Annotated in this window: 111 protein-coding genes, 2 tRNA genes and 4 pseudogenes (2 of these 117 running past the window's edge); 36 read left to right on the top strand and 81 right to left on the bottom strand. The window is 67.1% G+C overall.

Features of this window, described 5'->3' with window-relative positions; genetic code table 11:
- The 6 genes from ABIB15_RS07640 to ABIB15_RS07615 form a co-directional block, all read left to right on the top strand.
- A protein-coding gene (locus ABIB15_RS07640) for a VIT1/CCC1 transporter family protein (RefSeq protein ID WP_354476579.1) crosses the window boundary here: on the top strand, positions 1-248 show its end. The gene continues 490 nt to the left of window position 1, outside the view; the window shows 248 of its 738 coding nt (coding positions 491-738); its start codon lies off the left edge, out of view; the stop codon is at positions 246-248.
- An 8-nt stretch (positions 249-256) separates the two neighbouring features.
- Positions 257-946 carry a response regulator transcription factor gene (locus ABIB15_RS07635; protein WP_354476577.1) on the top strand — a complete coding sequence of 230 codons (690 nt, stop codon included), beginning with the start codon at positions 257-259 and terminating at the stop codon, positions 944-946.
- The gene (locus ABIB15_RS07630) at positions 943-2334 is read left to right on the top strand and encodes a sensor histidine kinase (RefSeq protein WP_354476575.1); all 1392 of its coding nucleotides are present in this window, start codon (positions 943-945) and stop codon (positions 2332-2334) included. The genes ABIB15_RS07635 and ABIB15_RS07630 overlap by 4 nt, the downstream gene beginning before the upstream one ends.
- Positions 2335-2483: 149 nt before the next feature.
- Complete coding sequence (locus ABIB15_RS07625) at positions 2484-3866, top strand: ferredoxin reductase family protein (protein WP_354476573.1); 1383 nt, start codon at positions 2484-2486, stop codon at positions 3864-3866.
- Positions 3863-4300: an FMN-binding protein gene (locus ABIB15_RS07620; protein ID WP_354476571.1), complete on the top strand. Its 438-nt coding sequence runs from the start codon at positions 3863-3865 to the stop codon at positions 4298-4300. Before ABIB15_RS07625 ends, ABIB15_RS07620 begins: the two co-directional genes overlap by 4 nt.
- A gap of 29 nt (positions 4301-4329) precedes the next feature.
- Positions 4330-5028, top strand: a complete 699-nt coding sequence (locus tag ABIB15_RS07615) for an FAD:protein FMN transferase (protein ID WP_354476569.1) — start codon at positions 4330-4332, stop codon at positions 5026-5028.
- Here the strand turns inward: ABIB15_RS07615 and ABIB15_RS07610 are convergent.
- Together ABIB15_RS07610 and ABIB15_RS07605 are read right to left on the bottom strand one after the other, a co-directional pair.
- A complete protein-coding gene (locus ABIB15_RS07610) occupies positions 5017-6450 on the bottom strand; it encodes an NAD(P)H-binding protein (RefSeq protein WP_354476567.1) in 1434 nt (477 codons plus the stop codon). The two genes, ABIB15_RS07615 and ABIB15_RS07610, sit on opposite strands and share 12 nt — an antisense overlap.
- A gap of 81 nt (positions 6451-6531) precedes the next feature.
- Positions 6532-6759: a hypothetical protein gene (locus tag ABIB15_RS07605; RefSeq protein WP_354476566.1), complete on the bottom strand. Its 228-nt coding sequence runs from the start codon at positions 6757-6759 to the stop codon at positions 6532-6534.
- 257 nt (positions 6760-7016) lie between these two features.
- Here ABIB15_RS07605 and ABIB15_RS07600 point away from each other — a divergent pair, with 257 nt between their 5' ends.
- From ABIB15_RS07600 to ABIB15_RS07590, 3 genes are all read left to right on the top strand, one after another.
- On the top strand, positions 7017-7391 hold the full coding sequence (locus ABIB15_RS07600; RefSeq protein WP_354476564.1) for a DUF1622 domain-containing protein: 375 nt from the start codon (positions 7017-7019) through the stop codon (positions 7389-7391).
- 136 nt (positions 7392-7527) lie between these two features.
- The gene (locus tag ABIB15_RS07595) at positions 7528-8493 is read left to right on the top strand and encodes an acyl-CoA thioesterase (RefSeq protein ID WP_354476562.1); all 966 of its coding nucleotides are present in this window, start codon (positions 7528-7530) and stop codon (positions 8491-8493) included.
- A gap of 338 nt (positions 8494-8831) precedes the next feature.
- Positions 8832-9596 (top strand): hemerythrin domain-containing protein, encoded by a 765-nt coding sequence (locus ABIB15_RS07590; protein WP_354476560.1) that lies wholly within the window; start codon positions 8832-8834, stop codon positions 9594-9596.
- Between the two features lie 182 nt (positions 9597-9778).
- On the opposite strand, the pseudogene ABIB15_RS07585 reads toward ABIB15_RS07590, so the two are convergent.
- Positions 9779-10420, bottom strand: a pseudogene (locus ABIB15_RS07585) (IS256 family transposase); the annotation flags it as partial.
- Positions 10421-10827: 407 nt separating this feature from the next.
- Between ABIB15_RS07585 and ABIB15_RS07580 the strand changes: the two are divergent.
- Both ABIB15_RS07580 and ABIB15_RS07575 read left to right on the top strand, forming a co-directional pair.
- Positions 10828-11625: a PhnD/SsuA/transferrin family substrate-binding protein gene (locus ABIB15_RS07580; protein ID WP_354476558.1), complete on the top strand. Its 798-nt coding sequence runs from the start codon at positions 10828-10830 to the stop codon at positions 11623-11625.
- 36 nt (positions 11626-11661) lie between these two features.
- Positions 11662-11820, top strand: coding sequence for a hypothetical protein (locus ABIB15_RS07575; protein WP_354476556.1), 159 nt, complete (start codon positions 11662-11664; stop codon positions 11818-11820).
- A 39-nt stretch (positions 11821-11859) separates the two neighbouring features.
- Here ABIB15_RS07575 and ABIB15_RS07570 read toward each other — a convergent pair.
- Positions 11860-12395: pseudogene (locus tag ABIB15_RS07570) on the bottom strand (aminotransferase-like domain-containing protein); the annotation flags it as partial.
- Between the two features lie 132 nt (positions 12396-12527).
- On the bottom strand, positions 12528-12764 hold the full coding sequence (locus tag ABIB15_RS07565; RefSeq protein WP_354476554.1) for a helix-turn-helix transcriptional regulator: 237 nt from the start codon (positions 12762-12764) through the stop codon (positions 12528-12530).
- A 452-nt stretch (positions 12765-13216) separates the two neighbouring features.
- On the opposite strand from ABIB15_RS07565, the gene ABIB15_RS07560 reads away from it, so the two are divergent.
- Together ABIB15_RS07560 and ABIB15_RS07555 are read left to right on the top strand one after the other, a co-directional pair.
- Positions 13217-13420 carry a ribbon-helix-helix protein, CopG family gene (locus ABIB15_RS07560; RefSeq protein WP_354476552.1) on the top strand — a complete coding sequence of 68 codons (204 nt, stop codon included), beginning with the start codon at positions 13217-13219 and terminating at the stop codon, positions 13418-13420.
- Positions 13417-13794 carry a type II toxin-antitoxin system death-on-curing family toxin gene (locus ABIB15_RS07555; RefSeq protein WP_354476551.1) on the top strand — a complete coding sequence of 126 codons (378 nt, stop codon included), beginning with the start codon at positions 13417-13419 and terminating at the stop codon, positions 13792-13794. The genes ABIB15_RS07560 and ABIB15_RS07555 overlap by 4 nt, the downstream gene beginning before the upstream one ends.
- Positions 13795-14028: 234 nt before the next feature.
- Here ABIB15_RS07555 and ABIB15_RS07550 read toward each other — a convergent pair whose 3' ends face one another.
- The 12 genes from ABIB15_RS07550 to ABIB15_RS07495 all read right to left on the bottom strand — a co-directional run bounded on the left by ABIB15_RS07550 (position 14029) and on the right by ABIB15_RS07495 (position 23145).
- Positions 14029-14391, bottom strand: a complete 363-nt coding sequence (locus ABIB15_RS07550; protein ID WP_354476549.1) for a hypothetical protein — start codon at positions 14389-14391, stop codon at positions 14029-14031.
- 208 nt (positions 14392-14599) lie between these two features.
- Complete coding sequence (locus ABIB15_RS07545; protein ID WP_354476547.1) at positions 14600-14791, bottom strand: hypothetical protein; 192 nt, start codon at positions 14789-14791, stop codon at positions 14600-14602.
- Positions 14792-15028 carry a DUF6226 family protein gene (locus tag ABIB15_RS07540; RefSeq protein ID WP_354476545.1) on the bottom strand — a complete coding sequence of 79 codons (237 nt, stop codon included), beginning with the start codon at positions 15026-15028 and terminating at the stop codon, positions 14792-14794.
- 7 nt (positions 15029-15035) lie between these two features.
- Positions 15036-15194 carry a three-helix bundle dimerization domain-containing protein gene (locus ABIB15_RS07535; protein ID WP_354476617.1) on the bottom strand — a complete coding sequence of 53 codons (159 nt, stop codon included), beginning with the start codon at positions 15192-15194 and terminating at the stop codon, positions 15036-15038.
- Between the two features lie 177 nt (positions 15195-15371).
- Positions 15372-16568 (bottom strand): glycosyltransferase, encoded by a 1197-nt coding sequence (locus ABIB15_RS07530; RefSeq protein ID WP_354476543.1) that lies wholly within the window; start codon positions 16566-16568, stop codon positions 15372-15374.
- A 1480-nt stretch (positions 16569-18048) separates the two neighbouring features.
- Positions 18049-18402, bottom strand: coding sequence for a helix-turn-helix domain-containing protein (locus tag ABIB15_RS07525; protein ID WP_354476541.1), 354 nt, complete (start codon positions 18400-18402; stop codon positions 18049-18051).
- 113 nt (positions 18403-18515) lie between these two features.
- Entirely contained in the window at positions 18516-18776 is a 261-nt protein-coding gene (locus ABIB15_RS07520; RefSeq protein WP_354476539.1) for a Txe/YoeB family addiction module toxin, read from the bottom strand.
- Positions 18777-18783: 7 nt separating this feature from the next.
- A complete protein-coding gene (locus tag ABIB15_RS07515; protein WP_354476537.1) occupies positions 18784-19035 on the bottom strand; it encodes a type II toxin-antitoxin system Phd/YefM family antitoxin in 252 nt (83 codons plus the stop codon).
- Positions 19036-19251: 216 nt separating this feature from the next.
- The gene (locus ABIB15_RS07510; RefSeq protein WP_354476619.1) at positions 19252-19395 is read right to left on the bottom strand and encodes a hypothetical protein; all 144 of its coding nucleotides are present in this window, start codon (positions 19393-19395) and stop codon (positions 19252-19254) included.
- Positions 19396-19444: 49 nt separating this feature from the next.
- Entirely contained in the window at positions 19445-19903 is a 459-nt protein-coding gene (locus ABIB15_RS07505; protein ID WP_354476535.1) for a hypothetical protein, read from the bottom strand.
- A 597-nt stretch (positions 19904-20500) separates the two neighbouring features.
- A complete protein-coding gene (locus ABIB15_RS07500; protein ID WP_354476534.1) occupies positions 20501-21775 on the bottom strand; it encodes an MFS transporter in 1275 nt (424 codons plus the stop codon).
- Entirely contained in the window at positions 21772-23145 is a 1374-nt protein-coding gene (locus ABIB15_RS07495) for a rhodanese-like domain-containing protein (RefSeq protein ID WP_354476532.1), read from the bottom strand. Before ABIB15_RS07495 ends, ABIB15_RS07500 begins: the two co-directional genes overlap by 4 nt.
- An 83-nt stretch (positions 23146-23228) precedes the next feature.
- Between ABIB15_RS07495 and ABIB15_RS07490 the strand changes: the two genes are divergently transcribed.
- Positions 23229-23912, top strand: coding sequence for an ArsR/SmtB family transcription factor (locus ABIB15_RS07490; protein WP_354476530.1), 684 nt, complete (start codon positions 23229-23231; stop codon positions 23910-23912).
- Positions 23912-24262 (top strand): DsrE/DsrF/TusD sulfur relay family protein, encoded by a 351-nt coding sequence (locus tag ABIB15_RS07485; protein WP_354476528.1) that lies wholly within the window; start codon positions 23912-23914, stop codon positions 24260-24262. The genes ABIB15_RS07490 and ABIB15_RS07485 overlap by 1 nt, the downstream gene beginning before the upstream one ends.
- A gap of 480 nt (positions 24263-24742) precedes the next feature.
- Here the strand turns inward: ABIB15_RS07485 and ABIB15_RS07480 are convergent, their stop codons facing one another.
- Positions 24743-25735: an arsenic resistance protein gene (locus ABIB15_RS07480; RefSeq protein WP_354476615.1), complete on the bottom strand. Its 993-nt coding sequence runs from the start codon at positions 25733-25735 to the stop codon at positions 24743-24745.
- Positions 25736-25811: 76 nt separating this feature from the next.
- Here ABIB15_RS07480 and ABIB15_RS07475 point away from each other — a divergent pair, with 76 nt between their 5' ends.
- The 3 genes from ABIB15_RS07475 to lspA are packed head-to-tail and all read left to right on the top strand — an operon-like array spanning position 25812 to position 28653.
- The gene (locus ABIB15_RS07475; protein ID WP_354476526.1) at positions 25812-26195 is read left to right on the top strand and encodes an ArsR/SmtB family transcription factor; all 384 of its coding nucleotides are present in this window, start codon (positions 25812-25814) and stop codon (positions 26193-26195) included.
- The gene (locus ABIB15_RS07470) at positions 26192-28147 is read left to right on the top strand and encodes a heavy metal translocating P-type ATPase (RefSeq protein WP_354476524.1); all 1956 of its coding nucleotides are present in this window, start codon (positions 26192-26194) and stop codon (positions 28145-28147) included. The genes ABIB15_RS07475 and ABIB15_RS07470 overlap by 4 nt, the downstream gene beginning before the upstream one ends.
- On the top strand, positions 28144-28653 hold the full coding sequence (lspA, locus tag ABIB15_RS07465; RefSeq protein WP_354476522.1) for a signal peptidase II: 510 nt from the start codon (positions 28144-28146) through the stop codon (positions 28651-28653). The genes ABIB15_RS07470 and lspA overlap by 4 nt, the downstream gene beginning before the upstream one ends.
- Positions 28654-28656: 3 nt before the next feature.
- On the opposite strand, the gene ABIB15_RS07460 is transcribed toward lspA, so the two are convergent.
- Positions 28657-29262, bottom strand: a complete 606-nt coding sequence (locus ABIB15_RS07460) for a vitamin K epoxide reductase family protein (RefSeq protein ID WP_354476520.1) — start codon at positions 29260-29262, stop codon at positions 28657-28659.
- 235 nt (positions 29263-29497) lie between these two features.
- On the opposite strand from ABIB15_RS07460, the gene ABIB15_RS07455 reads away from it, so the two are divergent.
- The 3 genes from ABIB15_RS07455 to ABIB15_RS07445 all read left to right on the top strand — a co-directional run bounded on the left by ABIB15_RS07455 (position 29498) and on the right by ABIB15_RS07445 (position 31749).
- Positions 29498-29878, top strand: coding sequence for a hypothetical protein (locus tag ABIB15_RS07455; protein ID WP_354476518.1), 381 nt, complete (start codon positions 29498-29500; stop codon positions 29876-29878).
- Positions 29879-30005: 127 nt separating this feature from the next.
- On the top strand, positions 30006-30671 hold the full coding sequence (locus tag ABIB15_RS07450) for a DsbA family protein (protein WP_354476516.1): 666 nt from the start codon (positions 30006-30008) through the stop codon (positions 30669-30671).
- A gap of 103 nt (positions 30672-30774) precedes the next feature.
- Positions 30775-31749, top strand: a complete 975-nt coding sequence (locus ABIB15_RS07445; protein ID WP_354476514.1) for a cytochrome c oxidase assembly protein — start codon at positions 30775-30777, stop codon at positions 31747-31749.
- A gap of 349 nt (positions 31750-32098) precedes the next feature.
- On the opposite strand, the gene ABIB15_RS07440 is transcribed toward ABIB15_RS07445, so the two are convergent.
- Positions 32099-32395 carry a TFIIB-type zinc ribbon-containing protein gene (locus ABIB15_RS07440; protein ID WP_354476613.1) on the bottom strand — a complete coding sequence of 99 codons (297 nt, stop codon included), beginning with the start codon at positions 32393-32395 and terminating at the stop codon, positions 32099-32101.
- Between the two features lie 216 nt (positions 32396-32611).
- Here ABIB15_RS07440 and ABIB15_RS07435 point away from each other — a divergent pair, with 216 nt between their 5' ends.
- The gene (locus tag ABIB15_RS07435) at positions 32612-35146 is read left to right on the top strand and encodes a heavy metal translocating P-type ATPase (protein ID WP_502908922.1); all 2535 of its coding nucleotides are present in this window, start codon (positions 32612-32614) and stop codon (positions 35144-35146) included.
- 3 nt (positions 35147-35149) lie between these two features.
- Here the strand turns inward: ABIB15_RS07435 and ABIB15_RS07430 are convergent.
- Positions 35150-35434: pseudogene (locus tag ABIB15_RS07430) on the bottom strand (IS982 family transposase); the annotation flags it as partial.
- 162 nt (positions 35435-35596) lie between these two features.
- On the opposite strand from ABIB15_RS07430, the gene istA reads away from it, so the two are divergent.
- Positions 35597-37168: an IS21 family transposase gene (istA, locus tag ABIB15_RS07425; RefSeq protein WP_354476512.1), complete on the top strand. Its 1572-nt coding sequence runs from the start codon at positions 35597-35599 to the stop codon at positions 37166-37168.
- Between the two features lie 91 nt (positions 37169-37259).
- On the opposite strand, the pseudogene ABIB15_RS15290 reads toward istA, so the two are convergent.
- The 8 genes and pseudogenes from ABIB15_RS15290 to ABIB15_RS07385 form a co-directional block, all read right to left on the bottom strand.
- Positions 37260-37376, bottom strand: a pseudogene (locus ABIB15_RS15290) (IS982 family transposase); the annotation flags it as partial.
- A 148-nt stretch (positions 37377-37524) separates the two neighbouring features.
- A complete protein-coding gene (locus tag ABIB15_RS07415) occupies positions 37525-37821 on the bottom strand; it encodes a DUF4190 domain-containing protein (protein ID WP_354476508.1) in 297 nt (98 codons plus the stop codon).
- Between the two features lie 222 nt (positions 37822-38043).
- A complete protein-coding gene (locus ABIB15_RS07410; protein ID WP_354476506.1) occupies positions 38044-38913 on the bottom strand; it encodes a M23 family metallopeptidase in 870 nt (289 codons plus the stop codon).
- Between the two features lie 347 nt (positions 38914-39260).
- Positions 39261-39620 carry an ArsR/SmtB family transcription factor gene (locus tag ABIB15_RS07405; RefSeq protein WP_354476609.1) on the bottom strand — a complete coding sequence of 120 codons (360 nt, stop codon included), beginning with the start codon at positions 39618-39620 and terminating at the stop codon, positions 39261-39263.
- A gap of 107 nt (positions 39621-39727) precedes the next feature.
- Entirely contained in the window at positions 39728-40639 is a 912-nt protein-coding gene (locus ABIB15_RS07400; protein ID WP_354476607.1) for a cation diffusion facilitator family transporter, read from the bottom strand.
- A 324-nt stretch (positions 40640-40963) separates the two neighbouring features.
- Positions 40964-41037 (bottom strand) — tRNA-Ile (locus ABIB15_RS07395).
- Positions 41038-41046: 9 nt separating this feature from the next.
- Entirely contained in the window at positions 41047-42309 is a 1263-nt protein-coding gene (locus ABIB15_RS07390; protein WP_354476504.1) for a glycosyltransferase, read from the bottom strand.
- Between the two features lie 72 nt (positions 42310-42381).
- The gene (locus tag ABIB15_RS07385; RefSeq protein WP_354476502.1) at positions 42382-43302 is read right to left on the bottom strand and encodes a DMT family transporter; all 921 of its coding nucleotides are present in this window, start codon (positions 43300-43302) and stop codon (positions 42382-42384) included.
- Between the two features lie 41 nt (positions 43303-43343).
- Here ABIB15_RS07385 and def point away from each other — a divergent pair, with 41 nt between their 5' ends.
- Positions 43344-43910: a peptide deformylase gene (gene def, locus ABIB15_RS07380; RefSeq protein ID WP_354476500.1), complete on the top strand. Its 567-nt coding sequence runs from the start codon at positions 43344-43346 to the stop codon at positions 43908-43910.
- Between the two features lie 17 nt (positions 43911-43927).
- Here def and ABIB15_RS07375 read toward each other — a convergent pair whose 3' ends face one another.
- The 26 genes from ABIB15_RS07375 to ABIB15_RS07250 all read right to left on the bottom strand — a co-directional run bounded on the left by ABIB15_RS07375 (position 43928) and on the right by ABIB15_RS07250 (position 75196).
- A complete protein-coding gene (locus tag ABIB15_RS07375) occupies positions 43928-44827 on the bottom strand; it encodes a sensor histidine kinase (RefSeq protein WP_354476498.1) in 900 nt (299 codons plus the stop codon).
- 92 nt (positions 44828-44919) lie between these two features.
- Entirely contained in the window at positions 44920-45585 is a 666-nt protein-coding gene (locus ABIB15_RS07370) for a response regulator (RefSeq protein ID WP_354476496.1), read from the bottom strand.
- Positions 45582-46862 (bottom strand): sensor histidine kinase, encoded by a 1281-nt coding sequence (locus ABIB15_RS07365; protein WP_354476494.1) that lies wholly within the window; start codon positions 46860-46862, stop codon positions 45582-45584. Before ABIB15_RS07365 ends, ABIB15_RS07370 begins: the two co-directional genes overlap by 4 nt.
- 123 nt (positions 46863-46985) lie before the next feature.
- A tRNA-Asn gene (locus tag ABIB15_RS07360) sits at positions 46986-47058 on the bottom strand.
- Positions 47059-47176: 118 nt separating this feature from the next.
- On the bottom strand, positions 47177-48196 hold the full coding sequence (locus ABIB15_RS07355; protein WP_354476493.1) for a lactonase family protein: 1020 nt from the start codon (positions 48194-48196) through the stop codon (positions 47177-47179).
- A complete protein-coding gene (locus tag ABIB15_RS07350) occupies positions 48193-49236 on the bottom strand; it encodes an NAD(P)-dependent oxidoreductase (RefSeq protein WP_354476491.1) in 1044 nt (347 codons plus the stop codon). Before ABIB15_RS07350 ends, ABIB15_RS07355 begins: the two co-directional genes overlap by 4 nt.
- Positions 49233-50102 (bottom strand): ATP-binding cassette domain-containing protein, encoded by an 870-nt coding sequence (locus tag ABIB15_RS07345; RefSeq protein WP_354476489.1) that lies wholly within the window; start codon positions 50100-50102, stop codon positions 49233-49235. The genes ABIB15_RS07350 and ABIB15_RS07345 overlap by 4 nt, the downstream gene beginning before the upstream one ends.
- Positions 50103-50105: 3 nt before the next feature.
- A complete protein-coding gene (locus ABIB15_RS07340) occupies positions 50106-51770 on the bottom strand; it encodes an ABC transporter ATP-binding protein (RefSeq protein ID WP_354476487.1) in 1665 nt (554 codons plus the stop codon).
- A gap of 2 nt (positions 51771-51772) precedes the next feature.
- Positions 51773-52720: an ABC transporter permease gene (locus tag ABIB15_RS07335; RefSeq protein ID WP_354476485.1), complete on the bottom strand. Its 948-nt coding sequence runs from the start codon at positions 52718-52720 to the stop codon at positions 51773-51775.
- Between the two features lie 2 nt (positions 52721-52722).
- A complete protein-coding gene (locus tag ABIB15_RS07330) occupies positions 52723-53829 on the bottom strand; it encodes an ABC transporter permease (protein WP_502908921.1) in 1107 nt (368 codons plus the stop codon).
- Between the two features lie 123 nt (positions 53830-53952).
- Positions 53953-55602, bottom strand: coding sequence for an ABC transporter substrate-binding protein (locus ABIB15_RS07325; protein ID WP_354476483.1), 1650 nt, complete (start codon positions 55600-55602; stop codon positions 53953-53955).
- Between the two features lie 146 nt (positions 55603-55748).
- Positions 55749-57644, bottom strand: a complete 1896-nt coding sequence (dnaG, locus tag ABIB15_RS07320) for a DNA primase (protein WP_354476481.1) — start codon at positions 57642-57644, stop codon at positions 55749-55751.
- Positions 57645-57686: 42 nt separating this feature from the next.
- A complete protein-coding gene (locus tag ABIB15_RS07315) occupies positions 57687-59048 on the bottom strand; it encodes a deoxyguanosinetriphosphate triphosphohydrolase (protein ID WP_354476479.1) in 1362 nt (453 codons plus the stop codon).
- Between the two features lie 4 nt (positions 59049-59052).
- On the bottom strand, positions 59053-60222 hold the full coding sequence (gene dusB, locus ABIB15_RS07310; RefSeq protein ID WP_354476477.1) for a tRNA dihydrouridine synthase DusB: 1170 nt from the start codon (positions 60220-60222) through the stop codon (positions 59053-59055).
- A gap of 536 nt (positions 60223-60758) precedes the next feature.
- A complete protein-coding gene (locus ABIB15_RS07305; protein ID WP_354476475.1) occupies positions 60759-61754 on the bottom strand; it encodes an endonuclease domain-containing protein in 996 nt (331 codons plus the stop codon).
- Between the two features lie 549 nt (positions 61755-62303).
- Positions 62304-62957 carry a DsbA family oxidoreductase gene (locus ABIB15_RS07300; protein WP_354476473.1) on the bottom strand — a complete coding sequence of 218 codons (654 nt, stop codon included), beginning with the start codon at positions 62955-62957 and terminating at the stop codon, positions 62304-62306.
- A 267-nt stretch (positions 62958-63224) separates the two neighbouring features.
- Positions 63225-64610, bottom strand: coding sequence for a glycine--tRNA ligase (locus ABIB15_RS07295; protein ID WP_354476471.1), 1386 nt, complete (start codon positions 64608-64610; stop codon positions 63225-63227).
- A gap of 347 nt (positions 64611-64957) precedes the next feature.
- Positions 64958-66034, bottom strand: a complete 1077-nt coding sequence (locus ABIB15_RS07290) for an aminotransferase class V-fold PLP-dependent enzyme (protein WP_354476469.1) — start codon at positions 66032-66034, stop codon at positions 64958-64960.
- Between the two features lie 184 nt (positions 66035-66218).
- Positions 66219-67280 carry a Gfo/Idh/MocA family protein gene (locus ABIB15_RS07285; RefSeq protein ID WP_354476467.1) on the bottom strand — a complete coding sequence of 354 codons (1062 nt, stop codon included), beginning with the start codon at positions 67278-67280 and terminating at the stop codon, positions 66219-66221.
- Positions 67281-67766: 486 nt separating this feature from the next.
- The gene (locus ABIB15_RS07280) at positions 67767-68564 is read right to left on the bottom strand and encodes an isoprenyl transferase (protein WP_354476465.1); all 798 of its coding nucleotides are present in this window, start codon (positions 68562-68564) and stop codon (positions 67767-67769) included.
- Positions 68561-69427 carry a DNA repair protein RecO gene (gene recO / locus ABIB15_RS07275; protein ID WP_354476463.1) on the bottom strand — a complete coding sequence of 289 codons (867 nt, stop codon included), beginning with the start codon at positions 69425-69427 and terminating at the stop codon, positions 68561-68563. The genes ABIB15_RS07280 and recO overlap by 4 nt, the downstream gene beginning before the upstream one ends.
- Before the next feature lie 47 nt (positions 69428-69474).
- On the bottom strand, positions 69475-70626 hold the full coding sequence (locus ABIB15_RS07270) for a cysteine desulfurase family protein (RefSeq protein ID WP_354476461.1): 1152 nt from the start codon (positions 70624-70626) through the stop codon (positions 69475-69477).
- Positions 70623-71552, bottom strand: coding sequence for a carboxylating nicotinate-nucleotide diphosphorylase (gene nadC / locus ABIB15_RS07265; protein WP_354476459.1), 930 nt, complete (start codon positions 71550-71552; stop codon positions 70623-70625). Before nadC ends, ABIB15_RS07270 begins: the two co-directional genes overlap by 4 nt.
- Entirely contained in the window at positions 71546-73198 is a 1653-nt protein-coding gene (gene nadB, locus ABIB15_RS07260) for an L-aspartate oxidase (protein ID WP_354476457.1), read from the bottom strand. The genes nadC and nadB overlap by 7 nt, the downstream gene beginning before the upstream one ends.
- A gap of 2 nt (positions 73199-73200) precedes the next feature.
- Positions 73201-74478, bottom strand: a complete 1278-nt coding sequence (gene nadA, locus ABIB15_RS07255; protein ID WP_354476456.1) for a quinolinate synthase NadA — start codon at positions 74476-74478, stop codon at positions 73201-73203.
- A 16-nt stretch (positions 74479-74494) separates the two neighbouring features.
- Positions 74495-75196, bottom strand: a complete 702-nt coding sequence (locus tag ABIB15_RS07250) for an NUDIX hydrolase (RefSeq protein WP_354476454.1) — start codon at positions 75194-75196, stop codon at positions 74495-74497.
- Between the two features lie 126 nt (positions 75197-75322).
- Here ABIB15_RS07250 and ABIB15_RS07245 point away from each other — a divergent pair, with 126 nt between their 5' ends.
- Complete coding sequence (locus ABIB15_RS07245) at positions 75323-76009, top strand: trimeric intracellular cation channel family protein (protein WP_354476452.1); 687 nt, start codon at positions 75323-75325, stop codon at positions 76007-76009.
- A 73-nt stretch (positions 76010-76082) separates the two neighbouring features.
- On the top strand, positions 76083-76754 hold the full coding sequence (locus ABIB15_RS07240) for a trimeric intracellular cation channel family protein (RefSeq protein ID WP_354476450.1): 672 nt from the start codon (positions 76083-76085) through the stop codon (positions 76752-76754).
- A gap of 16 nt (positions 76755-76770) precedes the next feature.
- On the opposite strand, the gene ABIB15_RS07235 is transcribed toward ABIB15_RS07240, so the two are convergent.
- The gene (locus ABIB15_RS07235) at positions 76771-77490 is read right to left on the bottom strand and encodes a maleylpyruvate isomerase N-terminal domain-containing protein (RefSeq protein WP_354476448.1); all 720 of its coding nucleotides are present in this window, start codon (positions 77488-77490) and stop codon (positions 76771-76773) included.
- A gap of 27 nt (positions 77491-77517) precedes the next feature.
- Positions 77518-79278 carry a 2-isopropylmalate synthase gene (leuA, locus tag ABIB15_RS07230; protein WP_354476446.1) on the bottom strand — a complete coding sequence of 587 codons (1761 nt, stop codon included), beginning with the start codon at positions 79276-79278 and terminating at the stop codon, positions 77518-77520.
- 476 nt (positions 79279-79754) lie between these two features.
- Here leuA and ABIB15_RS07225 point away from each other — a divergent pair, with 476 nt between their 5' ends.
- Entirely contained in the window at positions 79755-80384 is a 630-nt protein-coding gene (locus tag ABIB15_RS07225) for a hypothetical protein (protein ID WP_354476444.1), read from the top strand.
- A 37-nt stretch (positions 80385-80421) separates the two neighbouring features.
- Here ABIB15_RS07225 and era read toward each other — a convergent pair whose 3' ends face one another.
- The 8 genes from era to hrcA form a co-directional block, all read right to left on the bottom strand.
- Positions 80422-81324: a GTPase Era gene (gene era, locus ABIB15_RS07220; protein ID WP_354476442.1), complete on the bottom strand. Its 903-nt coding sequence runs from the start codon at positions 81322-81324 to the stop codon at positions 80422-80424.
- Positions 81314-82633, bottom strand: a complete 1320-nt coding sequence (locus tag ABIB15_RS07215) for a hemolysin family protein (protein WP_502908923.1) — start codon at positions 82631-82633, stop codon at positions 81314-81316. Before ABIB15_RS07215 ends, era begins: the two co-directional genes overlap by 11 nt.
- Positions 82634-82640: 7 nt before the next feature.
- Positions 82641-83105: an rRNA maturation RNase YbeY gene (ybeY, locus tag ABIB15_RS07210; RefSeq protein ID WP_354476438.1), complete on the bottom strand. Its 465-nt coding sequence runs from the start codon at positions 83103-83105 to the stop codon at positions 82641-82643.
- Complete coding sequence (locus tag ABIB15_RS07205) at positions 83106-84221, bottom strand: PhoH family protein (protein WP_502908920.1); 1116 nt, start codon at positions 84219-84221, stop codon at positions 83106-83108. It abuts the gene before it with no gap.
- Positions 84208-84564 carry a histidine triad nucleotide-binding protein gene (locus ABIB15_RS07200; protein ID WP_354476436.1) on the bottom strand — a complete coding sequence of 119 codons (357 nt, stop codon included), beginning with the start codon at positions 84562-84564 and terminating at the stop codon, positions 84208-84210. Before ABIB15_RS07200 ends, ABIB15_RS07205 begins: the two co-directional genes overlap by 14 nt.
- Before the next feature lie 149 nt (positions 84565-84713).
- Positions 84714-85442 (bottom strand): 16S rRNA (uracil(1498)-N(3))-methyltransferase, encoded by a 729-nt coding sequence (locus ABIB15_RS07195; RefSeq protein ID WP_354476434.1) that lies wholly within the window; start codon positions 85440-85442, stop codon positions 84714-84716.
- A gap of 540 nt (positions 85443-85982) precedes the next feature.
- Positions 85983-87089, bottom strand: coding sequence for a molecular chaperone DnaJ (dnaJ, locus tag ABIB15_RS07190; protein WP_354476432.1), 1107 nt, complete (start codon positions 87087-87089; stop codon positions 85983-85985).
- Between the two features lie 63 nt (positions 87090-87152).
- Positions 87153-88196 (bottom strand): heat-inducible transcriptional repressor HrcA, encoded by a 1044-nt coding sequence (gene hrcA, locus ABIB15_RS07185; RefSeq protein ID WP_354476430.1) that lies wholly within the window; start codon positions 88194-88196, stop codon positions 87153-87155.
- A 137-nt stretch (positions 88197-88333) separates the two neighbouring features.
- On the opposite strand from hrcA, the gene ABIB15_RS07180 reads away from it, so the two are divergent.
- On the top strand, positions 88334-88696 hold the full coding sequence (locus ABIB15_RS07180; RefSeq protein ID WP_354476428.1) for a DUF4870 domain-containing protein: 363 nt from the start codon (positions 88334-88336) through the stop codon (positions 88694-88696).
- A 78-nt stretch (positions 88697-88774) separates the two neighbouring features.
- Positions 88775-89146 carry a DUF4870 domain-containing protein gene (locus ABIB15_RS07175; RefSeq protein ID WP_354476426.1) on the top strand — a complete coding sequence of 124 codons (372 nt, stop codon included), beginning with the start codon at positions 88775-88777 and terminating at the stop codon, positions 89144-89146.
- A gap of 7 nt (positions 89147-89153) precedes the next feature.
- On the opposite strand, the gene hemW is transcribed toward ABIB15_RS07175, so the two are convergent.
- From hemW to ABIB15_RS07155, 4 genes are all read right to left on the bottom strand, one after another.
- Positions 89154-90380, bottom strand: a complete 1227-nt coding sequence (gene hemW / locus ABIB15_RS07170) for a radical SAM family heme chaperone HemW (protein ID WP_354476424.1) — start codon at positions 90378-90380, stop codon at positions 89154-89156.
- Positions 90380-91039, bottom strand: a complete 660-nt coding sequence (locus ABIB15_RS07165) for a DUF1990 domain-containing protein (RefSeq protein ID WP_354476422.1) — start codon at positions 91037-91039, stop codon at positions 90380-90382. The genes hemW and ABIB15_RS07165 overlap by 1 nt, the downstream gene beginning before the upstream one ends.
- 1 nt (position 91040) lies before the next feature.
- The gene (gene lepA / locus ABIB15_RS07160; RefSeq protein ID WP_354476601.1) at positions 91041-92888 is read right to left on the bottom strand and encodes a translation elongation factor 4; all 1848 of its coding nucleotides are present in this window, start codon (positions 92886-92888) and stop codon (positions 91041-91043) included.
- Positions 92889-92994: 106 nt separating this feature from the next.
- Entirely contained in the window at positions 92995-94143 is a 1149-nt protein-coding gene (locus ABIB15_RS07155) for a pyridoxal phosphate-dependent aminotransferase (protein WP_354476420.1), read from the bottom strand.
- 62 nt (positions 94144-94205) lie between these two features.
- On the opposite strand from ABIB15_RS07155, the gene ABIB15_RS07150 reads away from it, so the two are divergent.
- Both ABIB15_RS07150 and rpsT read left to right on the top strand, forming a co-directional pair.
- A complete protein-coding gene (locus ABIB15_RS07150) occupies positions 94206-94967 on the top strand; it encodes an alpha/beta fold hydrolase (protein ID WP_354476418.1) in 762 nt (253 codons plus the stop codon).
- 133 nt (positions 94968-95100) lie between these two features.
- On the top strand, positions 95101-95361 hold the full coding sequence (gene rpsT, locus ABIB15_RS07145) for a 30S ribosomal protein S20 (protein ID WP_354476416.1): 261 nt from the start codon (positions 95101-95103) through the stop codon (positions 95359-95361).
- Positions 95362-95457: 96 nt separating this feature from the next.
- Here rpsT and holA read toward each other — a convergent pair whose 3' ends face one another.
- From holA to ABIB15_RS07120, 5 genes are all read right to left on the bottom strand, one after another.
- Positions 95458-96495 (bottom strand): DNA polymerase III subunit delta, encoded by a 1038-nt coding sequence (gene holA / locus ABIB15_RS07140; protein ID WP_354476414.1) that lies wholly within the window; start codon positions 96493-96495, stop codon positions 95458-95460.
- Between the two features lie 61 nt (positions 96496-96556).
- Entirely contained in the window at positions 96557-98896 is a 2340-nt protein-coding gene (locus tag ABIB15_RS07135; RefSeq protein WP_354476412.1) for a ComEC/Rec2 family competence protein, read from the bottom strand.
- A 6-nt stretch (positions 98897-98902) separates the two neighbouring features.
- The gene (locus tag ABIB15_RS07130) at positions 98903-99556 is read right to left on the bottom strand and encodes a ComEA family DNA-binding protein (RefSeq protein ID WP_354476410.1); all 654 of its coding nucleotides are present in this window, start codon (positions 99554-99556) and stop codon (positions 98903-98905) included.
- A gap of 98 nt (positions 99557-99654) precedes the next feature.
- Positions 99655-102222, bottom strand: coding sequence for a leucine--tRNA ligase (gene leuS / locus ABIB15_RS07125; RefSeq protein WP_354476408.1), 2568 nt, complete (start codon positions 102220-102222; stop codon positions 99655-99657).
- A gap of 57 nt (positions 102223-102279) precedes the next feature.
- Complete coding sequence (locus ABIB15_RS07120; RefSeq protein ID WP_354476406.1) at positions 102280-103683, bottom strand: anthranilate synthase component I family protein; 1404 nt, start codon at positions 103681-103683, stop codon at positions 102280-102282.
- A gap of 11 nt (positions 103684-103694) precedes the next feature.
- Here ABIB15_RS07120 and ABIB15_RS07115 point away from each other — a divergent pair, with 11 nt between their 5' ends.
- Complete coding sequence (locus ABIB15_RS07115; protein WP_354476404.1) at positions 103695-104528, top strand: aminotransferase class IV; 834 nt, start codon at positions 103695-103697, stop codon at positions 104526-104528.
- A complete protein-coding gene (locus ABIB15_RS07110) occupies positions 104525-105196 on the top strand; it encodes a DedA family protein (protein WP_354476402.1) in 672 nt (223 codons plus the stop codon). Before ABIB15_RS07115 ends, ABIB15_RS07110 begins: the two co-directional genes overlap by 4 nt.
- Positions 105197-105265: 69 nt before the next feature.
- On the opposite strand, the gene ABIB15_RS07105 is transcribed toward ABIB15_RS07110, so the two are convergent.
- From ABIB15_RS07105 to ABIB15_RS07085, 5 genes are all read right to left on the bottom strand, one after another.
- Positions 105266-106195 (bottom strand): ABC transporter substrate-binding protein, encoded by a 930-nt coding sequence (locus tag ABIB15_RS07105; RefSeq protein WP_354476400.1) that lies wholly within the window; start codon positions 106193-106195, stop codon positions 105266-105268.
- A 23-nt stretch (positions 106196-106218) separates the two neighbouring features.
- Complete coding sequence (locus ABIB15_RS07100) at positions 106219-106935, bottom strand: ABC transporter permease (RefSeq protein WP_354476398.1); 717 nt, start codon at positions 106933-106935, stop codon at positions 106219-106221.
- Positions 106932-107633 carry an ABC transporter permease gene (locus ABIB15_RS07095; protein ID WP_354476396.1) on the bottom strand — a complete coding sequence of 234 codons (702 nt, stop codon included), beginning with the start codon at positions 107631-107633 and terminating at the stop codon, positions 106932-106934. The genes ABIB15_RS07100 and ABIB15_RS07095 overlap by 4 nt, the downstream gene beginning before the upstream one ends.
- A complete protein-coding gene (locus ABIB15_RS07090) occupies positions 107630-108478 on the bottom strand; it encodes an ABC transporter ATP-binding protein (protein ID WP_354476394.1) in 849 nt (282 codons plus the stop codon). The genes ABIB15_RS07095 and ABIB15_RS07090 overlap by 4 nt, the downstream gene beginning before the upstream one ends.
- A 132-nt stretch (positions 108479-108610) precedes the next feature.
- The gene (locus ABIB15_RS07085) at positions 108611-109276 is read right to left on the bottom strand and encodes a TetR/AcrR family transcriptional regulator (RefSeq protein ID WP_354476392.1); all 666 of its coding nucleotides are present in this window, start codon (positions 109274-109276) and stop codon (positions 108611-108613) included.
- A gap of 168 nt (positions 109277-109444) precedes the next feature.
- Between ABIB15_RS07085 and ABIB15_RS07080 the strand changes: the two genes are divergently transcribed.
- Positions 109445-110491, top strand: coding sequence for an App1 family protein phosphatidate phosphatase (locus ABIB15_RS07080; RefSeq protein WP_354476390.1), 1047 nt, complete (start codon positions 109445-109447; stop codon positions 110489-110491).
- Positions 110492-110515: 24 nt separating this feature from the next.
- Here the strand turns inward: ABIB15_RS07080 and ABIB15_RS07075 are convergent, their stop codons facing one another.
- Positions 110516-111016, bottom strand: coding sequence for a DUF427 domain-containing protein (locus ABIB15_RS07075; protein ID WP_354476388.1), 501 nt, complete (start codon positions 111014-111016; stop codon positions 110516-110518).
- Between the two features lie 254 nt (positions 111017-111270).
- Positions 111271-112032, bottom strand: a complete 762-nt coding sequence (locus ABIB15_RS07070) for a dienelactone hydrolase family protein (RefSeq protein WP_354476386.1) — start codon at positions 112030-112032, stop codon at positions 111271-111273.
- A gap of 114 nt (positions 112033-112146) precedes the next feature.
- Between ABIB15_RS07070 and ABIB15_RS07065 the strand changes: the two genes are divergently transcribed.
- Both ABIB15_RS07065 and ABIB15_RS07060 read left to right on the top strand, forming a co-directional pair.
- Positions 112147-112884 (top strand): ABC transporter ATP-binding protein, encoded by a 738-nt coding sequence (locus ABIB15_RS07065; RefSeq protein ID WP_354476383.1) that lies wholly within the window; start codon positions 112147-112149, stop codon positions 112882-112884.
- Positions 112881-113183, top strand: the start of a protein-coding gene (locus ABIB15_RS07060) for an ABC transporter permease (protein ID WP_354476381.1). It continues 993 nt past the right edge of the window; the window shows 303 of its 1296 coding nt (coding positions 1-303); its start codon is at positions 112881-112883; its stop codon lies off the right edge, out of view. The genes ABIB15_RS07065 and ABIB15_RS07060 overlap by 4 nt, the downstream gene beginning before the upstream one ends.

Genomic DNA, 113183 nt, shown 5'->3' with positions numbered 1-113183 from the left:
CCGCGCTCTCGTTCACGTTCGGCGCCGCACTCCCCCTCATCGCCATCCTCCTCCCCATCGGCGATGCGCGCGTGCCAGTCACCTTCATCGCGGTACTCATCGCACTCGCCATCACCGGCGCCTTCGGCGCGAGAATCGGCGGCGCACCCGTTGTTCCCTCGGTCGCGAGGGTTGTCGTCGGAGGCGCCGCCGCGCTCGCCGTTACCTTCCTCATCGGAACCCTGCTGGGCACCTCCGGCCTGGTCTGACGACCGACGTGACCCAGCGGATACTCATCGTCGAAGACGACATCGAGATGGGCGCCCTCGTGGAGCGCGGCCTGATCGGCGAGGGATACGAGGTGCGCCTCGTGGCCAACGGCGTCGACGCGCTCATCGCGCTCGCGCAGGACGAGTTCGCCGCCGCCGCGATCGACGTGATGCTGCCCCAGATGAGCGGATTCGAGGTGTGCCGGCGCATCCGAGAGTCCGGCAGCGCGATGCCGGTCATCCTGCTGACGGCGCGCGACGCCGTGGAGGACCGCGTCTTCGGCCTCGACTCCGGCGCCGACGACTACCTCACGAAGCCCTTCGCCTTCGCCGAGCTCAGCGCGCGGTTGCGGGCGCACCTGCGCCGTGGGGCGAGCGTCGCGCCGACCGTGCTGCAGGTCGGGAACCTGGCCCTCGACACGGTGAGCGTTCGGGCGCGGATCGAGGGGCGCCCGGTGGCCCTCAGCGTGAAGGAGTTCTCCCTGCTTCGGATGCTCGCCTCGCGAGCCGAGACCGTCGTGAGCCGCGTGGAGATCCTCGACGAGGTGTGGGGGTCAGCGGAGCACTTCGAACCGACGATCGTCGACCAATACGTGAGCTACCTGCGCAAAAAGCTTGAGTCCGGTGACGCTGGCGTGCACGTCACGACGGTGCGCGGTGTGGGCTACCAGCTCGACGTCGATACCGTGCCTGCATGAGGTTCCTTCGCTCGCGTTCGATCCGTTTCCGAATCACAGTGGGCAGCGTCGCTATCGCCGCGGTGGTTCTGACGCTCGCCTCCCTGGCGATTCACGCGCAGATTCGCTCGATCACGAGGGGCTCGGACGAGACCCTCGCGATCAGCGACCTGGGTTCGTTTATTGCGGACATCCGTGCCGACTCCCCCGAGGGACCGGACGATCCGGGACCGGGGATGCTGGTGCTGGTCCGCGATCCGTCTGGCGATGTGCTCATCAACACCATGCCACCCGAGCTCGGAAGAGAACTCAACCACTTTCGCGACGGCGGTGGGGCCGTCACCGTGCCCGAGGACGACACCGACTACGTCGTCGTCAACCGAACCGTCTCGACCGACGACGGCGAGTGGAAGCTGTGGGCAGCGCGCAGCACCGCGGCAAGCGACCTCACGGTCGCCGCAATGGACCGGTCACTCGTGATCGGGGCCGCTCTTGTGCTCGTCGCATTCGGCGTCGCCGCGTGGCTGCTGGCAACGGCCGCGCTGCGCCCGGTCGCCCGGATGCGGGAGACGGCCGACTCTCTCAGTCGCGAGCCCGGAGGGGGCGAACTGCCGGTCGGCCCCGCCGCCGACGAGCTCTCCGCGCTCGCCAGCACCCTCAACAGGTTCATCGGTCGAGTGCGCGAAACGGCGCACCGGGAACGGCAGATGGTCTCAGATGCCAGCCATGAGCTGCGCACGCCACTCGCGGTTGTCGCCACCCAACTCGAACTCGCTCACCGTAGCTTCGGCGATGCCGAGGCCCTGAGGGGTGAAATCCTCGCCGCGGAGGTGTCTCTCGCCCGCCTGTCGCGGCTTGCAACGACACTGCTCGAACTCTCGCAGATCGAGGCGTCCGAGTCGGCGGGCGCGCCCGCGACGCGCAGCGAGAGGTCGACGGGAGGCGAGCTAGTGACCGAGGTGATGACCGCGGTGGATCGCGCCAGAGTGCTCGCGGGACCGGCGGGCATCGATATCGAATTCGAGACGGCGGAATTCGAGACAGGTGAGGCAACGGCGACTGCCTTCCGCATCTCGACGACCGCATTCGGCCGCGTGCTCGACAACCTCGCGATGAACGCTCTCGTTGCTACCGACCCCGGGGGCAAGATCCTTCTCGATGTGCGGCTCGTGGATGGCGGGTTGAGCCTGTCGGTCGCGGACAGCGGAAGCGGCGTGCCCCCGGACTTCCTTCCTCGGGCTTTCGACCGATTCTCCCGGGCCGATACGTCACGAGCCCGTTCTTCTGGCGGCAGCGGGCTGGGACTCGCCCTCGTGCACGCGATCGTGGAGCGGGCCGGAGGAACGGTGACGCTCGCCAACCGCGAGGAGACGGGTGCTGTCGCGACGGTCCTGATCCCGAAGATGTGAACACTCGAATGTTTTGAGGGCACTTTTCACGGCGCCCGCTCGTCCACGGCTCACAGACTCGACCACAGACGGACTCCCCGTCACGGACCCGAGGACATCTTGTGAGGACAACCCAGCTCATGCCGCGACCCGAGGGTGGAGGCGCACCCATGACCGACGATGCCGGGCGTGTTCGTGTTCGACGGTATCGGCGCAGAGCAGCCACCGCCGACCTGCTGACGGTCGCCTGCTGGACCTCGGCCGCTGCCGCGGTCTCGCTCTACCTCGCCTCGAGCGGACTGGCGCAGTTCGGCACCATCGCGGGGATCGTGACGGGCGGGGGGATCGTCGCCGGGCTTGTGGGCACGGACCTCGTGCTCGTCATGCTGCTCCTCGCGGCCCGCATCCCGCTGATTGATCGCACATTCGGGCAAGATCACGCCATCGCGGTTCACCGTTCGCTCGGCAAACCCGCCCTCTACCTGCTGCTCGCCCACGGTGCGCTGCTGACGGTCGGTTATGGGCTCAGCGCGGGCCTCGACCCGGTGCGGCAGACGACTTCCATGTTTACCACGGTGGCCGACATGCCCCTCGCCTACCTCGGGCTGGCTCTGCTCGTCACTGTCGTCGTCTCGTCGCTCGTGGCGGTGCGCCGACGGCTCGCCTACGAGGTGTGGCACCTCATCCACCTGCTCAGTTACGCGGCTGTCGTGGTCGCGCTCCCCCATCAGCTGAGCCAAGGCGGAATGCTCGCCGAAGGCAGCTGGCAGCGCGTGTACTGGATCGGGCTGTACACCGCGGCGCTCGGCGCCATCATCATCTACCGATTCGGGCTTCCCCTTCGACAGACGATCCTCCACGGCCTGCGGGTCGACAGCGTTGAGACCATCGCCCGCGGGGTCTTCTCCATCCGCCTGACCGGACGTCAACTCGACCGATTGGGCGTGGCCGGCGGCCAGTACGCCATTTGGCGATTCTGGAGCGCGGGAACCTGGTGGCACGCGCATCCGGTTTCCTTCTCAGCGATGCCGACATTGCGCCAGGTGCGCATCACGGTGCGCGAGCTCGGCAAGGGCACCTCGAGCCTCACGACCCTCCCCGCAGGAACTCGGGTGTCGATCGAGGGCCCCTACGGGGTCTTCACCGATCTCGCCCGCACGGCGCCGAATCTCGCGATCATCGCGGCGGGAATTGGAATCACGCCGGCTCGGGCGTTGCTCGAGGGCTCCCCGCCGAAGCCCGGAGAGGCAACCATACTGGTGCGGGCGACCGTCGAGGACGAGCGCTACCTGTGGCGTGAGATCGGCGAACTCGCCCGCAGCACCGGATCCGCCCTGTACTCGATGGTCGGACCGCGCCCTCGCGGGGTCGCGACGTGGATGTCCGCCGAGGATGCCGCGCGCGGACTCACCATCACCTCCGTCTTCCCCCGGTTGGTCGAGTCGGACCTCTACGTGTGCGGGCCGCGCGCCTGGGCGGATCTTGTGCTCAGGGACGCACTCGCGGCGGGCATTCCCACGCATCAGATTCATATGGAGAGGTTTGAGTCATGAGACGGCGCGCGATCGTCGCCAGCCTGATGTCGTCGACCGCTGTGCTGATCTTCGGCTGGCAGCTCGGCACCTCGGGTGCGACGGTTCCGACGTACTCGCCTGGTGCGGCATCCGACTCATCGGCCACCACGCCGCCCGGCGCCGCCGGCTCGGGAGCCGCGGAGGTCTTCGCGGGAAATGTCGTCGCGACCAGGTTCGGCACGGTGCAGGTGCAGATCACCGTGGCGAGCGGTCAGCTGACCGATGTCACCGCGCTCAAACTGACCGATGCGGGCAACCAGTCGGTGCGGATCAGCGCGCGGGCGGCGCCGATCCTGAGATCCGAGGCGCTCACGGCCCAATCGGCGGAAGTCGATGTCGTGACCGGGGCAACCTACACGACCGACGGGTACACCTCGTCGCTCCAGTCGGCCCTCGACCAGGCGGGGATGTGACAGCGGTGTCGACTCATACCTTTTCGACGATGGGGACTGTTGCAAGCGTGCGCCTGGGGTCCGACGCGGACGCCGCCGACGTGATCGCCGAGCTGAAGGACTCATTCGATGCGATCGAGGACACATTCAGCCTGTATCGCGACGTCTCCGAGTTGGCACGGATGGCCCGTGGCGAGATCGCACTGTGGCAGGCGGGGCCGCGGGTACTGGAGGCGTACGCGCAGGCATTGGACTGGCGCACCGCGACGAACGGCACGTTCTCTCCCCACCGGCCAGACGGGGTGATCGACCTCTCCGGGATTGTCAAGGCAATCGCCATCGCGGATGCGGGTCGCATTCTTGACGGTAGCCAGTCCAACTGGCTGGTGACGGTCGGTGGTGATGTGCTCTCCCGCGGAACGAATGTCGGCCTCCCGTGGCGCTGTGGGATCGTGGATCCCGCCGATCGTGCTGCGCTGCTCTCGGTCACCGAGTTGCAGCCCGACAGACGCGCGGTGGCGACCTCAGGAACCTCAGAGCGCGGCGAGCACGTGTGGCGCAGCGCTCCGGACTCGCCGTTCTGCCAGGTCACGGTGACCGCCTCCGATATCGTCACGGCGGATGTGCTCGCGACAGCGGTTCTCTCGGGTGGTCGTGGGGACCTCGACGACGTGGTCGCGAGATTCGATGTGGGAATACTCGCCGTCACCCGCGACGGGCAGCTGTACGGCACACCGTCAGGTCTCTGACCTTCGGGACGGCGCGAGCTGCCTGGCCTCGGCCGAGAACGACAGCAGCGCCGGGGCGACTTCGTCGCCGATCATCGGGATGCCGTGACCGGCCGCGAGCACGCGGGGCTCGAGGCGGGCGAGTCGCTCCATCGACTCTGCGGCGTCGTGCCGATCCCAGGTCGAGAACCTCGGCGGTCCGGAAACCTGCTGCCGGTGCCGGGAGGGCTCGGCGGGCGAGTTCAGGTTCACGGTCAGTACCGCGTCACCGGAGATGAGCACCCGGTCGGCGGGCCGGAAGAACGACGCATGGCCGGGCGTGTGCCCCGGCGTCGCAATGCACTGCCAGTCGGGCAGCCCGGGCACACCGTCATCGGGGTCGAACGCGTGCACGATCGACCCGAGGTCGAGTTCGCGAGTCTGTGCCGACATCATTCGTGTGGTGATCCGGTTCAGTAGGCCAGTGGGGTACTCGTTCGCCCTGTACCCGCTCGAAACGAGTGGGCGCTCGGCTGGATGCACCTGAACAGGCAGTCCCCAGTGCCTGGCCAGTTCGCGCGCCGACCCGGCGTGGGTGGCATGCAGGTGGGTGAGCAGAATCGCTGCCGGACGGCTCGCGGTCCCGAAGATCGTCTCCGCCGCCGAACGGATTTCATGGGCGTGGTTCGGGCCCGCCGTGTCGATGAGCACCCAGAAGGCTCCTGAGCGCACGAAGTAGACATTCGTCGACGTGATCCCGACCCCCAACCGCAGGCAGTAAACGCCTGGTGCGATCTGCACCGGCGCGGGCGGCACGTCCGAGGACAAATTCACGTCGGAGACGACGGGCGCCCTCCCGATGTATTGCCGGCTCACCGCGAGCTCGAGCATGAAGTCGGCCGCATTGGCGCGGCTCAGCGAGCCACCGGTGACGCCGTCACCGAGGTATCCGACGGCGACGTGCCCGGTACGCGGCCCGTCCCTGAGCGCGAGCGGGCGCACAATCGTCCAGTCGAGGCCGGACTCGCTCACGACCCTCGCCGTCTCGACGACATCGTCGTATCGTTGGCGGCGAAATTGCCGCGTCGCCTGAATGCCGAGGCGGGTCAGCACCGAGGGCTCGTCATTAGGCACGTGCACGCCGGGCCGCGCCACGATGACCAGGCGGCGCACCCCGAACTTCTGCATCGAGGCGACGATGTTCCTCGTCGCCCGTGCGATCGGCGCGCCAGCCCGGTTCTCTGGCTGCCCGAGAAGGCTGACCACCCCGTCGGCGCCCTCGACGGCGCGGTCGATCGCCGCGGCATCCGACAGCTCCCCGTGCGCCACTCGCAGCCGATCGTGAACGATTCCCAGACGCGCCGCCGGACGCACGAGTGCGTTGACCTGGTGACCCTCATCGAGCGCCTGGCCGATCAGAATCCTGCCCGTCGCACCGGATCCGCCGAATATCGCGATGATCATGGTGTTCCTCCTTGACAGGTCAGCCTCTGCTGGATGACATCGACCGGTAAGGGGCGAAGGTCCTCACGACGGTGGGTGCGATCAGCTGCGCGCGATCTCGGCCGAGCCGTCGAAGCCGGCGTCGTGGCTTCCGTCGGCGTTCAGTACGTAGTAGTGATATTGATGCACCGGATGCGTGAACCGCACCCAGATGCGGCCGGCCTCATCGGTTGTCACGAAGTCGATCCACGCGTCATGGTCGGGCCACTCAGCGACCAGACTCGTGATGGCAGCCTCCTGGGCAGCAGTCGCAGTAATTTTGATCGGCATCGATCCTCCTCCGCTGGGTGGGGACACTCCGCGGGTTCGACGATCCGGAGCACTATCGTCCCCCAACTCCGTGGTGTGCGCCAGAGGATCGGTTTCCTGTCCTCCACTGCGCACCCGGCCTACAATGGTGTGAGTCTAGGGCGCTACGGAGTGCCATCTCCCCCCATCGAGAGGCAGTGGCGAATGGACGGCACCGAGGGCAGACGAACAGGCAGGCCCGCCGGCTCACGGCCCAGAGGTGATAGGCACGGAATCCGGTGACGTTCGACGACGTGATCGGCACCCTGGTTCTTGCGGTCGAATCGGTTGGAACGCTCATCATGGTCGGCGGCGGCGCCGTCGCCTTCCTCAGGGCGTTGCTGGAGCTTCGGCGACCCGACCAACGCAAGGGCGCCTACCAGCGACTGCGCCGCACCCTTGGCAGGGCGATACTCCTGGGACTCGAGGTGCTGATCGTGGCCGACATAATCCGGACGATCCTTGTCGAGCCCTCGGTCGAGAGCGTGCTCGTGCTCGGTGCCATCGTTGTCATCCGAATCGCCCTGAGCTTCTCCCTCGAGGTGGAGATCGACGGTGCATGGCCGTGGAGTCGCTGGCGCACTCGTGCCACGGGCGACTCACGGTCGGAGTAGGCGCTCACGGCGGCACAATCGCAAAAAGCAACGATCTTTCGGTCACCGTGCGCCCGCCACAACGGTGCAGGGTGACAGATTGGTGATGGTGCGTAGCGACTCCGCACCCGCGCGCGCTATCGAGACGAAGGCCATCATGAACGACCGATCCACCCTGAGATTTCTGGCCGCCCCGGTCGATGCGGCGGCGGACGGCGCAACCGTGCAGGCGGGCAGCGTACTCGAGTGGATCGATAAGGCGGGCTACGCCTGCGCGGTGGGCTGGAGTCGGTCGGCCTGCGTGACTGCCTACGTGGGCAACGTCCACTTCACCAGGCCAATCGCGGTCGGCGACCTTGTCGAGGCCGAGGCGCGCGTCATCCACACGGGACGGTCCAGTATTCACGTGCTTGTCACGGTGGCATCGGCGGATGCCCGAGACCGCAGGTTCGCGCGGGCAACGCACTGCATTCTCGTCTTCGTCGCCGTGGACGAGAACGGCCGACCTCACGAAGTGCCGAAATGGGCCCCGCGTAGCGGGGAGGACCTCGAGCTCTCGATCGGCGCCGAGAGCCGAATCGCGGCGAGGTCCCGCATCCACGCCGCCATGCGGGAACAGGTGTACAGCGAGGACGGCAGCGGCCCCCGCGTACTTCTGCGGTTCCTCGCCTCACCTTCAGTAGCGAACTTTGGAGGAAACGCGCACGGTGGAACGGTCATGCGCTGGATCGATGAGGCCGCTCGCACCTGTGCGATCGGCTGGAGCAAACGGGCTTCTGTGGCCGTCTACTCCGGCGGCATCCACTTCTACAAGCCGATCCACATCGGCGACATTGTGGAGGTCGAGGCGCGGCTCATCCACACGAGCGCGCGCAGCATGCATTTCGCGATCCACGTGCGATCCGGCGACCCTCGAGGCGAACCGCTCGCCCTCACGACACAGTGCATGAGCATCTTCGTGGCGCCGGATGCGGGCGGGCGCGCCGCGCCGGTGCCCGCGCTTCTGCTGGAAACTGCCGAGGATCTGCGGCTCGACGCCCACGCGCGGCAGCTCACCGAGATGCGGGCCGCGCTCACGGCAATGCCGATCTCGGACGGTGAAGTGGGAACCTCGGTCGGCTGAGCACGTCGCGGGATCCCAGTTCGCGTATCGACCGTGTCGTGACCCGCCGCGGCTCAGGGCAGTGTCGGTGTGGGCAGTCTGCCGCCGCGTCTCGGTGTGCGTGTCGGGTCGATGCTCGCGGGTGGGATGAACCAGGGGACGTTGTCGATGACCTGCACTGTCCGGCGCTCCCAACGGCGCTCGGTCGTTGTTTTCACGGTCGGGAGCGTACGGCGAATTCCTCGTGGTGGTCAAGGCCTCTGCGGTCGGTTTCATGGGTGCTGATGTCGTCCCGGGCGATGTGTTGACCGTGCTCTCGGTGTTATATTCGTCCACCGCTCGCCGGACGTTCTATGTCGATGGTCAATGACGAGAACGGGGTATTCAAAATGGTCGCCAGGCTGCCGTCGTCCGGGGCGCTGCCCGATGGGCAGGCGCCCGGATGCGATACGTCTGGCCTGATCCTCGTTCATCGCATGTTTCGGTGGCTGTACCGCGAGTTACCGGTGCTCATCCGCGAGGTCGGGGATGGCGATGTCGACCGCGCGGCGGTCATCGGGGTGTATGCGAAGCTCTACTTTTTCGCCCTGCACCTGCATCACGAGACCGAGGACATGTTGCTCTGGGATCGGTTGACCACGCGCGACCCCGCCTGCGCGGTGCATGTCGATCAGATGTTGGCTCAGCACGCCGACATCGCGGCAAGGCTCGCTCGCATCGAGCCGCAGGTCGCCCCGTGGGTCGCGACGGCAGAGACGCGACTTCGCGATGCGATCGGCGGCGACATCGAACTCCTGTACGCCAGCCGCGTCACGCATCTCGGCAAAGAGGAGGACGACATACTCCCGGTCGCAGGGGCGATACTTTCACAGCAGGAGTGGGACGAGCTGGAGAAGCACACGCGAGCCACGCTGATTGCGCACCGCAAGAAGCTGCCACGAGACGTGATGTCGTTACAGCTCGGCCTGCTGCTCGCCAGTTTTCCTGAGGCCGAACGGGACGAGTGGTTCCGGACGAACGTTCCGGCACCGGTTCGGGTGCTCTACCTGTTGCTGATGAAGCGAAGGTACGAGCACGCGATGGGCGAGCTCTATCCTGACCGCCCGGTGCCTCCGATGGTCTGAGTGGCGACCGCTACCGGCCTTCTTCCTGCGCAGTGCGATCAAGGATTCTAAACTCGCTCTTGCGAAGGCCCCACCCTTCGCGATGCAGTTGTTCCGGGCGCCGAGTTGCATCGGCGGTCAAGTCCTTTTGTGTGGTGTGTCTGAGTCCGGCGTGATCCTTCGGTTTTTTGTTATGCGGTGAGGGCGTGGACGGCGTCTGTGTCGGGCTGGTCGAACACGGTCTGCAGCAGTGTCTTGACCCACGGCCAGGAGCTCTTCGGGGTGGTGGCCATCGGGTTCGTTGCGTAGTGGGTTCGGCAGCGTTGCCAGCCGGCGCCGGGGAGAGTCGCGCCGGCCGCGGCGACCAGGCTCGCGTGGGCGTCGGAGGTGAGAAGCTTCACTCCGGTGAGGCCTCGCGCGACGAGATCGCGGAAGAACGCCAGCCAGCCCACGCCGTCCTCGGTGGAGGTGACCTGCAGCCCCAGGATCTCGCGGTAGCCCTCGGCGTTGACCCCGGTCGCCAGGAGCACGGCGACCTTGATCACCCGTCCTCCCTCCCTGACCTTCATGGTGAGAGCGTCCGCGGCGACGAACGTGTAGGGGCCCTGGTCCAGTGGGCGGCTGCGGAACTGCTCGACCTGCTCGTCGAGGTCTTTGGCCATCTCGGAGACCTGCGACTTCGACAGGCCCGTGATCCCGAGGGACTGGACGAAATCGTTCATCCGGCGCTCCAGCAGCCACTCGGGGAACTAGGTTCCCTCCCGCAGCTTTGGGATCGCCACGTCGAGCGTCCCGGCGCGAGTGTCGAACTCGCGGTGCCGATACCCGTTGCGGCGATTCGTGCGGGGACGTCGAATAAGCGTGGGGTCCATCAAGTCCCGCGCTCACCGCGGGAGCAAGACTCCCCGGTCAAAGCAAGTTTCCGACTGGCCCGCAGAGCCTCGAACACGAATCCAGTCGCTAATCGGTTCAAGTCTCGTCGCATTATTGGAAACAGGAACCCCAGATCAGGCCCAACTTTCTTATATGGCGGACAGGACTTGAACCCGTGATCGACGGATTGCGACGGGGCCTTCCGGAACCCGCGGCAGCAATTAGACCAACCTCGACTTGCCTCGCCCTGACCGGAGAATCCTTGCCGAATGTGCTCTCATCTCACGCGAATACCTCGACCCGCCTAGACCGATCTCGACTCATAAGCGTTGAATAAGCGTGTGCGCATCAAGTTATTCCAGATGACCGGCGAGAACTGATGGTTGACCTGCGCTTCGGCACGCTCCTGGCCCCGGACATGCTGGACGTCTACCGGGCTATCGCGAATCGGGTCGGCACCGTTCTGCGGTGTACCACCGAACTCGTCGTCGAGACGGATTACGAATCCTGCCGCGCGGACGTCAACGACGTCTGCTTCGTGTGCAGCTTGCCCTATGTCATGTTCGAGCGTCAGGGCATCGACCCGGCAGTTCCCGTGGCAGCGCCCGTGCTCGCCGGTCGCCGATACCATGGCCAGCCGATCTACTACTCGGACGTGATCGTCCGAAGAGACAGCCCGTTTCGGTCGTTCGCCGACCTTCGGGGCCATTCCTGGGCGTACAACGAGCGGCTGTCGCAGTCCGGCTACGGGATCACGCGGTACACGATGGTCGAGAGAGGTCTGACGGCTGGCTTCTTCGGCGAAATCGTCGAGGCTGGCTTCCACGAGGCCGCGATCCGGCTCGTCGCCGAGGGTGAAGTCGACGCATCGGCGATCGACTCGCAGGTGCTTTGGGTCGAGCTGGGCCACCACCCCGAGTTGGCGGCACGGCTTCGCGTTCTCGAAGCCCTCGGTCCGTCGACCATCCAACCGGTCGCCGTCAGCCGACGGATCGACTCGGTCCTGCGCTCGCGGATCCAAGACGCCCTCGTCTCCATGCACCGGGACCCCGAGATCGTACAAGCACTCGCACGCGGCATGATCACTCGCCTCGTCCCGGTCGGACCCCAGAGCTACGACGACATCAGGAGGATGGTCGACGCCTGCCAGCGAGCCGGATACATGGAGCTGAGGTGACCTCCTGAGTAGCCACGTGCGGGATCGGGAACCGTTGTGGGCCTTGCCGCTATCGCGATGGCCGCAGCAGCCGTCGAAAAGGCGAGCTTCTTCGACGTCTTCGGTGTCATCCAGGCTGGCACCGACAGCGCACCGCCGGTGTCGCGCTACAGAGCTGCTGATGGTGCCGTCCCGCTGGGTGGCAACTCCGCATAGTGCGGCCAAGGCAGGCTTGGCCGCGCTCCTCGGCCGTGGTCAGTGATTTGCGGCCAGCGATTGTCCGATGATGGGTGCCCCGTCGGCGAATGCGCCGGGGTTGGGGCCGGAGTAGTTGAGTCTGACGAAGGAGCCGGTGGGTTGGGCCGGGAACCAGTTGGAGCCTGCGGCGATCATGACTCCGGCGGCTTCGCAGTCTGAAGTCAGACGGTCGATGTTGGTTGCGCGGGGTAGACGAGCCCAGGGATTGAGGCCGCCCGCCGGAACATTCTGGGGGCCGAGGTTGCGGAGGTGGGTCTGCCATCCGGGTTCGGTGACGACGTCGAGTGCTGCGGCTTGGAGGCGTCCGCTGACGTACGTCGACTCGGCACCGCGGTCGGCAAGGATGCGTTCTCTGGCGGGGCCACGCACGATGATGGCGGCATGCGAATTGACGGCGAAACGCTCTTGGTGAGCGATCGAACGTGAACGACATGCCCAGCATCGTCGCGCGCCGCGACCGATCGCGGGTCGGTATCGATACCGAAATCATGCGCCCAGTCGTCCTCGACGAGCGCGGCCTCGTTCTGGCTTGCGCCGGTGGCGCTGACCTGTCGCGTCTCGCCATCCCAGTCGCGGAAGGGGTGAACGCGCGGTACCGCCCGGGGCGACCTTCACCGTCTCAATCGTGCCGAAAGTACTGACTGGTAGTCGTGGACGACCGGCCATCAGATCTGTCGTCCATGAATCGCCGCGCTGGGTTGCGGCTCGTGGAGATCGTCCAGCCAGTGACGAACGTCGGAGACGCGGTAGCGAATCTCCCGCCCGACTCGAATGCCAGACGGGCCTCGACCGTCGGTGTGCGGGTCGTAGATCGCCTGCGCGTGCGCGCCGAGGTAGTCGGCGAGCTCGCTCGTTGTCGGCACGGACTCGAGACCGAGCCCGGAGAGGCGTTGAGTATCCATAACTCGTAGGTGTCCGAGGCCGACCCAAGTGAATCGAACTGGGTCGAGCACCCCGCATGGAGGGGCGTGGAGCCGGCCGTTGCTTGGCAATAAATGCTGTCTAGACATTAAACGCATCGAGTCTTGTCCTTTTGATGGAACAAGAAACGCTGATCAGACAGTCCCTTCAGAAGGGCGGGCGGGACTTGAACCCGTGACCGACGGGTTGCGACGGGGCCTTCCAGAACCCGCAGCAACAGTTAGACCAACCTCGACTGACCTCGCCCTGACCGGGGATTCCATGCCGAATGTGCTCCCATTTTACTCGAACACCTCGACTCGCCTAGATCAGTCTCGACGCATACACGTTGAATAAACGTGTGCGCATCAAGTCGCGGGGTTCGACGCGCTTTGCGGGGCAACCGCGGATGCGACCACTGGAGTGGCGGTGTCACCGGTGATACCATTTCTGCATGCCCATGACCCTTCGTCTTACGGATGACGAGATTGGTGCCCTGCGTCGACGTGCCGAATACGAGTCCCGTTCCATGCAAGAGGTCGTCAAGCAAGCGGTGCGTGAATACGTCGAGAACCACAGTCGCCAGGACCTCTTGAGCAGCGTCCTCGACGAGGAGCTCCCCCGCTACGCCGAGGCGCTAGACCGCCTCGGAAAGTGATCTACCTCACCTACGCCGACCTCCTCTACATCGGGCAACGAACGCTCGGGGCAGACATGCCGATCCGCGACCAGGGGTTGCTCGAATCAGCACTCGCCCGACCACGAGCGAGCGCGTTCGGAAAAGACGCCTACGAATCTCTCAACGAGAAGGCCGCCGCGCTGACCCACTCCCTGGCCCGCAACCACGGCCTGATCGACGGGAACAAGCGACTGAGTCTCGCTGCTCTGATCGCGTTCCTCGGCATGAACGGACGACGGCTCAGCTGGTCCAACGATGAGGCATACGAGTTCATCATGGATGTCGCCTCCGGGCGCCTCGACGGCGTTGTCGAGATAGCTGCGCGGATCGCCTCGGGCAACGAAGCACGCTAGGGCGACGCGGCCACGTCAGCCCTGAATGACGGGCCGACGGCATCCGACATCTGCCCCAGCCGCTCCCGCCCGCCGTGAGGGGGAGATTGCTCCCGGGAATGTGCATCTTGAAACGGAGGCTTTCCGTTCCCGCAATCGCCGTACTCGATCGGGCTGACCTGCTCGCCACGGTACTCCTCCGACGGGAACGCTCGGCGCGGGGACGGTCTCGACGTGAAGTGAGCGCAGGGGGAATCAGGCGGTGAGTAGCCGCCAACCCACACCGGCATCAGCACCAAGCACGACCGTGTCCAAGCTGGCATCCCTCAACGGTCCCGGCCCGGAAGGATCTGCCATTTCGTCCCATACAAATCGCGCCCGCTCACGCTCGTTGGGGTCCGGCTTGAATAGCGATGCGAAACCGTTGATGTCGATACACATGCCCACGAGGGGGCCGCCGGCACCTTCCCTATAGATCACAAGCGGGTAATTCTCGGGCGAAAGACCGGTGCCGATCAACAACACCGAAGCCCCGTGATCGTAGGAGATATCCCGATCTCGCAGTTGCGCTCTCAGTTCGGCAATGAACAATGCGGGGTCAAGGTGCTCGTGCCGCAAGGGGCTCCCCTCCAGACTGCTTCTACGTTGGACACGGCTGGAGAGCGTTCAAGGCCATGATCAACCCAGTCTGATTCTTCGCATCTGCCCATGCCTACATGATTGTTGTTGGTGCCGCAGTAGCAGGGCCCGTGCCCACAGCAATTAGAGCCTAGAGGGCGCCCGCCGCAAGCGAGACAAGCGCTCACCGGAGGGCGCGTTCCGGCGATTAGTCGACCGCGCCGGCCTCGCCCTGGGGAAGTAACGGCCAGGGCGACCACTGTCCGGCAATCGCAAGCGCGGTTCGCGCGAACTTCACACGCTCGTCTGGCAGGTCATTGGTGCGGCTGCGCCCGGATCGCATACCGACACCAGGCCCATCGAGCCGGTATTCGATCCAGCGCTCCGGCCAGGGATCCAATCACTCAGGATAGCCGCCTGACGCGATGGTGCGCACGGTCCATTCGAGCTCGTCTGCCACGTTCGTGACATCGTCATCGCAGGCGTCCCCGCCGCACACGGGCAAGTGGAAATCGTGAAGCACACCTGAGTGAAGGAATAACCCCGGAAACCCCGTGAAGACTATTGTCAGCGGGGCCGCTGTCGGCTCGCGCGGTATGACCGCTAACAGACCCGGACTGCGCGAACAACTGGGCATCGAACGGTCACGGCGAATTTATGCGCTGTTTCACCGCTCGTTCCGCGAGGACCCCGACATAGTCCTTGATGGGGCGGTCCTTAAGGTGGGCAACTTCCGCGCGAACCTGTCCTTCAATATCGGCGCGATCCTGGGTCGGGAACTTCTTCAGCAGGCTTTCGGTCACGTGCCGGACGACTTGTTCAACCTGGGGTTGAGTAGTCACACGCGAAGTGCAGAGGTTCGAGTCGCAATTGCGAACCAAATAATGTCGCTGCACCGGCACTCGCTGCGTCGGGGCAACCAGCGATACTGATGTCCCGATGCCGCGAGATCATCGGTAAGAGCGCTTGGTGGTTTTCTGTCAGGCGACAGCCCTAACACTGCCGAGGAGGCCGCGCACCACGGCGTCGTACTCTGCAATCATGCGTTCACGTCCGAACCGCGCGCGGGCAGCGAGAGCGTGGCTGCGTAGCTCCGGTCGCCGATCGAGTACCTCGTCCCAGGTCGCGACGATATCGGCGAGATCGTGCGTCGTGACACGACCAATGTCCTCCACCGTCAGCGCAGCGTCGCCGACATCCGTGGTGACCGGTGTCGCGCCTGACGCGGCGCCTTCGAGCAGGCACAGCGGTGACGCTTCGCCGAAAGCACTTGTAAGCGCGACGATGTCGGCAATCTGGTAGACCGCGGGCATGTCATCGCGGATGCCGAGAGCATGCAGATTTGTTGAGCTGCTGATGGCCGACTCCTTCGCCAAAGCACGGAATGCCTCATTCTCCAGCGTCATTCCAGCGCCGCACACAAGATAATGCGTCTCCGGGCGATCCCGGGAATGCAGGGCCACGGAACGCAGGAACAGCCCGGGGTCTTTCATGACGTCGAACCTGGCAGCAAAAACGACGACGGGCACTGCCGCCGGAATGCCGAGCGCTTGCCGCGTCGCCGCCTGCTCAACCTCTGTACCGGGCTGGAAGCGATCGGTGTCTATTCCGTTGCCGATAACGAATCGCCCCGCAATGGGCGGGAGAAACGGCTGGTACGCGTCACTGGTCGATTGGGCGCACGAGATTTGCGCCGTTACAAGACCGGTCGAGGCTGCTTCGCGGAGCCACGAGAGGGCCTCTCCCGAGTGCTCCGGGTCGGATCGATGCAGGCATGCTGCCACCGGGATGTCTGGCATCATCCCGCGCTCGTGTAAGGCAAGGAGCAGCCCGAGCGGCTGCTCCTTCAGAGACAGGATCACGTCCGCTTGATTGATCACGTTCGCGGCGATGCGCAGCTGACGATCGGTGAACGAGGATGGCGCAGGAGCCTCCGCCCCGCCAAGTCGTCCCAGCGTCGTCACCTCGATACCTGCGCCGGCTAACCGGACAAAGCGCGGGTCTCGGCGCAGGTGCTGGATAGACGACTCCCTGCGGACTGCGGATGCGATCGACAGGACGCTGTGCTGTTGGTCTCCCCCGACGTGGAGTCCGGCGATGACATCGGTATGCAGGATGCGGGCTCCGCCAGCAAAGAACCCCTCGTAGAGGGAGAGGACTCGAATGGAACGGTTCATCGCAGCGACTTTCGAGAGGGAGAAGGTGGTGTGATCGCAGCGACGCTTCGAACGCATCACCCCACGTCCGCCACACCGCGACGATGCCGTTCGAACAATGTTGGAGGATGCACGGCCGAATCTCGATGAACCGGCGGTGTGCATCGGGTGAACGACTGGTCGACCGGGCGGGGCGGGCAACATCCACCGCAGTTGCCTGACTCTCGCATCGGCCGAACGCTTTGGCGGGCGACCTCAGCGATGCCGTCACTGGTCAGGAGCAGCTGATCCTCACGGGCATCGCTGACCTCGCAACCGTGATTGGAGGGCGGCAAGGCATGATTGGAGTGCGAAGAAAACTCCATCGCGGCGTTGTCGCCGCAGGCGCCGAGGTGTCCCATCGACCCGGTGATCCTGTTGTCCTCCAAGTCCCGGACGAAGGCTTTGAAGCGAACTTGAGACTCGCGGCCGGAGTGTATCAACGCGCCCGCGATATCGCGTTGGCTGATCGCGCTCCGGGCCGCTGGAACGCCGAGGGAAGCCCCTATTTTGGAGTCGATCGAGTAGCCGGCATGTTCGGGAGGACGTCCTTGATCGCGCAGAGGCAGAACTTGCCCTCGTCGATTGAATGCTCGGTGATGGTCGGGCAGCCAGAACTCGTTCCTGCTCGGTCGCCACGACCCGAAGGAGCCCGAGCTCAGGCCAAGTAGATCGAGACCGCTCCGGCACCTTCCGCGCCCGCGGGCTCCGATGTGGCGGCAGGCGACAATAATCGTTGGACGGGCGTTATGCCCGATCGACGCTTGCCGCGACAGCGGGACGAAAATCATCGACTCCCCAAGCCACACCTGCACCGGACGAACCGTGGCGCGTCAGGACAGCATCGGCAGCAGCTGACGCGACCGGAAGAATTGCCTTCGGGCTGGAAGCACCCGCAATCCCAAGCCGCCAACGAACATCGTTTGCTCCAGTGAGACCTTGAGCGCCCTCAAGCTCACACTGGCGGATTCCGTGCCGCAACGAAGCGAGATCGCTCAGGCGCCGTCCCACCGGAGGGTCCCAGCGGCTCAAACCAAACAACAAGCGTTAAGTAAACGCAGGGCCCATCGAGTCCCGCCCTCGCAGTGGGACGAAAATCCCAGTAGCGCACTTCAGAGCGGAATAGAGAGACTTGCTAAGACCGACTGCTGGTGGGCAAGTCGCGCAGCATTTTCTCAACCAGGAAAGCTTGATCAGAAGCAGATTCTTGGTAGGGCGGACGAGACTTGAACTCGCGACCGACGGATTATGGCGGGGCCTTCCAGGACCCGCAACAACAGTTAGACCAACCTCGGATGACCTCGCCCTGACCGGGGATTCCTTGCCGAATGTGTTCCCATTTTACTCGCACACCTCGACTCACCCAGAGCGATCTCGACACATAAGCGTTGAATAAACGTGTGCGCATCAAGTCGCAGCGTGCGCGGGCTTCACTCCCCCGCAACTTAGGTACACGTCGAGGTCAAGTTCTCCCGGCGATTGCTGCCAGGTCGACCACGACGTCGTGCCCGTTGACCGAGACGACGATCCGCGGATCGGTGGCTCCCACGGCAACGAGGTAGCTCCTGAGCGTGGACAGGAGCAAGTCGCCGCGGTTCTCGACCTGCGAGACGGCTCCCTGCGTGATCTCCAGTGCGCGGGCGATATCCGTCTGCGTGAGTTTCGCGGCCTCGCGGATCATTGCGAGGCTCATCGCGTGCGTGCGGTCGAGCTCCGCGGCCTCCTTCTCTATCTCGGCCACCGCCTGGGCAACGCCCGGTCGCGCAAGCGTCGTGCGCAGCCGGTCATCGCCGCACACGAAGGTGTTGTTGGTCATTGTGATGCCTGCTTCTCTGCGATCCATCAGTCGGTCATCTGGTCTGCTCGCGTGCCAACTGAGTTGCAAGAGGGGCTGTGAGCGTGTCGCCGGCAGAGGGTGAGCAGGGGCGGTCAGTAGTGCTCGCGCGCTTGCAGAATGACAATGTGGTCGTCCGTCACGAAGTAGACCAAGCGGTTCGCATCATCGATGCGGCGGGACCACGCGCCAGAGAGAATGTGTCTGAGAGGCTCAGGCTTGCCGATGCCGGCGAACGGATCGCGCAGCGTATCGGTGATCAGCTGGTTGATGCGCTTGAGGGTCTTACGGTCCTGGGTCTGCCAGTAGACATAGTCCTCCCACCCGTTCGGGTCGAAGGTGATCGTGCGTGTCAAGCGCGCGTCACGCGTCCAATAGGCCGTGCTGTTCGAACTCGCCGCGTCGGGCACGCTCGATCGCCGTGAGCAACCGTTCGGCGTTCGCCGGGTTTCGCAGCAGGTGGGCCGTCTCGGTCATTGCGTCGTAGTCGTCCTTCGACAGGATGACCACGTTTCCGTGTCGGGAAACAACCTCAACAGCAGTGTGGTCGTCGTTGACCTGCTGGATAAGCCCGAACAGGCTCTTGCGTGCTTCGGTCGCGGTGATCGCTGACATGATCGCCTCCTGTTGGTAGTGCCTGATAGCGTACCACTATTTTGGGGAATCTATGCCTAGTGCTCTGTGCCGCGGCGCCTCCGGCCGGAGCGGAGGACGAGAGGCGCTCGGTCGCCACGCGGATGCGGTGGGTGACACCGGGGAGTTTGAGTTCTCCCAGCAGGTTCAGCAGGGCAGCCTTCGTGTGGTGTCCTTTGTGAGTTCTCTGATCGGTACTCACTGACCACCTGCCAGCTCCGCCGCATCGAGGACCGCCTGAATGCTGTGCCGGGATATCCCCTGAGCCGACTCGATCGCTCGCCGGGACAAGCCCTGATTGCGCAGCTGCAACACCAGCTTCGCTTTGATCTTCCGTACCATTACCGGTACTCCTTCCACCACGTGGCCATCACATGGTGGAAGGAGCTTTTCAGGTGGTGCTCAACCACCCCGACAGTGGTGCTGAACAGTGCCAATCACGGGCCTGAACAGTGGTGCTCACGCGCACCCTAGGTGGTGTCCACAGCAGCCAATATTCACCGGCTTCCTCGACCGCCTTAGTCGCCTTTTCGTACGCCTCCTCGGGGTCTGGATTGCGCCCGTACGCTGCGCGCCACGCCTCAGAGAGCAAAGCACCCGCCGTCGCGGACGTGGCGATGATTGCCTCAGCTGCGTCTGCCACGCCCTGAGGCACCCGCTTTTCTAGGCCCGGATCGCCTGCGCGAGAACCAACCCGCCATTCGGATCCGCCTGCGCGAAGATACATCTCAAGCGCATTCCGCTCGTCCGCTGCGTTGTACTTATCCCGACCAAGAAATAAAAGAAAGTCGAGGAGGGCAAGCTTCTCACTGCTCTCGAGCGCATTCCAGAACGCACCTCCTCTGGTCAATGCGTACTTCTCTGTGTGGGGAGGACTATTACGCATGGACACATCCCAAGCGGTCGAGAAGCCAGCGTCGATTAGGCCACTACCTGAATTAGCGATTCTCTCAATCGCCCAGCCACGAATTGGAGCATCGACCCACGTAGGAATTCCCGGTACAAGCGCGGCGTGCTCGACCGGGTCAAGTCCGGGCGGGGTTCAAGGTGACATACCCCCATATTGCCCGACCGCACCGACAGAAGCTCAGGCGACACGATGGACGGTTTTGGACCGGACACGACCTGGAACCTCAGCGCGCAGAGGTACGAACTGCTCGGAAACATCGGTAGGCGAACGAGACTTGAACCCCGTGACCGACGGATTGCGACAGGCCTTCCCGGACTCGCCGCAACAGTTAGACCAACCTCGACTGACCTCGCCCTGACCGGGAGTTCCTTGCCGAATGTGCTCCGATTTTACTCGAACACCTCAACTGGCCTAGATCGATCTCGATGCATAAGCGTTGAATAGCGGCGGGAACGTGTGCGCATCAAGTGTGAAGGCAGCCTCGGCAAGGCGGTTCGGGCAGTCAGCCCGTCGTAGCGGATATCGGGGGTTGGCTGTTCAGCGGTGGTCGTCTCCCCGCATCCGCACGGCAACGATGATGCCGGATGCCGCGGTGAGGGCCGCGACGACGGCGACGGCGGTGGGAATGCCGAAAGCGTCCGCGATGATCCCGGAGAGCAGTGCGCCCACGGCGAAGCCGCCGTCACGCCAGAGGCGGTAGGCGCCCACCGAGCGGGCGCGCCATTCCGGGTGTGCGACGTCGCCGATAGCGGCGAGCAGGGTCGGGTAGACCATGGCGGTGCCGGCGCCGAGCAGGGCGGCGGCGGCGAGCCAGATGCCGAAGCTGTCGCCTGTGGCGAACATCCCGAGGGCGATCGCCTGCACGATCATCCCGCCGACGATCAGCCACTTGCGACCGATCCGGTCGGAGAGTGCGCCCGTGACCAGCTGGCCCGCTCCCCAGACCGCTGGATACACGGCGGCCAGAATGCCGACGCGTTCGATGCCGAGCCCGGCGGTGGCGAACAGGATCGGGAAGAGCCCCCAGGCCAGGCCGTCGTTGAGATTGTTGACCATGCCGGCCTGGCTGATCGACGACAGCGATCGGTCGCGGAAGCTCGTGAGGGTGAACACCTCGCGGTTGCTGAGCGAGCCGGCGTGAGCGTGGGCGGAGACATGACCGGCCGCCTCAACCCTCGCGTGGTGGTGTGTTTCCCGCACGAAGAACACCGACAGGCCGAGGCCCACGGCGATGAAGGCCGCGCCGAGCAGGAAGGGGCCGGGGCGCAGGCCGTACTCGGCGGCGATGTATCCGGTGGCCAGGGCCGTGGCGGCGACGCCGAGGTAGCCGGCCGATTCGTTGAACCCCATGGCGAGGCCGCGTTGCTTCGGACCGACGAGATCCATTTTCATGACCACGGTGGTCGACCAGGTCAGCCCTTGGCTGATGCCGAGAATCACGTTGGCGAGAACGATCCAGCTCCAGGTCGGGCCAACGATGAGCAGGATCGGAACGGGAATCGCGATCAGCCAGCCGGCGACCAGCACGGGCTTGCGGCCGTACCGGTCCGACAGCGTGCCGGCGAAATAGTTGGTGCCCGCCTTGGCGAGGCCGAAGGCGAGGATGAAGGTCAGCGCGCCTGTGTACTTGTCGAGCTCGAAGACCTCGTCCGCGAGCAGCGGCAGAACGGTACGTTCCTGGCCGAGGGTGCCGCCGACCAGGGCGTTGACCGCGACGAGCAGCATGAACTGCGGCAGATTCTGCCTCAGGCCGAGGATGATGCCGAGGTCGGAACTCCCCCGCTCCCCCGACGTCTTAGGTGGGCGGCTCATTGGCCGGTTTCCAGCGAAAGGCCCGCTTCGCGAGCCCAGTCGGCGCCGCCTCCGTCGAGCACGGCGACGTCGGTCCGTCCGGCGAGCTCGAGGATGCTGGCCGCGCTCATCGCGCGTTCGCCGTGCCCGCACATCACGACAAGCGGGCCAGCCGGCAGGTCAGTGACATGTTCGGCTAGCGCGCCAAGCTCGATGTTCCGGGCGTCGGCCACGTGGCCGGCCGCGAACTCGGAGGCCTGACGGATGTCGATGACGGCGGCGGATGCTGCGGGGCCGGAGACCATGTCCTCCGCACCGATCAGGGCCCCCTTGGTCGCCGCTTCGGCGTTCTCCCAAGTCGGGAACCCGCCATCGAGCTCACCGGCGAGGGTGTCGAAGCCCACCTTCGCGGCGGCCCAGACGATGTCGTCGGGGTTCTGATCGGGCGCGCGCACGATGACGACCGGTCGTTCGGGGTCGGCCAGCCAGCCGAGCCAGGTCGCGAACACCGGGCGCAGCGCGATAGAAAGGGATCCGGATATGTGTCCGGCGGCGAAGTCGGCGGGCTGCCGGGCATCCACGATCTGGGCGCCCTGCTCCTGGAGTTCCTTCACCCGGTCGGCGGACAGCGCAGCAAGCGACGGCGTGGTTCCGAGCACGACCGGGCCGTCGCGGTTGACCTCACCGAGGCGCAGGAAGTAGTCGGGGAAGGTGCCGAGCGACCCGAGCAGCGCGTCGACGAAGGCGTCCTCGCCGGTGGTCTGGAGCAGCGGGTTGGTGGCACGTTCGCGGCCGATCGTGGTCGTGCGCTCGCCGCCGGCCGCGGCAGAGCAGAACGACCCGGCGCCGTGGGTGGGCCAGACCGGGGTGTCGTCCGCGAGCTCCATGAGCCGTTGGAGCGAGTGGTACTGGGCGCGGGCCAGCGGAACGGTCAGTTCCGGGCTCACCAGGTCGGTGCGGCCGGCGGTACCCACCATGAGCGAGCCGCCGGTGAATACGCCGGAGATGCTCCCGTCGTCAAGGAGGAGGTAGGAGAGATGCTCGGGCGAGTGGCCGGGCGTCCCCAGCGCCTGCAGCGTGAAATCGCCCAGCTGCACGATGTCACCGTCGGTCAGGGCGGTGTGCGCGAATCCGCGCGTCCCTACCTCCGGTGCCAGCACAACGGCCCCCTCGGTGTCGTGCAGTTCGCGCACGCCGGAGATGAAGTCCGCGTGCAGGTGGGTCTCTGCGGCATACGCGATGGACAGACCGAGACGACGTGCCTCCGCACGCACCTGGCGCAGGTCCCGCTCCGGGTCCACCACCAGGGCCCTCCCCTGTCCGATGTCCAGCAGATAGGTGGAGTTGCCTAGACCCTCATCGATGACGGGAACAAGATGCAGCTTGGCCATGTGGATACTCCTCGCATTGTTATTCCATAGAACCATGGATTATTAGATGATAGTAGTCTGAGGAAAACCGGGAGGAACCACACATGGGCGATCGAGTGAAGAAGTCGGCGCTGTTCGAGCAGTTCGCGCGTGTCGGAAAGGCGCTGGGCAGCGGCAAGCGCCTCGAGTTGCTCGACCTGCTCGCGCAGGGCGAACGCACAGTGGACTCGCTCGCGAACGCCGCGGGGCTCGGCCTGACCACAGCATCCGCCCATTTGCAAACCCTCAAACAGGCCGGACTGGTCGCCACCCGCCGCGAGGGCACCCGCATCCACTACCGGCTGGCCGGGGACGACGTCGCCCGGCTCTACGGCCTGGTTCGCTCGGTCGCCCAGACGCACGTGTCCGATGTCGAATCCGCGCGGCTCGCCTACCTCGGACTCGACTCGGGCGACGACCACGCGCGCGAGGAGGTTACGCGGGACGATCTCCTCGCCCGTGCCGCCTCCGGCACGGTGACGGTGCTGGACGTGCGGCCACGGCAGGAATACAACGCCGCGCACATCCCCGGCGCCATCTCCATCCCCCTCGAGGAGCTGGGCGACCGGCTCGGCGAGCTACCGCTCGACCGCGAGATTGTCGCCTACTGCCGCGGCGCCTACTGCGTGCTCGCCTACGAGGCCATCGCCATGCTGAGCGGGCGCGGCCTCCGGGCGACCCGGTTGCACGAGGGGATGCTGGAATGGCGGCTGGCGAGCCTGCCGGTGTCGGTCGAGACGGCCGCCTGATGAACATTCTCCTCATCATCAACGGCGCCGCCTACGGCCAGGACACCACCTACAACGCGGTTCGCCTGGCGAAGTCCCTGTCCAAACGCGACGGCGTCACCGTACAGGTATTCCTGATGGGCGACGGCGTCACCGCGGCCATGGCGGGGCAGAAGACGCCGGACGGCTATTACATGCTCGACCGGATGCTGTCGTCGATCCTTCGCCAGGGTGGGGAGATCCGCTGCTGCGGAACCTGCATCGATGCGCGCGGACTCACCGAGGCCATGCTCATCGAGGGCGCCACCCGATCCACGATGGACGCTCTCGCCGACTGGACATTCGCAGCGGACAAGGTGCTTGTCTTCTAGCTCACGAGACAACTCGTGGACCGCGACCCATTCGGCGCGCTGAATGTCGTCGATCAGGCTGTCCACCTCGAAAGAGTCCCGCCGCTGGGCTTCGAAGATCCCGACGACACGCTCACGCAACCGCACATCCTCGGGGTACCCCGGTGCCCTGGTCGGCCGTCCCGGTGAACTCGATCGGCTCCGCCCGATCCGCATGAGGAGCTTCGAGGATCACTCGCTGCAGATCCCGCAGTCAGCGCGCGTGATGCAGCATTGGTCGGCGAGGGATCCGAGGTGAAGGCGTCGAGGAGCAGCATCGAAGGCAGCACGGCAACGGTGGAAAGTGCATGTCTCACTGGTCGACCCATGCGGTGGCTGGTCGACGGCGACGTTGACCCTCAGGGTAGCCCGTCATAATTGCGTCTCTTGATACCGAACGATCACCCCGTGCTGACCTAAGAAGTGTCGGCTGGAGGGGTGGTCATGTTTGCAACGGGCCTCCTAGTCGCAACCTGAGGAGCTGGGGGCACCGGTGCGGGGCACAGCCCCAGGTCGGCTGTGGCCCGTGAGCCGGGGTACGAGGCGCACGAATATCACCATGCCGACCAATTCGACAAGCGTCTGGGTCACCACGGCCAGTGCCGCTAACGAGAGCGAGGCCGGCAGCGCGAGCGCCAGTGGGAGAACCACGAGGGAGTTCCGGGTGGACCCGCTGAAGACGAGCGCGCGAATTCCTGGAACATCCAGGCGAACGAGTCGACCGGCAACCAACCCCACGATGACCATGATGACCAGGAACGCCACGTAAAGCGGGACCACTTGGAGCAGCGAGACAATCCGCGAGCCCACTGCGGCAACTTGCGAGCCGATCACCACGGCAAGCGTGGCCATCATCAGCGGGACCATGACCGATTGCATGAGTGCTTCGGTTGCGCGACCAAGACGGTGCCGACGGGCGATCCATTGAACCGTTGCCGCGGCCAGAAGGGGAATGACGATGAGTAGCACGAATGCCTCGAGGAAGGGCGTGATTTCGATTGCCGAGACGGTGTCCGGACCGGCGAACAGCAGCAGGTAGACGGGAAGCAGAACGATTTGTAACAGCATGAGCAAGGGTGTTGCTGCCAGGAGTCGTTCCCGTGCCCCGCCGGCCAGCCCGGTGAACACGATCACATAGTCAACACACGGAGTGAGCAGCACGAGCAGGACGCCGAGGAGCAAAGCCCGGTCGCCTGCAACGAATCGTGAAAGACCGAACACAATCACCGGGACAAGGATGAAGTTGACGACGAGTACCGTTCCCAGGAAACGGATGTGCAGCAGAGCCCGGCCGACCTGAATTAACGGCACACCGAGGAACGTCGCAAACAGAAGCAGCCCGAGCACCGGATTGATGCCCACCGCCAGAGTCGGAGCGACGGCAGGTGCAAGCCAGCCGACTGTGCCGCCGAGAACAATCGCCGCGATGTAGGGAGCAATTTGCCAGCGTTCCATCCAGCGCACGAGGTCGGCCACCGTTCAAAGGTACAGCGACGGTCGCGGGATCAGCATTAAACGCTATCATCGGATTATGACGATTGAATTTGCGGTTGCGGCCGACGCCTGTGGGCACAATCCCGCGGCAACGCTCTTCCATTCCCTCAGCGACCCGACCCGATTGAGCATCGTGAAGCGGATGGCTGGCGGCGAGGTGCGGGTCAGTGACCTCACCGGCGAGCTGGGCCTGGCCCAGTCCACGGTATCGGCGCACGTTGCATGCCTGCGTGAATGCGGGCTGGTGGAAGGTCGCGTGCAGGGCCGCAGCGTCTACTATTCGCTGTCCCGCCCTGAATTAATGAACATGCTCGCGCAGGCCGAGATACTGCTCGCCGCCACCGGCAATGCGGTCAGCCTGTGCCCGAACTACGGCACCGGCAGTGCCGGCGCCTCGCTGACAGAGGAGAACTCACGATGAGTGATGCCTGCGGCTGCAGCGACGAGAGTGCCCCGACCGAGTATGCCGAAGAATCGGAGAAAACCGTCGGATTCTGGCAGGTGAGCGAAATCCGGACCGCTGCGGTCTCCGGTGCACTGCTCCTCGCCGCGTGGATCGCCGGACTGGTGGGCGGCCCTGAGGTCCTGACGCTTCCGCTGGAAATCGCTGCGCTGCTGGTTGCCGCCTGGACGTTCGTCCCATCCACCCTGCGGCGACTGGTCAAGGGAAAGATCGGGGTCGGCACGCTGATGACGATCGCCGCGGCCGGAGCGGTGGCGCTCGGGCAGGTCGAGGAAGCGGCAACCCTGGCCTTCCTTTACGCGATCTCCGAAGGACTAGAGGAATATTCCCTAGAGAAGACCCGTCGGGGGCTGCGTGCATTGCTGGATCTGGTCCCGGCTGAGGCGACCGTCCTGCGCGACGGCATCGAGGTCACCGTCGCCCCGTCGGAACTCGCCCCCGGCGACCGCATGGTCATCCGGCCCGGGGAACGTCTGGCCACCGACGGCAGGATCATCACCGGCCGCACATCCCTGGATACCTCCGCGCTCACCGGAGAATCTGTCCCAGTCGAGGCCGGGCCGGGAACCGAGGTCTTTGCCGGGTCTATCAACGGCACGGGGCCGCTCGAAGTCGAGGTCACCAGTACTGCTGAGAACAACTCGCTAGCGAAGATCGTCCACATCGTGGAGGCCGAGCAGTCCCGGAAGGGCCCGGGCCAGCGCCTGGCCGACTCGATCGCCAGCAAGCTCGTTCCGGGCATCCTGATCGCTGCCGCCCTGATCATCGTCTACGGCTTCATCGTCGGCGAACCACTGCTGTGGTTCAATCGCGCCCTCGTCGTCCTCGTCGCCGCGTCGCCGTGCGCCCTGGCCATCTCCGTCCCGGTGACGGTCGTCGCCTCCGTCGGCGCGGCCAGCCGCATGGGCGTGCTCATCAAGGGCGGGAGTGCCTTGGAGACCCTCGGCAAGATCCGCACCATCGCGCTGGACAAGACCGGAACCCTCACCCGCAACAAACCCGCCGTGATCGACGTCGCAGCCACCGGATCCGCCACCAGGGACTCTGTCCTCGCCCTCGCTGCCGGCCTGGAATCCCGCAGCGAGCACCCGCTCGCCCGCGCCATCCTCGCCGCGACCCCGGACCGGGCATCCGTCACCGACGTGGACACCGTCCCCGGTTCTGGCCTGGAAGGCAGGCTTGAAGGTCGTCGTGTCCGCCTCGGCCGCCCGGGCTGGATCGACGCCGGCCGCCTGGCCGCCGACGTCGAGCGGATGCAGCGGGCTGGCGCCACAGCTGTCCTCATCGAAGACGACGGGCAAGTTATTGGCGCCATCGCGGTCCGTGACGAGCTGCGCCCCGAGGCCCGCGAGGTCATCGCCCGGCTGAGCGCATCCGGGTACACCACAGCCATGCTCACCGGCGACAACCTGATCACCGCCACCGCCCTCGGAGAGGCCGCCGGCATCACCGAAGTCCACGCCGAGCTCCGCCCGGAGGACAAGGCAGAGATCGTCCGCATGCTCAAAGCCCGCCAACCCACAGCCATGGTCGGCGACGGCGTCAACGACGCCCCGGCCCTCGCGACCGCCGACGCCGGTATCGCCATGGGCGCCATGGGGACCGACGTGGCGATCGAGACCGCGGACATCGCCCTGATGGGTGAAGACCTGAACCACCTCCCCCAGGTGCTCGACCACGCGCGGAGGACCCGGAGCATCATGCTCCAGAACGTGGGCCTGTCCCTGCTGCTGATCGCCGCGCTGATTCCCCTGGCGCTATTCGGCATTCTCAGCCTGGCCGCCGTGGTCCTGATCCACGAACTGGCCGAAATCGTCGTGATCGCCAACGGCGTCAGGGCGGGCCGGCTCAGCCGCACAACCACGCTGCAAGCCGCGCGGCCCGCCCCGGCATTGGAATCGGCAGCGTGAGCGCCGAAGCCGCCGCCCGCCCCGGCGCGTCCGCCGGTGCGGCACGAAGAATCAGGGCTGTGCTGCTCGTCTGGGTGGCTGCGCTGGCCGCGACCGACCTAGCGATCAAGGCGCTGGCCGAAGCCCTGCTCTCCAGCGGGGCGACGATCGACCTGGGGTTGATCAATCTCCGATTGCTCTATAACACCGGCGTTGCGTTCAGCCTCGGCGCGGGCCTCGCGCCCTGGATCATCGTCGCGGCCACCGGCCTGATCATTGCGGGCCTAACCTGGTACGCCCTCTCGTCGGCTCCGAGCATGACAGGGGTCTCCCGCGCAGGCGCAGCGCTGCTGCTCGGCGGAGCCGCCGGAAACTTCATCGACCGGCTCGACGGGCGCGGCGTAGTGGATTACCTGCACACCGGATGGTTCGCGACCTTCAACCTCGCCGATGCCTTCGTCACCGCCGGGGTGGCGCTCTTCATCCTTGGCACCATCCTCTCCCAGCGGACCCGGGACCGCGATTGACCGTCAAGCGAAGAGGAAGGGGAACTGTACCAGGATGGTGAGCACTATCACGGCGTAGTTTGCGACCACGAGTACCCATGCGAATGGGAAGGCGCTCTGGCCCAACCGACGTGTGCCGGAGCCGAAGAGGGTGCCGTATCTGAGCCCCCATCCAAGCAAATACCACCACATCGGAATCGTGACCGCCCAGACGATCAAGCAGTACGGGCAGAGCACACCGATGACGAAGACACTCTGGATATAGAGCCAGGTCACGAAGAGCCAGGCACCGAAAACACCGAGGGTGAATAGCCGCCAGAACCAGGAGCCGAAGTGGGCGCCGGCAAGAATGCCGGCCGCGACCGCCACCGGTGCCACGAATCCGGCGACACCAAGAATCGGGTTGGGGAAGCCGAGGAGAGACGCCTGCCACCGGTCGAAGAGAGCGCCGCAGGACACGAACGGGCTGATGTCGCAGCTGAGTGCTACATCAGGGTTCTCGAGGCCGCGCACGCGCTCGACGAGCAACGCTACCGCGGCGAGCCAGCCAATCGCGCCGGTGGCGAGCAGGACGACGGCCAGAGCTAGCGGCGATCGGTGACCAGGAGGTCGCTCAGGCGTGGTCCCCATGTTCATCCTCCGATTCACGATCATCGAGCCCTCCTCGCAAAGTCTATAGATGACTACGTGGAGCGAGCGTTACCGGGTATTTCGTCCCCCCAGGCGGGATAGAACAACCCCTGCCTGTTCGCGCCACGGTGCCGCGCGCTCGGCACGCAGGATGGCAAGGTAATATCGGCCTGTGAGTCCTCGCGCTGTCCTTCGCCTTGGGGCTCCGCGCTGGCCCGCTGCGATGATACGGCTCATGACCATCATTCTGGCGCTGACGATGATCACTCTGGGGGCGCTGGCTGCGCAGCACGCCCAGACCGCGCAGGGCGAGGCGAGCTACGGTCTTGCGGCGGAGTTGAACGTGGATCATCAGCAGCTCGCTTCCGGTGGCGCTGCATGGTCGAAGCCTGCTGGTGAGGTGATCGTGGTGGGGCTGGCCACGGGTTGCATCGCGCTGGTGGCCTCCTGCGCGCTGGGCCTGGCCATGCGGCTCGGCCGCGCCTGGCGGGCGGACCTCTACAGCCGGCTCGTCTCCGTCGCGAAACCCCGGCGCGAGGTCCTCGTCGGCCCGACCCTGACCATGCTCACCACCGCGCGGCCAAGCTTGGTCGCCTTGTCCATCAGCCGAACGTAGGCGAGCCGGTGTTGGAGCTCGCGGCGACGACCTGCCATCGTGCTCCTGCCGTCCCTCCCTGCGCGTTCCGTCCACTTCCGGGCGCGCTCTACCTGATGATTCTTTGAGCCTTGGAGAGAGACCGAACATGAAGAACAGCACCAAAGTCGCAATTGTATTGTCCGGCGCGATAGTCCTCATCGTGATCGTGTCCATCGTCGTCTCGATCATGCAAGCCCAGCAATCCCCGACGACAGCGGATCGCGATCAGGGGCCCGGTCTGACCTCCGCCATTCGTGACGACAGCCACGTTCTGGATGATGCTGGTGACGGCGCGGTGACTGTGGTGGAGTTCCTCGACTTCGAGTGTGAGGCCTGCGGGGCGGCCTACCCGGTGATGGAAGATCTGCGCGAGGAGTTCTCTGGGCAGATCACCTTCGCCATTCGTTATTTCCCGCTGCCCGGTCACTTCAACTCGATGAATGCCGCGATCGCCGTCGAGGCCGCCAGTCAGCAGGGTGAGCTCGAGGCGATGTACGGTCGCATGTTCGAGAGCCAAGCCGAGTGGGGCGAGGCGCAGGAGTCGCGGGCGCCGCTATTCCGTCAGTTCGCTGAGGAGCTCGGTCTTAACATGGCGGGGTACGACGCCGCCGTGACGGATCCGGCGACGACGGAGCGGGTGGAGTCGGACTTCAACGATGGCATCGCGCTCGGCGTCAGTTCCACACCGACCTTCTTCGTCAACGATCGGATGGTGCCGCTGACCTCCTTCGACGACCTTCGCACGGCGATAGAAGCGGAAATCGACAATTGACCTCGTCGCTGGAGCTCCTCCGGCGGAGGCGGGTGCTCGTGGCAGAAGGTCACCCCCTACGCGGGACTGAGGGCGAACACCGGATGATCGGACTCCCGCGCCCATGAACGAAGATTGGGCGAACGTTCCCGATTCACCTCCGGGCGTCGCGCAGTTCTTGGCGCTCGACGCGCAACCGCTGCCAATCCTGCCCATCATCGGGGTGGTGCTGGCGATTTTGTACCTGCTGGGTGCCATTCGGCTCTGGGCGACCGGTCGGCCATGGTCGGCGGGAAGAACAGTCACGTTCCTACTGGGATGCCTGGTGATCGTTCTGGTCACCGGCTTGGGGGTCGAGGGCTACGGATACGTCATGCTCTCGGTATTCATGTTCCAGCAGCTGACCCTGATGATTCTCGTACCGCCACTTCTGGTTCTTGGTTCACCCGGTACGCTGCTGTTTCGCGCGACGCCGCACTCGGGGTGGGGGCGCGGCGTGCTTCGTCTCGCGCTCTATGGTCTCCGGGGGCGGGTTGGCCGGTGGATGCTGCATCCCGCGTTCACCGTCCCGCTGTTCCTGCTCCTGTTTTACGGGCTCTACCTCGCGGGCCTGGCTGACCTGATCCTCGCACTCCCCTTCGGCCATATTGGGCTGGAAGTCGCCTTCCTCGTCGCGGGAATGCTCTTCACCCTCCCGATCCTCAGCAGCGACCCGCTTCCGATCCGGATGTCATACCCGGCGAGGGCCATTGATGTCACCGCGGAGGTCGCGCTCCACGCGTTCTTCGGGGTGTTCCTCATGATGAGCCCCACTCTCCTGCTCGACTCGTTCGCAAACCCTCCAGCGGCGCTGGGCATCGATCCCCTCGCCGACCAGGCAATCGCGGGCGGGCTCGCCTGGTCCTACGGTGAGGGGCCGAACGTCCTCATGCTGCTGTACATTCTTCATCGGTGGTTCCGCGACGACACCTCGAAGGCAGCGGCGGCCGACGTCCGGGTGGCGCGCTATGGGAATCCAGACCTCGACGCGTATAACGAGTACCTCGCGCAGCTGCGTCAGCGCGACGAGAACCCCCCACGGCGAGATGCGCCGACATGAGCGCGCGGCGAGACTGTTCAACTCGATGGACAATGACGACTCGAGCATGATCACACGCCGCCGTGCGGGGCGAGACCTGTCCCGACCGACGGTCACTATCGTCCGCGGGTGTCGACCATTTCTTGACACAGACGAGAAGGGACGGCGTAGGACGATTCGATTGTGTGAACTGGGCCACGAACTTGGCAATCGGCGACGGGAGCGCCCTCCCCCGCCGGGACGCATCGGTCGGAGCCGGGGAGGTCGCGTGGTGCCTTCTAGACGGAGCCAAGGGCGCGTCTGCCGGCTGTCGGGTTCTCCGACCCGACCTCGCGCGCGCTGGCACCCTCACGACCAGGTGCCGTCGACATCAGTCGAAGAGCTCGCTGAGCCAGCTCTCCTTTTTTCGCTTGCGCCCATCTGAGTGACCGCCGTGGGATTGGCTGAGTCCGTCGCCTTTGCGACCGCGTGACCAGTCGTCATTCGTCGGGTAGCCGGTCTGCGGCGCCGGGGCCGCTGCTTGCTGCACCGGGGCGATCGATCGCTCGATGATTTTATCGAGTTCGCCGCGGTCCAGCCACACTCCCCGACATTGGGGACAGTAGTCAATCTCGATCCCCGAGCGGTCTGACATAACCAAGAGAGCGTCATCGGTAGGGCATTTCATTGGTTGGTAATCCTTCCAGGTGAGGGTGAGCAATCCCACCCGCGAAGTAACCTATTCCTCCAGGCTGGCAACCCGCCCGGACCCTATCGAAGCAAGCGAGTGCCCCTCCTTCGGCCCGCGGCACCAGCGGCGACTGCGCCAACGGCGCAGATGTCCATTATGTGCAAGACTGTTCATACATGCGCACATCCGCTTCGGTGGAGACCTGCCCTCGCCGTGCGATCGCGAGAACAACCTGTCGAAAGGGCAGCAATGGCGACCGAAATTCAACTTGACCTGCGAACCCTGCTGCCGGAGGCGTTGGACGAACGTGACGCCTGTGTACGCAACCTGATAGGCGCTCTTGAGTCGCGCGAGGGCGTGAGGAGCGCACACATCGATCGTGCGCATGACGCGGCGACCGCGCAACTCTGCATCCATTTCGAACCGGATGTCATAGGTCTGGACCGAATCCGCGATCTCGCGCACTCTCTGGGTGCGCGAGTTGACAGCACCTTCGGGCACATCAGTGTGGAAGTCGACGGCGTGTCCCGCGTTGCGCGCGCGCAACTCCTTGAACAGCGGCTGCGCACCATGTCCGGAGTGGTCGAGGCCCACGTGTCACCGATCGGCTCGGTCAGGGTCGAGTATGCGGTGGGCGAGACGTCAGATGCGGCAATCCTCGACCTGCTGGACAAATTCGGCGCTTCTCCTCGGGGCGGACGAACTGCTGACGGTGCGGCGCGGGCCACGGAACCTCAGGTCGAAGGCCGCGCCCATAAGCACGGATGGATCTTCGGCGAGCGGACTGAGCTGATCTTCGCGCTTCTGTCCGCCGGCACCCTCACAGTGGGCTTCCTTCTGGGCTTGAGCTCGGCCGTGCCGGATGCCGTCTCCACGGCGTTGTACATCGCCGCGTACTTCTTCGGCGGTTTCTACACACTCAGGGAAGCCATCCAGACGGTGATGGCGAAACGGTTTGAAATCGATTTCCTGATGCTGCTGGCGGCGGCCGGCGCGGCGTTCCTCGGGGAGTTGGCCGAGGGCGCCCTACTCTTGGCGCTGTTCAGCCTGGGACACGCGCTCGAGAGCTACGCTATGGGCCGCGCACGGCAGGCGATCCAGGCGTTGGCAGAACTCGCCCCGGTGACAGCCACTGTCAAGCGCAACGGTGCGGAGCACGAGGTTCCGGTTGGAGATCTCGCAATTGGCGACACGGTAGTCATCAAACCCAACACCCGCATCCCGTCGGATGGTTTCGTCGTCGTCGGTCTGAGTAGCGTGGACCAGTCGGCCGTGACGGGTGAGAGCATTCCGGTCGAGAAGATGCCCGTTGCTCCGACATCCTCCCGCAAAGAGCAGGACATCGCTCCGGAGAGCCGCGTCTTCGCTGGCACGGTGAACGGTGGCGGCGTCTTGGAGATCGAGGTGACCCGACTGTCAACGGATTCGACGCTCGCCCGCGTCGTCCGGATGGTGAGCGAAGCGCAGGCCCAGATATCGCCCACACAGCGCTTCACGGACCGGTTTCAGCGGGTCTTCGTACCCGCAGTCCTGATTCTGGTCGTCATGCTCCTGTTCGCCGGGTTCGTGATCGACGAGCCCTTCTCCGCGACGCTGTATCGCGCCCTCGCAGTGCTGGTGGCCGCCAGCCCCTGCGCCCTGGCAATTTCGACTCCGAGCGCCGTGCTCAGCGGGTTGGCCCGCGCGGCGCGCGGCGGACTCCTGATCAAGGGTGGCGCTCCGCTGGAAAACCTCGGCACCCTGCGCGCTATCGCGTTCGACAAGACGGGCACACTGACCGTCGGAAAGCCGGAATTGACTGATGTCGTGCCGGCCGGCGGTTCGGACGGCACAGAATTGCTCCGCGTAGCTCTGGCTATCGAGTCGCAGAGCGATCACCCGCTCGCTTCCGCCATCGTGCGCGCGGGCCGCGCCACGATGGACGGATCGACTGCGCTCACTGCACGTGAGGTCACGAGCATCACGGGTCGAGGGGTCAGCGGAATACTCGACGGCGAAATTGTCCACATTGGCAAGAGACAACTCTTCGGGGAGATCGCCGGGCCCCCGATCCCGGCAGACGTCGCGGAGGCCACGACACGGCTTGAGGAATCGGGACGAACCACGATGGTCGTGCGTCATGGTTCCCGGTATCTGGGCGTTCTCGGGATCATGGACACGTCGCGCCCCGGGGCGGCGGACGTGATCACCAGGCTTCGCGCGACCGGCATCCGGAACATAATCATGCTCTCCGGCGACAACCAGATTGTTGCGGATGCGATTGCGAAGAAGCTCGGACTCGACCAGGCACGTGGAGACCTCCTGCCCGAGGACAAGGTCGCGGCCATCCGGCAAATGCGCGACGAGGAGCACAAGGTGGCCATGGTCGGGGACGGCGTCAATGACGCACCGGCGATGGCGACTGCCACCGTCGGGATCGCGATGGGTGCCGCCGGCTCGGACGTGGCCATGGAGACCGCCGATGTTGCTCTCATGGGTGACGATCTCGGTCGGCTTCCGTTCGCTGTGGCGCTGAGTCGGCAGTCCAGTCGCATCATCCGCCAGAATCTGTGGGCAAGCCTCGGGGTTGTGGCAATCCTGATCCCCGCGACCGTCTTCGGGGTCTTTGGCATTGGATTGGCCGTCCTCATCCACGAGGGATCGACGCTCCTCGTGGTGGGGAACGCACTCCGCCTCTTGGCCTATCGGGAGCCCAAACTGGCTGCGTACTCGGGAGGAACTGATGCCAACCGAGAGCTAGACGAGTGAGTCCTAATGGTCGTAGGCGATGAGGGAGCGTTTTTTGGGTGCTCCGATGAGCCAGTTGTGCCAGATTCCGGCGGCGAGGGCGAGTAGACGGCCGGCAACACGCGAGTAGACGCCAGGGATGGTTCTACCGCCGTGGTCTTCGAGGGTGTGTTGGCCCTTCATCGTGTCGAACACTGACTCGACCCATTGCCGGATTCCGCCGAGTTTGCCGAAGCGTTTCTTCTCGTCTTTCCGGTCAGGGCGCAGCAGATGGGCGCCGAGCTCGTCGGTGATGAATGCTTCGAGCTCGTGAGTATTAGCGCTTCTGGGGGCCACCGTTATTGACGTCGGGGGCCACTGGTCGACATGACCGGTAGCGTGCCTGGGGGCCGTTGAATATTGCTGTTGGGGGCCATCTGCTTAGCTCCTTCCGCCGCGTGTATAGGCACGCGGCATAAGGAGTAATCAACAATGGTACGAAGGATCAACGCGAAGCTCGTCCTTCAACTCCGCGCCGACGCCATGACGGGGCGCGCGATCGCTCTCGCGCAGGGCATGTCGCGCAAGAGTGTGTTGGCGGTGTTCGATGCCGCCGAGAAGGCCGGCATTGGCAGTGACGGCCATGCCGGCCGCAGCGAGGCCGAGGTGTATGCGCTGCTGTTCCCGGGTCGTGGCGAGCACGAGAGTGTGTTCGTGCAGCCTGATTGGGACGGGGCGCACAAAGAGCTCGCCAAGGTCGGGGTGACGCTGAAGCTGCTCCATGGCGAGTACGTCGATGGGTGCGCAGTGACGGGGCAGCCGGCGATGGGTTACGACCGATTCTGCAAGTCCTACGCGGCGCATACGTTGGTCACGGGAGCGGCGTCCCGGGTGGGCCACAAGGCCGGGCGGACGGTCGAGGTCGACTGGTCGGGGCCGACGATGCAGCTCACCGACCCGGTGACAGTCGAGACGTCCCGGGTGTATTTGTTCGTCGCGTGCCTGCCGTTTTCCCGGTATGCGTTCGTCGAGCCGGCTCTGGATATGCGGCAAGACACCTGGCTGCTGGCCAACGTCGCGATGTTTCAGTGGTTCGGCGGAACAGTTCCCCGGATCGTGCCCGACAACCTGAAGACCGGAGTGGTCAAGCACCCCCGCGAGGGTGAGATCGTGTTGAACGACGCATACCGCCAGATGGCCGCGCACTACTCGGCGGTAGTGCTGCCGGGCCGACCGCGGGCACCCAAAGACAAAGCGAGCGTGGAGAACACGGTCTCCCATGTTGCCACCTGGGTCATCGCCGGGTTGCGAAACCGCCGCTTCGGAACGCTGCCCGAGCTGCGGGCCGCAATCCGGGAGCGGATGGATGCCTACAACCGGGAACCGTTCCAGAAACGCGCCGGCTCCCGCCTGAGCGTGTTTCAAGCCGAGGAGAAGGCGCTGCTGCGGCCGTTGCCGTCGGCTCCGTATGAGATCAGCCGGTGGATCGTCGGGCGTCGGGTGCAGAAGAACGGGCATGTGGTCTGGGAGAAGAATTTCTACTCCGCTCCCTACGCGCAGATCGGACAGGGCGTGGACCTGCGCGTCACCTCCCGGCTGCTGGAGGTCTATCGCAACCACGAGCGGCTCACCAGCCACCTATTGTTCGGCGAGCATGTCGTGAACGAGTACCGCACGAACGATGCCGACCAGCCCCAGGGCGAGAGGTATCGGGAGTGGGACACGGTCAGGATTCGGGCTTGGGCGGAACGGGTCGGACCGAGCATGGTGACCGTGGTGAACAGGATCTTCGAGGCTGTTCCGGTGGAAGAGCAGGGCTTCGACGCCGCCCTTGCAGTGCTGCGGCTGAGCCGCCGCTACTCCAGCGCGCGAGTGGAAAAAGCGTGTCAGATCGCGCTCGATGGTCGTGTTCGCTCGTCCCGGTATGCGCACCTGCAGCCGATCCTGGAGACCGGGCAGGACAAGACAAGCACCCGCAGGATTCCACGTTTCGAGTCCACCGAGCCCGAATCCGGCGAATATGTCCGCGGCGCCGACTACTACGCCGGAGGCGGTGCGCGATGAGCCGGCTCGATATCGAGACCAAACGCAAACTCCGCGAAATGGGCGTGACCACCCTGTTGGACGCGTTCGACGCCCAAGATGACTTCCTGACGCTGGGCGCTGGTTTCCGGCCCGGCCGTCCGTCTTTCGAAAAGCCCAGGGCGGGCACGATCCGATCGTCAAGATGCACGTAAAGTGTGGTCATGAGGGTGTTGAGGTCGGTTTTCACACACAGGGTTTGACACCCTCCGCCCCCGATTAACAGCGTCCACGCGGTCAACGCCTAATAGGACTCACTCATCTAGATGAGCGGACATCGTTCCACCGGCAAATCGACTGATACGGAGAGTGGTTGTCCCCGGGTGCGATCCACACCTTCACTCACACGAATACGTGTAGATGCCATCTTCGTAGACCCCGGCCTCACGATCGGCGCAAGGGCCGACGTTGCCCTCCCAGAATTCGAAGAAGTACCATGCGCCGGCGGCGAACACCACCGTGCCCACGATCCCGATCACGATCCCTGCGATCGCAGGAACGTTGCGTTGCTGGGCTCGGAGCGACGTTACCAAAGCAATGGTGCTCACAACCAAGCCAACCACGCCTAACAGGCACGACAGAATGAGCCCAACGACACCGAGTTTCCGTCCTGGGAAGTCGGTGTCCCATCTCACGGGCAAAGGGTTTGACGTTTCCACGTTTGACCTGATCACGATTTCCTTCGTCGGGCTTGTGGCGGGGTTGGAAGCGGATTTAGGCCGTGATGGCTCAGTCACCATCAACTCACCCCCTGGGATCGAAGGGACGGGGTCGCGGTAATTTCCACTCCCCCGCCGCTACCTGAGCGCCTGAACGGACGCGCAGGCCGCTGGCATACCTATGGGAGTAAGTAGTCGTCATCCCGCTACCATGCTGAATCGCGACCTGATTCCCGTGGCCTCCGGTTGGTGTCCGGCGTAGGTCACGATGCCGGCCGCGGTAGCGAAGATCGGCGTATCGCAACTGGGCCCGAAGTCATCACCCGAGTGTAGGCGCCCGAAATTGCAGACGGGGTGGAGCCGCATTCCGTAAGACCCGAAACCACCAGAACCTGTTGGCGCTTCTGTTCTCCGAGCGCGAAGCCCTGCTCGACGGTGATGCGGGGTCGCGGAGCGTTGCCAGCTGCGCCTGATGGCGTGATCGGTGGCGCGCTGATCGTCCAGCGCCGTTCCGGCCGCCGCTGCCTCCCTCAACGCGCGCTGAGCCACTGCGGCGACGCGGGTGAATTCTGTCTCGGCAACTTTCGCCTGAGCGCCCGGAGCGTCGACTGTTTGTACCGCCATTGTTGAGGGGTTGAGCAAGGCTCTGTCTTGCTCGACGAGGTTTGCGTCGGTCAGATGGTCCTCGTCGCCGTCACTGACGAAAGAGATCTCGAGTGTTGTTTCGGCTGTGCCGAGAGCCATCTTGGCCGCCAGTTGTCCGGCCCGAGTTCTTATGATCAGAGCCACTTCCTGAGTCTCTTCTGCCGCGTCGCGAAGGACTTGAGATTTTCCGGGTGCTTCGTCGAGAGAGCCTTGCACGATTTGAAAATCCTCTCCGTGGCGCTCAGCATGCGCGTTCTCCCGGGCGGCTTGTTCGTTTCCTCGCGCATTCTCTTCATCAAACCAGGAGGGATGGTTGGCTTCCGCGTACACCTGCGCGGCAGCCCGGCGGACAGCAAACATCACGACGACCAACGTGGCCGCCCCGCGAAGTCCCTCCACCCGCTCGACGGTCGAATCACCCATTCATCACCGAGGCCGGCGCCCGCGTGACGGGATTGCGGATCGTTCCTAGGAATTCCCTCCGACGTCTGTCAGGAACGTGACCGCACTGCGAGAGTTGCGCGCGGTCGGGACGAGGAGCGGCGTTCAAATTTTTCGGTACGAGCGCTAACGCGAATCCGGCAATAGCGAGCACTGCGAATGCGAAAGGAAATTCGAGGGATAAGGTGCGCGGGATTCGCGCTTTCGAGTGGGGCCTTTGCCTTGTCGTGACATGCCCGCGCATCGATGAAGAAATATCACCACCGTCACCATCCGACCTCGGCCGCTTGGAGTTCAACCTGAACCGGCTGTGGAGCGCAGCACCGCGGTTATCGACTGCTGCATGACGGTCCCGATTCCGTCGAATCGGCCGAGTCGGGAGCCCGCGCCACATGAAGGAGCATCGTATGACCTACGTGATCCAGTCCGAGCTCGAGCAGCGTGCGCACGTGAGCGTCCGAGAGGTCATACTCTGCGGTGCGGCCGGTCCGGTGAACGTCCACGACGCGATGCGCTCGAAGCAGTCGGAGGGCGTGTGACGTTGCTGACTCGCTCAAACCAACCACCGCAGCCAGGTCACGGACCCGCATGCGCCCCGGCAAAAGCGCGATAAGTAGCCGGACCCGGGTCGGCTCACCGAGAAGCCCGAAGACATCGGCGAGGTCGGCGATGTCCGCGCGGGACGGCATGCGATCCAGAGCGGCTTCAACGCCGTGACGGGAGTCGGTCCGTACTGGCTTTGACTCGTCGGCTATTAGCGACGATTCATCATCTGAGCGCACTACGCTATCTCTCTCTAGACAAGGTCTCTGGTTTCCGAAAAATTTTTCGGCTCGCACTGGATCGTGGCATGAACTATGCCGTAGCTATCGTGCAGGAGCTGCAGCACTGCATCGAGCACGTCAGGATAGTCGCTGCCCTCCGTCACTACGATATGCCCGCTCGCACTTTCCATTCCCGATGTGATGGTCCACACATGCAGGTCGTGCACCCCCTCGACCCCGGGAAGCGCGACGAGCGCGTCGTGAATCACCGCGAGGTCGAGATTCTTCGGAGCAACTTCCATTAGGATCCGCAGCGCCTCGCGGGTGAGCTTCCAGGTGCGCGGCAGGATGAACAATCCGATGCCGACGCCAACGATCGGGTCAGCGTAGGGCCATCCTGTGGTGAGGAGGACTACCGCGGCGACGATGACCCCGACAGAGCCCAGCAAGTCCCCCCATACTTCCAGGTAGGCGCCTTTGAGGTTGATGCTCTCCTTCGATCCGGCCATCAGGAGCCGGAAACTAATCAGGTTAATCGTCAAACCGACGAAGGCCACGAGCAGGAGTGGAAGGCCGGGAACCGCCGGCGGATCACCGAATCGCTGGATGGCCTCAAACAAGACATACCCCGCGACCCCGAAGAGTAAGAGCCCATTCGCCAGTGCAGCTAGCACTTCGAGTCGGTAGAAACCGTAGGTGCGCTGGCTAGTCGTTGGCCTGGCCGCGAGGGTGATTGCGGCCAACGCCATCCCAAGGCCGAGGACGTCTGTGCCCATGTGCGCCGCGTCGGAGATCAGTGCCAGCGAGTTGGTCGCGAAGCCAACCACGAACTCGACCACCATATATGCTGCGGTAATCGTGAACGCGATGATCAGCGGTTTGCGGTGTCGCCCGGCCGCAGAAGTTGCCGATGCGTGAGAGTGGTCTGCGCCCAAGGGATGCACCTCCGAGTCAAGTGGGTATGTATGAACAGTCTTGCATACATCGTGGTGCGGTTTGGTGTGAGGTCGCAGGGGGCCGGAACCGGGCACTCAGCTTCTCCTCACCCCGGATGCCGCCAGCCGACTGAACTTGCGGCTGTCCGATTTGGTTCGGGAATTGAGGGAGTGATGGCACCGATCGGTACCCATACAAATGCGCCGGCCAGCGCTGACGGTCGCAGTGCACTTCAGAGTGGGACAGTGAGACTTGAACCGGAATTCGATTGCTAATGGGGTCAAGTCTCGCCGCATTTGCCGAAAACGCCCTGATCAGAAGCAGTTGTTATGTAGGGCGGACGGGACTTGAACCCGTGACCGACGGATTATGAGTCCGCTGCTCTAACCAGCTGAGCTACCGCCCCGTGCGCTTGTCAGTCGGCGTTGGCCGGGTCATCGAGCGACACCTCGGTGACCGGATCGACCACCTTTTCCCCACGATACAGGCTCTCGAACGTGCGCAGAGTGCTCTCGATATCGTGAGGAGCGGTATAGGCGAGACTGGTGTGTTTCATGCGGTCGAGCTCCTCCGGGGAGGCGGTGAGCACCGTGGTGAGCTTCTCAGCGAGGTCGGCAACGTTGCCCGGCTCGAAGAGGTAACCGTTCTCGCCGTCGTGGACAAGATGCGGGAGCGCCATCGCGTTCGCTGCGACAATCGGAAGCCCGGATGCCATCGCCTCTAGCGTTGCGATGCTCTGCAGCTCGGCGATCGACGGCATCGCGAACACGGTCGCCCGGGTGTACGCGGCGTGCAGCTCGGCCTCCTCGACGTAGCCGGTGAAGGTGACGCTTGAGGCGATGCCCAGACCGACCGCGACCTGCTGGAGGTGCTGGAGCAGGTCGCCGCCCCCCACGATTTCGAGCTTCACATCGAGTTGAGGATCGAGAATGGCCACGGCCCGAAGGAGCACGTCGATGCTCTTCTCCCCGGTAACCCGACCGACAAACAGGATGCGGTTCTCGGTGCGACTGTCGAAGTTCGGTTCGTACTTGGATGCGTTGATGCCGCAGGAGATCGCGTGGACCCCGTCGAGGTCAACGGCTTCCTCGAGGAACGCGGCAGCCTTGCGAGTCGGGCTCGTGACCGATTCGGCTAGCCGGAAGGTCTTCGCTGCATCTTTCCAGGCGAGCCGGATGGCAGTCTCGCGCAGGAATTTCGGTAGCAGACTGTGGTCGATCATGTTCTCGGGCATGAAGTGGTTCGTCGCCACGAGGCGGATGCCGCGCTTCGAGGCCTGGCGTGCAAGGCCGCGGCCGATGACGATGTGCGACTGGAAATGCACGACATCGGGTTGCACGGCGTCGAGAACTTTCGCAGCATTGTGCTGGCTGCGCCACGGCAGGGCAAACCTCACCCAGTCGTGGGGGTACCAGCGCCACGAGTAGAGGCGGTGCACGGTGAATTTGGCACCGTCGTGCTCTTCGATGAAGGTGCCGTGCTTGCGGCTCGGAGCCGGCGCAACGACGTGAACCTCGTGACCTCGCTCGACGAGGCCCGCCGCGAGCCGCGACGCGAAATTGGCGGCACCATTGACATCGGGTGGAAAGGTGTCGGCTCCGATCAAGACGCGCAGCGGCGTTTCTCGAGTGGTGGCTCCAGTGTGGGAGTCAGACAAATTCTTGGGTGTCCCTTGCATTGTGTGCCAGCGGCGGGTGCGGTGGGCTCGTGTCAACCTGAAGCTACTGAGCAAGCTACTAACCAAGTTACCCTAGCGCTGGTTCTGGGGGTGGTGTTTCGCCAGCTGGAAGACCCCGTAGATCGCAACGGCCCCGGTGACGACGAACGCGGCGATCGCGAGCGGTGGAGCCCCGGATGCCTCGCCGAGCACGACGACCCCGATCGTGACGGCGACGAGGGGGTCTATCACCGTGAGCCCCGCGATCACGAGGTCTGGGGGTCCCGAGGCGTAGGCGGTCTGCACGAAATAGGCGCCGAGAATCGTCGCCGCGAGGAGGGCGATGACGCAGATGAAAGTGAGCACGTCGAAGTTCTCGAGCCTGACACGGTTGATGATCACCTTGGCGAGCGTCGCGACGAATCCGTACAGGATGCCGGCGGCCACGATGTACATGATGGCCTTGAACTTCGAGCGCAGCACCACGAATGTGGCGGCCGCGGCCACCAGCACGCCGCCGAGTATGACGAGCACCGTGATCAGCTGCGAGTCGGTGATCTCGGTCTCGCGGGCGGTGAACGCGGCGATCGTGACGAAGACGGCGACTCCGCCCACGCACAGCGCGATCGACCGCATCGTGGCCCGGTCGAGCTTCATTCCGCTCACCCGCGCGTTCACGAGAGCGGTGATGACGAGAGCCACAGCGCCGAGCGGCTGCACCACGATGAGCGGCGCGAGGTACAGGCTGGTGAGCTGAAAGAGAATCGCAAGAAGGAGCAGGAACGTGCCGATCACCCAGGAGGGCCGGGCCAGGAGCGCCACGAGCTGGCGGCGGCTCAGCCCGCTGCCGGCCCCGCCAAGCTTGGCCTCGACCTTGCCGACGCCGCGGTGCTGGAATTGGGCGCCGAGGGCGAGGAAGACGGCTCCGACGAGGGCGACCGGGATTCCGAGACCCTGAGTGGGCGTGAGGTTAAGGACCTGGTCGGTGAGGTCAGTCAGGTCTAGCGGCTGCACGTGATGAACCCTAACCGCTCGGGGGTCGATATTCTTGGCGAATGGCCGTGCTTCCGATACTCATCACGGGGGACCCGGTTCTCCACTCCCCCGCCCGCCCCGTCACCGATTTCGGGGCTGACCTTCACCGGCTCGTGTCTGACATGTTCGAGACGATGGAGGCCGCGCCCGGCGTCGGTCTTGCCGCACCGCAGGTGGGCATCCCGCTGCGCGCGTTCGTCTATGACTGGCTCGACGACGACGGGGTGCGCTGGCGCGGCGTCGCGATCAACCCGGAGCTGTGGCTCAGCCCGCCGACGATCGGCGAGGCCGACGAGGAGGAGGAGTCCGAGGGATGCCTCTCGGTTCCGGGCGAGCGTTTTCCGCTCCGCCGGTCGGAGCTCGCGATCCTCAGCGGGGTCGACCTCGACGAGGCGCCGTTCGAGATTCGCGCCCACGGCTGGCTCGCCCGCATCTTCCAGCACGAGTACGACCACCTCGACGGGGTCCTCTACGTCGACCGGCTGGAGCCGGTCTGGGCGAAGCCCGTCGCGAAGGCGATCCGCCGGGCCGGTTGGGGCGTGCCGGGCGAGAGCTGGATGCCGGGGCGGGACGACCTCGACGCGTGACTGTCGACGCCTGACCGTCAGCGCGCCAGGTTGACCCCGTGCACGCCATTGTCGTAGCGCAGCGCGGGGAAGATCGCCTGGACGGAGAAGCCCACGCCCGGCACCGCATAGGCGTTGAACACGCCCCGGTAGGCGACGGTGCGCTGCCGCATCTCGGTGAGCCCCTCCCCTTCGACTACCTCAGTGAGCGCGTTGAGGTCGTCCTGGAAGGTATAGCTGCGCTGCTGCGCGAGCTCGTTCGGGTCGAGTCCGTCGCGACGCGCCGCCGCCTGCACCCCGTCGTCGTCGACGAGCACCTGGAGGCCCTCCGCGGTCCACGTGAACGACACCCGCACATCCGTGCCGGTGCCGCCGTAGGTGAGCGCGTTCGCGAGCGACTCCTCGAGGATTCGGTAGATGGCGACGTCGGCACCCTGCTGCAGTTCGAACTTCTCGCCCGATTCGGTGAACCCGATGGTGAGACCGGCCCCGGTCATGGTTGCTATGAGTTCGGCGGCGGCCGCGATGCTCGGTTGGGCCGCCGTGGGCGTCTCGCTCTCGCCGGCGATCGTCACAATGCGCCGCAGGTCGGTGAGCGCGCCCGCGGCGAGGTCGGCGATCTGGCCGGCGGAACGAGACGCGGAGGTCGGGTCAGTCTGGACTACGTAGCGGGACCCCTCGGCTTGGCGCAGGATCGCTGAGATCGAGCCCACCGCGACCTCGTGCAGCTCGCGCACGATGCGCAGTCGCGCGGCACGTTCCGCGATGCCGGTCTCGAGCTTCGCGATCTCCCGATCGGCTGCGTCGAGTTCGCCGGACAGCAGCCTCCCGTTGTGGGCGGATCGCAGCAGGAGGACGAGCAGGAGGAGGCTCGTGGCGAGAAGCACCGCCGCGAGCGCGGCGACGACGCCGACATTTCCAGTCAGCCAGTCGATCACGGTGCGTCCTTTCGGGCCCGACGGTGCGGCGGGGCATGGTCCAGAAGTGACCCTATCGCGAACGGCATCGAGAGCACCGCCACCCAGCCTCCCTAACCCTGCCGGCCGGCCGTGACGAGTCCGGTCTCGTAGGCGATCACGACGAGCCGCACGCGGTCCCGTGCCGGAAGTTTGCTCATGATGCGCGAGACGTGGGTCTTTGCGGTGAGGGGGCTGAGAAACAGGGCGCGCCCGATCTCGTCGTTCGTGAGCCCTCGGCCGACCAACGCGAGCACCTCACGTTCCCGGTCGGTCAGCACACTCAGCGCAGTCGCGTCCGGTCGCTCGGTGAGTTCATCGGCGACCCGTTCAAGCAGCCGCCGGGTAACACTGGGCGACAGGAGCGCGTCACCGGCGGCGACGACGTGCACCGCGCGAATGAGCTCAACTGGCTCGGTGTCCTTGACCAGGAAGCCGCTCGCGCCCGCCCGGATGGCCTGGCCGACATACTCGTCGAGTTCGAAGGTCGTGACGATCACGATGCGGGTCGCAGCGAGCTCGGGGTTCGCCACGATCTGGGCGGTCGCCCAGAGGCCGTCGCCGCCGGGCATCCGGATGTCCATGAGGATGACGTCGGGTCGCTGCGCGATCACGAGCGCGAGGGCGTCCTCCCCTGTGCCCGCCTCGCCGACGACCTCGATGTCGGGCTCGGTCTCGAGCAGGGAGCGGAACCCGGCGCGGATGAGCTGCTGGTCGTCGGCGATCGCGACGCGGATCACGAGAGGTCGATCGTGCGCGGAGCCGGGATGCTGGCCGTGACGGTGAACCCTCCGCCGGGCGGCGACCGGGTGACGAGCGTGCCGCCGAGGAGCTCGGCCCGTTCGCGCATTCCGAGGAGCCCACGACCGCCCGCGCCGGTCATGCCCGCGGTTGCGGACCCGTGCCCGTCGTCGCGCACGTCGATGTTGTACGACGTCGCGGTCTGGCTGATGGTCACGCTCGCCGAGTGAGCTGCCGAGTGCCGGGACACGTTCGTGAGCGCCTCCTGGGCGATGCGGAACAGGGCGAGCTGCACCGCGGCGGGCGGCGGAGCGGTCAGAGCGTTATCGAGGGTCACCGTGATGCCCTGCGCCGAGAACGACGCCACGAGACTCGGCAGCCGAGCGAGGTCGGGCTCGGGAACGAGCGGGGCGCCGGGCGCCGTGGCGCCCTCGGCGCGGAGCACACCGAGCACCGACCGCACCTCGTCCAGGGCGGTCTTGCTCGCCTCCTTGATGCTGGCGAGTGCGGCGGCGGCCTTGTCGGGGTGCTTCTCGGCGAGGTGGAGGCCGACCCCCGCCTGCACGTTGATCTGGCTGAGCGAGTGCGCGAGCACATCGTGAAGCTCGCGCGCGATCCGCACGCGCTCCGCCTGCACCTCGGAGCGGCGGCGCTCGGCGAGCTCGCGGCCGAGCGTGTCGAACCGCTCCTTGCGGGAGCGGATGCCCTCGCCAACTCCCATGACGACGAGGATGCCCAGGGTGATCGCCGCGATCCTCAGCGGCTGCCAGGTGAGGCCGAGGGAGGCGGCGATGCCGAGCGTGGCGACCCAGGCCACGCCGACCGACACCCAGGCCCAGATGCGCGCGCCGCGAACGATCGCCCCGACGATCGCGAAGGCGAGGGCGACGTAGGGCGGACCACCGATCTCACTCGTGACGAGCAGGTCCACCGACGCGGCGGCCGCGGAGACCGCGACGACCGGGCCGGGGAAGCGGCGTGCGCCGATCAGCGCCAGCGGTCCGACGAGGGCGATTCCCAGGCCGAGCCACAACACGACGGGCTCGGTCGACGCATCCGCCAGACGCCAGCGCACGAGCGCTGCAGGGACCTGCGTGACGAGCGAAAGCAGCACGGGCATCCAGAGTCGGAACCCGGCTGAGGAGCGAACGTGCGCGGCGGCGTTGTCCCAGTGCCCGTCCCAGTGCCCGTCCCAGTGCTCCCGGCCGAACGGATGCTCCGCACGGGCCCGCACGGCGGCCGTGTCGGCGGGGAGGTCGGCTGCCGTTGCGCGCATTCCCTGATCGTAGCGAGGGGCGGTAGCCGCGGCATCCGTCGGAGCAGTTGTAGCTACTGCCCGGGGAGCAGGCCGGTTAATAGACGAAGGCCGCAGGGGGTGGAGCCCCTTGCGGCCTTCGAGCTCCTCGACTTGGACTCGAACCAAGAACCTGCCGATTAACAGTCGGCTGCTCTGCCAATTGAGCTATCGAGGAATGCTGAAACAGCTTGATTACCTTACCAAACCCCGACCATGTGCAAAATCGACGCGCGGAGGCCGACGGAACAGAGCGGGTGCTCTGTCGTGCACTGGCACCTTCGCAACCGGCCGGATCAGGCGCCCACCGCAAGCAGATATGTCGGCGACGGCACCTCAATCGAGGTGCCGGGGCCCGGAATCCCCGTCTTTTCATCGATCGGCAGCACCGAGACCGTTCCGGACCGTTCGCAGGCGACCAGGAGGGTGCCCGCGTCGATCGCGAGGTGTCGCGGCCAGTCGCCGACGCAGTCGACGGCCGCGACGGGAGTGAGGTCGTCGACGTTCAGCACGGCAATGCGGTTCGAACCGCGCAATCCCGTGTAGAGGCGGCGCCCGTCCGGTGAGATCACCAGGCCGGCCGCGTGGTCGGCGGGGGCCGGCGACGTCGTGCTCGGTCCGGAGCGCGAGATCCGGGGTATGTCGGTGTCGAGGCCGGTGAGCTCGAAGACCACGCAGGAGAGCTCGCCCAGCACGAACACGCGCCCGTCCGGCCCGACGGCGATGTCGCGTGGACCGGTGCCGGCGGGAAAGTCGATGGAGCGTACCCGGGTGAGGTGCCCGTCGACAAAGCGGTGGATGCCCACGGTGTCGCAGCCGAGGTCGGCACCCAGCACCGTGTCGCCGAGGACGCCGTCACCGAGAACGAGGGTCGAGTGGGCGTGCGGGCCGTCCTGTGCCGGGTGAGGGCCAGGCACGCGGGCGCCTGGCACGACGGTGTCGTACAGGGGCCCGATGCTTCCGTCGTGCCCCAGCGGGAACACATCGATCTCGCCGGTTCCGTAATTCGACGAGTAGAGCCAGTCGCGGGTTGCGGACAGGTGGCAGGGAGCTGTGCCGGAGCTGCGCTGCCAGCCCAGCGTGCGGAGCGGGCCGTCCATGTCGCGCTCAAAGGCGAGAACCCGATTGCCGGCCTCGTCGACGGAATAGAGCACGCCCTCGAGCTCGCCGTGCACGAGGAACGAGGGGGACGATGCACTCGCCGCGAGTCCGGCAAACATAAGCGCGCCGTCGCTGGTTGGGCGGATCAGGCCGATTCCCTGTGCGTGGCCGCCGCTGGATTCGGTGTAGCCGCCGGTGAGAAATGTCGCTCTCAATAGCCTGCCTCGGTGTCGACGATGCCGATGAACCTCCCGTGGTCGAGGAACGCCTCGACGTTGGCGCGGATGCGCTCCGCGAGGAGCGGCGCGGTCATGTCGGGTGTGTCGGCCGAGTGCGGGGTGATGATGACCCTCTGTTCGCTCCAGAGCGGATGGGAGTCGGGGAGCGGCTCCGGGGTGGTGACGTCGAGGCCGGCGCCGTGGATGGCGCCGGCGGCCAGTGCGGCGGTGAGTGCATCGGTGTCGACGAGGCCGCCTCGGGCAATGTTCACGAGCACCCCTCGCGACGGCATCAGGGCAAGCTCATCGGCCCCGATGAGCCCAGCCGTCCCGGGGGTGAGCGCGGCGGCGACGACCACCACGTCGGCATCCGGCAGAGCCTCCGCGAGCCGATCCGTCGTGATGGTGCGCCTCGCGCCAGCGAACGGCTCGGCGGTGCGGCGGACCACCGTCACGATGGTGTCGAACGGTTCGAGCAGGCGGAGCAGCTCAACGGCGATTCCACCCGCGCCGATCACGACGACGTTGAGCCCGTAGAGGGATCTGCCCTCGGGCACGGTCGACCAGCTCGTCGCGCGCACCCGGGTGGGCACGACGCGCAGCAGCGAGAGCGTGAGGGCAAGGGCGTGCTCGGCGACCGGTTGGGAGTAGGCTCCCTTCGCGCTCGTCCACAGGGGGCGCGCGCGGCCGGCGACGGGCGCGAGGACGCTCGCGAAGGCATCCACGCCGGCCCACGGCAGCTGGACCCACTCGATCTGCGGGTATCGCTCGAGGGTGTCGACGAGGAGCCCGGGCTGCTCCGACGAAAGCCAGACCAGGCCGCGGGTCGAGTCGCCGAGCTCGACGAGCTCTCCCCCGCCGTCCAGCACCGCCTGGGCGAACGCCTCAACCGGGTGGGGCATGAGCGTGATCGGGCCCGGTGTCGGGCGGGCGTGCTCCGGCACGACGCCCGACTTCCTCGCGACGACGGCGCGGTGCTGCGGCCGCGCCGCGTGTTCGGAGGGGCGGATGCCGCGGTCTGGACGGATGCTGGTCATGGCGTCCCCTCCCCTCGCGGTTGCTGCTCGGCCTCGAGGGCGCGTGCGAGGCCCTTCAAATAGGGGTGTTCCGGCGCGGTCACGAGCTCCTTGAGCGTGCCGAGTCCGATGATCACGCCATCCTGCAGCACGGCGATCCGCTCCGCCACATCCTCGACCACGGAGAGATCGCTGCTGACCACGACGGCGGAGAACCCGCGTGCGGCCTGCAGCTCGGGGATCACGTTGAGCACGTCGTGCCGCACCATGATGTCGACGCCGCGGATGGGCTCGTCGGCCACCAGCAGTTCGGGTTCGAGCACGAGAGAGCGAGCGAGAGCGACCCGCTGCAGCTGGCCGCTGCTGAGCTCGTAGGTCATGATTCCGAGCACCGAGAGCGGTAGGTGCACGGCGTCAATGAGGGTCGCGACCGACTTCCCGGCCTCGTTCTGGTCGAAGCGGCGATCGCGCAGGAAGATCGGCTCGGCCACGTTCTCGGCCACCGTGAGGCCGGGGTTGAGTCGCTGGGCGGCATCCTGCGGCAGATAGCCGACCCTCAGGGTCAGCAGCCGCCTGGCCTTCTTGCCGAGCCGCCGCAGTGGAGTGCCCAGCACCGTCAGCGAGCCGCCGCAGATTTGCGGTGCCCCCTCGTCGACCGGCCGCACGTCCGCGAGGCCGGCGAGGGCCATGGCCAGCGTCGACTTGCCCGACCCCGATTCTCCGATGATGCCGAGCACCTGGCCGGCGCGCAGTTCGAATGTGACGCCGTTGACCGCGATGTGGCGTGAGCTCGCGGTCGCCGAGCGGTACTCGATCGACAGGTCATCCGCGGTGATGACGGTGCCGTGGGTGCGCCTGCGCACCGGGTCCTCGCGGGGCTCACGCATGTGTCAGTCCAGGCCTCTCAACCGTCGCAGTTCTTCACGGCGCTCCGCCTGGAGTGCCGGATTCGGCACCGGCAGCGAGGCGAGCAGGCGCCTTGTGTACGGATGCCGGGGGGTCACCAGCACTTGCGCTCCGGTCCCCTCCTCGACGAGCTTCCCGCGGTAGAGCACCGCGATCCGGTCGGCGAGGAGGTCAACGACGGCGAGGTCGTGGCTGATGAACAGGGCGGCGAAACCGAATTCGCGCTGCAGCTCGGCAAACAGCTCGAGCACCCTCGCCTGCACCGACACGTCGAGCGCGCTCGTCGGCTCGTCCGCGACGAGGAGTTTGGGCTGCAGCGCGATAGCCCGGGCGAGGCTGGCCCGCTGTCGTTGCCCGCCGCTCAGTTCGTGCGGAAAGCGGTCGCCGAAGGCCTTCGGGAGTTGCACAGCCTCGAGCAGCTCGTCCACCCGGCTCCGCGCCGCGGCGGCGTCGCCCGCCCGCCCGTGCACGATCAGCGGCTCCGCGACGCACTCAGCGATCGTGAGGCGCGGGTTGAAGCTCGATGCCGGATCTTGGAACACGAAGCCGATGTCGGCGCGGAGGCTGCGGAAACCACGTTCGCGGAGACCTCGCACCTCGGTGCCCAGCACGCTCAGGCTGCCGCCGGAGACCGCGGTAAGCCCGGCGATTGCCCGACCGATCGTGGTCTTGCCCGAGCCGGATTCGCCGACGAGCCCGAGCACCTCTCCCTGCGCGATGGTGAAGCTGACCCCGTCGACGGCGCGGAAGCCCGGCCTGCCGAGCCGTCCCGGGTACTCGATGACGAGACTCTTGGCCTCGACCGCCACCTCGTGGTCGGCAAAGGATCGCTCCATGGCGCGAGATGTCGTGTTTTCCGTTCCCTGCCCGATGAACGGCACGGAGCCGAGCAGTTTCTTGGTGTACTCGTGCTGCGGGCTCTCGAATAGGGATGTCGCGTCGGCGGATTCGACGATCTTGCCCTCGTACATCACGACGACACGGTCGGCGAGGTCGGCGACGACACCCATGTTGTGGGTGATGAGCACGATCGCGGTGTTGAACTCGTCACGGCAGCGGCGCAGCAGGTCGAGGATCTCCGCCTGCACGGTCACGTCGAGCGCCGTCGTCGGCTCGTCGGCGACGATCAGCCCGGGGTCAAGGACCAGTGCCATCGCGATCACGACTCGCTGCTTCTGCCCGCCCGAGAACTGATGCGGGTAGTAGTCGACCCGCTTCTCCGGCTCGGGGATCCCGACGCGGCGGAGAATGTCGACGGCCTTCGCCTTGGCTGCCCGCTTGGACAGGCGGCCGTGGGCGCGGAGCCCCTCGGCGATCTGCCAGCCGACGGTGAAGACCGGGTTGAGGGCGAGCGACGGCTCCTGGAAGACCATCGCGACATCCGTCCCCCGGATCCCTCGGAGGGTCTCCTTGCCGACCGAGACGATGTCGTTGGCGCCGAGCATGACGACGCCGGAGGTGAGCGCGGTCGACGGGAGGAGTCCGAGGATCGTCTTCGCGGTCACGGTCTTGCCACTGCCGCTCTCGCCGACGATCGCGAGCACCTCACCGGCCTTCACGGACAGGGACACCCCGTTGACGGCGCGCACGGCGCCCGCGTCGGTGGCGAAGCTCACTCCAAGATTGGTGATGTCGAGGACGTTTGCCATTCTCAGGCCGCCTTCCTGAGCCGCTTGCGGGTTCGGAGCTTCGGGTCGGAGATGTCGTTGATGCTCTCGCCGACGAGGGTGAGGCCGAGCACGAGCAGCACGATCGCCGCCCCAGGGTAGACGCCGGTCCACCAGATTCCGCTCGCGGTGTCCGACAGCGCCCGGTTGAGGTCGTAGCCCCATTCCGCCGCGGACGTCGGGGCGATCCCGAAGCCGAGGAAGCCGAGCCCCGCGAGCGTGAGGATCGCCTCGGAGGCGTTGAGGGTGAGGATGAGCGGCAGGGTGCGGGTGGAGTTGCGCAGCACGTGCTTGAACATGATGCGGGCTGTGCTCGATCCGACGACGCGCGCCGATTCGACGAACGCCTCGGCCTTGAGCCGCACTGCCTCTGCCCGCACCACCCGGAAGTACTGCGGGATGAACACGACCGTGATCGAGATCGCCGCGGACAGGATTCCGCTCCACAGGCTCGACCGGCCGCCGCTGATGACGATCGACATCACGATTGCGAGGAGCAGGGTCGGAAACGGGTAGATCGCGTCGGCGATGACGACCAGCACGCGGTCGAGCCAGCCGCCCAGGTAGCCGGAGATGAGGCCGAGGGCGACGCCGGCGAAGATCGACAGCACGACCGCGACGATCACGACCGACAGCGCCGTCTGGGTGCCCCAGATCACCCGAGAGAGCACGTCGAATCCACCGACGGTGGTGCCCCAGAGGTGCTCGGGCGACGGCGGCAGCTGCTTTCCGAAGATGCCGTTCTCGTCGCGGGTCTGCGCGAACCCGTATGGCGCGATCAACGGGGCGAACAGGGCCGCGATGATGAACACGAGGGAGATCACGATTCCGGCGATCAGCATCCCCCTCTGCACCCCGACGCTCTGCCGCAGGTGGCTGACGACCGGCAGGCGTGACAACAGGCTGGACTTTCGGACTGTGGCGACGCTCATGGTCAGTACCTCACCCTCGGGTCGATCAGCGCGGCGATGACGTCGACGATGAAGTTGGTCACGGCGACGATCACGGCCAAAAGCGCAACGATCCCCTGCACGGCGACGAAGTCGCGTGCCCCGAGGTACTGCGCAAGCTGGAAGCCGAGACCGCGCCATTCGAAGGTCGACTCGGTGAGCACCGCGCCGCCGAGCAGCAGCGCGATCTGCAGCCCGATCACGGTGACGATCGGGATGAGGGCCGGCTTGTACGCGTGGTAGCGCACGAGGCGGAACTCGCTGACCCCGCGGGAGCGCGCGGCGTCGACGTAGTCGTTCGAGAGGGTCTGGATGACGTTCGTGCGCACGAGGCGCAGGAACACGCCGGCGGTGAGCAGACCGAGTGCGAGCGCCGGCATGATCGCGTGCAGCAGCACATCGTTGATGATGACCGAATTGCCCGACCGGATCGCGTCGATGAGGTAGATGCCGGTGGGATCGTCGAGCCTGCCGAGGGCGATCTGCACCCGCGTCGACGCCCGCCCGCCGAGCGGGAGCCAGCCGAGCCAGACCGAGAAGGTCAGCTTGAGCAGCAGCCCGGCGAAGAACACGGGCGTCGCATAGCTAAGGATGGCGAGGATGCGGAGTACGGCATCCGGGGCGCGGTCCTTGTAGTAGGCGGCGAGCATGCCGAGCGGAATGCCGATCGCGAAGGCGACGATGAGCGCGTAGAACACGAGCTCGAGGGTCGCCCCGCCGTAGGTGAGGAGCACCTCGGAGATGAGGCGGTTGTCGCTGAGGGTGCGGCCGAAGTCGCCAGTGGCGATCTGGCCGAGGTACTCGACGTACTGCACGATGACGGGGCGGTCGTAGCCGGCCGCGGCGAGCCGCTCCGCGAGCTGGGCCGCGGTGAGCCTGTCGCCGACCGATGCGGAGATCGGATCGCCGACGACCCGCATGAGGAAGAACACGAGGGAGACGAGGATGAAGACGGTCGGCACGATGAGGAGGGCGCGGATCACGATGTAGCGGCCCAGGCCGATTCCACCGCTGGTCTTGCGCCCCTTCCCCGCCCGCCTGGGCTGTGCCGGTGGATCGAGAGGCGCTTCGGCCTCCTGCAGCAGTGTCACGGTTCGGGGTCGTCCTTTCCGAGTGTGCCGAGAATGAGAGCGGGGTGCCCCGTTGTGCGGGGCACCCCTGAGTATCTCGTTGGGCGCCAGTTTAGCGCCCGGCCGGCGGATGCCGACGGTTCGTTAGTCGCGGCTGAGCGCGGCGTAGCGGAACTTGAACGACGCGTCGAGAGTGTCGTCCGCGCCCGAGATGTCCGTTCCGGTGACCGCGACCCCGGCGCCCTGCAGCAGCGGGAGCGTTGACAGCTGGGACGCGACGGCGTCCTGGATGTCTTCGATCAGCTGGGTGCGGGCGTCGACGTCGCCCTCGACCAGCTGCTGCTGGATAAGGGTGTTGACCGCCGAGTCCTGGTAGTGGTTGCCGAGGAAGTTCGCATCGCTGAAGAACGGCGTGAGGTAGTTGTCGGCATCCGAGTAGTCCGGGAACCAGCCGAGCTGGTACAGCGGGTACGCGTCTTCACGACGCTCGGCGCTGTACACGTCCCACAGGGTCGACTCGAGGTTGACCTCGAACAGGCCGCTCTCGTTGAGCTGGCTCGCGTAGGCGGCGTACTCGTCGTCCGAGGAGGCGCCGTAGTGGTCGGGGCTGTACTGCAGGTTCAGGGCGACCGGGGTGGTGACGCCGGCCTCCTCGAGCAGTGCGGTTGCCGCGTCGACATCGGGTCCGCCCTCGCCGTCTCCGTAGAGACCCTTGAGCGACTCGGTGGCGCCGGTGAGGCCCTCGGGCACGTAGGAGTAGAGCGGCACGTAGGTGCCGTTGTAGACCTGCTCGGAGACCTCGGCGCGGTCGATGACGCTCGCAATGGCCTGGCGGACGGCGAGTGCCTTGGCCGGGTCGGCCTCCGCGGTCTCGGCTCCGTACGGCTGCGTGTTGAAGTTGAAGACGATGTAGCGGATCTCTCCACCGGGGCCGTCCCAGACTGTCACGGCGTCGTCCTCGCGCAGGTCGGCGACGTCGGTCGGGCTGAGGCTGCGGAACGCCACGTCGACGTCGCCCTCCTGGACGGCGAGCTTGAGGGAGGTCTCGTCGGCGAAGTACTGGGTCGTGACCGATTCGGTCTTCGCCGCGCCGAGGAGGCCGTCGTAGTTCGGGTTCGCCTCGTACTGGATGATCTCGTTCTGGGTGTAGTCGGTGATCGTGTACTGGCCGCCGAACGCGTTGCCCTCGACGATGTCGGCGGGGTCGGTGAGCGCGTCGGCCGAGAACACGTCCTCGTCGACGATCGGGCCGGCCGGGCTCGAGAGGATCTGCTCGAACGTCTGGTCGTTCGCGGCCTTGAGAGTGAACACGACGGTGGTGTCGTCGACGGCCTCGACCGAGTCGAGGTTGCCGAGCAGGCTCGACGGCCCGTTCGGGTCTTCGAGACTCACGGTCCTGTCGAAGGAGAACTTGACGTCGGACGAGGTCAGCTCATTCCCGTTGGCGAAGGTGAGCCCATCCTTGAGCACGACGGTGAACTCGGTCGGGGTGGTGAACTCGCCGGACACCGCGATGTCGGGCTCGACGTCCGGGCTGCCGTACGGGCTGTTGAACAGGAAGGGGAAGACCTGGTTCTGCACGGCGAAGGAGCCGTTGTCGTAGGATCCCGCCGGGTCGAGCGAGGTGACGGGGTCGGTGGTGCCGACGATGATGCCGTCGAGCGCCAGGTCGTCCTCGCCGGACGGGCTGGAGCAGCCGACGAGCGCGATGGCGACCGTCGCGGCGCCCGCGAGTGTGGCGAGTGATCGCCTGCGGAAAGCGGATGAATGGGTCAAGTCCGTTACCTCTTTCATTCTGCGCAAGAAAGGTGATGCCACCGCAGTCGCGGCCGCATGTGTGCTTGCTGTATGACTCAGTCTTAACACACCGCGACGAAAAGCACCGTTATGGCGACGCGCGACGGCGGAATCTTTACCTGTCTGCAATCTTGAGGAGGAAATCAGTCGTCGCGCAGTTGCCGGCGTTCCTGCTCGACGAGCACGAGCTGCTGCTGGAGCTCCCTTGACTTCGCCGGGTCGGCTGCACCGTCGAGACGCTGCAGCTGGCCGAGGAGCTCCCGTTTGCGGCGCACGAGATCCTTGTCGATGAGGGCAGAGGTGACCCCGGTGCAGTAGATCGGCAGCTCTGCGGCGTCTCCCACCGGGATGGGGGCGACCCCGAGCTCCTTGACGAGGGTCGCGAAAGGCTGGGGCACCTCCTCGATCACCCGGTCAAGCCAATTCGTTGAATCGAAGGCATCCATGCTCACGGCGATACCATCGCGAACCACCGCGAGGGAGGCGTTCGAGTAGGCCACCTGCACGGCCCGGTCGGCGAGCGGCCGGCCGACCGCCTCCGGATGCTGCAGGATCGCCATGATCGCGTCACGCTCCAACCTCGTCACCAGGTCACGGGGCAGGTCGGAGATCGACGGGGCACGCTCGGGCACCGGGCCGCCCGGCTGGGTGGCCTCGCCTCCCTGACCGCCGGAGCCCGGCGCGCGGCTGGCGTCGACGGAGGCGCGCCCGGCGACGGCGCGCACGGTTCGGCCCACCTCGGCCGGGTCCATGCCGAGCCGCTTCGCCAGATCCCGCACGTATTCGATGTTGAGGGCCTGGTCTCGGATGCTCGCGACGATCGGCGCTGCGGCCCGCAGGGCGGCGACGCGCCCCTCCGCGGTCTCGAGGTTGTAGGCATCCATCACGCGCCGGATCATGAACGCGAACATCGGCTTCTTCGAGTCGACGAGCCGGCGCACGGCGTCGTCGCCCTTCTTCAGGCGGAGGTCGCAGGGGTCCAGCCCGTCGGGGGCGACGGCCACGAAGGTCTGCGCGGCGAAGCGCTGCTCCTCGCTGAACGCGCGGCTCGCCGCGTTCTGGCCGGCCATGTCCGGGTCGAAGGTGAAGACAACCTCGCCGAGGCCGCGCGTGTTGGCATTCTCGACGTCGCCCAACATGCGCCGCACGACCTTGATGTGGTCGATGCCGAACGAAGTGCCGCAGGTCGCAACGGCTGTCGTGACGCCGGCGAGGTGGCAGGCCATGACGTCGGTGTACCCCTCGACGACCACGACCTGGCGGCCGCGGGAGATGTCGCGCTTGGCGAGGTCGAGCCCGTACAGCACCGTGGACTTGTGGTAGACCGGCGTCTCAGGCGTGTTGAGGTATTTGGGGCCCTTGTCGTCGTCGAGCAGACGGCGCGCGCCGAAGCCGAGGGTCTGCCCGGTGACATCGCGGATGGGCCAGACGAGCCGGCCGCGGAACCGGTCGTAGGCTCCGCGGTCGCCCTGGCTGAGCAGGCCAGCGGTGACGAGCTCGAGCTCGGAGAATCCCAGTGATTTCAGGTGGTTGCCGAGGGCGTTGAACGACTTGGGGGCAAAACCGATGCCAAAGCGGTGCGCTGCAGCCGGGTCGAACCCGCGTTCACCGAGGAATGCGCGGCCCGGTTCCGCCTCGGGCGAACCCAGCTGGGCGACGAAGTAGTCGGCGGCGGCCTGGTTCGCGGCGAGGATGCGGGCGCGGTTGCCGTGGTCGGAGTTCGCCGCTCCCCCGTCCTCGTAGTGCAGCTCGATGCCGACCCTGGCCGCCATCCGCTCGACGGCCTCCGTGAAGGTCATGTGGTCCATCTTCTGCAGGAAGCTGAAAACGTCGCCGTCCTCACCGCAGCCGAAGCAGTGGTATCGGCCGACCTGGGGGCGCACGTGGAAGCTGGGGCTCCGCTCGTCGTGGAACGGGCACAGGCCCTTGAGAGACCCCACCCCGGCGCCCTTGAGCGTGACGTAGTCGCCGACGACCTCGGAGATGTTGACCCTGGCGCGCACCTCGTCGATGTCGCTGCGTCTTATAAGGCCGGCCATTACCTGATTCTAGTTTCGACTCGGCCAGCCGGACGCCGCGCGTCAGTTGTGGCGTCTATGCACAAGGCGCGTGTGCCAGGTGCCGGCGGACTGGTCGGTCAGCGAGGCGACCTGGTCGACGATCGCGCGCCGCCTGTCCGCATCCGATCCCGCCGTGTCGAAGTCGTCGGCGAATCCGCGGTCCAGGTTGTCGGAACCGCTCAACCAGAGTGTGTCGCAGAGCTCCACGAGCATTTCCCGCTGCTCGACGTAGAGCGGCTGTCGAGTGTTGCGCGACATGACGAATGCCGCCACTATGCCCTTGAGCACCGCGATCTCGGCTTGCACCTCGCGTGGGACGACGACGCTCGCGGCGAAGCGGATGAGGTTGCCAGGGTCGTCCGCCGCGGCGAGGGTTGCCTGGGTCGCGGCCCCCGCGAATCGCCCGATTAGCGTGCTGGTGAGGTTCTTCAGGCGGGCATGGTCGACTCGGCTGCCGTCCCACGAGTCGATCCATACGTCGAGTGAGTCCAGCCGGTCGAAGGCGGCGATGAGCTCGTCGTGGTCGACCTCGCCGCCGATCCACACGAACATCGAGTTGACGAGCTCGTCGTGGTCGACGCGGGCACCGAGCGCGGCGACGTCGATGTAGCCGCTGACGATGGCATCCTCGAAGTCGTGCACCGAGTAGGCGATATCGTCGGACAAATCCATGACCTCGGCCTCGATGCAGCGCTGGCGGGCGGGGGCGTCGCCGCGCATCCAGAGGAAGGCTTCGATGTCGTCCTGGTAGAAGCCGAACTTCGCCCGGCCGCTCGGGTCGCCGATCGATTCGCTTGCGGGCCACGGGTACTTGCAGCTCGCGTCCAGGCTTGCGCGGGTGAGGTTGAGCCCGTAGGTGCGCCCGTCGGGCCCGAAGACCTTCGGTTCGATGCGGGTGAGGAGCCGGAGAGTCTGTGCATTGCCCTCGAAGCCGCCGATGTCGGCGGTCCAGTCGTTGAGGGCCCGTTCACCGTTGTGGCCGAACGGCGGATGCCCGAGGTCGTGGGCGAGGCACGCGGTGTCCACGACGTCCGGGTCGAGCCCGAGGCTCGTGGCGAGCTCCCGGCCGACCTGGGCGACCTCGAGGGAGTGGGTGAGGCGGTTGCGGGCGAAGTCGAGGCCGGCGGCGGGGCTCAGCACCTGCGTCTTCGCGGCGAGCCGTCGCAGGGCGCTCGAGTGCAGTAGCCGGGCGCGATCGCGGGCGAAGTCGCTGCGGCGGCTTGAGTGCTCCTCGGGGAACCAGCGAGCCGTGTCGTGGCCGGAGTAGTCGCCGGTGCGGGTGGCGGGTAGCGGGTAGCTCTGCGGTGCGGGCGTGCTCCCGCCCGGGGTGCTGGGAACCGCGGGCAGGCTGGCGCCGACAGCATCCGTCCGCTCGATGCTCACGCGCTCAACCGCCGCTCGTCGACAGCTCGGCCTGGCTCAGTTCGGCGCGGTGGGCCTCGCCGAGTTCGCGACTGTCGAGCCAGCGGTCGGGCAGGGCCACCCGCTTCGGCGAGCCGGCGCGCCCGCGCGGGCCCTCGGCGGCGTCGCCCGGGTAGGGCTGGTCCCAGTCGAGACGGCCGAGGAGGTCGTCCATCTGCTGCAGCGACTCGACGAGCCCGAGGCTCGCGCGGATGTCGCTGCCGACCGAGTAGCCCTTGAAGTACCAGGCGATGTGCTTGCGGATGTCGCGGCACGCCCATTCTTCGCTGTCGAGGAACTCGACGAGCAGCTCCGTGTGGCGACGCAGGGTTCGGGCGACGGTGCCGATGTCGGGTTGGGCGGTGTCGTAGCTTTCGCCGCTCTCGCGCGCGGCGAACGCGTTCACGAGGTCGCCGAACAGCCACGGGCGGCCGAGGCAGCCGCGGCCGACGACGACGCCGTCGCATCCGGTTTCGTCCATCATCCGCACGGCATCGGCGCCCGACCAGATGTCACCGTTGCCGAGCACCGGCGTGCTCGTGATGGCCTGCTTGAGGGTGGCGATCGCCGACCAGTCGGCCTTGCCGCTGTAGTAGTCGGCGGCGGTGCGGGCGTGCAGGGCGATGCTCGCAACGCCGGCGCCCTCCGCGGCGCGGCCGGCCTCGAGGTAGGTGAGGTGGTCGTCGTCGATGCCCTTGCGCATCTTGATGGTCAGCGGGATGTCGCCGGCGGCCTTCACCGCGCCCTCGACGATCTCGCGGAACAGGGTGTGCTTCCAGGGCAGAGCCGATCCCCCGCCCTTGCGGGTGACTTTGGCGACGGGGCATCCGAAGTTCAGGTCGATGTGGTCGGCGCGGTCCTCGGCAACGAGCATCGTCACGGCCTCGGATACCGTCTTCGGGTCGACGCCGTAGAGCTGGATGCTGCGCGGCGTCTCCGACTCGTGGTGCTGAATGAGTCGCATGCTCGTCGAGGTGCGCTCGACGAGGGCGCGGCTGGTGATCATCTCGCTCACGTACAGGCCGGCGCCGAACTCGCGGCAGAGGCGCCGGAAGGCAGTATTGGTGATGCCGGCCATCGGCGCGAGCACCACCGGCACGTCGAGCTTGATGGGCCCGATCTGCAGGCGGGGCGCGGTCGCGGCGAGTGAAGTCACCCCGCAATTGTCCCAGAGTCCGCCGCCCGCCCAGACCCGCCCCGCCTTTCTGTCGGAAATTCAGGAATCGGCGGCGTTTCGCAGCGACTTCGTCGATCGCAGGCCAGATTCTCTGCGCGGTTCCTGAGTATCCGGCATCCGGGCTGTCTGAGCCCGTGCCTCGTCAGAGCTTGGGCCGGCGACGCACTCAGTCCAGCCACGCCAATGTCCTCACGGTTGGAAAATCAGGAGTCGAGCACGGTACCTCGCACGGCGCTGCCAAACGGGGACCGCTCCCGGAATTGTTCCTGAATTTCCGACGAATGCCAGCAGCAAACGGCACAATTGCGCAGCGTGCCGGTCATTGCGCCAGTCGAGGTCGTCTATGGCGTCGCCGACACCACCTCCCTGGTGGTGCGCACCGGCGGTTCGGACCAAAGCAAAACCGGTGCCCTAAGTCGACAGAGAAGCTGCGTGGTGGATGCCATCAACAGCCATGGGCAACGCGGGCACGATCCCGCCGCTTGCCGGGTGTCATCGAGGGCTCGAAGCACAGGTCAGGATCGAGCCAGGCCCGACAGCGTCGAAAACTCAGGCAGGCGAAGTAGCCCGCGCCGGCCAATACGCGAGGTCCGCGTGGACCAGTCGGCCGCCCGGGTCCGGTTCCTGAGTTTCCGGCAGGGACGAACGCTCCTCGCCACGAGGGCCGAGGTGATTGCTGCGACCACGTCGTCCCACCCGCGCTGGATCATCGGCACCGAGATTCGGATGCCGTGCCGACCCTCAATCGTGATCTGAAGATCCTTGAGCCTGTCTTTGTGGAACCTGTCGCGATGATGCTCCTCGCCGTCGACTTCAATCGCGACATGGTTCTCGACGACAAGATCGATGCGCTCGAGCCAGCCAACCGGCACTTGTGAGGTCACGCGGAAACCCCGCATTCTCAGCCGTGTGCGCGCGATGCTCTCCGGATAACTGTCACACTTCGGGTCAACCCACTCCAGGATTCCGTGGAGCCGCTGAGGAAGACACGCGACGACTGATTCCAGCTCGCCAATGCCGATCTGGGACGTCCGGGTCGCCCAATCCAGGACCGCGACTGCCTCCTCGAAGGGGGCGTCCCGAAGGAACACCAGCATCGCGTCTCGCAGATCGACGCATGTGCGCGTGCCACGGCGGTGCACGGCATCCGGATCCCAGTGTGGAACGGCGCCGTGCTTTCGCGCTGCTGTGAGAGCCTTCCGCCGGTTCCACTGCGACCGCAGCCGCGCCGAATTGCGCGGCAACGACACGTGAAGCTCGGACACGTCGCGCCGCATCCACGCCCCTGCAGCGTCGAGCGCCGATGCCCCCGTCAGCCGTCCCCCGACCCGAACTGCGCGAAACCGGGTGTCAGACGTCGGCACGGTCGAATACCACCCGTTGCGCGCGCGCGCGACTTCGCCCGATTTCACGGCATCGGTGAGATGGCGGTCGTTGGCGCCGAGCGCGACGAGTTCCCGTTTGCGCGCGAATCCGCCAAGGGAGTCGACGAGCTCGTGGATGCTGGACACCCTGCGATCCTCGGGCGAGATAACGCTGAGTCGGCAGCGGTGTCCGCTATCGGTGGGATCTGCGGCGTGTCCATGTGCGGGGAGGAGGAGCTGCACGGGCGCCGCGGCAAGCCGCTATGCCGGCCGCTCGCTGGCGAGGCAGTCCTAGGCGAAAGTGCGGTGTGCCCGAGCTCTTGGGCCACTGGACCGTGGCCCTGTGACCGGTGCTGCACCGGCCTGCGCCGCCTCGCACTGTCGGAAATTCAGGAGTACGTCGTGGTCCGACCCCGAATCCCCGCAGCTGAGCCCGAATTCGGTCCCCTGTCCTGAATTTCCGACGGAGGCGTCGAATGGCAGTGGGTCCGTGCTGGCACAGCCAGAACGGGCGTCCACCTGTCGCCCCGTGCCTGCGCGGGCGCCACCACCGGCACTGCTGCGGTTAGACCGCGTCCTCGTCCAGACGCCTGTTCACGACAGCCTGGCTGTGGTGCTCGGGAACCTCACAGAAATCGCCGATGCAGGCCGCTGCCGAGTCACCGAGGATCTGGAGCGGCTTCATTCCGGCATCCGTCATTTGTCTGCGTCCCTCTCGTTGCGCACCTGGATCAGCACGTTCGCGAAGGCTACCGCGTCTTGCGCGCCAGAGACCCCGTACTTGCCGTCGATCACGGAAAAGGGGACGCCTTGGATGCCGTATTCGGTGGCACGAGCAACATCCGCCTTCACATCGGCGAGGTACTCGTTCGATTCGAGCGCCACCAGGACCTCGGCGCGATCGAGTCCAATCTCCTCGGCGAGCGCTGCGAGGTCGGCAATGCGGCCCACGTGCTTTCCGTCAATGAAATAGGCCTTGAGCAGGTGCTCCTTCATGTCGAGCTGGCGCCCCTTCGCCTTCGCGAAGTGCAGGAGCTCGTGCGCCTTGACCGTGTTGGTCTGGTGCACGGAGTCGTAGTCGTAGTGCAGGTCGACGCTCTCCGCGATCTCAGTGACCCGCGCGAGCATCTGCTCGACCTGCGCGACGGGCAGCCCCTTGCGCTCACTGAGGTACTCGATCGGCGTGCCCTCGTACTCGACCGGGGTGTCGGGCGCGAGTTCGAATGAGTGGTATTCGACCTCGACCGCGCCGCCATATTGGGCGACTCCAGCCTCGAACTTGCGCTTGCCGATATAGCACCAGGGGCACTGAACGTCGGACCAGATGTCTACCTTGATTGCATTATTCACTCACTTCCCAACCGCCGCGGTGCCACCCGGTATTCCCGCCTCGTAGTCGGAAACTCAGGAAACCGAATGCAACGAACGCGGGATCGGCCGCAACTCCAGTGCTTCGCCGGCGCGATTCCTGAGTTTCCCGCCGGGCCACCGCTGGCAGCGGCACCGGTAGCCATTGGGCAGGCCGCACCGCACCCGCGGTGGCGGTCCAGGAGCACCGTCGCGAAAAGCACCCGCCGAAGGTGCGCGGCGCAGAGGCGCCCGGAGCCGCTGGACCGATTACGCCCCAATCAACTGCTCGGCGAGATACCCGCGCAGGCGGTCGAGCGACACCCGCTCCTGTGCCATGCTGTCGCGCTCGCGCACTGTCACGGCGTTGTCATCGAGGGTGTCGAAGTCGACGGTGACGCAGAACGGGGTGCCGATCTCATCCTGGCGGCGGTAGCGCCGACCGATTGCGCCGGCGTCGTCGAACTCGATGTTCCAGATCTTGCGGAGGTCCGCGGCGAGCTCCCGCGCGACCGGCGACAGGCGCTCATTGCGTGACAGGGGAAGCACGGCCACCTTGATCGGCGCGAGCCGGCGGTCGAGACGCAGCACTGTGCGCTTGTCGACGCCGCCCTTGGTGTTGGGCGCCTCGTCCTCGGAGTACGCGTCGACGAGGAAAGCCATCAGCGAGCGGGTGAGTCCCGCCGCTGGCTCGATCACATACGGGAACCAGCGCTCGTTCTTTGTCTGGTCGAAGTACGACAGGTCTGTTCCGGATGCCTCGGAATGCGTCTTGAGGTCGAAATCGGTGCGATTCGCGATTCCCTCTAGCTCGCCCCACTGGCTGCCGTGGAAGCCGAAGCGGTATTCGATGTCGACCGTGCGGGTCGAGTAGTGCGAGAGCTTTTCGGCGGGGTGCTCGAACAGGCGCAGATTTTCCGGGTCGATGCCGAGGTCGGTGTACCAGGCGAGGCGGTGGTCGATCCAGTACTGGTGCCAGTCGGCATCCGTCCCCGGCTCGACGAAGAATTCCATCTCCATCTGCTCGAACTCACGGGTGCGGAAAATGAAGTTTCCGGGCGTGATCTCGTTGCGGAAACTCTTGCCGATCTGTCCGATGCCGAACGGCGGCTTCTGGCGCGAGGCGCCCAGCACGTTGGCGAAGTTGACGAAGATGCCCTGAGCGGTCTCGGGGCGCAGGTAGTGCATCCCCTGCTCATTGTCGACGGGTCCGAGGAAGGTCTTGAGTAGGCCGGAGAAGTTTTGCGGTTCGGTCCAGGAGCCGGGCTGGCCTGTCTCGGGATCGCGGATGTCGGCGAGCCCGTTGGCCGGCGGGCGCCCGTGCTTCTCCTCGTACTGCTCGATCAGGTGGTCGGCGCGATAGCGCTTGTGGGTGTGCAACGACTCAACGAGTGGGTCGCTGAAGACCTCGACGTGGCCTGATGCCTCCCAGACCTGCTTGGGCAGGATGACGGACGAGTCGAGGCCGACGACGTCCTCACGGCCCTGCACCATGTACTGCCACCACTGGCGCTTGATGTTCTCCTTGAGTGCGACACCGAGCGGCCCGTAATCCCATGCCGAGCGGGATCCGCCGTAGATCTCCCCCGCCTGGAAGACGAATCCTCGGCGCTTGGCGAGGTTGATGACGGGATCGAGACGGGAGGCGTTGGCCAAGGGGAACTCCAAGGGACAGCCGTGCTGGATGCACGGTCGGATGCGAAAGTCCCAGCCTATCGAAGGGGCGCGATCACAGCGGCTGGCGCGGACTCGAGCCCGGCCTCGGGCAGCACTCCAGCTTGCGCCGCCCCGCCACCCTGTCGCCTCCGGTCGCCCACTGTCGCCTCCGGTCGGAAATTCAGGAAGTGCGCAAAGAATTGGATCATCTCGCGAACCAATTCGGGTTGGGGAAGCCCACTTTCCTGAATTTCCGACATGGTCGAGCCAGTCGACCGGACACGTCGGGGCACAGGGAGGCACAGAGGCGCAGGCACTGGCCGCATCGCCACACCTGGTCGGGAACCTCAGCCGAGCAGCGCCCGCACCACCGCCGCGACATCGTCGTCGTCGTTCCAGAGGTGGAACGCGGCGCGCAGGCGCCCAGCCCGACCGGATGCGCGGATGCCCGCGGCGACGAGCTTCTGCAGGTCGGCGCCCTCCGGATCCGCCCACGTCACGATCGCCTGATGCTGTTGCGGGATGCCGAGCTCGTCGCACAACCTGTCGCCCAGCTCGCTCGCGTGCGACCACACCTCGTTCATGTCGAGGTCCGCGAACATCCGCATGGCCGGCTCTGCGCCCACCCACGCCTGCCACGCTGGCGAGACGTCGAACTGGCGAGCCGTCGTCGCCAGCCGCATCGCCGGGCCATAGCAGGACTGCCACACGTCGTCGCCGGCACACCAGCCGGCCTGGATCGGCGTGAGCAGCCTCTGGAACCTCGTCGAGAGTGTCAGGAACGCGGCCCCACGCGGCGAGCACAGCCACTTATAGGCGTGGCACACCGTCGCGTCGAACAGCGAGGCGTCGACGGGGTGGATCCCCGCCGATTGCGTCGTGTCGCACAGCGTATATGCGGACTGATGCGAGGCGGCGTCAATTATCGCGGACACGTCGGCGACGACGCCCGTCGCCGACTGGATGTGTGAGAAGACGACGAGCCACGTGTCATCCTCGATCGAGTCCGCGAGCCGCTCGACGGGCACGTGCCGCACCCGAATCCCATGCCGTTGGAGGAACGGGAACACGAGCGAGCTGAAGTCGCCCTCGACGCAGAGCACCTCGGCTCCCGATGGCACGGCGGCGGCGATGACGCTTGTGAGTACGGATGTCTGCGACCCCGTAGCGATGCGGTCGACGTCGACGCCGACGAGGCGCGCATAGTCGGCGCGGGTTCGCGCGACGATCGGGTCGTAGTCATGCGGGGCACGCTGGCCCCTCGCCCACAGGTCGAGGTCGCTCTTGAGTGCCGCAACGGTGTCCTTCGTGGGGATCCCGCTCGAGGCGGCGGCGAGATAGCCGTGCGCATCTCCGTAACTCTCGCGCGCACGTTCGAACCCGGCGGATGCTGTCCGGCTGGTGGCCTCGCTGGTCTCAGTCATGGTTCCATCTTGGACCCGCGGTGCCGGCCGCGTCAGGGTGCTACCGCACCACTTTCGTGCGCTTTCTCGACCGGAATCGATCGAATCGTGCGGATGCGCTGGTCAGGAGTGCCGGCTGTGGCTGTCCGGCGCGAACGCTGGAGCCCGCCCGCGGATACTTGCACCCGCCGCGCGACCGCTCGATTCAGCCGCGCGCGTTCCGCTCGTGTACCTGCGCGATGAGCCGTACGACCTCAAGCGACTCACGGGGATCGACCGGAACCGGCGCTCCATCACGAATGCAAGCGGCCACTCCCGCGTAAAACGCGGGATAGTCCCCCCGTTCGCTCGGTACCGGCTCGAGCGCAGCATCCGATCCGTCAATGCCGAGCACGCCCCAGGCAGAGGGGTCCTCGACTCCGTAGCCCTCGTCGGTCGGCAAGCCTCCGGCCTTGAGGTCGGGCTCCTGCCGATCGAGCCCGTGCGCAACGTATGCGGCGTCGGATCCGAGCATCCGGAACCTAGGCCCGCTCTGCGCGGCGACCCTGGACAGGTTCAGATGCGAGCGCACCCCGCTCTCGTGCTGCAGCGACACGAACGCCTCATCATCGCTGACCCCGCCCGGGCGGATCACGTCAGTTTCGGCGTGGACCAGAACGGCCGGCCCGAACAGCTGAAGCGCCTGGTCGATGAGGTGGCTGCCGAGATCGAAGGTGATGCCGGAACCCTGGGCGATCGTGGTGGTGTCCTGCCAGCGGTCGCGCACGGCCGGCGAGAACCGTTCGAAGGTCGACTCGAAGCGGTGCACTCGGCCGAGGCGCCCCGAGGCGAGGAGTTTCTTCAGGGTGAGGAAGTCGCTGTCCCAGCGCCGGTTCTGGAACACGATGAGCGGGCGGCCGACCCGTTCGGCGACCTGAATGAGGGACTCTGCCTCCGCGACGGATGCCGCGAACGGCTTGTCGATCACCACCGCGAGGCCCGCCTCGAGGGCGGCAATGCCCTGCTCGAGGTGCACGTGGGCGGGCGAGGCGAGCACGACGAGGTCGAGCTCACCAGCCCGGGCGAGCAGCTCCTCGGGTGTCGCGACAACGGCGGCATCCGGATGCCGGGCGTGCGCGTCCGCCTGCCGACCGCGATCGCCTGACGCAATCAGATCGAGCGAGAACGCGGGGTTCGTGGCCAGGAACGGGGCGTGGAAGACCCGGCCGGATAGTCCGAATCCGATGATGCCGGTGCGGATGGGGGCGGGTACAGGCACGACTGACATGAGGCCACAATAGTCATGTCGGCGTGGGGGCGAGGGAGTGCTCTCCCCGTCATCTGCACGTCGGGATTCAGCACAAATGCGGCGCGGCTGTCGCTCGTTGCGCTACGCGCTCTCCCCGCCCGGTCGCCTGAGGCCGGAAACTCAGGAAAGCCGTCGGTTCGGCAGCCGGAAAATCAGGTCAGCCACCAATATCGGCATCATCTCCTGAGTTTCCAACATGGGGCGGCGACGACGCCGTGAATTTGATTTCGACAGCGCAGACTCACGCCGCAGACCGTAACAGCCGCGCGAATCGCGACGTAGTGCCGCGTGTCTCCGCCCCCAATCCCCGCGAGTGTCGGAAATTCAGGAAACCCGCACAGTCGTCGACCCCACGATCACCTACGGCCGCAATAGCCGCACCGTCTCCTGAGTTTCCGACGCCGGGCGACGCGGGCGCCGACGCCGGGCGGACGCGGAGCAGACGAGGGCCGGGGGGACACGGGGTCAGGGCGCGGGGGCGTCGACGGCCCCGCCGAAGCGGCGGTTTCGCGAGGCGTACAGCTCGATCGCGCGCCACAGGTCGGCGCGGGTGAAGTCCGGCCAGAGGGTGTCGAGGAAGACCATCTCGGCGTAGGCGCTCTGCCAGAGCATGAAGTTGCTTGTGCGCTGCTCCCCCGAGCTGCGCACGAACAGGTCGACATCGGGCAAGTCCGGCGCGTACAGGTGCCGCTGGATCGACTTTTCGCTGATCCCGGACGGCTTGAGCCTCCCCGCGGCCACCTCCTCGGCGAGGGCACGCACGGCATCCGCAATTTCGGTGCGTCCGCCGTAGTTCACACACATCGTGAGGGTCAGAGTCGAATTGCCCGCCGTGAGACGCTCGGCGAACTGCAGCTCGTTGATGACGGATGCCCAGAGCCTGGGCCGCCGCCCCGCCCAACGCACCCGAACTCCCCAGTCGTTGAGCTGGTCGCGGCGGCGGTGCAGTACCGAGCGGTTGAAGCCCATCAGGAAGCGCACCTCGTCGGGTGACCGCTTCCAGTTCTCTGTCGAGAACGCATAGACGGAGAGGTGCTTGACCCCGATCTGGATCGCGCCGGCGACCACGTCGAGCAGCGCCGCCTCCCCGGCCTTGTGCCCTTCGACCCGGGTGAGGCCCCTGCCGTTGGCCCACCGGCCGTTGCCGTCCATGACGATCGCGACGTGCTCCGGCACCGCGGCCTTCCCAACTGCGGGCGGGTAGGAGCCCGTCCAGTCGAGTGGCTTGAACGGCACGGCATCGGGGTGGGTCACGGCGGTCATCCGGATGCCTCCTCGGCGTAGGTGGCCCCGGTTGGCCCGCGTGACGAGGATGCCTCGCCCGCGATGGTGGCCCCGGTTTGCCCGCGTGACGAGGATGCCTCGCCCCTGTACGCGGCCCTGGGCCGCCCCTGCGACGACGGACGGCGGTCGACGTGTTCGAGCGACCGCAGGGACCGCTCGAGATGGAACTGCGTGTACGCGGCGACAACACCGCTCGCGTGCGAGCGGGCGCGGTCGTCGGAGGCGTCGGCCTCGGCCCAGTCTCCCGTCAACAGCGCGGACAACAGCGAGAGCGTCGCCGGGGCGAGCCGGGGCGTGCCGGGCGGGGCGACCTCGTCGGCGACGACGCCGCCGAGCTGGACGACGAAGGCGGAGTGCGGCCCGGGGGCGCCGGTCATGGCGCAGTCGGAGAAGCTCGGGGCCCAACCCGCGACGCTCAGCGCCCGCAGCAGGTACGAGTCGAGGGTGAGGCTCGCGCCGTGCTCATGCCGGGACAGCGAGCGAAGCGCCCCGACGAGCAGCAGGTACTGCTGCAGGCCGCCGTCCTCCGCGGTGATCTTGTCGGCTGTCTCGACCATCGCGCTCGCCGCGGTGTAGGTCGCGTAGTCACCCACGATCTCGGCGCCGTAGGAGCCGAGCGACTCGGCCTGGGTGATGATGTCGAGGCTGCGTCCCTCGTACAGCTGCACGTCGACGACCATGAACGGCTCGAGCCGCGCGCCGAACTTCGATGCGGTGCGTCGCACGCCCTTCGCCACCGCCCGGATCTTGCCGTGGTTGCGGCTCAGCATCGTGACGATGCGGTCGGCCTCACCCAGCTTGTGGGTGCGCAGCACGACGGCTTCGTCACGGTAGAGGGGCATCTGACAAGTATCCCCCCGCGGGCGGGTGGGGTGCAGGCGCCGGGCCGTCAGGACGCGGCGGACGGATGCCCGGACAGTCCGGCCACCGAGTCGGTCAGGGCGACGACCGTTGTCGCCAGTTCGTCGGCGGTCGTGGTCTCGGAGAGGGTGAAACGGACGGCGGTCTGGGCCAGCTCGGCACCCATGCCCATCGCGACGAGCACGTGCGACGGCTCGTCGCGGCCCGCGGCGCAGGCAGAACCGCTCGAGCAGATTATGCCACGGCGCTCGAGGTCGAGGAGCACCGCTTCCCCGCTCGTGCCGGGGAAGCAGAACGACGCGTTCGCCGGCAGTCGGAGGCGACGGTGCCCGGTCAGGCGGGCGCCGGGAACCTCGGCGAGCACACGGTCGATGAAGGCGTCCCGCAGCTCGGCGATCCGGTCGGCGGACCGGGGTCGGGCAGCCTCTGCGAGCTCGAGCGCCTCGGCGAGGCCGACCGCACCGGCCACGTTCTCGGTTCCGGAACGCCGCCCGCGCTCCTGCCCGCCACCGTGCAACGTGGCCTCCACCGGCATCCCCCGCCGCAAGTAGAGAGCGCCGATGCCCTTGGGGGCGCCGAGCTTGTGGCCGGAGATCGCGAGGGCATCGACTCCGAGCGCGCCGACGTCGAGCGGCAGCCAGCCTGCCGCCTGCACGGCGTCCGTGTGCATGCGCGCACCGGACGCCCTCGCGAGCTGCGCAATACGGCGGATCGGCTGCACCGTGCCCACCTCATTGTTGGCGTACATGACCGAGACGAGGGTCGTGTCGGGGCGCAGCGCCCGGCCGAGCTCGTCGGCGTCGACGAGCCCATCGGCATCGACATCGACGAGGGTCACGTCGAACCGGTGCTGCCGCTGAAGGTAGCCACACGACTCGATCACGGCCTCGTGCTCGATGGGCGTCGTGACGATGTGACGGCCGCGCGGGGCGGCGAGAGCCACGCCGATAATCGCGAGGTTGTCGGCCTCGGTGCCGCCGGAGGTGAAGACGACTTCAGCGGGACGGCAGCCGAACACCCGGGCGACCCGCTCGCGGGCGTGCGTGAGCGCGAGCGCGGCCTGCCGCCCGTACTCGTGGGTGCTCGACGGGTTGCCGAACTCCTCCGTCAGGTAGGGCCACATTCGCTCGAGCACGGCACGCCGCACGGGCGACGTTGCGGCGTTGTCGAGGTAGATCACGGGAGCGCCCTGTAGCTCTCCCGCCTGACGGATGCGACGGCCGAGGGCTCCGGGTGGAGGGCGGGGTCAGCGGGCAGCTCGAGAGCGATGTCGAGCCCCAGGTCGAGCGCCCGCACGCTGTGGGTGAGCGCGCCCACAGAGATCACGTCGACGCCCGTCTCGGCGATCGCCCGCACGGTTGCGAGGGACACATTGCCGCTCGCCTCGACGAGCGCTCGTCCCGCCACCTGGACGACGCCGGCGCGCAGGGCGTCCAACGCGAAGTTGTCGAGCATGATCGTGTCGACTCCTCCGGCGAGCACCGGCTCGATCTGCGACGCGTCGTCGACCTCGACCTCGAGATGGGTCGTGTGCGAGAGCCGCGCTCGCAGGCCGAGGAGCGCCTCGGTCACCCCGGCGCCGCGGGAGGCGAGCACCGCGAGGTGGTTGTCCTTCGCGAGCACGGCATCGGAGAGGGAGAACCGGTGGTTGTGGCCGCCGCCGCAGCGCACCGCGTGCCGTTCGAGGGCGCGAAGCCCCGGGGTCGTCTTGCGGGTGTCGACGATGCGGGCGCCGGTCCCGGCAACCTCGGCGACGTACCTGGTCGTCTCTGTCGCGATCCCACTCATCCGTTGTACGAGATTGAGCGCGACGCGCTCGCCGCGCAGCACCGACCGGGCGGACCCGCTCACCGTCGCGAGAGTGTCGCCCGGGGCGAAGCGCGCTCCATCGGCCACGGCGAGGCCTACCGTCACGGCGGCATCCACCGTCAGCATCGTCGCCACGAACACCTGCCCCCCGCTGAACACGCCGGCCTCGCGCGCGACGAGCCGCGCCGTCGCCTGCGCCTCCGCGGGGATGAGCAGCTCGGAGGTGATGTCGCCCCACGGGGCGTCTTCGGCGAGGGCGCCGCGAACGACCGCGTCGATGGCTTGGGGGGTCAGCATGCGATGACGCTCTCTTCTGCCCCGGCGGGGCTGTGGATGCGGGAGACGGCGGGCCGTGCGGCCCAGCCGAGGTGGCGCTCGAACCGGGCGGAGACCTCGGGGTGGTCGGTGCGGAAGTGCGCGCCGCGGGACTCCTCGCGGGCCAGCGCCGCGGATGCCATCAGCCGGGCGAGGTCGAGAAGGTTCCGGGTCTCCCGCTCGGCAACCGAACTGCCGGGGGCACGCCACGACGCGAGGATCTCGGCGGCGGCGCCGAGTCCCTCTGCGTCCCGGTACAGTCCGATCCGCGACCAGGCGAGGTCGCGCAGTGCGTCCCGGCTGACGGCCTGTCCCCGCCCGTCCTGCGGTAGCGGATGCCCGGATGGCGCCGCGTGCCGGACGGCGTCAGCTTGGGCGGACTGGGCGGCCGCCGCGGGCCAGGCCGCCTCGTCGAGCGTCAGCCGGGGGGCCTCCGTCGGCGCGGTCCCGGCCGCCGCGGGCCAGCCGGAGTCGTCGAGCCTCGACGCGGCGCGCCAGGCGAAGACGAGCGACTCGAGCAGCGAGTTGGAGGCGAGCCGGTTGGCGCCGTGCACGCCGGTGCTCGACACCTCCCCGACGGCGAACAGCCCCGGCAGCGAGGTGCGCCCCCACTCGTCGGTGGCCACGCCACCCATCCAGTAGTGGGCGGCGGGAGTCACCGGGATCGGCCGTTCGCTCCAGTGGAGGCCCAGCCGCCGGCAGGCGGCATCGATGCTCGGGAAGCGCTCGGCGAGGAACGCCGAGCCGAGGGAGGTTGCATCGAGCAGCACCGGGTCGCCGCCCTGCCGCGCCATCTGCGTCGCGATGCCGCGGGCGACGATGTCGCGCGGGGCGAGTTCGGCGCCCTCGTGCTGGTCGAGCATGAAGCGGTGGCCGCGCGCATCCAGCAGCACGGCGCCCTCTCCCCGCACCGCCTCGGAGACGAGGAAGTTTCCGGGTGCCGCGAGTGCCGTCGGGTGGAACTGGTAGAACTCGACGTCGCTGAGCACCGCGCCCGCCCGGAGTGCGGCGGCGGCCCCGTCGCCGGTGGCGATCGCGGGGTTGGTGGTGTGCCGGTAGAGCTGGCCCGCACCTCCACTCGCGAGCACGACGGCGTCGGCGCCGATCACGCGCATACGGCCCGCCGGGTCGAGCACCTCGGCACCGCGCACACGCCCGCCGCCGACAACGAGCTCGGCGAGGAAGGTGTGCTCGTTGACCCGGATCGCGGAGCGGCGCACGGCGGCGACGAGGGCCGCCTCGATGACAGCGCCCGTCGCATCCCCTCCGGCGTGCAGGACGCGCGCGCTCGAGTGCGCCGCCTCCAGCCCACGCGCGAGTTCGGGCCCGTCGCGGTCGAACTCGACGCCGAGGGCGATGAGGTCGCGAATGCGTCCGGGGCCCTCGGCGCAGAGGATCTCGACGATGGCGGGGTCGCCGAGGCCGGCACCAGCGGCGAGAGTGTCCTGGATGTGCGCGGCGACGCTGTCGTCGTCGAACATCACCGCGGCGATGCCGCCCTGCGCGTAGCGGGTGTTGCTCTCGGCCAGCTCGGTCTTGGTGACGAGGCTGACCCGGTGGGTCCGGCTCGCCTGGAGGGCGATGATGAGTCCGGCGATACCGCTGCCGACCACGACGACGTCGTTCATCGCTACACCCCCGGCCTCACGGCAAGCATCCGCTCGAGCGCGACCCGCGCTGGCTCGGCGACATCGGCCGGAACCTCGATGCGGTTGATGACCGCGCCGCGCACCAGTCCCTCGAGGACCCACGCGAGGTAGCCGGGGTGGATGCGGTACATCGTCGAGCAGGGGCAGATGACCGGGTCGAGGCAGAAAATCGTGTGCTGCGGGTACTCGGCCGCGAGCCGGTTCACCATGTTGACCTCCGTGCCGATCGCGAAGACGGTCGGCTCGGTCGCCGCCGCGATGGCCTTTCGGATGTAGTCGGTGGAACCGGCCTCGTCGGCCGCATCCACCACGGGCATCGGGCACTCGGGGTGCACGATGACGCGCACACCGGGGAACTCAGCCCTGGCCCTGTCGATCTGGTCGACGGTGAACCGCTTGTGCACGGAGCAGAAGCCGTGCCAGAGGATCACGCGTGCGTCTCGCATCGCCTGGGCGTCGTTGCCGCCGAGGTCCTTGCGCGGGTTCCACATCGGCATTCGCTCGAGCGGCACGCCCATGGCCTTCGCGGTGTTGCGGCCGAGGTGCTGGTCGGGGAAGAACAGCACGCGCTGGCCCCGCTCGAACGCCCACTCGAGCACGGTGGTGGCGTTCGACGAGGTGCAGACGATGCCGCCGTGCTCCCCGCAGAACCCCTTGAGCGCGGCGGAGGAGTTCATGTAGGTGACGGGGATGACGGGCACGCGGCCGTCCTCGTCCGGCTCGGTGCCGTAGAGGTCCTCGAGGGCCTCCCAGCACTCGGTGACCGAGTCGATGTCGGCCATGTCGGCCATCGAGCACCCGGCGGCGAGGTTGGGCAAAATGACCGCCTGGTCGGGGCGGGCGAGGATGTCAGCGGTCTCGGCCATGAAGTGCACGCCGCAGAAGACGATTGCCTCGGCGTTGGGTACCGTCTGCGCCGCGTTGGCGAGCTGGAACGAGTCACCCACGAAATCGGCGTGGGCAACGACCTCGTCGCGCTGGTAGAAGTGGCCGAGGATCACGGCGCGGTCGCCGAGCGTCTGTTTGGCCGCGACGATCCGCGCCTCGAGCTCGATGTTCGGGGCGTCGCGGTACTCGGCGGGCAGCTGCCCCTGTCGCGGGGCGCCGGTGGGGATGATGTCGCCCATCGACGAGCCAGGGCCGTACCCGGGGTTCGGTTCGAGGTCGATCTCCCACGGCCCCGCGGCGAGGTCGGGGCTGCAGGTGGTGCCGGGCGCACCGGCGCTGATGAGCTGGATTGTCGTGTCGACGGAGGTCACCGTGACTCCTTGGGGATCAAAGGCGGATGGGGGTGAGGGGGCCGTTGTCGACGAGGTCGACGGCGGTGTTGAACCGGTAGAGGCGCGGCGGCCGATGGCGGCCACCCGTGACGACCTGCTCCGTCGGGACGATCGCGCCGCTCGACTCGATCTGCCGGCGGAAGTTCGCGGGATCGAGCGGCCTGCGCAGCACGGTTTCGTGCACCTCGCGGAGCTCGGACAGGGTGAAGGTCTCCCCGAGGAATGCGTGGGCGATGCGGCCGTACTCGACCTTGGTGCGCAGGCGCCACAGCGCGTAGTCGACGATCAGGTTGTGGTCGAAGGCGAGCTCGGGCAGGTCGTCCGCGGGGAACCACTGCACGTTCTCATCCACGGTGGCGCGGCTGGCCTCGTCGGCGCGCACGAGGGCCCAGTAGACGATCGAGACGATGCGGCCGTCCGGCGACCGGTCGGCCTCGCCGAACGCGTAGAGCTGTTCGAGGTAGGTGGGCTCGAGCGCGGTCGTCTCCAGCAGGTTGCGGCGTGCGGCCAGCTCGAGGCCCTCGGTCAGGTGGACCATCCCGCCGGGCAGTGCCCAGCGGCCCTGCCAAGGTTCGCGGATTCGGCGCACGAGCGGCAGCCAGAGGCCGACAGCGCCGGAGACCGGATGCTGGCGCAGCGCGACGATCACGGTGGACACGGCGACGCCGACGCCCTGCACCTGGACTGTCTCGCTCATCCTGCTCCCCGCCTAGTTAATGTCACGTGGACTTGAACAGGATAGCACTTAGTGTCACGAACACCCAAACCAGTGTTCGGCTCGCGTCAGCACACGGGTCGCGCGCCGATCCCACACAATGGTGCGATGGACGACGCGATCTTCGACATTCCCCTGTGGTCCGAGCTGCTGGCCGTGGGGGTCGGTGCACTCATGGGCGCCCTGTTCGCTGCGCGCTTCAAGGACCACCATCTCGATCTGCTCGGCATCGCGATCATCGGCGTCTGCACCGGGCTCGGCGGCGGCGTGCTGCGCGACCTCGTGCTGTCGGTGCCGGTCGCGACCTTCCAGAGCAACTGGTACTTGAGCGTCGCCGTCGCGGCGTCGTTGCTCGGGATGCTGCTCGAGCGCCTGTTCACCAAACTCAACACGGTCTTCACCGTGGTCGACGCCCTCAACCTCGGCCTCTTCGCGGCGATCGGCGCGACGAAGGGACTCGCGTTCGGCGTGCCGGCAGTGCCGGCCGCGCTGCTCGGCGTGCTCACCGCCGTCGGCGGGTCGATCCTGCGGGACGTTCTCGTGGGCTCCCCCGTCGAGCTTCTGCGGGTTGGCCCGCTCAACGCCGCGGCCGCGATCCTCGGCACGACGACCCTGGTCACGATGACGACCCTCGGCGTCGCGATCCTTCCCGCCGCAATCACCTGCGTCGTGGTCACCTTCGTTGCGCGCGTACTCGGTGTCGCCTTCGGCCTCCGGGTTCCGGAGCAGCGCCGTCTCGAGCACCTTCCCCGCCCATCGCGGCTGCGCCGGGGCTCCGACAGCACATCCGCCTGACCGCGGCGCGGCATCCGTCCACCCGGCGCCCGGCCGGGGCGCGGGGAGCGGGCGGAGCGGGCAGAATGGTCCAGTGTCCGGTGCCCTCTTCGTCATCCCCCTCTGGGCTGACCTCCTCGCAGTCGGCATCGGCGCGCTGCAAGGCGCGATGTTCGCGGCCCAGTTCAAGGACCGTCGGCTCGACCTGCTCGGGGTCGCGATCATCGGTATCGCGACCGGCTTCGGCGGCGGTCTGCTGCGCGACATCCTGCTCTCGGTCGACCTCGCCCCGCTGCGCAGCAACTGGTACGTGATCGTCGCCACCGGCGCCGCCCTGCTCGGGATGCTGCTCGAGCGGATCTTCTCCCGGCTGAACCCGCTCATCACGGGCCTCGACGCGCTCACGATCGGCCTCTTCGGCGCGATCGGAACTACCAAGGCGCTCGCGCTCGGCATTCCGCCCGCACCGGCAGTGTTCGTGGGGGTGCTCGCCGCCGTCGGCGGTTCCATCCTGCGCGACATGCTGCTCAATCTGCCGATCGCGCTGATGCACGTGGGCTCGCTCTATGCCGTGGCGGCGGTCGGCGGAGCGGGCACCCTCGTCGTCCTCGTCCAGTTCGGTGTCGATATCTCGATCGCCGCGGTCGCGGGCGTGGTACTGACCTTCGGCATCCGGGTGCTGGCGGTGTTCTTCAAATGGAGCCTGCCCGAGCAACGCCGCATCGAGAGACTGCCGCGCATCCCGCGACTCGGCCGGGCACGCTGAGTGAAGGTCGGCGGGCTCAGCGCACAGGAGCGCGTCGGAAACGCTCGACGACACGCCCGTCGCCGGACGAGGTGACCGCGCCCGCTGGCGCGGCGGTCCGCCGGTTCCAGACGGCCACGATCAGGTCTGCGGCGGTGGCGGTGAGCGCCGCGTCGGGTCTCGGACGCGCCGGCAGCAGCGCCCAGTCCGGTCCGAGTGCCCAGGAGCGGTCGGCATCCGTCGCCTCAAGGAGCAGCACCCCGCCGAGATCGGGCCGGGCCTCGATGCCCGATCGGCCCACGAAGACGCCGAGGAACTCGTCGATGCCGTCGGCGCAGACCTCTGCGGATGCCTCGGCCGGGGCGGGCGCGGCCGAATCGATCGCACTGCGAAGGTCCCACAGGTGCACCACGGTCTCGTGCAGTTGCCGGCGGTGCCAGAATCGCACAGATGTGTCCGACCTGCTGAACGTGTAGCAGGTCGCGTCCGGATCGGAACTGTCGAGGGTGTCGAGGAGCACGCGCCGGAACTCCCGGTACCAGTCGAGCGGCGAGCTGGCGATCTCGGGCACGCTCGTGCGCGGCGGGCGGACGCCCTCGATGATGCAGCGCGCGGCCCACCGGTACACCTCGCCGAGGCACGCGGGGAGATCGGAGACCGTCCAGTCCGCGTCGGCGAGGGGCCCGGTCGGGTCGGCGTCAGCCAGATCGCGCTCGAACGCCGCGCTGACTGCCACCAACTCCCTCATCGCATCCATGGGTGGACGCTCGCGCGAGCAGCACCGTCAGACGCTCGCCAGCTCGCGGTGTCCGGACTCCTCTCGCACCGCACGATTGACGGCGGAGACGACGGCCTTGAGCGACGCGGTGGAGATATCCGCGTCGATGCCGACACCCCACAGCGTCGTATCGCCGACGGCACACTCCACGTAGGAGGCGGCGAGCGCGTCGCCGCCGGAGCTCAGCGCATGCTCGACGTAGTCATAGACCTTGACGTCGATGCCCTGTCCGTGGAGCACCTTGAGGAACGCGTCGACGGGGCCGTTGCCGGTCGCGTCGGTCGCAACCTGCGCCGCGCCGACCCTCAGCTCCGTGTGCAGCGACACGACACCGGTCATATCGCTCGCGGTGCTTGTGCGGGTGATCTCGAACTGCCCCCACTTCTGGTCGGCGACCACCGACGGGAGGTACTCGTCCTGGAAGATCGCCCAGATCTGGTCGCTCGTAACTTCGCCTCCCTCGGCATCCGTCATCGCCTGCACGACATGGCTGAACTCGATCTGCAGCTTGCGCGGCAGGTCGAGGGCGTGGTCGGTCTTGAGCAGGTAGGCCACGCCGCCCTTGCCCGACTGGGAGTTGACCCGGATGACCGCCTCGTAGCTGCGGCCGAGGTCCTTCGGGTCGATCGGCAGGTACGGCACGGCCCACTGCAGCTCGTCCACGGACTTGCCCTGTGCCGCGGCGTCGGCGGCCATGGCCTCGAAGCCCTTCTTGATGGCGTCCTGGTGCGATCCGCTGAAGGCCGTGTAGACGAGGTCCCCGGCCCAGGGGCTGCGCTCATGCACCGGCAGCTGGTTGCAGTACTCGGCGGTGCGCTTGACCTCGTCGAGGTTGCTGAAGTCGATCTGCGGGTCGATGCCCTCGGTGAACAGGTTGATGCCGAGGGCGACCAGGTCGACGTTGCCGGTGCGCTCCCCGTTTCCGAACAGGCATCCCTCGATGCGATCGGCTCCGGCGAGATAGCCGAGCTCGGCCGCGGCGACGGCGGTGCCTCGATCGTTGTGCGGATGCAGGCTCAGCAGCACGTTCTCGCGGTGGGCCAGGCGGCGCGACATCCACTCGATCGAGTCCGCGTAGACATTGGGGGTCGCCATCTCGACCGTTGCGGGCAGGTTGATGATGACCTTGCGCTCGGGCGTCGGCTCGAAGACCTCGATGACCTTGTTGCAGACTTCGAGGGCGAACTCGAGTTCGGTGCCGGTATAGCTCTCGGGCGAGTACTCGTAGTAGACCTCGGTCTCGGGGATGGTCTTCTCGGCAACCTTGCACAGCCGGGCGCCCTCGAGCGCGATGTCGATGATGCCCTGCTTGTCGGTGCGGAAGACGACGTCACGCTGCAGCACGCTCGTCGAGTTGTACAGGTGAACGATCGCCTTCCTGGCTCCGGCGATCGACTCGTAGGTGCGGTTGATGAGCGACTCGCGGGCCTGGGTGAGCACCTGGATCGTCACGTCGTCGGGGATCAGGTCGTCGTCGATGAGGCTGCGGACGAAGTCGAAGTCGGTCTGGCTCGCGCTCGGGAACCCGACCTCGATCTCCTTGTAGCCCATGCGCACGAGCAGGTCGAACATGATCCGCTTACGCTCGGGGCTCATCGGGTCGATGAGTGCCTGATTGCCGTCGCGCAGGTCGACAGCGCACCATCGCGGCGCCTGGGTGATGCGCTTGCTCGGCCAGGTGCGGTCGGGCAGGTCGACGCTGAACGTCTCGTGGTACGGACGATACTTGTGGATCGGCATTGCCGACGGCTTCTGGGTGTTCTTCACGGTCTCGGTTCCTCTTCGCTAGTGATGGTCAGCCATAGGCGAACTCCGCGACGAGGGAGGCCTTTTAGGACTCGTCGCGGCAGCTAAGAAGGAGCAGACCGAACACACGCTTAGATTACCACCGTTCCGGGGCGGACTCACTACCCGCCAGGCCGTGCGCGCCCACCCGCCATGAACCCGCCCCGTCGGAAACTCAGGAACACGGCACGCACGCGCGCGCGCCGGCCCGCAAACCACCCGGTTTGTGTGCGCACTTCCTGAGTTTCCGACGGCAGGGACGCTGCGCGTGCGGTCGGCGTATCCACCCGCCACCCGGCGCTGCGTCGGAAACTCAGGAACACGGCACGCTCACGCTCGCGACGAGACGCCAACCGCACGGTTTGTGTGCGCACTTCCTGAATTTCCGACGGCGGGGACGCTCGACGGACCGGAAACGTTGGGTAGCGGGCCACCGGGTTCGCGCCCACACTGGCAGCATGACGAGCCTCAGGAACTCTGGGCGGGCCGCCACGGTCGTGCTCCTCCTCACGGTGCTCGCCGGGTGCGCCGACTCCCAGGTGCCCGGCCAGTCACCCTCGATCGCGGGGCCGCCGTCCGCCATCGCCGCGGACGGCGAGGTGCTCGGCACCGCCACGGTGCTACAGAAGCTCGGGGAAGACCCGCAGCTGTGCCTCGGCGCGGTGGCGGACTCATATCCCCCTCAGTGCGGCGGTCCGACGATCTCCGGCTGGGACTGGGCGGCCGTCGACGGTGAGGAGAGCGCCAGCGATGTCACCTGGGGCTCGTACGCGGTACAGGGCACCTGGGACGGGACGACGTTCACGGTGACCCAGCCCCCGCTCATGCTCGCGCTGTACGACCCGATCGCCAATGTCGACCCGCGCGAGGACCCGGCCAATGCCGGCGCCGCGGACGAGGAAGAATTCCTCGCGATCCAGGAGGCTCTGCACGGCGCTGTCGACGTTCTCGGCTTCTACCCCTCGAACGGGTACGTCTTCGTGGATGTGATCTACGACGACGGCCAGATCCAGCAGTACATGGACGAGGTCTACGGCGCGGAGGTCGTCGCGGTTCGAACGGCGCTCCGCGACGTCGGGTCGCCGTAGAGGTCGCCGAGCCGCGCCGCCAGAGGCCCCGGCCGGACTAGAACCCGAGCCGGCCGAGCTGCTTCGGGTCGCGCTGCCACTCCTTCGCGACCTTCACCCGCAGCGAAAGGAAAACCTGCTTGCCCACGAGCGGCTCGATCTGCGCGCGGGCGCGCGCACCGACATCCGCGAGCCTCGACCCCTGGTGGCCGATGATGATGCCCTTCTGGCTGTCCCGCTCGACGAAGAGGTTGGCGTAGATCTCGATGAGGTCCTTGTCGTCGCGCTCGATCATGTCGTCGAGGGTCACCGCGATCGAGTGCGGCAGTTCGTCCTCGACCCCCTCGAGAACCGCCTCGCGGATGAGCTCACTAATGCGGTCCGCAAGTACCTCCTCCGTGACGGCGTCGGCGGGGTACAGTGCCTGCGAGAGCGGGAGCATCTTGATCAGCTCGGTCGCGAGCGTATCCAGCTGGATGCCGCTCGTCGCGGAGATCGGGATGATCGCGTCCCACTCGCGCATCCCCTGCACCGCGAGCAGCTGCGCGGCGACGGCCGGGCGCGACGCGGCGTCGATCTTGGTGACGATTGCGACCTTCTTCGCCCGCGGGAACGCGTCGAGCTGCTCGTTGATGTACCGGTCGCCCGGCCCGATCTTCTCGTTCGCGGGAACGCAGAACCCGATCACGTCGACGTCTCCCAGCGTCGTCTGCACGATCGCGTTGAGCCGCTCGCCGAGCAGCGTGCGGGGGCGGTGCATCCCTGGCGTGTCGACGAGGATGAGCTGGCCGGATGCCTGGTGCGCGATGCCGCGGATCGCCCGCCGCGTCGTCTGCGGCTTCGAACTCGTGATCGCGACCTTCTCGCCGACCAGCGCGTTCGTCAGGGTCGACTTCCCGACATTCGGGCGTCCGACGAACGAGACGAACCCCGCACGGAACTCGCTGTTGTCAGTCGTCATTGTCGTCTCCGTCGTTCTTGCGGTTGGATGGTGCGCCGAATGCGGCCTGTGCGTCGATGAGGGCCTGGTCTCGCTCGACGAGCACCGTGCTCAGCCGCTTGCGGCGTCCCTCGGTGCGCTCGGCGACCAGGATCAGCCCCGAGTAGGCCGCCCGCGAGCCGGAGAGCGGAAGCCGGCCGAGAGCCTTGGTGAGCAGCCCGCCCACCGAGTCGACGTCGTCGTCGTCGAGTTCGATCTGGAAGAGCTCGCCGAGCTCGTCGACGGGCAGCCGGGCGCTCACGCGGTAGCGGCCGTCGCCGAGGTCCTCGATCAGGGCGACCTCGCGGTCGTACTCGTCCGAGATGTCGCCCACGAGCTCCTCGATGAGGTCCTCCATCGTCACGAGCCCGGCGATGCCGCCGTATTCGTCGACGACCATTGCGAGGTGGTTCGACTCGAGCTGCATTTGCCGGAGCATGTCGTCGGCCTTCTTCGACTCCGGCACGAACATTGCGGGGCGGGCGAGTTCGGTGACCGTGATCGATCCGGCTCCGAGCGGCTTCTCGTAGCTCAGCCTGGCGATGTCGCGCAGATACAGGATGCCGAGGACCTCGTCGATGTCCTCGCCGATTACGGGCATCCGGGAGGTCCCCCGGCTGAGGAACAGGCCCATCGCCGACCCGATGCTCGCGTCCCCGTCGACGGTGATCATGTCGGTGCGCGGAATCATGACCTCCCGAACGACAGTGTCGCTGAACTCGAAGATCGAGTGGATGAGCTCGCGGTCCTCCTCCTCGAGCACCTCGAGCTCGGTCGCCTCGTCGACCATGCTGAGCAGCTGCTCCTCGGACGAGAACGACGTCGTCTTCGGCCGGCCCGGCGTGACCCGGTTGCCGATCGCAACGAGCGCGTCGGCGATGGGCCCGAGCGCCAGTCGGTTGGCGCGAATGACGGGCGCCGACAGGCGGAGGATGCGGGTGGAGTGCTCCCGGCCGACGCTGCGCGGGCTCGATCCTACGAGAACGAATGACGCGAGGGTCATCGTGGCCGCCGACACCAGCAGGGCAACCCACAGCTCCTCGAGAAGCGAAGCGAACGAGAGGGTCACGAGAACCGCTGCCGTGGTCTCGGCGACGACTCGGGTGAAATTGATGGCGTTGACGTGCGCGGTGACATCCGCCGCGATGCCGAGGAGCGAGCCGCGGGCCTTCGCGGACTGGGCGATATCGAGCAGGTCCGCCCTCGACGTCACCGAGAGGGCAGCATCCGCCGCGGCGAGGAGCCCACCGAGGATCACCAGCACGGTGGCGATGCTGATGAAGGCAGCGATCACGCGGCTACCTCGATCGTCGTTCGTCGACGGAGAAGCCGGCGAGGATTTCGCGCTGGATCCCGAACATCTCCTTTTCCTCGTCCGGCTCGGCGTGGTCGAAGCCGAGCAGGTGGAGCAGGCCGTGCGTCGTGAGCATGAGCATCTCGTCCATCGGGCTGTGCCCGGCGGTCTCCGCTTGCGCGATCGCTACCTGCGGGCAGAGCACGATGTCGCCGAGGAGGCCGGCAGGGGTCTGGAACTCGTCGGTGCCGGGGCGCAGCTCGTCCATCGGAAAGCTCAGCACGTCGGTCGGGCCCGGCTCGTCCATCCACTGCAGGTGAAGCTGCTCCATCGCGGCCTCGTCCACGACGAGGATCGCCAGTTCCGCGTCGGGATGCACGTGGAGCTGGTCGAGCGCAAACGTCGCGAGGCGCTGGAGCGCGGCCTCGTCGACGTCGACGCCCGATTCGTTGTTGATCTCGATCGACATCTAGCGGCGCCATCCCTTGGTTCGTCTGTCTTGTGATTCTCGTCCGCCACGGTCGCCGGCCCTGCGGTCGGCACGGTTGGCGAACTCGGCGGCCTGCTCGCGTTCAAAGCGCTGCGCCTGCCGCTCGGCGTCGTACTTCGTGTAGGCGTCGACGATGCGGCCGACGAGGCTGTGGCGCACGACATCCTCGCTTGTGAGCCGGGCGAAATGTATATCATCGACCTCGCTGAGCACGCGAGTCACGAGCTGCAGTCCGCTCGCGCCGCTCGGCAGGTCGACTTGGGTCACGTCGCCGGTGACGACGATGCGCGAGCCGTGCCCGAGCCGGGTGAGGAACATCTTCATCTGCTCCGGCGTGGTGTTCTGAGCCTCGTCGAGCACGATGAAGGAGTTGTTGAGGGTGCGCCCGCGCATGTAGGCGAGCGGCGCGACCTCGATCGTGCCGGCCGCGAGCAGCTTCGGCACGATCTCCGGGTCCATCATCTCGTTGAGCGCGTCGTAGAGCGGGCGCAGGTACGGGTCGATCTTGTCGGTCAGGGTACCGGGCAGGTAGCCGAGGCGTTCGCCCGCCTCGACGGCCGGGCGGGTCAGGATGATCCGCTCGACCTCCTTGCGCTGCAGCGCCTGAACGGCCTTCGCCATGGCGAGGTATGTCTTGCCCGTTCCGGCAGGCCCGATTCCGAACACGATCGTGTGCTGGTCGATCGCATCGACGTACATCTTCTGGCCGAGCGTCTTCGGACGGATGCTGCGGCCACGCCCGGTCAGGATGGCCTGGCTGAGCAGTTCGGCCGGGCTGGAGTTCTGGTCGCGTTGCAGCATCCGCGCGGAGGTGGCCACCTCGTCGTCGCCCAGCTCCCGGTCGCCGCGGACCATGAGCAGGAGCTCCTCGACGAGTCGTTCTGCCGCACGCACATCCACGGGCTCTCCCGAGAGGGTGATCTCGTTGCCGCGGACGAGGACGTCGACGCTCGGATGCTCCTTCTCGACTGTCTTCAGGAAGCGGTCCTGCGGACCGAGCAATCGCACCATGGCGACTCCGTCGACCTGCATCCTGACGCTGTGGGGGGCGCCACCGCTGGGCGCGGCGCCGCCGATGCTGTCACTGCCTGCCAAGGGAGCCTTCCTCGAGTGCCCCGCTCAAGACGTGGGCGTGAACATGAAATACGGTTTGGCCGCTGCTGGGGCCGGTGTTGAAGATCAACCGGAACTCCCCGTTGGAAAATTCCTGCGCCAGGCGATGCGCCGTGGCGACGACCTCGGCGAGCAGGGCGGGGTCGCCCGCCGCCAGTTCCACCACATTTGCGAACTCATCAGTCTTCGGAACGACCAGCAGGTGCACCGGCGCCTTCGGAGCGATGTCGCGGAACGCGATCATCGAGTCGCTTTCGAACACGATGTCGGCCGGGATCTCGCGCGCGACAATGCGGGTGAAGATCGACGGGCCGGCTTCTGACATGCCTCTAGCTTAAGCGGTGAAGGTCTGTGAACGGTCCGGGTGGACGAATCGGTGTGCGGCGGGCTCATTGGCCGGCCTCGACCCGCCCAGTTCTGTCGCCTCCGAGTTACACGAAGGGACATCGACGGGCAACGCGGTGAAACGCGCCGCTACCAGCGGCCCAGCGAAACGTTCAGCACGGCGATTGCCGCAGGCCCGGCGGTACTCGTGCGCAACACGGTGTCGCCGAGCCGCACCGGTTCCGCTCCGCCGGCGGTGAGGTGCGCGAGCTCGCCCGGGGCGATCCCGCCCTCCGGGCCGACGACGAGCACGATGTCGCGCTCGTCGGGACGGACGTCGCTCAGGCGCAGTTGCGCGGTGGGCTCGAGCACCAGCATCCGCGTCGAGCCGGCGAGCTGGGCGAGCTGCTTGGTCGACACGAGCGGCGCGACATCCGGAAGCCACGGGCGCATCGACTGCTTGGTGGCCTCGCGCACGATCGCCGACCAGCGCTCGTGGCCCTTCTTGACCTTCGGGCCCTCCCACCTGACGATCGAGCGCTGTGCGGACCACGGGATCACCCCGTCGACGCCGAGCTCGCTTGCGGCCTGCACCGCGTACTCGTCGCGGTCGCCCTTCGCGAGGGCCTGGGCAAGAAACACGGCCGGCTGCGCGGGAGGAGTCGTGGTGACCTCGTCCACGGTCAACGTGAGCTCGCCCGGGTCCGCGGTGACAACTGTGCCGTGGGCGACCAGACCCGCGCCGTTGCCGACGACCAGCCGGTCACCGACCTGCACGCGGCTGACCGTCACGGCGTGCCGAGCCTCGGCCCCGACGATCGTGATGCGGTCGCCGGCGGTGGCCTGAGTGGTGTCCTCGCTGAGGTAGAAGTGCGCCATCCCGCCAGCCTTGCAGATCCGCGACGGTGCCGGGCACCGGAATACCGGCTCGACTGGCCACCGTCCCCGGGGTGCCGCAGTGCCCGTGCACCGCTGATGTCGGAAATTCAGGAATCGGTCAACCACTCGCCCGGGCGCACACTGTGGATGCTGCCCGGAACTCCAGCGTGCGTGCAAATTTCCTGAATTTCCGACAATCGGGGCGGGGAGCTCGTCGAAGGTCGGAGCCTCGAGCCACCGGTCGGGGACCGGTCCGCGTTGACCGCCGATCTTCGGCGGGTGCGCCAAATCGGCGGTTGCCGCATCGCGGAGTCGACCCGCTGAGGGCGACCGCGCTCGCCTTGTGTCGGAAATTCAGGAATCCGTCACCCCTGAGCCAGGGAACGCCACGCGGATGGCCCCCAAGCGTGCGCGTTTCCTGAATTTCCGACGCGGAGGGGCGGCTGGTCGCCGGCGGGGAGACCGGAAGCGGCAAGCTGCGACCGGGGACGGCGCGAGACTCCACCGCACGCCGACGGGCCGCGCGGGAGGAAGACGCCTCTACAGGTTCAGGAAGCGGTCGCGCAGCTTCTGGAAGAGTCCCTGCTGGAACTGGGTCAGAGTCGGCGGGTGCGTCTTGCGGGAACGCGCGAACTGCTTGATGACCTCTTGCTCCTTGTGGCTCAGCTTCGTCGGCGTCGTGACCTGGATGCCGATTTTGAGGTCGCCGCGACCGGCGCCGCGCAGCCGAGTGATCCCACGGTCCTTGATCGTGATGATCTCGGCGTTCTGGGTTCCCGGCTTGATGTCGAGCTCGACGGCGCCGTCGAGCGCCCCCAACGTCGTTGTCGTCCCGAGGATCGCGTCGGTCATCTGCAACTCGAGCGTCGCGAGCAGGTCGTCGCCGTTGCGGCTGAAGACCTCATGGTGGCGCACCTTGATCTCGAGGTAGAGGTCGCCGTTGGGCCCGCCGGCCGGACCGACCTCGCCCTGAGACGGCATCTGCAGGCGCAACCCGGTATCGACTCCCGCGGGGATGTCGACCGGGATCTTGCGGCGCGCGCGAACGCGGCCCTGGCCCTGACAGGTCGGGCACGGGTTCGGGATGATCGTGCCGTAGCCGCGGCAGGTTCCGCAGGGGCTCGACGTCATCACGTTGCCGAGCAGGCTGCGCACGGCGCGCTGGATGTGACCGGTTCCGCGGCAGATGTCGCATGTCACGGCGTGCGTGCCGGGCGCAGCGCACGAGCCCTGGCAGCTCTCGCAGAGGATCGCGGTGTCGACCTCGAGGTCGCGGGCGGTGCCGAAGATGATCTCCTCGAGGTCGACCTCCACGCGGATGAGGGCGTCCTGCCCCCGCTCGCGCCGGCTGCGCGGCCCGGACCGGCCACCGCCGGCTCCCCCGCCGAAGAAGGTCTCGAAGATGTCGCCGAAGCCGCCGAAGTTCTGTCCGCCGAAGCTCGGCTGCGGGCCGAGATCGTATTGCTGGCGCGATTTGGCGTCGGACAGCACGTCATAGGCGTGCGTGACCGACTTGAACTTCTCCGACGCGTCGGCCCCCGGGTTGACGTCGGGGTGCAGCTGGCGGGCGAGGCGGCGGTACGCCTTCTTGATCTCGTCGGATGTCGCCTCGCGGGAGACACCGAGCGTCTCGTAATGGTCTACCAATTGATTTCCCTCTGGATTGCTGTCGGATGCCGTGAACGGGAGGTCTGCCGGGGCAGCGCCCGATCAGCGCCCGTCGTCGTTGTGGTCGTCGCCGAGCAGGCGAGACAGGTAGCGTGCGACGGCCCGTACAGCCGCCATGTTGTTCGAATAGTCCATTCGGGTTGGCCCGAGAACGCCGAGCCTCGCAAGGTCGCCGCCCGATGCGGTGTACCCGCTGGTGAGCACCGAGGTCTCCCCCAGGCCGAACGAGGCGTTCTCCCGTCCGATGCTCACCGAGAAGCCGTCCGGGCCGGGAGCCATCTCTCCGAACAGTCGGAGCAGCGTCACCTGCTCCTCGATGGCCTCCAGCACAGGGTAAATGCTGCCGCTGAAATCTTCCTCGGTGCGCGCGAGGTTCGCGGCGCCCGCCATCAGCAGCTTGTCCTGCCGCCCAGCGACGACGAGTTCCATGAGGCTCGAGACGATCGGGGCGACGACGGATGCCCGGGTGGGCGCGAACTGGTCCCCGAACGTCGCCAGCGCAGCTGCGGCGCCGGTGAGGCCCAGTCCGCCGAGCGCCGAGTTGAGCCGGGCGCGCAGCTCGGCGAGGAAGGTGTCGTCCACCGGGCTGTCGCTGACCTCGATGATGCGCTGGTCCACTCGGCCGGTATCGGTGATGAGCACAATCATCACGCGGGTGCTTGAGAGCGGAACGAGCTCGAGGTGGCGGATGCGGGAGTGCCCGAGCGTCGGGTACTGCACGAGCGCGACCTGGTGGGTGAGCTGCGAGAGCAGGCGCACGGTGCGCGCGAGCACCTCGTCGAGGTCGGTCGACTGCCCCAGGAAGGTTTCGATCGCCTGGCGTTGCGCGCTTGTCAGCGGTCGGAGGTCAGTGAGCTGGTCGACGAACACGCGGTACCCCTTGTCGGTCGGGACGCGACCCGACGAGGTGTGCGGCGCGACGATGAGCTCCTCCTCTTCGAGGATGGCCATGTCATTGCGAATCGTGGCGGCGGACACCCCGAAGGAGTAGCGCTCGACGATCGAGCGGGACCCGACGGGTTCCCGCGAGGCGATGTAGTCCTGCACGATGACGCGGAGCACCTCAAGGCTGCGGTCAGAGACCATGCTCCACCTGCCCTTCCGTCTTGGCACTCACACAACGTGACTGCCAATTGTATCCCGCGACACGGCGCGGCACGCATTGCACGCAGCCGATACCGGGCAGTAGCGTGTGCCCTGCACCCACACTCAGAAAGGCCCCCATGACCAACCCCAGCCAAAGCGCCCCGCAGCCACCTGCCCCGCTGACCCCGAGTGAAGATGTCCAGTGGGGGTCGTTCGCACACCTCGGCGGCGTCCTCGGCATCCTCCCGTCCCTCATCATCTGGCTCGTGTTCAAGGATCGCGGATCGTTCACCAACGCCGAGGGCAAGGAGGCGCTGAACTTCCAGATCACGGCGGCCATCGCCGAGCTCATCGGGTACATGCTGATGGCGGTGCTGATCGGCTTCGTCATCGTCCCCGCCGTGTACGCGGCACGAGTCGTCTTCTCGATCCTCGGCTATCTGAAGGCCAAGGACGGAATCGGCTACCGCTATCCCTTCGCCCTGCGCCTGATCAAGTGACAGCGGGTTTTCGCTGGGCAGGGGGTGTTCTGCCGGGCTTATTGATTTAATGTTGACTAACAACTCAAGGGAGCCCTCATGTCCAGCGACACCCCTCAGAACGCCTACTCCGGCGCGCCGCAGCCGCTTAGCCCGAACGACGAGAAGCTGTACGCGACCCTGACCCACATCGGCGGGATCTTCTTCAGCGTGATTCCCGCCCTCATCGTGTTCCTCGTCTTCAAGGACCGCGGTCCGTTCATCCGCGCGCACAGCGTGACGGCACTGAACTTCCAGCTGACGATGCTGATTGCCGCGGCCGTCGGCAGCGTGCTGGTTTTCGTGCTCGTCGGGTTTCTGGTGCTCGGCGCGGTGAGCATCGCCGTTCTGGTCTTCAGCATCATCGCGGCCGTCGCGTCCAACAACGGCCAGTACTACAGCTATCCGCTGACGATCCCGTTCGTGAAGTAAGCCCCGGTCAGTCGCCGACGAGTCGGCGCACGACGGCGTCGGCAAGCAGGCGACCGCGCAGGGTCAGCTGGATCGACCCGCGAATCGCGGCCGCCCCGTCGACGAGACCGTCGGCGATGAGCCCGGCGACAGCCGTGCGCGCGGCGGGCGCCAGGTCGGTGACGCCGAGCCCGTCACGGATGCGCGTGAGCAACAGGATCTGTTCGATGCCGCGGGTCGTCTCGTCGAGCTCCTCTCGGCCGGCGGCAGGCGAGTGGCCCGCTGCCATCCGCTCGGCATAGGCGGCAGGATGCTTGACGTTCCACCACCGCACCCCGCCGACGTGGCTATGGGCGCCGGGCCCGATCCCCCACCAGTCGTGGCCCTGCCAATAGGCGAGATTGTGCCGCGAGTGGTGCTCGTCACCCCGTGCCCAGTTGCTCACCTCGTACCAGCCGTAGCCGGCGGCCGACAGCATCCCGTCGGCGAGCTCGTACAGGTCGGCCTGGAGGTCCTCGTCCGGCACGGCGACCTCGCCCCGGCGGATCTGCCGTGCGAGTTTGGTGCCGTCCTCGACGATGAGCGAGTAGGTCGAGATGTGGTCCGGTTCCTGCGCGATCGCGCTGTCGAGCGAGACCCGCCAGTCGGCGGCGGTCTCCCCGGGCGTTCCGTAGATCAAGTCGAGGCTGACCCCCAGCCCGGCCTCGCGAGCCCACTTCACCACGAGCGGGATGCGATCGGGGTCGTGGGTGCGCTCGAGGGTCTGGAGCACCCGGGGAACAGCCGACTGCATACCGAACGACACACGGGTGAAGCCTGCCCGGGCGAGCGCGCGCAGGTAGGCGGCATCCACCGAGTCCGGGTTCGCCTCGGTCGTCACCTCGGCGTCCGCCCCGAGCCCCCAGGTGCGGCGCACGGCGTCGAGCATCATGACGAGGTCGCCGACCGGCAGCATCGTCGGGGTCCCTCCCCCGAAGAAGACGGTCGAGGCGGCGCGGGGTGCGAGGCCCGCCCGCTGGAGCACTGTGCTGGCGAACTCTGCCTCAGCGACGGCCTGGCCGGCGTAGTCCGACCGCCGCGCCCCGCGCAGCTCGTCAGCGGTGTAGGTGTTGAAGTCGCAGTAGCCGCAGCGCACCTTGCAGAAGGGTACGTGCAGGTAGACGCCGAACTGCCGCTGCGCCTGTCCCGCGCGCACAGAGGCCGGCAGGGATCCGTCGCGCGGCGCGGGATCGCCGATCGGCAGGGCGCCGGGCACTAGTCTGTGGAGCCGCTGAGCACCCTGAGGTAGCGGCGAAGGTAATAGGCCTGCGCGGCGCGAAGTGGCGCGTAGAGTGCCCACCAGTACCACGTGCTCGGACGGGAGAACGAGGTGATGGTGAGCCACACCGAGCCGTCGTCGGTGCGGTCGACGATAAAGGACTCCTCGCCGGACTCCGGATGTCCCGCGAGCGTGCCGTACGCGAAGCCCTTTCGGTTCGGCTCGTCGACGACGTAGACGACGCGCACTGCCGCAGTGACCGGGATTCTCAGGAACCTGATCGTGAGCGTCGCGGAGTCGCCGGGGACAATGAAGGAAGAGCCGTCGGTGCCGTAGGTGTGCACGTCGCCGTCGGACACCGTGGCCGCCTCGATCGGCGCCCCGGATTCGTCGAAGCTCACCGGGACATAGGTCGTGTCGGTGACGGCGGCTGGCGCCTCCTCGACGTGCACGTCGAAGCCGCTGCGCCGTTGGATGCCCCAGGTCATCGTGCTCGCGCTCGCCCAGACGAACCGGTTCTCACCGTGGCCGATGCGCGCGCGGCGCACCATCGGCCGGTAGCCCGCCGGAGGGTAGGCGACGATGTCGCGCGCCTTCGTGCCGCCGATCGCGCCGTAGGTGACGGCCTGCTGCCAGAGCGGGAGGGTGCCGGGCATATTACTTCGCCTTCTTCTCAACGTCGCCAGACAGCGCCGCGATGAACGCCTCCTGCGGCACCTCGACCCGCCCGACCATCTTCATGCGCTTCTTGCCCTCTTTTTGCTTCTCGAGGAGCTTGCGCTTGCGGGTGATATCGCCGCCGTAGCACTTGGCGAGGACGTCCTTGCGGATCGCACTGATCGACTCGCGGGCGATGATCTTCGCGCCGATCGCCGCCTGAATGGGAACCTCGAACTGTTGGCGTGGGATGAGCTTGCGCAGCCGGCCGGTCATCAGCACGCCGTAGTCGTAGGCCTTGTCGCGGTGCACGATGGTGGAGAACGCATCGACCTGCTCGCCCTGGAGCAGGATGTCGACCTTGACGAGGTCGGCCTCCTGGTCGCCGATGGGCTCGTAGTCGAGCGAGGCGTAGCCGGCGGTCTTGGACTTGAGGTTGTCGAAGAAGTCGAAGACGATCTCGGCCAGTGGCATGTTGTAGCGGATCTCGACGCGGTCCTCGCCGAGGTACTCCATGCCGAGCAGGGTGCCACGGCGGCTCTGGCACAGCTCCATGATCACGCCGACGAAGTCCTTCGGGGCAAGCACTGCGGCCTTGACCATCGGCTCCCGTACGGAGGCGATCTTGCCGCCGGGGAACTCGCTCGGGTTCGTCACCGTGACGGTCTTCTTGTCGTCGGTCGTCACCTCGTAGATCACCGACGGGGCGGTGGCGATGAGGTCGAGGCCGAACTCCCGTTCGAGCCGCTCGGTGATGATTTCGAGGTGCAGCAGGCCAAGGAACCCGCAGCGGAATCCGAAGCCGAGCGCGACGGAGGTTTCGGGCTCGTAGACGAGCGAGGCGTCGGACAGCTTGAGCTTGTCGAGGGCGTCGCGCAGCGCGGGATAGTCGGACCCGTCGATCGGGTAGAGGCCGGAGAACACCATCGGCAGCGGCTCGGTGTAGCCGGGCAGGGCGACCGTGGCCGGGCGCAACGCCGTGGTGACCGTGTCACCGACCTTGGACAGCCGCACGTCCTTCACCCCGGTGATCAGGTAGCCGACCTCGCCGACGCCGAGGCCCTTGCTCGGGGTCGGCTCGGGCGAGCTCACCCCGATCTCGAGAATCTCGTGCACAGCCCTGGTGGACATCATCTGGATTCGCTCGCGAGGAGCGAGGTGCCCGTCGATCATCCGCACGTAGGTGATGACGCCGCGGTAGGAGTCGTACACAGAGTCGAAGATCATGGCTCTGGCCGCAGCATCCGGGTCGCCGACCGGCGCGGGGATCAACTGGGTGAGACGGTCGAGGAGCGCCTCGACGCCGAAGCCGGTCTTGCCACTGACCCGCAGCACGTCGTCTGGGGAGCCGCCGATCAGGCTCGCGAGTTCCTTCGCATACTTCTCGGGGTCGGCAGCGGGAAGGTCGATCTTGTTGAGCACGGGGATGATCGTGAGGTCGTTGTCGAGCGCGAGGTACAGGTTCGCGAGCGTCTGCGCCTCGATGCCCTGCGCGGCGTCGACGAGAAGCAGAGCGCCCTCGCACGCAGCGAGGCTGCGTGACACCTCGTAGGTGAAGTCGACGTGCCCGGGCGTGTCGATCATGTTGAGGGCGTAGTTCTGGCCCTCGAGCTGCCAGGGCATCCGCACAGCCTGGCTCTTGATGGTGATGCCGCGCTCGCGTTCGATGTCCATGCGGTCGAGGTACTGGGCGCGCATGTTCCGGTCGTTGACGACACCGGTGATCGACAGCATCCGGTCGGCGAGGGTCGACTTGCCGTGGTCGATGTGCGCGATGATGCAGAAGTTGCGAATGAACGCGGGGTCGGTCGACGCGGGCTCAAGCGCCTTCGTTGCTATGGGGCTCACGCGGTCCTCTGGTGATGCGGGCGGGTCGGGGTCGACCAATTCTCCCATGCGTCGAGGCGGGGTCGATCCGGCGCCCCGGTTCGGCACCTCGCCCGGTCCAGTCCCGTCATTGCGAGGACGGCGCCGGGAGCCGGCCGAGGCCCTCGATGAGGTCGGCCGGCTGGGCCGCGACGCAGATCCGGATCCAGCCCTCGCCCATCCGTCCGAACGCGCTGCCCGGCGCCACCGCGACGCGCTCTTTCAACAGGAACCGCTCGGCCCAGCCCGCGACATCCCCGCCAGAGACGTGAGACACGTCGACCCAGAGGTAGAAGGCCCCATTGGGCCGGAGGTAGCCGATCCCGCGGGCGTCGAGCAGCTCGCATGCGGTGGCGAGGTTGGACCGGTAGTGCTCCCGCGCATCGGCGACGTGCTGGTGATCACCGACGATGGCCGCGATCGCCGCGAGCTGGGCCGGCGCATTGACGCAGCTGATCGTCGTCTCCTGCACGGTGCGCATGGTGGGCGCGAGACCAGGAGGGGTGACGAGATAGCCGACCCGGGCGCCCGTGATCGCGTAGGTCTTCGAGAGTGAGAAGGCCGAGAACACGCGGTCATCGGTGTCAAGACTCGCGATGCTCGTGTGCCGGATGCCGTAGGTGAAGTACTCGTAGACCTCGTCGCTGAGCACCCACAGGTCGTGCCGCCGGGCGAACACCAGCAGTTCGCGCAGCTGCTCCTCGGCGAGCACCGTGCCGAGGGGGTTCGACGGGGAGTTGACGAGCAACACCCTGGTGCGGTCGGTGATGAGACGCTCGAGTTCCTCGATGTTCGGCGCGAAGTCGTGCTCGGGTCGCAACGGGTAGGGAACGGGCACGGCGCCGAGCAGCCGCGGGCTCATCGAGAATGTGGTGTAGCCGGGGTCGGGGATGAGGATCTCGTCGCCGGCGCCGAGCAGCAGCGCCATCGCCTGGTGCAGCGCCTGGGTCGCACCGACGGTGACCCAGACCTGCTCGACGTCGACGTGCATCGAGTTCTCCCGCGCGAGCTTCGCCTTGATCGCCTCCCGCAACGGCGTGATCCCGGCGTTTGCCGTGTAGTCGGTGAAATCGTCGATCCAGCCCTGCGCGCCGACGCTGAGGATGTGCTCGGCCACGGGGAGGTCGGGCTCGCCAATGCCGAGCGAGATCACCCCGTCGAGCTGCGATGCGAGCTCGTAGATGCGGCGGATGCCGGAGGGCGGCACCGAGGCGATGTGGGGCGACAGGGAGGGCATGGTGTCACGCTATCGCGCACGCACTGGGTCGGCGCTGAGCCGCCGCGGCTAGCATCGGCTTCATGCCATCCGCCGTCATCCTCGTGCACGGGCTGCGCACATCCGCGACGATGTGGAGGCAGCAGGTCGAGGACCTCACGGCAAGGGGGCTCCCGGTGCTGGCGGTCGACCTGCCCGGGCACGGCAGCCGCCTCGGCGAGCGGTTCACCCTCGAAGCGGCCATCACGGTCATCGACGAGGCCGTGACCGAGGCGACCGTGACAACCGGACGGCCGCCCTATCTCGTGGGGTTCTCTCTTGGCGGGTATCTCGCCATCGAGTGGGCCGCGCAGCATCCGGGCCGGGTCACCGGGCTGCTCGCGGCGGGCTGCGGCACGGTGCCCCGCTCCCTGGTGATGAACACCTGGCGGGTCATCGCGAAGGTCATCCACGCGTTCCCCGATCGAGGCCGCGCTCTCAACGACTTCGCCGTGCGAGTGTTCGTGCCCTCGCCCGGCGCAGGCGACATCATCGCCGGCGGAGTGGCCCTCGAGGTCATGGACGACGTGCTGCGCGCACTTCTGCGGCTCCGGCCGCTCGCGAGCCTCGGCACGGTCGCCGAGCCGGTGCTGTTCGTCAACGGGCAGTTCGACCATGTCGGCCTGCAGGCCGGGAGGTTCCTCTCTGCCGCGCGCCGCGGCCACCTCGTCACCGTTCCGCGGGCGACGCACATGGTCAGCGCGACCCACCCGGCCCAGTTCACGGCGGCACTGCTCGACGGCTACTCCGCGGTCAGCGCCACGCCGAGTTCTTCTCGATTGCCGGATGCCGGCGAGGACTGGTAATGTTGCCTGTTGGCTTGCGCGCGAGGCTTCGGAGTGCCGAACATTCGCGCGAATCGCGGCCTGAACCCAGTCCGAACGGACTGGACCGGCTGCCCGGAACTGTTCGAACACACAGACACAGAAGGTTATAAACGTGGCAAATATCAAGTCGCAGATCAAGCGCATCCTCACCAACCAGAAGGCGACCGACCGCAACCGCGCCGTCAAGAGCGAGCTGCGCACCGCCGTTCGCGCGACCCGCACCGCGATTGCTGCGGGCGACAAGGACAAGGCCACCACCGCCCTGCTCCTCGCGTCGAAGAAGCTCGACAAGGCCGCCAGCAAGGGCGTCATCCACCAGAACCAGGCCGCCAACAAAAAGTCGGCCATCGCCAAGCAGGTCGCAGCGCTCTAGAGCCGCGCTCACGGAGAGGCCCCACCGCGAATGCCGGTGGGGCCTTTTTTCGATCGGCGCGGTGCAATGTCCGGCGCAGCTCACGGCAGGCGGGCATCAGCTACCCGGCATCCGCCCCCGCGCGCTGATGAGGGTGATCATACGCTCGAGGGAGTAGACCGGGTCGCGCCCGCCACCCTTCACCGCGGCATCCGTCTCGGCGAGCATGGTGATGCAGCGGCCAAGGCCCTCGTCGTCCCAGCCCTGGAGGTCTCGCTGGGCGCGCTCCACCTGCCAGGGGGCCAGGCCGAACTTCGCGGCGATCTGGCCGCTGCCGCCGCGTCCACCCGACACCCTCGCCATCGTGCGCAGTTTCATCGCGAACGCCGCGACGATCGGCACGGGGTCGGCGCCCGAGGCGAGCGCGTGTCGCAGCAAGATGAGGGACTCGCCGTAACGGCCCGCGATCGCACTGTCGGCGACCTTGAACGCGTTTGTTTCGACGTGACCGGAGTAGTACTTCTCGACCGTGGCCTCGGTGATCTCGGCGCTCGCGTCGGCGAGGAGCTGCCGGCAGGCCGAGGCGAGTTCGGCGAGGTCCGCCGAGAACGCCGAGACGAGCGCACGCAGCGCGCCGGAACTCACCCGGCGCCCGGCCGCGGCGAACTCAGCGGCAGCGAAGTCGAACTTGTCGGTGTCTTTCTTCAGCTCGGCGCACACGATTTCGATGCCCCCACCCAGGCCACCGCGGAGGGCGTCAAGCATCCTCTTCCCACGCACTCCCCCGGCGTGCCGCAACACGAGATAGGTATCGTCGGCGGGAGAGGCGAGGTACGCGAGCACTTCGTCCATGAACGCGTCGGTGCATTTCTCCACGTTCACGGCGCGGATAAACCGCGGCTCGGCGAACAGGGAGGGGCTGGCGAGGGTGATGAGCTCACCCGGGGCGTAGCCGTCGGCCTCAAGGTCGCTGATCTCGAGGCTCGGGTCTTCGGCCGCCAGAAGATCGCGGAGGGCCCGGATCGCGCGGTCGGCCAGATACCCCTCGGTTCCGGAGACGAGCACCACTGGGGCGGGTCGCACCTGGTTCCAGGCGAGCTGCGGGATAGCGACCGCCGTCTTCTTCGCTGGCTTCGCCGTTGTCCTGCCTGCCACGAACCCTCGTTTCCTTGTGGGTCAAGCCTAGCTCGGGCCTACGACGTGGCGCCCCGCACGCTCAGCGGCGCTCGCTCCACTGCCGAGCGCCACCTTTGCCGACGGGCGACACCAACACGAGCCCGCTCAGGTCGCTCCGTGCCGGCACGGTGCCGGCCGCCGCGAGGGCGTCGAGTGCTTCGCGTGTCGGTTGCCCGTAGGCGTTCTCCGCCCCGACCCCGATGAGGCCGACGGTGGCCCGCAGCCTCGCGTAGAGCCGCCCGTCCTGGTCGGAGGAACCGTGATGGGCGACCTTGACGATATCGACCGGCCGAACGCGGCCCGTGGCGATGAGGAGCGCCTGAGCCTGATCGTCGAGATCGCCGAGAAACAGTGAGCTGAGGCATCCGCACCCCTGGTCGCCGGCCGCGACGCCCTCGAAGGCGATCGCGATGCTCGCGGCGTTGCCCGGTTCGATGCCGCGCAGCGGCGACCGGGGCCACAACACGCTCCATCGGAGTTCACCCAGCGTGCCCGTCGCGCCCGCGCTCACCTCCTCGACCCTCGCTCCCCCGGCACGGAGCGTCCCCGCCAGTTCGTCGGCATCCGGCCCGTCGCTCGGCCCGATGAGCACTCGGTCGGCCCGCCCGACGAGCGCGCTGGCTCCGCCAACGTGGTCGATGTCGAAGTGGGTGAGCACGAGCAGGTCGACGCGGTCGATGCCGAGCGTGCCGAGGCACTTCTCGATCAGTCCGGGATCTGGCCCGGCATCGATCAGCGCGGTCCCGGCCGTGCTGCGCACGAGAACGGCGTCTCCCTGCCCGACGTCGCACTGGGCGTACTGCCAGTCCTGGGGGCGCGTGAGCCAGGTGCGAACAGCCGCGCCGGTGCTCGCACCGAGCGACCCGACGACGACGATCGCGATGACGGACGCCGCCGCGCGCCGCCGGCCCGCGTGGTCGGCACGGTCGCCGAGTGCAACGACGACGAGAACCGACAGCATCGCGAGCAGCACCGCGCCGAACGCTCCGTCGAGCCAGGGCAGCCGGCTCCCGGGCAGGCCGCTGAAGAACTGGGCGACGGCCGCGATCCAGGCCGAGGGCACCCAGGCGAGCTGGGAGACGACCCCACCGAGGCCGGGAGCCACCGGCAGCAGCAGGCAGGCGAGAAGGCCGAGCACCGTACCGGCCGGAGCCGCGGGGCCAGCGAGCGCATTGGCGAGCACCCCGTAGCTCGGGATCGACGGGTCGAGCAGGATCAGCACGCTCTGGCAGGCGAGCTGGGCGGCGAACGGGATCGCGATGACCGCGGCGATCGGCACCGGGATCCATCGGCCGAGTGCGCCGGTCAGCGGGCCCGCCAGAAGGAGAAGGCCGGCGGTGGCGAGCACCGACAGGGCGAAGCCGTAGCTGCGGGCAAGCCACGGGTCCGCGACGAGCAGCCCGATCACGGCGAGTGCGAGCACCGGCAGCCCGCGCACCGGCCGGCCCCCACCGAGCGAGACGAGCACGATGAGCGCCATTGTGCCGGCCCGCAGCACGCTCGGTTCCGGCGTGACGAGCACGACGAATGCGCCGAGCACGGCGATCGAGGCGCCAATCCGCCAGGCCCTCGGCACCCCGGCGGCCGCCCCGGCGAGCATCACGATGCCGATGACGACGACGCAGTTGGCGCCGGACACCGCGGTGAGGTGGCTCAGTGCGCTCGCCTTCATCGCCAGGTCTAGCTCCTCACCGACCGCGCTCGTGTCGCCGATCGAGAGCCCGGGCAGCAGTGCGCCCCCGTCGCCGGGCAGCTCCGCCGCCGCATCCCGGAACGACGCCCGCAGGGAGTTCGCCCAGTCCAGGCCCGGTGGCGACGCCGCGACCGTCAGTGGCGGGCCGCTCGCGAAGACGAGGAACGCCACCCGGTCCTGCGGCGGTGTCGCCGCGAGGGCGCCCGTCACCCGGATGCGGGTGCCGATGCCGACCTCGCCGTGCGGGGCTGGCCCGAACACACGCGCGGGCGCTGAGATGCCGACAGTCTCGGGGCCAATGCCGACGAGGGCGAGGTCGACGGTGAACGACTCGCTGCCGGGGAGCACGGTCTCGGTGGTCGTGGCCTCCGCCGAGATGAAGCGTCCGGCCTCCGCGGCCTCGATCAGCACGGCCGGCTGCCGGTGAGGGGCCGAGGCTGCGGCCGAGCTCACCCCCAGGGCGGCAAGTCCGAACGCGAGTGCCGCGATCGCGGCGGCGGGCCGGCGGGTGGTGCGGCCGACGGCGATCAGGACGCCCGCGAGTACCCAGCCGGCTGCCGCCATCGGGGCCGATGCCGACGGGGCGCCGATCGCGACGGCAACGGCAACCCAGGCGACGGCCGCCGGCACGGCGAGTCGCAGGTCGGCACCGACGACGAGACCGGGAGGGTGCGTGTCTTCGGTCATCGCGAATCACACCGTCACGAGGTCCCGGAGCTCGGCGAGCGTCTTCTCTCCGATGCCGGTCACGCCGAGCAGGTCCTCCACTGCGGTGAACCGCCCATTCGCATCCCGCCAGTCGACAATCGCCTTCGCGGTGGCCGGCCCGACTCCGGGGAGCGTGTCGAGCGCCGCGAGGTCGGCGGTGTTGAGGTTGACCTTGCCTGCCACCGCCCCGCCGCCTACGCCTCCACCCCCGACGCCGGCGCCGACGGTGCCGGCGCCCGGCGACGGCGTCTCGCCGATAGCGGGAACGTAGATCTGCTCCCCATCACTCAGCGGCCGGGCGAGGTTGAGCTGGGACTGGTCTGCGGTCCCGGCGAAGCCGCCGGCGGCCGCGACGGCGTCGATCCCCCGGTCCCCCTCGCGTAACTGGTACAGCCCAGGCCGCTGGACCGCCCCGAGCAGGTGAACGAAGATCGCTCCGCCAGCGCCGGATGGCTCGGCCCCCGGCAGGCCCTCGGCGACGGGAGCGGGGTCTGGAGCAATGGTGACCGTGGACCCGCGGGGGCCGAGCGCCGCGACGAGCACCGCGACGACGAGTGCGACGAGGAGAAGCACGACGACCGCTCCGAGCGTCATCCGCACGCGCGGAGGTACGGGTGGGGCACGGAGCGTCGGGGTCACCCGTGAAGGCTACGGCGCCCCGTCAGCCGGTCGGGGACGGATGCCACGGGACGATCCCGAGGCGACGCCGGCCGCCGGTGGGGAGGAGTGGACGCGGGTCAGCCCTTCGTGGCGAAGTTCACCAACCTCGGGGCTCGCACGATGACGTTGACGATCTCGCTGTCGCCGATCGTCCTCGTCACCGCGGCGGATGCGCGGGCGAGCTTCTCGAGCTCGTCATTCGCGATCTTGGGACTGACCTCGAACTTGTCGCGCACCTTGCCGTTGACCTGCACCACCGCGGTCACCGACTCCTCGACGAGCAGCACCGGGTTGGCCTTGCGCCAACCGTAGTGCGCGACGGAGGGCGGATAGCCGAGCTTCTCCCACATGTCCTCGGCGGTGTACGGGGCGAACAGGCTGAGGCCGAGGGCCACGGTTTCGGTCGCCTCCCGCACCGCCGCATCCGCCGTGCCCGGTCTGCCGTCGATCGCCTTGCGCGTCGCGTTGACGAGCTCCATCAACCGCGCCACCACAACATTGAACTTGAACGCCTCGATGAGCCCGGGGGCCTCTGCTAGGAAGCGGTGGGTGACGCGGCGCAGCGCCACATCGCCGGACTTCCAATCGACCTCGGGCGCGCTCGTGACGTCGTCCGAGAGCCGCCAGGCGCGGGCCAGGAACTTCGCCGAGGCATGGGGAGACACGTCCGCCCAGTCGATGTCGTCTTCGGGCGGTCCGGCGAACGCCATCGTCAGGCGCACCGCGTCGACGCCATGCTCGTCGAGCTGCTCGCTCAACGCCACGATGTTGCCCTTGCTCTTGCTCATCGCCGAGCCCTCCATGAGCACCATGCCCTGGTTGAGCAGGGCGCTGAACGGCTCGGTGAAGCTGACATAGCCCATATCGAAGAGCACCTTCGTAATGAAGCGCGCGTAGAGCAGGTGCAGGATCGCGTGGGTCACACCACCGACGTACTGGTCGACGGGGGCCCACTTGTCGGCTTCCCGCGGGTCGAACGCCTGCGTCTCGTCGTGCGGGTTCAGGAACCGCAGGAAGTACCAGGAGCTGTCGACGAAGGTGTCCATCGTGTCGGGGTCGCGGCGGGCGGGCTCACCGGTGACCGGATTGGTGACGTTGACCCAGTCGGTGGCGGCGCCGAGCGGCGAGGTCCCCTTCGGCTTGAGGTCGAGCCCCTCGGTCGGCGGCAGCAGGATCGGCAGCTGCTCCTCCGGCACGGGGATGAGCTCGCCGTCGGCGCCGTGGATGATCGGGATCGGGGTGCCCCAGTACCGCTGCCTGCTGATCAGCCAGTCGCGAAGCCGGTAGTTCTTCGCCGCGCGGCCGGTGCCGGCCCCCGTGAGCTGCTCGATGATGCGGCGGATGGCGTTTGACTTGCTCAGCCCGTCCAGCGGGCCGGAGTTGAGCATCCGCCCCTCGCCGGTCAGGGCGACGCCGGTGATGGCCGGGTCCAGCGGCGGGAGGTCGTCGGGCAGTTCGTAACTACCGTGCTCGTCCATGTGGATGATCGGGATCGCGCCGGTGACCGGCGCATTGGTGTCGACGACGACCCGAACGGGGAGTCCGAATGCGCGGGCGAAATCGAGGTCGCGCTGGTCGTGGGCGGGGACGGCCATCACGGCGCCGTGCCCGTAGTCGGCGAGCACGTAGTCGGCCGCCCAGATCGGCAGGCGTTCGCCGTTCGCCGGGTTGACGGCGAACCGGTCGAGAAACACGCCGGTCTTCGGCCTGGTGGCGTCCTGCCGGTCGATCTCGCTGATCATCTGCACCTGGGCGGCGTACTCGGCGAACGCGGCCTTCACCTCGGGCGAGGAGTCGCCCACGAGCTCGGCGGCGAGTTCGGAGTCCGGCGCCACGACCATGAAGGTCGCGCCGTACAGGGTGTCCGGGCGCGTCGTGAACACGCTCACGGGCGCCTCGCGGCCCTCGATGACGAAGTCGACATCCGCTCCGATCGAACGGCCGATCCAGTTGCGCTGCATCGCGAGCACCTTGCTCGGCCAAGTTCCCTCGAGCTGATTGAGGTCATCGAGCAGACGGTCGGCGTAGTCGGTGATCTTGAAGTACCACTGCGTGAGCTTCTTCTTCACGACGAGCGCGCCACTGCGCTCCGACGTGCCGTCGGCCAGCACCTGCTCGTTGGCCAGCACCGTCTGGTCCACCGGGTCCCAGTTGACCCAGCTGTCCTTGCGGTAGGCGAGGCCCTTCTCGTACATCTTCAGGAACAGCCACTGGTTCCACTTGTAGTAATCCGGGTCGCTGGTGTGGAGAACCCGGTCCCAGTCGAACGATGCGGCGTAGCGCTTCATCGTCGCTTTCTGCTGCTCGATGTTGCGGTAGGTCCAGTCACGCGGGTCCACGCCGCGCTTGATTGCGGCGTTCTCGGCGGGCAGCCCGAAGGAATCCCAGCCAATCGGGTGCAGCACGTTGAAGCCCTGCTGCCGCCAATACCTGGCGATCACGTCACCGAGCGCGTAGGCCTCGGCGTGCCCCATGTGCAGGTCTCCCGAGGGGTACGGGAACATGTCGAGCACGTACTTGCGCGGGCGCTTGTCGTCTGCGTTGCCCGTGCCGAACGGCTTGGCCTCCTCCCAGCGCGGGAGCCACTTGGCCTGGATGGCGTCGATGTCGTAGCCGTTGCGTGCGCGGTCGTTGTCGTGTGCCATTGGGCTCTCAATCGGTGCAGGGGGTTTTCGGGCAACGTCGCGCCCGTGATCAGGGTACTAAACCCCGAGGACCCTCAGCAGCGCGGCCGCCTTGAGCTTCATCTCCGCGAGTTCCTCGGCGGGCACACTGAGGGCGGTGATGCCGCCGCCGGTGCCGATCGTGGCGCCGTCGGCATCCAGCACGATGCTGCGGATGACCATCGCGAGGTCGAGGCCGCCGTCGAACCCGACGTAGCCGAAGGCGCCGGAGTAGAGCCCGCGCGGGCGGGCCTCGAGTGTGTCGAGGAGCTCGGTCGCCCGCAGCTTGGGGGCACCCGTCATCGACCCGGCAGGGAAGCACGCCTCGATCGCGTCGATCGCGCCGCGATCGGCGGCAAGTCGGCCGCGCACGGTGCTGACCAGTTGGTGCACCTGGGCGTAGCTCTCGACCTGGAGCAGCGACGGCACGCCCACCGACCCGACCTCGCAGACGCGTCCAAGGTCATTGCGCATGAGGTCGACGATCATGAGGTTCTCGGCGCGTTCCTTCTCGCTTGCGGCGAGCTCCGAGCGCAGGCGGTCGTCGTCCGCCCGGTTTGCACCGCGCGGCCTCGTACCCTTGATCGGCCTCGACTCGAGCACACCGGCGCTGTCGAGGCTCAGGAACTGCTCCGGTGAGGAGCTCAGCAGGCTCACGTCGCCGATGCGCAGGAATCCACCGTGGTGGGACGGGCTCGCCCGCCGCAGCTCGAGCCAGGTCGCGAGTGGGTCGGGGCGCACGTCCACGGCGACCTCGGTTGTGAGGCACAGCTGGTAGGCCTCGCCCTCGATGATCGCCAGCTGGCATGCCGCGATCTTCGCGAGGTACTCCTCGTCGCTGTCTCGCCAGCGCACCGCTGTGGCAGCTACGGGGGTGAGCGGGTCGGACGTGTCGGCACGGCCGGGGTTCGAGAGTACCGACAGCCCGGCGAGGGACGCGACGGTGCTGTCGCGCCAGCGTGCGAGCTCGCCGCTCCACGCGTCGCCGAGCGCGATGAGGTGCACGGAGCCGGCGGCGTGATCGAAGGCGACGAGCCTGTCGATCCGCAGGAGGGCGGCATCCGGGTAGCGGGACACGCGGGGGCGGATGTCGGCGGTGGCACTTTCATGCCCCGGCATCGTATGCGTGCGCAGCTCGTAGCCGAGCCAGCCGACCCACCCGAGCGGGGCGCGGACGGCCTCATCGGTCAGAACGGGCTGACCACGGAGGAAATCGAAGATCGTGCCATCGAACACGTGCCCGCCGGGCGCGAGGGTGACGGTGTTGTGCGGCACCGAGCCGGTCGCCACCTGGTTCCCTGCGCCGATGTAACTCATGCCCGACGCGGCATGGGCTCCCCCGTCAAGCCAAAACGCGTTCGGGGCCTCGCCGTGCAGGGCAGCGAACGCGATGCCCGGATCGGACCATCCGGCGACGGGATGTCGGAGGATCCGCTGGCGCATAACCTAACCCTATGAGTTCTGCCGCGTCGCCCACTCCCGTGAGCTACCTGTGGCACGACGGTGCGCTCGTTGCCGTCGACAACGACGCTTTCGCCGACGCCACAATCGAGGTCGCCGATTCGTGGCTGGTTCACGACGGAACGGCCCTCGCTCTCGACCTGCATCGCGCCCGGTTCGCCGGGTCGCTGCGCGACGAGCTCGGCGAGCGAAACACCGCCGACCTCGACAGGCTCGGCTTCGACGCGTTCTGGGCCGCGGTGATCGATGTGATTCCACGGACAGGCGACTGGTTCCCCCGCATCGAACTCCAGCGCGACAGCGGCGCCCCCGTGCTCGTGCTGCGGCTGCGCAGCGTCCCTGCCCGCTCGGAATCGGTCATCATCATCAGCCACCGGGGCGACGATCCCCGCACCCGCCCCAGGGTCAAGGGTCCCGACCTCGCCTCTCTCGCCGCTGTCAGGTCACACGTGACCCACCTCGGCGCCGGCGAGGTCGCGATCCTGTCAGCCGAGGGATTCATTGTCGAGGGCGCGTACTCGGCCCTGCTCTGGTGGCGCGGAGACACGCTCTGCGCACCTCCGGACAATCTCGACCGAGTCGACAGCGTCACCGCGAGGACCGTGCTCACCGTCGCCGCCGCTCTCGGGATCGAGGTGCTGAACGAACCGGCCACTCCGGCCGACCTCGACGGGCTCGAGATCTGGGCGCTGAGCTCGCTCCACGGCATCCGCATCGTCACGCGGTGGATCGACGGTCCCCAAGCCGCGGAACAGCCGGGCCGGCTTCGCGCCTGGCGCGCTCGACTCGGCAAACTGTCACGCCCACTCGATACGGTCGAGAGGTGAACGACGCTCTCAACTCGATACTCGACCTCGTGGAGAGCGTCGACCCGCTGACCCGCACCCTGCTCGCCGCCCTGGGCATGTTGCTCGAGACCTCGGTGCTCGTCGGCGTGGTCGTGCCCGGCGACTCGATCGTGATCGTCTCGAGCACCGCCGTGTCGGGAGCGGTCGAGTACTTCGGGCTCATCCTCGCCGTGATCGTCGGGGCGCTCGCCGGGGAGAGCATCGGGTTCACCCTCGGCCGCTGGTTCGGCCCGAAGATTCGCCGCAGCCGGCTCGGGCAGCGCGTCGGTGAACGCAACTGGGTGCGCGCCGAGAACTACCTCGATCGGCGCGGCGGGCCCGCCGTCTTCATCTCCCGGTTCCTGCCAGTGCTGCACTCCCTGATCCCCCTGACGGTCGGGATGAGCGCGATGAGCTACCGCAAATTCATGGCCTGGACGGTGCCCGCCTGCGTTATCTGGGCCTTCGCGTACGTGTCGGTCGGATCGGCCGCCGCGGGCACCTACCGCGAGCTGTCGGACAGCCTGCACGGAGCGGCGTACATCTTTGTCGGAATCATCGCGGGGTTTCTCCTCCTCATCGTCGCCGCCAAGAAGATCCTCGAGCGCAACGAGGCCCGGCACATGGTCCATCCCGGCGACGGCGGCCCGCCCCAGCTGGAGGACTGACGCTGGCGCACAGGGACGAGAGAAGGGGGCGGATGCCGCAGCATCCGCCCCCTTCGCACTGCCAGTCCTCTAGATGAGGCCCTTCTCTGTCAGCCATGCCTCGGCGATCACGTCAGCCGACTTCTGGTCGTTGACGCTCTCCGAGTTGAGGCCCACGAGGTCGTCGGCGCTGAGGGCCGCGTTGACCTCGTCGAGGATCTCCTGCGCACCCGCGTCGACCTTGTCCGACACGATGGACACGACGTTGTCCGGGAAGAAGATGCCGTCCGGGTCGTCGAGGGCCACAAGGTTGTTGGCCTTGATGTTCGGGTCGGCCGTGTAGATGTTGGCGAGCTGGATGTCGTTGTCGACGAGCGCCTTCACCGTGAGAGGTCCGCCGCTGTCTTCGATCGACTTGACCTCGGCGATCGGCACCCCGTACTTCGACTCGAGCGCCTCGGGGCCGTAGGGCCTCGTCGCGAGCTCGGAGTTGCCGCCGACGGTGATCGGCTCGGTCACGTTCATCAGCGACGCCACGTCGGTGAGCTCGTACTTGTCGGCGAAGTCCTGCGTGACGGTCCACGAGTTCTGGTCCGAGGCATCCGCGGGCTCGAGAGCGGTGAGCCCCTCGGGCAAAGCCTCCTGCAGGTCGGCGTACACTGCGTCCGCGGTGCCACCGGCTGCCTCGGAGTCGAGAGCCTGCAGCAGGCTCCCGATGTATTCGGGGAAGACGTCGATGTTGCCCGCCTCGAGCTCGGGGAGGTACACCTCGCGCTGGCCGATCTGGAACTGGCGATCCACCTCGTAGCCGCCCGCCTCGAGCGCCTGCGAGTAGATCTCAGCGATGATCTCGTTGGAGTAATACGCCTGCGAGCTGACGACCAGCGGTGCCGCGGCGCCCTCCTCATCGGTACTCGCTCCCTCGTCGAGGGGATCCCCCGACGCACACCCTGCGAGGGCGACGACAGCCCCCACCGCGACTGCGCTCCACGCGAGCCGGCCCTTTGCTGCTGTGAACATTTCGTGATTCCTCTCTGATGCGGTTATTCCGCTGCCGCCACGGATCGGTGTGATCCGGAGCGGACATTCGTGCGCTGTCCTGCCCGCACGCCGGCGGGGACAACAAGTCGTTGAAGGGCGCTGAACGCGCCCTCGAAGGCGATCGCGAGCGCGATCACGAGAATGGAGCCTGCGAGCATCTGCGTGTAGTCGTTCGTGCGCAGCCCGAGGAAGATGAAGCTTCCGAGGCCGCCGCCGCTGATGTACGCGGCGAGGGTCGCGGTGGCGATGACCTGGAGGGTCGCAGAGCGGATGCCGCCGATGAGCAGCGGGAGCCCGAGCGGCACCTCGACCCGACGGACGATCTGCCACTCGGTCATACCGACCGAGCGTGCGGAATCGACGATGCGGCGGTCGATCGCCTCGAATCCGGCGTACGCGCCCGCGAGCATCGAGGGGATCGCGAGAACGACGAAGGCGATGATCGGCGCCTGCACGCCGATCCCGATCGACAGGCCGAGGATCGAGATGAGGCCGAGGGTGGGCAGCGCGCGCACCCCGCCGGAGACGAGTACCGCTGCGGCCTTGCCTTTGCCCGTGTGCCCGATGAAGAATCCGGCGGGAATGGCGATTGTGCCGGCGATGAGGAGCGAGAGCACGCTGATCCAGAGGTGCTCGAACAGCCGCGCCCCGATGCCGTTGGGCCCGCCGTAGTGGGCGGGGTCGAGAATCCAGGCGATCGCGTCGAGGATGAGGTTCACGCGGTCACCACCAGTTCGGTCGGCGCCTGCGACTTCGGCGCGGCGGCGGCGTGCCGCCAGGGCATCACGAGTCGGCCGCAGAGAACGAGGATGGCGTCGAGCACGACGGCGATCAGGATGGTCAGCACGATGCCGGTGTAGATCTCGCCCGGAATGTTGCGCTGCAGGCCGTCGGTGAACAGCAGCCCGAGGCTCTTGATGCCCAGCACCGCACCCACGGTGGTGAGGCTCACGGTGCTGACCGAGACGACGCGGATGCCGGCGAGCAGCACGGGCCCGGCGAGCGGCAGCTCCACCTTCCAGAACCTCGACCAGCCGGAGAAGCCCATCGCGGTCGCCGACTGCTCGACGTTCGGGTCGACGGAGGCGAGGGCGTCGGCGGTCGCCCGCACCATGAGCGCGATGCCGTAGAGGGTCAGCCCGATCACGACGTTGATGGGGTCACGCAGGCCCGTGCCGATGACCGCCGGAAGGGCGAGGAACAACGGGAGGGAGGGAATCGCGTAGAGCAGCCCGGACACCGCGAGGAGCGATCCGGAGAGCCAGAGCAGCACGCCCTTGCCCGCGCTGTACCGGTTGGCGACCCAGCCGATCGGCACGGAGAGGACAAAGCTCAGGATGATCGCGGGGACGGCGATCGCCAAGTGGTCCAAGGTCCGCTCACCGATGAGGGGGAGGTTGTTCAGGACCCAGTTCACGTTCTCGTCGGCTCCTCTGGTTTGACCAGGGCACCCTCCACGAGTACGCCGGCGGCGCGACCGAACCCGTCGACCAGTACGGCACCGCGCTCGGTGTGCCGGATGCTGAGGGCGCGCTTGCCCCGATCGGCGCCGATGAAGCTTGAGACGAAGTCACTCGCCGGGTCGGCCATGATCTCGGACGGCGACCCGATCTGGGCGATGCGCCCTCCCTGCTCGAGGATGACGACCTGATCGCCGAGCAGGAATGCTTCGTCGATATCGTGCGTGACGAAGACCACGGTCTTGTCGAGTTCGCGCTGCAGCCGGATGAGCTCCTGCTGGAGTTCGTCACGCACGATCGGGTCGACGGCGCCGAACGGCTCGTCCATCAGCAGGATGTTGGGGTCGGCGGCGAGCCCGCGCGCCACACCGACTCGCTGCTGTTGCCCGCCGGAGAGCTGGCTCGGGTAGCGGTCGGCAAGCGACCGCTCAAGGCCGACGGTGTCGAGCAGCGCGAGCGCATCCGAGAACGCCTTCTTACGCGGCACCCCATTGAGGATGGGCACGGTGGCAACGTTCTCGATCACGGTGAAGTGCGGGAGGAGCCCGGAGTTCTGCATCACGTAGCCGATCCGGCGCCGCAACGCGACCGGCTCGAGCCCCGAGGTGTCTTCGCCGTCGATCTCGATCGTTCCCGAGGTCGGATCGACCATGCGGTTGATCATGCGGAGCAGCGTCGTCTTGCCGGATCCCGAGGATCCGACGAGCACGGTGGTCTTGCGCGACGGAAGCACGAGGGTGAAGTCGTCGACGGCGATCGTCCCGTCGGGAAATTTTTTGGTTACCGAACGGAATTCGATCATCAGGTTTGGCTCATTCCTCGCGGATTAGTGCGAATCGACACGTGCCGGACCATCTACTCAAACACTTCCCGCGGGCGTGTGCCAAACGCAGACGCCTTTTATCAGCGAGCTGTGACCTTCAGCCGACCCCGACTACGCGTCAGAGCCCGGGTTGCCGTAGGCGCCGATGAGGTAGCCGCGGGCCACCGACAGCGCCTCGTTGGTGAACTGCGAGTCGCCGTTGCGATCGAACGCGAACGCGCGCGCCAGCAGGGAGTCGCACAGATCGAGCGCCACCTCGACACGGAACTGCAGTTCGTCGTTGCCCTTGAGGCCGTGGCGTGACGACAGCACGGAGACGAGCGCCGCGGCGATGATTCCATTGTTGGTGCGGTCCCCGGCCCGCGGCTGAAGGTCGAGCACGTCGCCGAACCGGAGGGCGCGGAAGCCGGGCTCTGACCGGAATGCGTCGACCCAGTACTGCAGCGCGGCGTCGACCGCCTCAAGCCAGTTGGCGCGGTCCGGCGACTCGATCGCCGGGATCCCCTCAGCGGCGAAGCGGGTCATCGATCGTCCGCTGAGCGAGTGGAGCACGGCGATCCGATCGGGGAAGTACCGGTAGACGGTGCCGATCGACGAGCCTGCACGTTCGGCGATCATGGCCGTTGTGAGGCGTTCGAATCCGAGCTCGTCGACGACCGCGGCGGCCGCGTCGAGGAGGGAGGTCAGTCGGGCGGTGCTGCGGGCCTGGACGGGCTCATTGCGAAGGACTGCGGTCGCAACCGTTGTGGCGCTCTCGCCGGAGGAGTAGGAGGACACGGGGGATCCCTTTCGTCAATACGAGTCAACAATGGCGACTGATTTGGAATTCTAGCTTGTCTCGCTTCGCGACCGCACCCCGTTTACATCGGCGGGTTCGAGGGATTTGTCGACGGGTTTGCGCGGCGCGAATCGTCGGCGCGGTGGCGCGCGTGAAAGACTTCTGCAATGGTGCGTACCCCCAAGGCAGTAACCCCCGCGTCCGCTGCCGAGCCGCTCATCCATTTTGCGGCCCGGCTCGAAGACTCCTTTCACAACTTTCGGGAGAAAAGGGCGAGAAAGCGGGGGCTGACGCCCATTGTCATTCCCTACACCGGATACGGCGCTCCCGGTTGGGTCCGGGTTCTGTGTCGGGTGCTTCTGGCAAAGCCGGCGGAGGACGGAGACGCCCGGTACACGAGCATCCGCGGCTGGCGAAGCTTCACGAGCGTGCCGGTCAACGATGTCGCCGTGACAATCGTCATCGACGGGGTGGAGCACCGTGTGACCGCCGACCGCGGCGGGGTGGTCGACGTCCGCGTCGACGTCGACCTGCCGCCGGGCTGGCATGACATCACAATCCGCACGGACGATTCCGACATCGTGACCGCCCCGGTATTCATCGTCGACGACTCGGTGCGCTTCGGGATCATCTCCGACATCGACGACACCGTCATGGTCACCGCGCTCCCCCGCCCGTTCCTTGCCGCCTGGAACACCTTCGTGCTCGACGAGCACGCACGGCGTCCTGTTCCCGGAATGGCTGTGCTGTACGAGCGTCTGACGAGGGATCATCCCGGCTCACCCGTGGTCTATCTGTCGACGGGGGCATGGAATGTCGCGCCGACACTCACCCGCTTCCTGTCCCGCAACCTCTACCCCGCCGGACCGCTCCTGCTCACCGACTGGGGGCCGACCCACGACCGCTGGTTCCGCAGCGGCACGGATCATAAGCGAGAGACCCTCGGGCGGCTCGCCCGAGAGTTCCCGGATGTGCGCTGGCTGCTGTTCGGCGATGACGGGCAGCACGACGAAGAGCTCTACAGCGCGTTCAACGAGTCGCACCCCGCGAACGCGAGCGCGGTCGCGATTCGTCAGCTGTCGACAAGCGAGGCCGTCCTGGCCGGTGGGCGATCCAAGGCCGAGGAGCACGAGAACGGCAGCGGCATCCCCTGGGTCTACGCGCCGGACGGCGCCGGGCTCGCGGAGCAGCTCGAGGAAATCGGCCGCCTGTAACGCCCGTCGCTCTCGCGGCGGCGGTCACCAGCCCAAGGTTCCCGGTGCGCCCTTGAAGGGGCCGACGAGGTTGCTTGTGATCCAGCCGCCGTAGAAATCGCCCTCCTGCGCGGTGACGACCTCGCCTCCGACTGTGCACTCGTCCATCGCCGACGGATAGATCGCGACCATGTCGGCAAGTGCCGCGAATCCGTTGGTCGGGGTCGGGTAGAACCAGCCAGCACGCTCGGCGGTGACAGCGCCGCCGTGCACCGAAAGGTACTTCGCTCGCCCCTTGAACTCGCACCAGGAGTCCCCGGCGGCCGGGGTGATCGCACCCTGCGCGATGTCGGCCCGCGGAACGTAGTAGACGGGAGGGTGGCTGGTCTCGAGCACACGCACCGCGGCGGCCGAATCGACAATGAGTACGCCCCCGAGTGTCACGGTGACGCGATCGGTAACTAGCTCAACTCTCGGAGGCCGGGGGTAGTCCCAGACTGACTCTTGCCCGGGGCCCGGCTCGATCCGCTCTGCTCGCTGTCGCATGGGCACACGATACCGGGGCGGTCTGGCCCTAGGCTGGGGCTTCCTGGTATTCGTCGAGCGAGCGCCGTGTGCAGCGTGACCCGATCGAGCGCGAACGGGTCCCCCGCACCGTTGACGTTGATGTCCAGCTGCATGTAGTCCGGGCCGGCGGGTCCTTCCAGCCCCAGCCGCTCCTCGAATACGGTCTCGACCGAATTCATCTTCTCCGCGTTCCAGACCGGTTCGACAATGCGGTTGGCGAGGCCGCGACACGGCTAAATTCGGCGCGGCCCCTCGGGCCTGAGGTGCTCCGAGAAGAACGTCTCGATCCGCTCCCACGCGTCAGCGCTGGCCTCCGGGTCGGGACCGGCACCCAGCACCCGGTGGAGCACCGGGCGCAGCGCGGGGGGACCACTCGGCTCGTCGTTCAGGAAGGCGTGGCCCGCATCCGAATACTCCTTCACGTCATGCTGGACTCCAAGCCTGCTGAGGGCGCCGTCGAGTTTGGCGGCCGCTCCTCTCAACGAGAGGTCCTTGCCCCCGTAGCTGCCGATCACCGGGCAGGCTCCCGCCAGGGAGTCGAGGTCGCGGGGCAGCCGGCCGTAATTCACCGAAGCGGCGTCGTAGCCGTGGGTGGCGAGCAGCAGTGCGAATCCGCCGCCCATGCAGAAGCCGATCACTCCGACCCGCCCGGAGCAGTCCGCGCGCTTGAGCAAAGCCGACCGTGCGGACTCGATGTCGGCGAAGGCACGACCCTTTCCGGTCAGGAGCGAACGCAAGGTCGAGCCGAGGCACTTGCGCGCCCCACCCTCGCTGAACAGGTCGGGGGCCAGCACGAGGAATCCGGCGGCGGCGAGTCTCGAGGCCTGTCGGCGCAGGATGTCGTTGATCCCGAACGCCTCGTGCACCATGACGACGCCGGGCCACGGTCCGGGGCCGACAGGCGTCGCGAGCACGCCGGCGAGGTGCTCGCTCGTGCCCGGGATCGCGGAGCCGATGTGCACGTCGTCGACCTTGATCTCGAAACGCTCCGCCATCGTGCTCCCCTCGTTGCGCCCGAGCCTAGCCCCGCCACACCCACACCGCAGGAAGTAGCGGCGTCACACCGCGGGGCGGATGCCGGGCACAGCCGACACTGCAAAAATGGGGACATGTCATCCTCCGTGCTCACGGCGCGCAATCTGTCCAAACACTACGGAACCGGCGACGCACGTTTCGACGCGCTTCGCGGAATCGACCTCGACATCCGCGAGGGCGAATCCGTCGCGATCGTCGGCAAGAGCGGATCGGGAAAGTCCACTCTCATGCACATCCTCGCCCTGCTCGACTCGCCGTCGAGCGGCGAGTTGGAGATCGTGGGCCAGAACGCGAAGACGCTGAGGGGGCGCGCGCTCAACACGCTGCGCAACGCCACCTTCGGATTCGTGTTCCAGCAGTTCTTCCTCAACTCTCACGCCACCGTGCTCGAGAACGTGATCCTGCCGCTCAAGATCGCCCGCCTCGGATCCCGGGAGCGCAAAGCGAAGGCGCTCGAGACACTCGCGCTCGTCGAGCTGACCGACAAGGCGGGGGCGAAGGCGATGGACCTCTCGGGCGGCCAGAAGCAGCGCGTCGTGATTGCGAGGGCCCTGGTCGGCGACGCGCGGATCATCTTCGCGGATGAACCGACCGGCAACCTCGACTCGGCCACAGGCGCCGTCATCGAGAACCTGCTCTTCTCCCTCAACCGCGACCGCGGGATCACGCTCGTGATCGTCACGCACGACGACGACCTTGCCGCCCGCGCCGACCGGCGCATCTACCTCAAAGACGGGCGCCTCGTCGACGAGGGCGACCTGAGGTCCCCGGCTTCCCCGGTTACGACGCCGAACGGGGCGGCACTCGCATGAGGACCACCGACATCGTCACGACCGCAATCGGCAACAGCTTCCGCAGCCGCCTCCGCACCACCCTCACTGTCCTGGCGATCTTCATCGGCGCGTTCACCCTCACGACAACGAACGCGCTCGGAACGGGTGTCAACGAGTACATCGATACCCAAATCACGTCGATTGGCGCCCCCGACGTCATGAATGTCAGCAAGCCTACGTTGGCGAGCGACGCGGACGACGGCCCAGCCCCGTATGACCCCGATTCCGGTAGCGAGATCGATACGAACGCCGGCCCGCCCGGCACCACCGTGCTCGCC

Origin of the sequence: Marisediminicola sp. UYEF4 (genome assembly GCF_040546025.1) — a bacterium.
GTDB lineage: Bacteria > Actinomycetota > Actinomycetes > Actinomycetales > Microbacteriaceae > Marisediminicola.
Note: the sequence above shows the minus strand (reverse complement) of the source record. Positions and strands in the feature narration are given on the sequence as shown.

What these genes read in the sequence shown, in the direction of transcription:
- ABIB15_RS07630 (WP_354476575.1), top strand. Translation starts at nt 943, where the DNA reads ATGAGGTTCCTTCGCTCGCGTTCGATCCGTTTCCGAATCACAGTGGGC.
- ABIB15_RS07625 (WP_354476573.1), top strand. Translation starts at nt 2,484, where the DNA reads ATGACCGACGATGCCGGGCGTGTTCGTGTTCGACGGTATCGGCGCAGA.
- ABIB15_RS07620 (WP_354476571.1), top strand. Translation starts at nt 3,863, where the DNA reads ATGAGACGGCGCGCGATCGTCGCCAGCCTGATGTCGTCGACCGCTGTG.
- ABIB15_RS07615 (WP_354476569.1), top strand. Translation starts at nt 4,330, where the DNA reads ATGGGGACTGTTGCAAGCGTGCGCCTGGGGTCCGACGCGGACGCCGCC.
- ABIB15_RS07610 (WP_354476567.1), bottom strand. Translation starts at nt 6,450, where the DNA reads ATGATCATCGCGATATTCGGCGGATCCGGTGCGACGGGCAGGATTCTG.
- ABIB15_RS07605 (WP_354476566.1), bottom strand. Translation starts at nt 6,759, where the DNA reads ATGCCGATCAAAATTACTGCGACTGCTGCCCAGGAGGCTGCCATCACG.
- ABIB15_RS07595 (WP_354476562.1), top strand. Translation starts at nt 7,528, where the DNA reads ATGAACGACCGATCCACCCTGAGATTTCTGGCCGCCCCGGTCGATGCG.
- ABIB15_RS07590 (WP_354476560.1), top strand. Translation starts at nt 8,832, where the DNA reads ATGGTCAATGACGAGAACGGGGTATTCAAAATGGTCGCCAGGCTGCCG.
- ABIB15_RS07580 (WP_354476558.1), top strand. Translation starts at nt 10,828, where the DNA reads ATGGTTGACCTGCGCTTCGGCACGCTCCTGGCCCCGGACATGCTGGAC.
- ABIB15_RS07565 (WP_354476554.1), bottom strand. Translation starts at nt 12,764, where the DNA reads ATGGATACTCAACGCCTCTCCGGGCTCGGTCTCGAGTCCGTGCCGACA.
- ABIB15_RS07560 (WP_354476552.1), top strand. Translation starts at nt 13,217, where the DNA reads ATGCCCATGACCCTTCGTCTTACGGATGACGAGATTGGTGCCCTGCGT.
- ABIB15_RS07540 (WP_354476545.1), bottom strand. Translation starts at nt 15,028, where the DNA reads ATGCCCAGTTGTTCGCGCAGTCCGGGTCTGTTAGCGGTCATACCGCGC.
- ABIB15_RS07530 (WP_354476543.1), bottom strand. Translation starts at nt 16,568, where the DNA reads ATGAACCGTTCCATTCGAGTCCTCTCCCTCTACGAGGGGTTCTTTGCT.
- ABIB15_RS07525 (WP_354476541.1), bottom strand. Translation starts at nt 18,402, where the DNA reads ATGACCAACAACACCTTCGTGTGCGGCGATGACCGGCTGCGCACGACG.
- ABIB15_RS07515 (WP_354476537.1), bottom strand. Translation starts at nt 19,035, where the DNA reads ATGTCAGCGATCACCGCGACCGAAGCACGCAAGAGCCTGTTCGGGCTT.
- ABIB15_RS07510 (WP_354476619.1), bottom strand. Translation starts at nt 19,395, where the DNA reads ATGGTACGGAAGATCAAAGCGAAGCTGGTGTTGCAGCTGCGCAATCAG.
- ABIB15_RS07500 (WP_354476534.1), bottom strand. Translation starts at nt 21,775, where the DNA reads ATGAGCCGCCCACCTAAGACGTCGGGGGAGCGGGGGAGTTCCGACCTC.
- ABIB15_RS07495 (WP_354476532.1), bottom strand. Translation starts at nt 23,145, where the DNA reads ATGGCCAAGCTGCATCTTGTTCCCGTCATCGATGAGGGTCTAGGCAAC.
- ABIB15_RS07490 (WP_354476530.1), top strand. Translation starts at nt 23,229, where the DNA reads ATGGGCGATCGAGTGAAGAAGTCGGCGCTGTTCGAGCAGTTCGCGCGT.
- ABIB15_RS07485 (WP_354476528.1), top strand. Translation starts at nt 23,912, where the DNA reads ATGAACATTCTCCTCATCATCAACGGCGCCGCCTACGGCCAGGACACC.
- ABIB15_RS07480 (WP_354476615.1), bottom strand. Translation starts at nt 25,735, where the DNA reads ATGGAACGCTGGCAAATTGCTCCCTACATCGCGGCGATTGTTCTCGGC.
- ABIB15_RS07475 (WP_354476526.1), top strand. Translation starts at nt 25,812, where the DNA reads ATGACGATTGAATTTGCGGTTGCGGCCGACGCCTGTGGGCACAATCCC.
- ABIB15_RS07470 (WP_354476524.1), top strand. Translation starts at nt 26,192, where the DNA reads ATGAGTGATGCCTGCGGCTGCAGCGACGAGAGTGCCCCGACCGAGTAT.
- ABIB15_RS07460 (WP_354476520.1), bottom strand. Translation starts at nt 29,262, where the DNA reads ATGGGGACCACGCCTGAGCGACCTCCTGGTCACCGATCGCCGCTAGCT.
- ABIB15_RS07455 (WP_354476518.1), top strand. Translation starts at nt 29,498, where the DNA reads ATGACCATCATTCTGGCGCTGACGATGATCACTCTGGGGGCGCTGGCT.
- ABIB15_RS07450 (WP_354476516.1), top strand. Translation starts at nt 30,006, where the DNA reads ATGAAGAACAGCACCAAAGTCGCAATTGTATTGTCCGGCGCGATAGTC.
- ABIB15_RS07445 (WP_354476514.1), top strand. Translation starts at nt 30,775, where the DNA reads ATGAACGAAGATTGGGCGAACGTTCCCGATTCACCTCCGGGCGTCGCG.
- ABIB15_RS07440 (WP_354476613.1), bottom strand. Translation starts at nt 32,395, where the DNA reads ATGAAATGCCCTACCGATGACGCTCTCTTGGTTATGTCAGACCGCTCG.
- istA (WP_354476512.1), top strand. Translation starts at nt 35,597, where the DNA reads ATGGTACGAAGGATCAACGCGAAGCTCGTCCTTCAACTCCGCGCCGAC.
- ABIB15_RS07410 (WP_354476506.1), bottom strand. Translation starts at nt 38,913, where the DNA reads ATGGGTGATTCGACCGTCGAGCGGGTGGAGGGACTTCGCGGGGCGGCC.
- ABIB15_RS07405 (WP_354476609.1), bottom strand. Translation starts at nt 39,620, where the DNA reads ATGCCGTCCCGCGCGGACATCGCCGACCTCGCCGATGTCTTCGGGCTT.
- ABIB15_RS07390 (WP_354476504.1), bottom strand. Translation starts at nt 42,309, where the DNA reads ATGCAAGGGACACCCAAGAATTTGTCTGACTCCCACACTGGAGCCACC.
- def (WP_354476500.1), top strand. Translation starts at nt 43,344, where the DNA reads ATGGCCGTGCTTCCGATACTCATCACGGGGGACCCGGTTCTCCACTCC.
- ABIB15_RS07365 (WP_354476494.1), bottom strand. Translation starts at nt 46,862, where the DNA reads ATGCGCGCAACGGCAGCCGACCTCCCCGCCGACACGGCCGCCGTGCGG.
- ABIB15_RS07350 (WP_354476491.1), bottom strand. Translation starts at nt 49,236, where the DNA reads ATGACCAGCATCCGTCCAGACCGCGGCATCCGCCCCTCCGAACACGCG.
- ABIB15_RS07345 (WP_354476489.1), bottom strand. Translation starts at nt 50,102, where the DNA reads ATGCGTGAGCCCCGCGAGGACCCGGTGCGCAGGCGCACCCACGGCACC.
- ABIB15_RS07340 (WP_354476487.1), bottom strand. Translation starts at nt 51,770, where the DNA reads ATGGCAAACGTCCTCGACATCACCAATCTTGGAGTGAGCTTCGCCACC.
- ABIB15_RS07335 (WP_354476485.1), bottom strand. Translation starts at nt 52,720, where the DNA reads ATGAGCGTCGCCACAGTCCGAAAGTCCAGCCTGTTGTCACGCCTGCCG.
- ABIB15_RS07325 (WP_354476483.1), bottom strand. Translation starts at nt 55,602, where the DNA reads ATGAAAGAGGTAACGGACTTGACCCATTCATCCGCTTTCCGCAGGCGA.
- dnaG (WP_354476481.1), bottom strand. Translation starts at nt 57,644, where the DNA reads ATGGCCGGCCTTATAAGACGCAGCGACATCGACGAGGTGCGCGCCAGG.
- ABIB15_RS07290 (WP_354476469.1), bottom strand. Translation starts at nt 66,034, where the DNA reads ATGACTGAGACCAGCGAGGCCACCAGCCGGACAGCATCCGCCGGGTTC.
- ABIB15_RS07285 (WP_354476467.1), bottom strand. Translation starts at nt 67,280, where the DNA reads ATGTCAGTCGTGCCTGTACCCGCCCCCATCCGCACCGGCATCATCGGA.
- ABIB15_RS07280 (WP_354476465.1), bottom strand. Translation starts at nt 68,564, where the DNA reads ATGACCGCCGTGACCCACCCCGATGCCGTGCCGTTCAAGCCACTCGAC.
- recO (WP_354476463.1), bottom strand. Translation starts at nt 69,427, where the DNA reads ATGCCCCTCTACCGTGACGAAGCCGTCGTGCTGCGCACCCACAAGCTG.
- nadC (WP_354476459.1), bottom strand. Translation starts at nt 71,552, where the DNA reads ATGCTGACCCCCCAAGCCATCGACGCGGTCGTTCGCGGCGCCCTCGCC.
- nadB (WP_354476457.1), bottom strand. Translation starts at nt 73,198, where the DNA reads ATGAACGACGTCGTCGTGGTCGGCAGCGGTATCGCCGGACTCATCATC.
- ABIB15_RS07250 (WP_354476454.1), bottom strand. Translation starts at nt 75,196, where the DNA reads ATGAGCGAGACAGTCCAGGTGCAGGGCGTCGGCGTCGCCGTGTCCACC.
- ABIB15_RS07245 (WP_354476452.1), top strand. Translation starts at nt 75,323, where the DNA reads ATGGACGACGCGATCTTCGACATTCCCCTGTGGTCCGAGCTGCTGGCC.
- ABIB15_RS07235 (WP_354476448.1), bottom strand. Translation starts at nt 77,490, where the DNA reads ATGGATGCGATGAGGGAGTTGGTGGCAGTCAGCGCGGCGTTCGAGCGC.
- ABIB15_RS07225 (WP_354476444.1), top strand. Translation starts at nt 79,755, where the DNA reads ATGACGAGCCTCAGGAACTCTGGGCGGGCCGCCACGGTCGTGCTCCTC.
- era (WP_354476442.1), bottom strand. Translation starts at nt 81,324, where the DNA reads ATGACGACTGACAACAGCGAGTTCCGTGCGGGGTTCGTCTCGTTCGTC.
- ybeY (WP_354476438.1), bottom strand. Translation starts at nt 83,105, where the DNA reads ATGTCGATCGAGATCAACAACGAATCGGGCGTCGACGTCGACGAGGCC.
- ABIB15_RS07200 (WP_354476436.1), bottom strand. Translation starts at nt 84,564, where the DNA reads ATGTCAGAAGCCGGCCCGTCGATCTTCACCCGCATTGTCGCGCGCGAG.
- ABIB15_RS07195 (WP_354476434.1), bottom strand. Translation starts at nt 85,442, where the DNA reads ATGGCGCACTTCTACCTCAGCGAGGACACCACTCAGGCCACCGCCGGC.
- hrcA (WP_354476430.1), bottom strand. Translation starts at nt 88,196, where the DNA reads ATGGTCTCTGACCGCAGCCTTGAGGTGCTCCGCGTCATCGTGCAGGAC.
- ABIB15_RS07180 (WP_354476428.1), top strand. Translation starts at nt 88,334, where the DNA reads ATGACCAACCCCAGCCAAAGCGCCCCGCAGCCACCTGCCCCGCTGACC.
- ABIB15_RS07175 (WP_354476426.1), top strand. Translation starts at nt 88,775, where the DNA reads ATGTCCAGCGACACCCCTCAGAACGCCTACTCCGGCGCGCCGCAGCCG.
- ABIB15_RS07165 (WP_354476422.1), bottom strand. Translation starts at nt 91,039, where the DNA reads ATGCCCGGCACCCTCCCGCTCTGGCAGCAGGCCGTCACCTACGGCGCG.
- ABIB15_RS07155 (WP_354476420.1), bottom strand. Translation starts at nt 94,143, where the DNA reads ATGCCCTCCCTGTCGCCCCACATCGCCTCGGTGCCGCCCTCCGGCATC.
- ABIB15_RS07150 (WP_354476418.1), top strand. Translation starts at nt 94,206, where the DNA reads ATGCCATCCGCCGTCATCCTCGTGCACGGGCTGCGCACATCCGCGACG.
- ABIB15_RS07135 (WP_354476412.1), bottom strand. Translation starts at nt 98,896, where the DNA reads ATGACCGAAGACACGCACCCTCCCGGTCTCGTCGTCGGTGCCGACCTG.
- leuS (WP_354476408.1), bottom strand. Translation starts at nt 102,222, where the DNA reads ATGGCACACGACAACGACCGCGCACGCAACGGCTACGACATCGACGCC.
- ABIB15_RS07120 (WP_354476406.1), bottom strand. Translation starts at nt 103,683, where the DNA reads ATGCGCCAGCGGATCCTCCGACATCCCGTCGCCGGATGGTCCGATCCG.
- ABIB15_RS07115 (WP_354476404.1), top strand. Translation starts at nt 103,695, where the DNA reads ATGAGTTCTGCCGCGTCGCCCACTCCCGTGAGCTACCTGTGGCACGAC.
- ABIB15_RS07105 (WP_354476400.1), bottom strand. Translation starts at nt 106,195, where the DNA reads ATGTTCACAGCAGCAAAGGGCCGGCTCGCGTGGAGCGCAGTCGCGGTG.
- ABIB15_RS07090 (WP_354476394.1), bottom strand. Translation starts at nt 108,478, where the DNA reads ATGATCGAATTCCGTTCGGTAACCAAAAAATTTCCCGACGGGACGATC.
- ABIB15_RS07080 (WP_354476390.1), top strand. Translation starts at nt 109,445, where the DNA reads ATGGTGCGTACCCCCAAGGCAGTAACCCCCGCGTCCGCTGCCGAGCCG.
- ABIB15_RS07075 (WP_354476388.1), bottom strand. Translation starts at nt 111,016, where the DNA reads ATGCGACAGCGAGCAGAGCGGATCGAGCCGGGCCCCGGGCAAGAGTCA.
- ABIB15_RS07070 (WP_354476386.1), bottom strand. Translation starts at nt 112,032, where the DNA reads ATGGCGGAGCGTTTCGAGATCAAGGTCGACGACGTGCACATCGGCTCC.
- ABIB15_RS07065 (WP_354476383.1), top strand. Translation starts at nt 112,147, where the DNA reads ATGTCATCCTCCGTGCTCACGGCGCGCAATCTGTCCAAACACTACGGA.